Here is a 109,043-nt window from a genome sequence, read left to right as displayed (position 1 = left end):
TCGGGCCGCTGCTCGGCGAGGTCGCGCGGACCGCCCCCGGACTCCGGGTCCACCTCGTGGGCCACAGCATGGGCGCCCGGCTCGTCGCGCACGCGCTGCGGGGGCTGCCCGCCGGGGCCCGGCCGGTCGCCTCCGTGACGCTCCTCCAGGGGGCCTTCTCGCACTACGCGTTCGCGGCGCGGCTGCCGCACGACCCGAGGCGGTCCGGCTCGCTGCGGGACCTCCAGCACCGGGTCCGGGGGCCGGTGGTCGCCTGCTACTCGCGGCACGACACGGCGCTCGGGGTGATGTACCCGCTGGCGTCCCGGCTCGCGAACGACTCCGACGCGCTGGCCGGCCCCCGGGCGGACCTGCTCGGCACGGACGACCCGCGCTGGGGCGCGATCGGGCACGACGGCGTGCAGGCGGTGCCGGGGACGGCGCGGCGGACCCTCGCGGAGGTCCTGCGCGAGGGGGTGCCGGACGCGGGGTGCGTGAGCGTGGACGCGGCCGAGGCGGTCCGCTCGCACGACGACATCCGCCGGCCCGAACTGGCCCGGGTGGTGGTCTCGGCGTCCCGGACGGGCCGGTGAACCGTCCCTTCCGCCCCGCTGATGGCTCCCATCGGGATTTCGATGGAACACGGCGGGGCTCCCGTTCGTCCCTCTGATATCGCCGAAGGACCAGCGACGGAGGTGGCGAGGGATGGCCGGTTTCCGGAGTCTCGCGAGACAGGTGCGCGATCCGGGGTGCGACACGGCGCTGCGCAGGTACTCGCTGCGCAAGTGCCTGGAGAGGTTCGCGCCCTACGGGCACCGCGCGACCTGGGACCACCTGTGCCGCAGGCACAGGTTCGGTCCCGAGGACCGGGAGCTCGACCCGGGGCGGCTCGTGGCCGCGCTCGACGAACTGGAGGAGGCGCGGGCCGTGTGGCTCGCGTACGAGGAGCGGTTCGCCGCCCGGCGGCGGCGCGAGAAGCACGAGGGGCTGCGCGGGCTCGGCGCGCTCGACGACTGGCACCGGCGGGTCTGGGGCGGGAACGGCGTGGTCCGCTGCGGTGACCCGGCGGTGCACCCCTCGGACCCGCTGCCGGAGGTGCTGCGGCGGCTGATCGGCGCCCTGGAGCGGGGGCCGGGCGAGGCGTGCCCGGTGTGCGCGGGGCCGCGGATCGAGTGGGCGGGGCCGGGGCCCGGCCCGGTGTGCGGGGACTGCGGGGTGGGCGTCCCGCGCGCGGCCCTGACCTCGGGGGCGCTGGCGCGGGCGCGCGGCGCCCATCGCCGGCGGCTGGCTTCGGCGGCATGAGCCCCTCCGTCGGGGCCGACCGCTCCACCGGGGCGGCACCCCCGTCCACCCCCGTTGCGGGCAGTCGTTCCGCCGGGGCGATTTCCACCCGTCCCCGCCACCCACCCCCGTTGTGGGCAACTGTTCCGCTGGGGCGGAACGGGTGGGCACAACGGAACGACGCCCTTGCCGGCGCCGAGGCTCCCGTGCCCTGACCCGCACCCCGTGCACAGCGCACCGGCGGTGCGGGTTCGGGCGCGGAACGCGGAGGCGCCGCTGGAGCGCGCCGTTCCGTGTGCCCACCCTCCCCCAAGCTCTCGGCTCCGCTCGAGCAGGGGGACCCCCTCGCCCAGCGGGACGATTGCCCACACGGCGGGTAGGCGGGGAGGGCGCCGCCCAGGCGGGCGCGGCCCACACGGCGAGGGCGCCGACCGCTCGGGTCAGGTCGAGTCCCCCGGGCCGCGTCGTACCGGGAGGAGCCGGGACCCGGCCATCCGCTCGCCGAAGCGGTCGTCCGGGTTGGACAGGACGCAGGTCTCCAGGGAGAGGCAGCCGCAGCCGATGCAGTCCGTCAGGTGGTCGCGGAGCCGGCCGAGCTGCTTGATGCGCTCGTCGAGTTCGGTGCGCCACGCCTCGGAGAGCCGGGCCCAGTCCTCGTTCGTGGGCGTGCGCTCCTCGGGGAGTCGGGCCAGTGCCTCCCGGATCGTCGCCAGGGGGATCCCGACCCGCTGCGCGGCCCGGACGAAGGCGACCCTGCGGAGCGTGTCGCGGCCGTAGCGGCGCTGGTTCCCGCTGGTGCGGCGGCTGCTGATGAGCCCTTTCGCCTCGTAGAAGTGCAGGGCGGAGACGGCGGCCCCGCTGCGGGCGGAGAGCTGGCCGACGGTGAGTTCGTGGATCTTCTCTGGAATCTGCGGCACCCGGGGAACCCTACTGGTGCCCCGGCGTCCGCCCCCGGCGGCGGCCGTTGACAGCGGCTCACGCACCCCACATGCTGAGCAAGCGCTTGGATACCGACCAATGGGTATGCAGTACCAGAAGGGACGAGGACACATGGCCGAGCCGAGGATCTTCACCTCCGCCGAGGAGCTGCGCGCGGGAGTGGGCGAGCAGCTGGGGCACAGCGACTGGGTGGAGATCGACCAGAAGCGGATCGACCTCTTCGCGGAGGCGACCGGGGACCACCAGTGGATCCACGTCGACCCGGAGCGCGCCGCGACCGGTCCCTTCGGCACGACGATCGCGCACGGCTATCTGACGCTGTCCCTCCTGCCGCTGTTCGTCCCGCAGGTGCTGCGGGTGGAGGGCATGAAGATGGGCCTCAACTACGGGACCGAGAAGGTGCGTTTCCCCGCCCCGGTCCCGGTCGGCTCGCGGCTGCGCGCCACCGCGGTCCTGACCAAGGTCGAGGAGGCGGGCGGCGGCGTGCAGGTGACGGCGGCGGTGACGGTGGAGCGCGAGGGCTCCGAGAAGCCGGTCTGCGTGGCCGAGTCGGTCTCCCGCTACTACTTCTGAGCGCCGACCATCCTGAGGACGAGGTCGGCGTAGAGCACGCCGATCTCGTCGGCCGTCCGGCGGCCCTGCGTGTTGAACCAGCGGGAGACGTCGATGCAGAGGGAGAGCACGGCGACCGCGGTGCCGGACACGTCGAGCACGTCGAACTCGCCCGCCGCCGCGCCCTCTTCGAGGATCCGGCGCACGGTCGCGTCGGACTCGCGGCGCAGCTCGATGATCTCGGCGCGGTGCTCGGGGCCGAGCGCGTCGAGCTCGTACTGGACGACGCGCGCGGTCGTGTGGCGCTCGGCGTGCCAGCGGACGAAGGAGCGGACGGCGTCGGCGAGCCGCTCGGCGGCGGTGCCGTCGCCGTCGGCCGCGGCCCGGAGGATCTCCAGGGCCTTGTCGTGGCCGATGCGGCTGATCCGGTGGAGCAGCTCTTCCTTGGTCTTGTAGTGGATGTAGAGCGCGGCGGGGCTCATCCCCGCGCGGCCCGCGATGTCCCGGGTGGTGGTGGCGTGGTAGCCGCGCTCGGCGAACGCCTCGACGGCGGCCACGAGCAGCCGCCTGGCCGCCTCGGGCGTGACCTCGCCCCAGGGCGTGTCCTCGCCCCCGGGCGTCTCCTCCGCCGCGCTCATCCCACACTCCTTCTCGGACCCCGTCAGGACGAACACCATACAACGAGGGTGAGCAAGCGCTTAGGGTCCGAGGGCCGGGCCGCCCTCAGAGCTTCTGGAAGGGGTCGTGCTCGGCGAGGAGCTTCTCCAGGCGGGCCTGGTCGACCCGGCTGACGATCTGGCCGGCCTCCTGGCGGTCGCGGACGACCTTGGCGAGGGTGAAGGCCGAGGTCGTGAGGTAGAGGACCGAGACGGCGAGGAAGGCCCGGACCCAGGCGCTGGCGTCGAGCCGGTAGACGCCGATGGCCACGGCGGCCACCGCGACCCCGAAGGAGATGACGGCCTGCACGTAGTAGGCGGCGGTGTTCTGCTGCTTGACCTGTGTGTCGCTCATGCCGCCCAGCATCGGACGGGCGCGGTCGGCGCCGCATCCGTCCGCGTACTCAGCGGCGTACTCAGAAGGCCGAGACCCCCGTCAGCGCCCGGCCGATGATGAGCTTCTGGATCTGGCTGGTGCCCTCGTAGAGGGTCATGACCCGGGCGTCGCGCACCAGCTTCCCGACCGGGTACTCGTCGATGTAGCCGTAGCCGCCGAAGACCTGGAGGGCGTTGTTCGCGGCGCGGACGGCGGCCTCGGAGGCGTACAGCTTGGCCTGGGAGGCGGCGGTGGCGAAGTCCCGGCCCCGGTCGATCAGGTCGGCGACCCGCCAGGTGAGCAGCCGGGCGGCGTCCACGTCGACGGCGATGTCGCTGAGGAGCTCCTGGACCAGCTGGTACGAGGCGATGGGCCTGCCGAACTGCTCGCGCTCCCCGGCGTACCGCACGGCCGCGTCGAGCGCCGCCTGTGCGATGCCGACGCAGCCGGCGGCGACCGACATGCGCCCCTTGGCGAGAGCGGACATGGCGACGGCGAAGCCCTTGCCCTCGGGGCCGAGCAGGGCGTCCGCCGGGACGCGGACGTCCTCCAAGACCAGCTCGGCGGTGGCCTGGCCGCGCAGGCCGAGCTTGCCGTGGACGGGGCGGCGGGTGAGGCCGGGGGTGTCGGCGGGGACGAGGAAGGCGGAGACGCCCTTGTGGCCGGGGGTGTCGTTCGTGCGGGCGAAGAGCAGCACGAGGTCGGCCCAGGTGCCGTTGGTGATGAACATCTTGCCGCCGTTGACGACGTACGCGTCGCCGTCCCGGACGGCCCGGGTGGTGAGGTTCCCGGCGTCGGAGCCGGTGCCCGGTTCGGTGAGGCCGAAGCAGCCGAGCGCCTCGCCGGTGGCGAGCCGGGGCAGCCACTCCCGCTTCTGCTCCTCGGTGCCCCAGGAGGCGATCGTCTTGGCGACCAGGCCGAGGGAGACGGAGACGATGCCGCGCACGGAGGAGTCGCCGCGCCCCAGTTCCTCGGTGACGAGGCAGTACGCGAGGTGGTCGCCGCCCGAACCGCCGTACTCCTCCGGGATCGTGAGCCCGAGGAAGCCGACGGCGCCGAGCTTCTTCACGATGCCCCGGTCGACCTCCTCGGCGCGGTCCCACGCGACGGCGTGCGGGGTGACCTCGCGCGCGACGAAGTCCTCGGCCAGCCGCCGTACGGCCTCCTGCTCCTCGCTCAGTTCCAGATTCATGCGGTGCCACCCCACTCGGCCGTTTAATTACCACTGCTAGTTTTTCTGGTGCGGGCCTACTATGTGCGCCATGGCCCGACCGCGCAAGCCCCTGCTCAGCCGAGAACGCATCGTCGAGACGGCGGGCGCGCTCGTGGACGCGGAGGGCCTCGCGGCGCTCTCCACCCGGCGGCTCGCCGCAGAACTCGGCGTGAGCGGGCCCTCGCTCTACAACCACTTCCGCACGAAGGACGAGATCCTGGACGCGGTCGCGGACGCGGTGAGCGCGAAGGTCGACCTGTCGATGTTCGCGGCGGACGACGGCCGGGACTGGTGGACGGCGCTGCACGACTGGGCGGTCTCCTACCGCGCCGCCCTCGCCGACCACCCGCACGTCGTCCCCGTCCTCGCCCAGGGCCCGGGCCGCCGCCCGGCGGGCCTGAAGGTCGCCGACGCGGTCTTCGGCGCGATGGTCCGCGCGGGCTGGCCCCCGGCCCAGGCCACCTCCATCGGCGCGCTGATGCGGTACTTCGTCACCGGCTCCGCCCTCGGCTCCTTCGCCCGCGGCTTCGTCGACGACGAGACGGCCTACGACCCGGCCGACTACCCCCACCTCGGCCAGGCCCACCTCCTCGCGGAGCGCCGCCAGAAGGTCGACGAGGGCGCGTTCGAGACGGGCCTGCGGGCGCTGCTCGACGGCCTGCGGCTGCAGTACGAGGCGATCCCGGCCGGAGCACCTCGCGGTTCGGCCACCACCGAAGCATGAGTGCGGCAGGCTCGACCCATGGCAGCCAGTGATCTCGCCGCGCTCGCGGCGCTCTTCGCGGACGAGAGCCGCGCCGCGTTCCTGCTCGCCCTGCTCGACGGGCGGGCCTGGACCGCCGGGGAGCTCGCCCGGCACGCCGGGGTGGCGCCGTCCACCGCCAGCGAGCACCTCGGGAAGCTGGTGGCGGGCGGGGTGCTCGCGGAGGAACGGCAGGGCAGACACCGGTACGTGCGCCTCGCGGACCCCGGCGTCGCGCACCTCGTGGAGGACCTGGCCGCCCGGTCGGAGCCCGAGGTGTCCCCGCCGCCCCGCTCGCTGCGCGCCGCGAGCGCCGGGCAGGCGATGGCGCGCGGCCGGACCTGCTACGACCACCTCGCGGGACGGCTCGGCATCGCGATCGCCGACGCGATGACGGACCGCGGACTGCTGCGCCAGGACACCGGGTTCGCGCTCACGGACCGGGGCCTGGCCTGGTTCGACGAGCAGGGCATCGCCCTCGTACGGCAGGGGCGGCGGCCCGTCGCACGCGGCTGCCTCGACTGGACCGAGCGCCGCCCGCACCTCGCGGGGCTCGCGGGCGCCGCTCTGTGCCGGCACGCGCTCGACGCCGGGTGGTGCGTGCGGATCGGCTCCGAGCGGGCGGTGAAGGTGACGCCGACGGGCGAGACGGCCCTGCGGGCCGGCCTCGGCATCCCGGCGACGGCCCTGCGCTGAGCGGAACGGTCGCCGGGCCGGGCGGACCGAGCCCCTCCCGTCGCCCGTACCGCCCCGCCCGACATTGCGGTGAGCGCCGAACGGTCCACCGCCTACGGTCGGGGCATGCAGAAGCAATCCTCCCGGCTCGCGCTCGCCGCCGCCGGTGTCACCGTGGTCCTGTGGGCCTCCGCCTTCGTCTCCATCCGCAGCGCCGGGGCCGCCTACTCCCCCGGTGCGCTCGCGCTCGGCCGGCTGCTCACCGGGGCGCTGGTCCTCGGGGCCGTGCTCCTGGTGCGGCGGGAGGGGCTGCCGCCGCGGGCCGCCTGGCCGGGGATCGTGACCTCGGGGCTGCTGTGGTTCGGGGTGTACATGGTGGTCCTGAACTGGGGCGAGCAGGAGGTCGACGCGGGAACGGCGGCCATGGTGGTGAACATCGGACCGATCCTGATCGCGCTGCTCGGCGCGCGGTTCCTCGGGGAGTCGCTGCCGCCCCGGCTGCTCGCCGGCATGGCGGTCTCCTTCGCGGGAGCGGTGACCGTCGGCCTGTCGATGTCCGGCGGTGGCTCCGGCGGGCACGCCTCCGTGCTCGGGGTGGTCCTCTGTCTGCTCGCGGCGGCGGCGTACGCGGGCGGGGTCGTGGCCCAGAAGCCGGCGCTCGCGCACGCCGGCGCGCTCCAGGTGACGACCTTCGGGTGCCTGGTGGGTGCGGCGGCCTGTCTGCCCTTCGCCGGGCGGCTGGTCGAGGAGGCGGGCCGGGCCCCGCTGTCGGCGACCCTGAACATGGTCTATCTGGGGGTGTTCCCGACCGCGCTCGCGTTCACGACCTGGGCCTACGCCCTCGCCCGTACGACCGCGGGCCGGATGGGCGCGACGACGTACGCCGTGCCCGCGCTCGTCGTGGTCCTCGCGTGGGCGTTCCTGGGCGAACTGCCGGGTCTGCTCACGCTCGCCGGGGGCGCGCTGTGCCTCGCGGGCGTGGCCGTATCCCGCTCCCGGGCGCGGGCCGCCGTCGCCGCCGGAACGGCCGAATCCACCTGACAGGCCATACCTCCGGTTCCGGTCAGTTCGAGGGCGGTTCACGGCGATCGGGCGCCCGCGACCTGGGATGAAGGCGAGTGTCAAGCCCCAGATCCGGCCGGGCGGACGAGAAGCCACGTTTCGCCGCTCCCCGGCCGGATAGTTTCGAGGCGGTCACAGGCGCGGGCCGGAACACAACGGTCCGGCGCCTTCGCGCAAGCCCACGGGGGAGCTCATGGCGATTCAGCAGCGGGCGGAGCGGACGAGACAGGAGATCCTGTCGTCAGCCGCGCGGGTGTTCGACAGGGTGGGGTACGAGCGGGCGTCCCTCGCCCGGATCGCCGGTGAGGCGCAGGTGACGACCGGCGCCCTGGTCTTCCATTTCGCGACCAAGTCGGACCTGGCGACCGCGGTGCGCGGGCGGGCCCGCGCGGTCACCCGGATCACGGTCGAATCGGCCTGCTTATCCATGGAGGGCGTGGGCGGCACCGCGATCGACAAACTGGTGATCACCACCCACGCGCTGATCCGGCTCTTCGAGACCGATCACGTGGCGCGGGCCGGGGAGCGCCTCGCCCGCGAGCTGCAGTCGATCGACCCCGGCCCCGGGCAGGAGTGCCCCTGGCGGCGCGAGGTGGGCCGCCTCGCGCGGTACGCGGCGGCGGAGAAGGCCCTGCGCCCGGGCGTGGACGCGACGGCGGTCGCGGCGCTGATCGGCTACGTGATCACCGGGGTCGAGCTGGAGATGCGCCGTCCGGGCGCGCCGGCCGACGACCTCTGGCCCGCGGAGAGCGGCGCCCTGCACGACCCGGCCGAGGAACGGCTCCGCCGCATCTGGGAGTTGATCCTGCCGGGGCTCGTCCACCCGGTGACTCCGGCACTGTCGAAGGTGCCGTCGAGGACTCCGTCGAAGGCGCCGTCGAAGGACAGTTCAGCGACCGCCTCCTGACTCCAGCAGCCGGCGGGCGAAGGCCGTCAGCGAACGTCCGATGCGCTCGGCCGACAGGCCGAGCTGGTGCCGCTGGAACTGGAAGAGCTCCGGCGACAGCGGACTGAGCGCGATGTCGATCAGCGGGTCCGGGTCCTCGACCCCGTGGTCGACCAACAGGGTCCGGACGTGGACGCGCCAGAAGCCGTACGCGCCCGTCCGGAAGCGCGCGGGGCCGGTCTCCGCCCCCAGTGCCAGGGGCAGGTGCCGTTCGAGCAGATCGAGCATCGCCAGATAGAACGCCGCGAGCCGCTCCCCGGCCGGTGCGCCGGGTCCGAGCGGCGGCGGTCCGTAGATGAGCTGCCCCTGAAGCCGGCGCTCGTGCTCGTCGAGCAGCGCCACGGCGACCGAGGACGGATCGGGGAAGCTGCGGTACAGCGTGGCGCGGCCGACGCCCGCGGCCTTGGCGATCCGGTCCATGGTGACCGACCGCGGGTCCTGTTCGGCGAAGAGCTGCTCGGCCGCCGCCAGGATCTGGGCACGGTTCCGCTCCGCGTCCGCGCGCCTGCGCGGGGCGACCGGCTGTTCGTCCGCCGCCTGAAGATCGCCGAGGAGTCCACCGACCCGGTGCACGGAGGCGGCTCCACGACCTCGCTGCTCGTCGTCGCTCATGGACCAGACCTTACTTCCCTCGGGGCTAAGTGGACACCTTGTCCGTTTGCCATGTTGCATGGCATGCTAAACGGACTCAGTGTCCACTTATCCGCTCGCCATCCCGCCCCAGGGAGATCCAGATGCACACCGCGCTCCTCGCCGCGGCCCTGCTGGTCGGCTGCCTCCTGGCCGTCCAGGCCTCGGTGAACCTCCAGCTCAACTCGGCCGTCGGCACCCCGTACGGCGCTTCGACCATCCAGCTCGGCGTCGCGACCACGCTGCTCGTCGTGCTCGCGGTGGCGGCCGGCGCACTCGGCGCGCTCGGCAAGCTGCCCGACGTGGAGTGGTGGCAGCTCCTCGGCGGGCTCGCCAGCCCGCTCTACATCACCAGCGGCATCCTGCTGTTCCCACGGCTCGGCGCACTCGCCGCCGTCGGACTCTTCGTCACCGGCCAGATGTTCGCCTCGCTCGCCCTCGACCTCTTCGGCCTCCTCGGCCTGAAGCAGAAGGACCTGAGCGTCGGCATCGTCATCGGCGCCCTCGCCGTGCTCGCGGGCATCGTCGTGATCATCCGGGGCATGAAGGCCGCGGCCCCTCCCGGCGCCCCCAAGATGTCGAGCGCCGGCCGCGTCGGCTGGCTCGTCCTCGGCATCGTCGCCGGCGGTGTGCTGCCGGTCCAGGGCGCGGTCAACGCCCAGCTGCGCGCCCAGCTGAAGGAGCCCATCACCGTCGCCGTGATCAGCTTCGCCGTGGCGACCTTCACCATCGCCGTCGTCCTGCTCGTGCTCTACGCGACCCGGAAGACCCCGAAGCCCAAGATCGCCCCGCTGAAGAAGATGCCCTGGTGGGGCTGGCTCGGTGGCGCCTGCGCCGCCGCGTACGTCACCGGCACCTTCCTGCTCATCCCCACCATCGGCGCGGCCGTGACCATCGCCCTCACCGTGACGGGGCAGCAGCTGACCTCCGCGCTGATCGACCACAAGGGCCTGTTCAAGCTCCCGCAGCGCTCCCTGACCAAGCCGCGCGCCCTGGGTCTCGCCCTGCTGATCGCCGGCTCCCTGACCATCCAGCTCGTCTGACCGGGGCCGGCGACGCCCCGGGCCCGGCCCGGGGCCCCCGGCCCGCTCGGTGCGTCATGAAAGGTGAACCGTGAAAACGTCCTACACCGCCGGGCCGGACATCCACGTCCTCCCCTCGGCCCTGCCCATCCCCGGCCTCGGCGACCAGCCGGTGAACGCCTTCCTCGTACGGTCCGGACAGCCGCTCCTCGTGGACACCGGCATGCCCGTCGACCGGGAGGGCTTCCTGGACTCCCTCTGGTCGCTGATCGACCCGGCCGATCTGCGCTGGGTCGTCGTCACCCACGACGACCGTGACCACACCGGCGCGCTCGGCCGGATCCTGGAGGCCGCGCCGCACGCGAAGGTGCTCGCCAACGCGATATCGGTGACGCGAATATCGGAAGAGTTCAGCATTCCGCAGGATCGGGTGGTGACCGCGAACCCGGGAAGCCGGATGAAAGTCGGCGATCGTGAGCTGAGCTTTCACCGGCCGCCCACCTTCGATTCACCCGGAACTCTCGCCGTGTTCGACCACTCCGATGGAACGCTCTACAGCTCCGACAGCTTCGGAACCGTCGTCGAAGAAATTCGCCAGGACTTCACCGATCTTTCCGAGGAAGAATTCTTCCATGGCTTCGAGGTCCTGAACCGTGCGATAGCCCCGTGGACCGCGCTGGTCGACGAGGCCAAGTTCCTCCGCCCCGTGCACGAGCTGGCGGCGCTGCGTCCCGCGCGGCTGCTCAGCGCCCACGGGCCGACCGTCGAGGAGAACGCCGTGCCCCGGCTCTTCGACGCGATGGCCCGCATCCCGTCCCTGCCCGCCTGGCTGCCGGACGCCGACCTCGACCTCGAGGCGGCGCTCGACGCCCACGAGTCCAGCGCCGGCTGAGCACCGCCCGGCCCGCGCATCCGAACAGAGGAGAACCATGTCCGACCCGACCACCGCCGACCTGACCCCGCCGCGCGGAGTCGTCACCGTCTTCTCCGACATCTGGTGTTCCTTCGCGCACATCGCCATCCACCGGCTGCACGCGACCCGGACCCGCCTCGGCCTGGAGGAGCAGGTCTCCTTCGACCTGCGCGCCTTCCCGCTGGAGCTGCTGAACGACGCCCCGAGCCCGCGGCCCGGCACGGACAGCGAGGTCGCCCGGATGGCCAGCCTGGAGCCGGCCGCCGGCTGGCAGCTGTGGCAGGCCAAGGACTGGCTGTACCCGTCGACGACGCTGCCCGCCCTGGAGGCGGTGCTCGCCGCGAAGGAGCAGAGCCTGAACGCCTCGGAGCAGCTCGACCTCGGGCTCCGCCGGGCCTTCTGGGCTGAGTCGCGCTGCATCAGCCACCGCAAGGTGATCCTGGACGTGGCCGCGGAGACGGGCGCCGTCGACGTCGACGCCCTCACCGAGGCGCTGGACGACGGGCGGGCCCGCCGGGCCCTCGCCGACCAGGCCGCGCTGTCCAAGAGCGACCGCGTGAACTGCAGCCCGCACCTGTTCCTGCCCGACGGTTCCGACCACGCCAACCCCGGCATCGACGTGGGCTGGGAGGGCGCGTACGGCATCGGCTGGCCGGTGATCGCCTCGGACGACCCGAAGGTGTACGAGGACATCCTGCTGCGGGCCGCCACGGAGTAGCGGAGAAGCCGCCGCCGGCGGCCGAGGAAAACGAACGACGGCCAGGCATTCCCTTTCGGGGGGATGCCTGGCCGTCGTTCCCTTTTTTCTCCGGCAGAACATCGCGGTGATTATTAATTGCGTGACCCGCCCGTTATTCGCAAGGCCGCTCGAAGCTCCTACAGTCGTTTGCGCCGCCGGAATTCCGGACGAGTTTCGTATCGACAGCGGGAGATCTTCATGTCGTTGACCGACAAGGCAGACGTCAGCACCTTCGTCGACCTCACCCAGCACGAGATCGAGGCCCTGAAGACCCGGTTCAACCTGGCCGACGCCCACACGCACCAGCGCCAGTCGGCCTCGCAGGAGCGGATCGTCTCGCGGCTCCCCGAGCTCTGGCACGAGTCGGAGTCGAAGCAGCAGGCGCACTTCGAGCGCCAGTTCGTCGACGCCTTCTTCCGCCTGCACCAGCAGCCCACCGCCCGGGCGATGGACCGCACGCTCCTTTCGTACTCCGCCAGCGTCTCCACCATGGTCGCCGGCATGTTCCTCAAGCAGCGCGGCATGTCGGTGCAGCTGGTGGAGCCCTGCTTCGACAACCTGGTCGACCTGCTGCGCAACATGCAGGTGCCGCTCGGGCCGGTGGACGAGTCGGTGCTGCACGACAAGGACGCCATCTACGAGCGCCTGGTCGAGTCGATCGACGCGGACGCCATCTACCTGGTCGACCCGAACAACCCCACCGGCTTCACCCTGCTCGCCGAGAAGCTGGAGGGCTTCGCCGAGGTCGTGCGCTACTGCGTGGACCACGACAAGGTCCTGGTGATGGACTTCTGCTTCGCCTCCTTCGCGCTGTGCGACGAGGGCATCGGCCGCGTCGACATCTACAAGCTCCTGGAGGAGTCCGGCGTGACCTACATGGTCATGGAGGACACCGGCAAGACCTGGCCGATCCAGGACGCCAAGTGCGCCATGATCACCGCCAGCCGGGACATCCAGGAGGAGGTCTACAACCTCCACACCAGCGTCCTCCTGAACGTCTCGCCGTTCGTCCTCAACATGGTCACGCAGTACATCGAGGACTCCATCACCGACGGCTTCGCCTCCGTCCGCGACATCATCAAGACCAACGGCGACGCCGCCCGCGCCGCCCTCGACGGCACCATCCTGGAGTTCCAGGAGCCGGTCGTCGGCACCAGCGTCGCCTGGTTCCGCATCAAGCCGGAGCACCTGACCGCCACCCAGCTCCAGGCCGTCCTCTTCGACGAGGAGGTGTACGTCCTGCCGGGCACCTTCTTCTACTGGAACACCAAGGAGAAGGGCGAGCGCTTCGTCCGCCTGGCCCTGGCCCGCGAGCCCGAGGTGTTCGCCGGCGCGATGGAGCGGATGCGGAAGGTGCTCGAGCGCTATGCGGCCTGACGCCACCCCCGAGGCGACCGAGCACGCCCCCACGGTGTTCATCGACGCCACCCTCTTCATGGGCATGCACAGCGAGGACGACGCCGTCCGCACCGGCGCCAAGGCCTTCTTCGCCGGCCGGCTGGCCGCCGGGGACGCCGGCCGGGTCGTGATGAACTGGGAGCAGGTCGGCCGCTGCGACGACCTGGTGTGGGGCTACGAGCGGAAGGTCCAGGACGAGTACTACCCGTTCATGGACGTCCTCCACACCGACCTGGCCATCGACCGCGTCCCGTACGACGAGGACGACCTGCGGCGGGCCTTCACCACCCCCGAGCTCGAAGGCCTGCCCACGCACGAGCGCCTGCTCCTCGCCCAGGTCATCGGACGGGGCGGCACGCTGCACACGGCGAGCCCCCGGCTGCTCGGGAGGACCGGTCTGCCCGTCGTGCCGGTCGGCGCCGTCGAGGAGCCCTCGTTCCCCGCGTACCTGGAGGACCTCTACCGGCGCTCGCTGGTGCTGACGGTCGACTCCGACAACCTCTGAAGCCATTTCGAAGGGCACCTCTCTCATGCCTGACACCTACTCCGGGACCGTCGTCCCGCTGATCACCCCCCTCGACGAGCACGGCACCGTCGACGAGCAGAGCGTCGTCCGGCTCCTGGACCACATCCGGGCCGAGGTCACGGGCCTCATGCCGGCCCTGACCTCCGGTGAGGGCTGGAAGCTCGACGCCCGGCAGTGGCAGGACGTCGTCACGTACACCGTCAAGCACGCCGACGGCCTCCCCGTGCTCGCCGGGATCCAGCTTCCCGACACCGCCTCGGTGATCGACCGGGCCCGCACGGCCGCCGAGATCGGCGCCGACGCCGTCGTCGTCACCACGCCGTTCGGCGCCGACGTGACGCAGGACCAGATCGTCGAGCACTACCGGGCGATCCGTGCGGCCCTCGACATACCGATCTTCCTCTACAACGAGGAGGCGCTGTCGGGCAACCGCATCGAGTTCGACACCCTGATCCGGATCTGCAAGGAGATCTCCGGGATCGTCGGCATCAAGGAGTCCAGCGGCGACGCCGCCTTCACCCGCAGGATGGCCGAGGCCGGCACCGGCATCCCGGTCTTCGAGGGCTGGGAGAACCTCCTCGTCGACGCCCGCGGCATCCAGGGCTTCATCGGCCCACTGGCCAACCTCGAACCCGGCCTGTGCAACGCGATGCTGGTCGACCCGACCCCGGACCGCCAGGCGGAGATCAACGCCGTCTGCGAGAAGTACGGCGTCTTCCGCGACGACTGGTACCGGTGGGTGAAGAAGGAGCTGCACGCGCGCGGCGTGATCTCCTCCCCCACCACGCACGAGGAGGCGAAGGCGGCATGAGCACCACCCCCGCCTCCCCCCTCGCCGAGTCCTCCGTTCCGGTGGCCGCGCACTCGATCGCGGCCCCGGCCGCGACCTCCCAGCGCGAACTCCACTCCCTCTACCGGCGGGTGCCCAACCTCGGCGACTACGGCTCGATGACCGCGATCGAGGAGCGGTGGATCCTGCCGAAGGCGCGGGCCTACGAGGCCTCCGCCCCCGACTTCGGCTCGGCCGGCGAACTGCTCCAGGCGCTCAAGGAGTTCCTCGCCGAGGAGGAGGCCGCACTCCCGGAGAGCGCGATCTTCCTCGCCGAGCACGCGACGCTCGACCAGTTCAAGGTGATCGTGCGGCAGTTCGCGCTCGACGGGCTCACCGAGTCCGAGTCGCTGCTCCCGGTCGTCCCCCGGCTGCCGTACCGCTCGGCGATGGCGGTCTTCCGGGTCCTGATCGACGAGCTCGGCTGCGGCAACGAGGAGAAGGCGCACTCCCAGCTCTACCGGGACCTGCTCACCGAGCTCGGCATGAGCCTGGACCTCGACGACTACCTCGACGAGACCGCCCCGGAGTGCTACGCGTACGTCAACATGTTCCACTGGCTGGCGAGCCGGGCGCCGTCTCCCCAGTACTTCCTGGGGGCGTACGCCTACTTCGAGACCAGCGTCCTGTACGCCTTCCAGAGCTTCGCCCGCGCGGCGCGGCGGCTCGGGATCGTCCACGACGCCTACTACACCGAGCACCTGTACATCGACTCGTACCACAGCAACCACATGCGTACGGCGATCCGGGCGCTCGAAGAGCCGGACCTCGCGAAGATCTGGGCGGGCGTGCGGCTGGCCTCCGACATCGTCGGCGAGGCCACGGAGACGGCGATCGCGCGGGCGCGGGAGACCGTCGCATGACGGCCGTGCCCGCCGCGCGGCGGAGCTCAGACGAGCCCGTCGTCCGTCAGGTGACCGAGGACCTGGTCCTGGTCGAGGTCGGTGGCCGCAAGGTCCTCGCGGCCGCCCTCTGCCCCCACCGCGGGGGCCGGCTGAAGTACGGCAGGGTCGACGGGGACAGGCTCCGGATCACCTGCCCCCTGCACCACACGACCTTCGACCTGAACAGCGGCGAGCGCACCTCGGGGGCGGCCTGCGCCGCCCTCCGGGTGGTCGACGTGCTGCCCGGTCAGGACCGTCCCGAGGAGCTCGCCGGGGGCGCCTCATGACCACCACACCGACCGGGGCGGCGTCCACCGCGACGCCGCCCCGTGCGGCGGTCGACCACGACGGCATCGCGCCGGTGCCCGAGGCGGAGCGCACCTCGACGCCGGGCGACTTCGGCTGGATCTGGCCCTCCGCGCAGTTCTCGTTCGGCACGGTGGTGCTCGGCGCGCTGCCCGTGGTCTTCGGCCTCGGCTGGTGGGCCTCGGCGAGCGCGATCGCGGCGGGGGTCGCCGTCGGGACGGCGCTTCTCGCGCCGCTCGCCCGGTTCGGCGTCCGCACCGGCACCAACGATCCGGTGTCGAGCGGGGCGCACTTCGGGGTGCGGGGCAGGGTCGTCGGCAACGTCATCACGGTGGTGACGGCGCTCGGCTTCTTCGCCATCGCGGTGTGGACGGGCGGCACGGCCGTCATGGTCGCGGGGCACCGGCTGTTCTCCACGCCGACGGGCCCGGGCGCGCTGACCGTCGCGATGTTCGTGACGGCGGCGGCGGTCGCGCTGGTCGCCGTGCGCGGCCACGAGACGCTGGTCCGGACGTACCGGATCACGGCGGTCACCGGCGGGGCGGTCCTGCTCGGCACCGCCCTCGTGCTCGCCCCCCGCTTCGACGCGGGATACGCCGGCGGGGCCCTGGCGCTCGACAGCACCCTGCACACGTGGCTGCTCGCGGCCACCGCGTCCGCGACCGTGCCCCTGTCGTACGCCACCTTCCAGGGCGACTACACCCGCTACATGCCGGCCACCACCCCCACCGGCCGGGTGGTGCGGGCGAGCGGCGTCTCGATGTTCCTCAGCAGTCTCGTGGCCCTGCTCACCGGCGCGTACGTGACGACGCTCTTCCCCGTGCCCGACGAGCCGTGGCTGCAGGGCCTCACGGACGCCGTGCCGGGCTGGTTCGCGGTGGCCGTGGTGGTCTTCGGCTTCGCGGGCACCCTGCCGCAGGCCGGGCTGTGCCTGTACGCGGCCGGCCTCTCCGCCAACTCGGTGTTCTGGCGCTCCTCGCGGGCCGCCGTGACCACGGTGGTCGCGCTGCTCGCGGCGGCCGTGCTGTACCTCGGGGCGGTGGTGTACGACGCGATGGACGCCATGTCGGCGTTCGTGACGCTGCTGCTCACGGTCGTGGCCCCGTGGGCCGCCGTGCTCTCCGTCGGGTACGTGCTCCACCGGGGCCGGTACGACGCGGAGGCGCTGCGGTCGTTCACCACGGGCGGCGGCGGTCGGTACTGGTACACGGGCGGGGTCAACCCGAGGGCCGCCGGGGCCTTCGCGGCCGGCGCCTTCGTGGGGGTGCTGTGGGTCAACAACCCGCTGTACACCGGTCCGTTGACCGACCTCACGGGCGGGGTGGACCTGAGTCTGCCGGCCTCCTTCCTGGTCGCCGCCGTGCTGTACGGGGTGGTGTGCCGGGTGTGGCCGGAGCCGCTGCTGCCGCCGACCCGGACGTCGAGGTGATGCCATGTCCACGGTCCGACTGACGGTCCGCTCGGTCGTCCGGGAGGCCGAGGGGGTCCGCGGGCTGCTGCTCGCCGACCCCGCGGGCGCCGACCTGGCGCCCTGGGAGCCGGGCGCCCATCTGGAGGTGACGCTGCCGTCGGGCACGGTCCGGCACTACTCGCTCTGCGGCGATCCGGCGGACCGGAGCACGTACCGGCTCGGGGTGTTGCGCGAGCCGGCGGGCCGGGGCGGCTCCGAGGAGATCCACACCGCCGTCGACGAGGGCACGGTCCTCGCGGTGCGCGGTCCGTTCAACCGGTTCCCGCTGCTGCCCGCCGAGCGGTACCTGTTCGTCGCGGGCGGCATCGGCATCACCCCGCTGCTGCCGATGATCCGCTCCCTGCCGCCGGGCTCGTGGTCCCTGCTGTACGGCGGCCGGAGCCTGGCGTCCATGGCGTACCGCGAGGAACTCGCCGGACTCCCGGAGGTCACGCTCGTCCCGCAGGACACGGCGGGGCTGCCCGACCTGGACGCCGTCCTGGCCGGGCAGCCCGCCGGGACGGTCGTCTACTGCTGCGGCCCCGAGGGGTTGTTGCGGGCGGTGGAGGAGCGGTGGCCGGGTCCGCTGCACACGGAGCGGTTCGGTGCGGCGCCGGTGGAGAGGTCCCCCGGCGAGGGCGGTTTCGAGGTCGAGCTGCGGCGGACCGGGCGGGTCCTGCGCGTGGAGCCCGGCCGGACCCTGCTCGACGCCGTGCGCGAGGTGGTGCCGGGTGTGGCGTACTCCTGCGAGGAGGGCTGGTGCGGCACCTGTGAGACGAAGGTGATCGCCGGGACGCCCGAGCACCACGACTCCGTCCTCGGCGAGGACGAGAAGGCCTCGGGGGCGACGATGATGATCTGCGTGGGCCGCTCGTGCGGCGAGCGTCTGGTGCTCGACCTCTGACGCGCCGCGCGAAGCACGGGGGCCCGTACCGGTGTGTGCCGGTACGGGCCTCCGCCCGTCGGGGTCAGAAGACGACCAGGGCCCGGCCGCCCCGGCCCGCGAGCATGTTCTCGAAGGCGCCCGGGATGCCCTCCAGGGTGATCCGCTCGGTGACGAGGGAGCCGAGGTCGAACCGGCCGGCCCGGATGTGCTCCGCGAGCACCGGCAGGTCCTCGGCCGGGTTCGAGTTGCCGTAGACGCAGCCCGCCAGGGTGCGGCCCCAGTGGAAGATCTCCAGGGCGTTGAAGGTGACCTGCTGGTCCTTGCCGCCGATGCCGACGACCGTGGTGCGGCCGCCGCGCCGGGTGGACTCCCAGGCGGTCCGGATGGTGACGGCCCGGCCGACGCACTCGACGGCCACGTCGACGCCCTGACCGCCGGTCAGCTTCCGGACGTCCCTGGCGGTGGTCCCGGAGGCGACGAGGTAATCGGTGGCTCCGGCGGCCCGCGCCAGCGCCTCCTTCTCCGGGGAGACGTCCACGGCGACGATCGTCGACGCGCCCGCGATCCGGGCGGCCTGGAGCGTGGCGAGGCCCACTCCGCCGACGCCGAAGACGGCGACGGTCTCGCCCTCCCGGACCCGGGCGGAGTGGTGGACGGCGCCCCAGCCGGTGAGGACGGCGCAGCCGAGGAGGGCCGCGTCGGTGAGCGGCACCCCCTCCGGGGCGGGCAGGACGCAGTTCGCGGCGACGACCGTCTCCTCGGCGAAGGCGGCGACGTTCAGCCCGGGGTGGAGCTCGGTGCCGTCCTCGGTGCGGGCGTGGACGTTCGCCGCGCCGGTCAGCGCGTCGGCGCAGAGCCAGACCTCGCCGAGCGAGCAGGGGTGGCACCTTCCGCAGGAGGGCGCCCAGTTGAGGACGACGCCGTCGCCGGGGGCGACGTGGGTGACGCCCTCGCCGACGGAGACGACGGTGCCCGCGCCCTCGTGGCCGAGGACGGCCGGGACGGGCACGCGCATGGTGCCGTTCGAGAGGGAGAGGTCGGAGTGGCAGACCCCGGCGGCGGCGAGCCGGACCCGGACCCGGCCGGGGCCGGGCTCGGGGAGTTCGATGCCGGTGATCTCCAGCGGAGAGCCGACGGCGGGCAGGACGGCGGCGCGGATCACGCTCGTTGCTCCTTCTGCGCTCAGAACTGGAGGGACTTGGTCTGGAGGTACTCGGCGAGGCCGTGCGCGCCGAGCTCCCGGCCGACGCCGGACTGCTTGTACCCGCCGAAGGGCGCCAGCGGGTTGAAGCGGCCGCCGTTGATGTCGACCTGGCCGGTCTCCATGCGGCGGGCGAAGGCGACGGCCGCCCCGGGCTCGCCCCAGACGGCTCCGGCGAGGCCGTAGACGGTGCCGTTGGCGATCGCGAGGGCCTCCTCCTCGTCCTCGTACCGCAGGAGCGAGACGACGGGGCCGAAGATCTCCTCCTGCGCGATGGTCATCTCGGGGGTGACGTCGGCGAAGACGGTCGGGGAGACGTAGTAGCCGGTCTCGCGCGGGGCCTCGGGACCGCCGGCGACGAGCCGGGCGCCCTCCTCGATCCCCTTCTCGATGTAACCGCGGACGCGTTCCTGCTGCTTGGCGTTGACCAGCGGACCGACGCGCTCGCCGGGGACGTACTTGGCGACGGCCCCGACGGCGAGCGCCACCGCCTCCTCGTACCGGTCGGAGGGGATCAGCATCCGGGTCCAGGCGCTGCACGTCTGGCCGGAGTTGGACATGACGTTGGCGATGCCGACGGCGACGGCCTTGGGGAGGTCGGCGCTCGGCAGGATCACGTTGGCGGACTTGCCGCCGAGTTCGAGCGCGACCCGCTTGACGGCGCCGCCCGCGAGGGCGCCGATCTTCTTTCCGACGGCGGTGGAGCCGGTGAAGGAGACGAGGTCCACGTCGGGGTGCTCGGCGAGCGCCTGGCCCGCGACCGGGCCGAGACCGGTGACCAGGTTGAAGACGCCGGCGGGCAGACCGGCCTCGTGGACGGCCTCGGCGAAGAGCTGCGCGGTGAGCGGGGTGTCCTCGGCGGGCTTGAGGACGGTGGTGCAGCCGGCGGCGAGGGCCGGGGCGACCTTGGCGACGATCTGGTGGAGCGGGTAGTTCCAGGGGGTGATGGCGGCGACGACGCCGACCGGCTCGGCGTGGACGGTGGAGTTGCCGACCTCCTCCACGAAGGGGTGGGTGACGGCGAGTTCGGCGTAGCTGCCGGCGACGGCGATCGGCAGTCCGGCGTGGACGGCGGCGGCGAGCTGCGGCGGGGCGCCGAGTTCGGCGGTGACGGTCGCGGCGATCTCCTCCGCGCGGGCGGCGAGCGCGTCGCGGAGGGCGGCGATCCGGGCTCCGCGCTCGGTGGGCGGGGTGGCCGCCCAGCCGGGGAGCGCGGCGCGGGCGGCGCGCACGGCGGCGTCGACGTCCTCGGCGGTGCCCGCCGGGACGTGGGCGATGACCTGCTCGTCGGCCGGGTTCAGCACCGGGATGGTGTCCGTGGAGGAGGCGGGGCGCCACTCCCCGCCGATGTACATCGCGTCGTGGGCCTTCATCCGCTGTCTCCTCAGGTCGCCCGTGCGTCGTCCGACCCAAACTAGCGCCGTTAGTTTTCCGACGCCAGGGCCCGCCGAAGTGCCCCGGGTCTCACCGGGCGGCACGCTCCGGGCCCATCCGGCGGCACGCTCCGGCCCCACCCGGCGCGGCACGTCACGGCACCGCCCGGTCCTGCCGCTCCGGTCCGCGCCGCGGGCATGCGCACGCGCACGCCCCGGTCGACGGAGCGGCTGGATTCCGTCGACCGGGGCGTGGGTTCGTGCGCGGGTTCCACCGGTCCGGGCCGTGGAGCCGGGTGCCGGGGTCAGATCTTCTGGGCGATCTCGGTGAGGTGGGCGAAGACGACGATGTTCGCCTCGTAGCCCTTGCCCCGGTCGAACGTTCCGCCGCAGGTGAGCAGCCGCAGTTCGGGCCGCCCGGTGTCTCCGTACACCTCCTTGTCGGGGAAGGCGTTCTTGGCGTACGTCCGGACGCGGTCGACCGTGAAGACGGCGACCTTGCCGTCGGCGCGGGCGACCCGGACGGTGTTGCCGGCGCTGAGCGCGTTGAGGTTGAGGAAGACGGCGGGCCCGGTGCGGGTGTCGCGGTGGCCCACGACGACGGCGGTTCCGCGCTCGCCGGGGGCGGCTCCCTTGGTGTACCAGCCGACGACGCGGGGGTTGTCGGCGGGCGGTGTGCCGAGCTGCCCGGAGGCGTCGAGGTCGAGCCCGATCACCGGGGCCTCGATGGTGATGGCCGGGACGGCGACGGTGACGGGACGCGAGCGGGCCAGCGGCGCGGGCCGGGACGCGGACCCCGGTCGGGGCGTGGCCTCGGGTCGCGGGCGGGGCGTGGCCCTGGGCAGTGCCCGGGGCGTGGCCTCGGGCTGCGTCCGGGGCTGCGTCGTGTGGTCCAGGGCGGCGGGCGCTCCGGCCGCCCCGGGTCGACCGGGAGCGGCCGGGCCCGTGGCGAGCGGCGGGTCGGCCGGCTCCTCGTCACCGGCCCACCAGACGCCCCCGGTCACCAGGACCACGGTCAGCACCACGGTCCTGGCGAGCCGGAGCCGGCGCCGCTGCCTGCGCGTGAAACGGGACCTACGCGGCGCCATTGGCGCGGCGGCGCGAGCGGCGGATCAGGACGAGTCCGGCCGTGCCCGCGAGGCCGGCGGCGACGGCCGCCCCGACGCCGAAGGCGGAGGAGTCCTCGGCGGCGAGCTGCGCGCTGCCGCCGCCGCCCGCGCCGACCGGGCCGTGCGGGGGCCTGCCGTGGCCGTGGCCGCCGTTGCCGCCGTCCCCGTTCCCGCCGTTGCCGTTGCCCCCGTTGCCGTTCCCGCCGTTTCCGTTCCCGCCGTTTCCGTTGGGGCCGTCCGGGCAGTGCACCCGGAAGACCTTCGACTTCGGGGCGCCGTTCATGTTCGCCCACGTCCACTCGACCTTGTACATGCCGCTCGGCACGCCGCTGATGTTCCCGGTGTACCCGAAGCCGGTGGCGTCGACGGTGATGCTGCCGTTCCCGAACGACGGGTCACCCGGCCGGCTCGGCTGCGCGACGATGTTCCACTGGACGTTCGGCACGCCGACGAAGTTGAAGGCGGAGAACTTGAAGGTGCACCCGACCTGGGGCTCGTTGGCCTGGCTGTTGTCGGGGGTGTTCTCCCGGTGCACCTTGACGTCGCCGTTGTCACCGGGCGCCGCGAAGGCCGCCGGAGCGCCCCCGAGGGCGACGGCGCCGAGCGCCAGGGTGGCGAGCGACGCTCGGAGCAGGGTGCGGGTGGGGGGTGTCGTCATGGGGGAGGTCCTCCAGTCGTGAATGCAGCGGCACTTGCTGCGATAATCCGACTATCTGTCACAAACGGGACACAGAGGGTGGCGACCCGGCGCGCCACCCTCCGACTTCCACCCGTCCGGCTCACTCCCGCCCACGGGGGACGGGCCCGGCGGGGTCAGACGATCCCGAAGAGGACCCCCGCCCCCAGCACGACCAGCGAGGTCAGCGCGGCCCACTTCACCGTGAACCTGGTGTGGTCGCCGAACTCCACCTTCGCCATGCCGACCAGCACGTACACGGCGGGGACCAGCGGACTCGACATGTGCAGGGCCTGGCCGACCAGCGAGGCGCGGGCGATCTCCAGGGGCGACACGCCGTGGGCGGCGCCCGCCTCCGCGAGGACCGGCAGCACGCCGAAGTAGAAGCCGTCGTTCGACATGAAGTACGTGAGCGGAAGGCTCAGCACGCCGGTGACCAGGGCCATGTGCGGACCCATGCCCTCGGGAACGGCGCCGACGAGCCACTCGGCCATGTGCTCGACCATGCCCGTGCCGGTGAGGACGCCGGTGAAGACGGCGGCGGCGAAGACCATGCCGGCGACGTTGAGGACGTTGTCCGCGTGGGCGGCGATCCGCTCCTTCTGCTCGGCCGTCTTCGGGTAGTTGACGGTGAGCGCGAGGGCGGCGCCGAGGAGGAACAGCACCGGGATCGGCAGCAGTTCGAGGATCATCGCGGCGAGCAGCGCGACCGTCAGGGCGGCGTTGAACCAGTACAGCCCGGGGCGGAGCGTCGCGCGGTTCGGGTCGAGCCCCCGGAACCCCTCGCCGGCGCCCGTGGCGGAGCCGGCCCCGGGGACGCCCGTCGCCTTCCCGCCACCGGCCCCGTCCTCGGCCCCGGCTCCTCCCTCGACCCTGTCCTCCGCCCCGCCCTTGCCGCCGCCCGCCGTGACCAGCACCGCGTCGGTCTCCGGGACCAGGGCCTCGTCGAGGGTCAGGTAGCCGATGCGCTTGCGCTCGCGGCGCCCGAGCACGTACGCCAGCGCGAAGACGAAGAGCAGGCCCGCGCCGAGCGCGGGGATCATCGGCACGAAGATGTCGGCGGCGTCCAGCTTGAGCGCGGTTGCGGCGCGGGCGGTGGGCCCGCCCCACGGCAGGGTGTTCATGACGCCGTTGGCGGTGGCGGCGACGCCCGTCATGACCACCAGGCTCATCTTGAGCCGCTTGTAGAGCGGATACATCGCCGAGACGGTGATCATGAAGGTGGTGGAGCCGTCGCCGTCCAGCGAGACGATCGCGGCGAGCGCCGCCGTGCCCACGACGACCCGCACGGGGTCCGCCTTGCAGAAGCGCAGGACGCCCCGGACGACCGGGTCGAAGAGGCCCACGTCGATCATGACGCCGAAGTAGACGATCGCGAACATCAGCATCGCGGCGGTCGGCGCCAGCTTGCCGACCCCTTCGATGACGTAGTCGCCGAGCTGGGCCCCCTGCCCGACCGCGACGCAGAACAGCGCGGGGACCAGGACGAGCGCCGCTATCGGCGACATCCTCTTGAGCATGATCAGGACCAGGAAGGTCGCGATCATGGCGAAGCCGAGGACGGTCAGCATGGAGGACACCTCACGTTCACCCTTGAACTGCCGCCGAGCGGCGGTCCGGATGACGGTAGGCGCCCCCCTTCGCCGTCAACAAGACGTTCACGCGTGAGCAATACGAGCAAAACCCCAGGTCACGGCGGGGTGACGAGCCGGAGGGGCCTACAGGGGAGACACCTCCACGGGGAAGCCGTTCAGGACGGCGGTCCCGGACAGGGGGTCGATCCGGGACCCGTCGAGCAGCTGGTTGACGTTGACGCCGGGGCGCGTGGAGGCGACGGCGAGCCGGGTGCCCGGCCGGTCGTGGCCCCAGCCGTGGGGAAGGCTGACGACCCCCGGCCGCACGCCGTCGGTGACCTCCACCGGCACCTCCACCTCACCGCCCTCCCCCTTCACCCGTGCGGTCCCGCCGTCGGTCAGCCGCAGCCGCTCCGCGTCCTCGGGGTGCACCTGGAGGGTGCAGCGGTTCGAACCCCCGCCCAGGGCAGGGGTGTTGTGCAGCCAGCTGTTGTTGGAACGCAGGTGCCTGCGCCCGACGAGCTGGAGGGTCCCCGGCTCCGGTACGGCGTCGAGGGCGGCCCGCAGCCGGGGCAGGTCGGCGGCGAGGGGGGCCGGGAACAGTTCGATCCGTCCGCTGCGGGTCTTGAGGAGCCCGGGCAGGCGCGGCTCCAGCGGGCCGAGGTCGATGCCGTGCGGGTGCGCCTTCAGCTCGTCGAGCGTGAGGCCGTACGGCCCGAGCCGCAGCATCAGGTCGAGCCGCCGCTCGGCCCCGGTGGTCCCGGAGAGCCGGGCGGCGAACTCCCCGGGATCCGCGCCGTACGCCGGGGAGTGCTCCTGCGTCACGGCCTTGGCGAGGGTGGTGTCGACGGCCAGGTCGTCGACGGCCGACGGCGGGGCGCCGTGCATCCCGGACACGGCGAGGATCAGCCGGGCGTGGATCTCGCACTCGTCCATGGCGTCCGCTTCGAGGGGGAGGACCGCCGGCGTGTAGCGGGCCTGGTTGCGGACGGCGAAGGAGTTGAAGGCGAAGTCGAAGTGGGCGCTCCGGGAGGGCGGCGGCGGGGGCAGCAGGACGTCGGCGTGGCGGGTGGTCTCGTTGAGGTACGGGTCGACGGCGACCATCAGGTCGAGGGAGCCGAGGGCCGCGTCGAGGCGGTCCCCGTCGGGCGCGGACAGGACGGGGTTGGCGGCGACGGTGATCACCGCGCGGATGCGTCCCTCCCCCGGCGTCTCGATCTCCTCGGCGAGGGCGACGAGCGGCAACTCGCCCTTGACCTCGGGGTGGTGCGAGACCCTGCTGTGCCGACGGCCGAGGGCGAAGCCCCTGCCGGGTCCGGCGGGGCGCGGCGCCGGCGCGGTGGCGGAGAGCGGGAAGAGGGCGCCGCCGGGCCGGTCGAGGTTGCCGGTGAGGACGTTGAGGACGTCGACGAGCCAGTTGGCGAGGCTGCCGTACGCCACGGTGGAGCTGCCCATCCGTCCGTAGACGGCGGCGGTGGGCGCGGCGGCGAGCTCCCGGGCGAGGGTGCGGAGGGTGTCCGCGTCCACGTCGCAGGCGGCGGCGACCGCCTCGGGGCTGAACTCCCGCACCGCGGCCCGTACCTCCTCGACGCCCTCCACGTGGGCGGCGAGCGGGCCGGGGTCGGCGAGGTCCTCGTCGAAGAGGGTGTGGACGAGGGCGGCCAGGAGCAGCGCGTCGGCGCCGGGGCGGATCGCGACGTGCCGGTCGGCGAGGCGGGCGGTGCGGGTGCGCCGGGGGTCGACGACGGTGAGGGTGCCGCCGCGCCGCCGCAGCGCCTTGAGCCTGCCGGGGAAGTCGGGGGCGGTGCACAGGCTGCCGTTGGAGTCCAGCGGGTTGGCTCCGAGGACCAGCAGGTGGTCGGTGCGGTCCAGGTCCGGCACGGGAACGGCGAACGGGTCTCCGAAGAGCAGGCCGCTGGAGACGTGCTTGGGCATCTGGTCGAGCGTGGAGGCGGTGAAGACGTTCCGGGTGCGCACCGCGCCGATCAGCAGGGGCGGGTAGAGGGCGCCTGCGATCGTGTGCGCGTTGGGGTTGCCCAGGACGATGCCCACGGAGTCCGGCCCGTGCTCCTCGACGATCGGCCGGATCCGGGCGGCGATCGTGTCGAACGCCTCGGCCCAGGTGGCCTCCTGGAGCCTGCCGTCCTTGCGGACCAGGGGGGTGCGGAGCCGGTCGGGGTCGGCGTCGATCTCGGGGAAGGAGGCGCCCTTGGGGCAGATGAACCCCTGGCTGAAGACGTCGTCGCGGTCGCCGCGCGCCCCGCTGACGCGGTTCCCGTCGAGCGTCAGGGTCAGTCCGCAGGTCGCTTCGCAGAGGGGGCAGATGCGCAGGGCGGTGGGCATGGCGTCTCCCTGAGAGCGTCGGATGACGCCGAGCCTACCGACCGGTAGGCACGGACGGGAGGGGTCCGCGCGAGGTTACGAGAGCGAGGGCACCAGGTACGCGTGGAGGAGGCACCGCGTCTCGGCGACGAGCGCCGGGTCCCCGGCGGGATCGACACGGAAGGCGAGCCGGACCAGGGCGTCGGCGGTCTCGACGCCGACCAGGATCTTCCGGTGCAGTTCGGCGTCGGCGGGGCGGCCCAGGTGGGTGGCGAGGAGGGCGCAGATCCGTTCGGCGACGAGGCGGTTGGGGTCCTCGACGACGGCCTCGGCCGGACCGCCCACCGAACCGCCCACCGAACCGTCGACCGAACCGCCCACCGAGCCGTCCACCGAGCCGTCCACCGAGCCGTCGACCGAACCGCCCACCGAGCCGTCGACCGAACCGCCCACCGAGCCGTCCACCGCGGTTTCCCCCGGAGTGCCGGGCACGCCGAAGTCGACGAGCGCGAACCCCGGGACGGTCCGCTTCATCTCGATGAACTCGTCGAGGACGCCGTCGATGGCGCCGTGCGCGTCGAGGAGCGGCGCCCCGGCGAGCCGCTCCGAGACCCGCTCGGCGTACCGGTCGAGGTTCCGGTGGGCCAGGGCGGCGACCATCGCCCGCTTGTTGCCGAAGAAGCGGTAGACGGAGCCGATGGGGACGCCGGCGCGGACGGCGACGGCACGGGTGCTCAACCGCTCGTACCCGGTCTCGTCGAGGAGCACGGCGCAGGCGTCGAGGATCCGGGCCAGCCGCTCGGCGCTGCGCTGCTGCACGGGGGCGCGGCGGAGCGCCGGCTGGGTTCGGGGGCGGGGCTGGGGCACGGGGACCATGATGCCGCTCCGATCGGGGTCGGGGCGATCGTCGGACCTGTTGACGTAGCCCTCACAGAATCCTACGGTCATGCATAGGATTCCCTTGCGGGCTCAGGACAGGAGCGGTCGATGACCACGGAGCAGGCCAGGAAGACGGCCGAGGCGCTCACCTACAGCACCGGTTTCGGCAACGAGCACAGCTCGGAGGCGGTCCCCGGCGCGCTGCCGGACGGCCGCAACTCGCCGCAGCGCGCGCCCCTCGGCCTCTACGCCGAGCAGCTCAGCGGAAGCGCCTTCACCGAGCCGCGGTCCCACAACCGCCGCTCCTGGCTCTACCGGATCCGCCCCTCGGCCGCGCACCCGCCGTTCACCCGGATCGACAACGGCACCCTCGCTGGCGCCCCCTTCACCGAGACGGTGCCGGACCCGAACCGGTTGCGCTGGAACCCGCTGCCCGAGCCGGCCCCCGGCACCGACTGGCTGGCAGGCCTGTGGACCCTCGGCGGCAACGGCGACGCGACCCAGCGCACCGGCATGGCCGTGCACCTCTACCACGCCAACGCCCCCATGGAGCGGGTCTTCGGCGACGCCGACGGCGAGCTGCTGATCGTCCCGGAGCGCGGCGGCCTCCTCCTCCGCACCGAGCTGGGCCTGCTCGCCGCCCGCCCGGGCGAGGTGGCGCTGATCCCGCGCGGCGTGCGCTTCCGCGTCGAGCTGCTCGACGAGACCGCCCGCGGTTACGTCTGCGAGAACTACGGCGCCCCGTTCCAGCTCCCGGACCTCGGTCCGATCGGCGCCAACGGCCTCGCCAACGCCCGCGACTTCCGCGCCCCCGTCGCCGCCCACGAGGACGTCGAGGGCCCGGTCGAGGTGGTCAACAAGTACTGCGGAAACCTCTGGTCGGCGACGTACGGCCACTCCCCGCTGGACGTCGTCGCCTGGCACGGCAACCACACGCCGTACGTCTACGACCTGCGCCGCTTCAACGTCATCGGGACGATCTCCTACGACCACCCCGACCCGTCGATCTTCACGGTGCTCACCTCGCCCTCCGACACCCCCGGCCTGGCCGGCGTCGACTTCGTGGTCTTCGCCCCGCGCTGGCTGGTCGGCGAGGACACCTTCCGTCCGCCGTACTTCCACCGGAACGTGATGAGCGAGTACATGGGCCTCATCGAGGGCGCGTACGACGCCAAGACGGCCGGGAGGGGGGGGTTCGTGCCGGGCGGCGGCTCGCTGCACAACATGATGTCCGCGCACGGCCCCGACCGGGAGACCTTCGACAAGGCGAGCGCAGCCGAGCTGAAGCCGCAGAAGATCGACGACGGCCTCGCCTTCATGTTCGAGACCCGCTGGCCGGTGACCACGACCCCGCAGGCCGCGGGCGCCGACCACCTGCAGCGGGGGTACGACGACGTATGGCAGGGTCTCGAGCGCCACTTCCGGCCGTAGTGTCTCGGCCGTAAGACCGTAGCCTTCGTACGGAGAACCCGTGACCGCCTTCGCCCCCGACTCGCTGGTCCTGAACCGCAAGCTGCCGCTCTGGTACCAGGTCTCGCAGTCGCTGCGCGCCTCGATACTGGGCCGCGCGCCCGACGCCTCGCTGCGGCTGCCCACCGAGGAGCAGCTCGCGGCCCACTACGGCGTGAGCGTGCTGACCATGCGCCAGGCCCTCAAGGAGCTGGAGGAGGAGGGCCTGATCAGCCGGCACCGGCGGCGCGGGACCTTCATCGAGCCGGGCGCACGGCGGTCCGCCCCGCGCCGGCTGCTCGGCTCGATCGACGCGATCGTGGCCCAGCAGTCGGGCGAGCGGACGACGGTCCTCGGGCACGGCAGCGAGCCGGTGCCCGGGGAGCTCGCCGAGTACTTCCCGGACGTGCCGGAGGTCGTGGCGTACCGGCGGCTGCGCAGCGACGGGGAGAGCGGCGAGCCGACCAACTGGGCGGAGAACGCGGTGCGGCCCGAGCTCGCCGTCGCGATCGACCCGGCCGATCTGGAGCGCTGGCCGATGACGAAGGTGCTGCGGGACGTGGTCGGGGTGCGGATCAGCCGCATCACGGACACGGTCGAGGCCCGCCTCGCGGACCCGGAGACGGCGGCCCTGCTCCAGGTCCCGCTGCTCTCCCCGATCCTCCACTACACGGGCGTGACCTACGACGAGGACGGCCGGGTCGTCGACGTGGCCCGCATCCGCTACCGCGGCGACCGCTTCTCCTTCACGGTCACGGTGGAGGCGCACTGACGGGTCGGCTCCGGAGCGGCCGGCGCTGGCCCCGTACGGAGGGCGGTCGTTAGCATGCGGGGCGTGACGGAAGCCCCCCGGACGGAAGCCCCCCGCGCGGACGACGCCCCGCTCCTCCTCGACGAGCTGATGCCCTGGTCCGTGGCCCCGCCGCGGTTCGGGCGGGCGTGGATCGTCGCTCCCGACGCCCGCACCCTGCGGACCCGGTGGGACCGGCTGGTGTCCGCCGAGGGGGCCGAGCGGGAGGCGCTGTTCCGGCCGAGCCGGGCGCGGACCCCGGCGAGCGCGGTGGGCGCGCTGCCCGGGCAGCGGACGGGCACCGCGCGCTTCGCGCGCGAGACGGGGCCGTGCCCGGAGCCGGTGCGGGTGGCGCACGGGCCGTTCGACGAGCAGTGGCTGCTGCCGGACCACCGGCTGATCGACACCGCCCGGCCGGAACTGTGGCGGGTGGCCGGGGAGCCGCAGGTCTTCGCCGTCGAGCAGGGGTACGTGCCGGGGGCGGCCGGGCCCGCGCTCCTGGTGACGGGGGCGCTGCCGGAGGGCCGCTCACCAGCGGGCCGTCCGGGCCGCGTCCGGCCGCTGTTCCGGCGCCCCGGGGGCCGGGAGCCCAATCTCGCGCCCGGCCTCCTGGACTTCCTCGGCGAGCGGTACGGGCGCGAGGTCGACGCCCGTGACTGGCTGGCGTGGACGGTGGCGGCGGCCCTGCCCTCCCCCGCCGGGTGCCGCGTCCCGCTGCCCGGGGATCCGGAGGCGTGGGCGGCGGGCGTGGCGCTCGGCCGGGAGCTCGCCGACGTGCAGCTGCGCGGCCTCCTGAGCGGGACGAGGCCCCGGTTGCCGGGCGGGCGGCGGCCCTACGTGCGGGCGGCGGTCCCGGCGCGGCCGGCCGCGCTGGCGTACGACCCCGGGACCGAGGCGCTCGACGTCGGCGGGGGCCTGATCTCGCCCGTACCGGCGGAGGCCTGGGAGTACCGGGTCGGCGGGGTGCGGGTCCTGGAGCAGTGGTTCGCGCACCGGACGGCCCCGGCGGAGCCCGGCTCCCTGGAGGCGATCGGGCCGGCCGCCTGGCCGCAGGAGTGGACCTCGGAGCTGCTCGACCTGGTCACCGTGCTCGCGCTGCTCGGAGCCCGGGAGCCGGAGCGCGCGGCGCTGACCGCCGGAGCGGCCGGGGGCCCCGGCAGGGCGGAGCTCACCGCGGCCGGGGTCCTCCCCGCACCCGCCCGGTCCCGCCGCCCCGCGTCGGTGCTCGACCACCAGGAGGAGGGCCCGGAGGGGCAGTTCACGCTCCTCTGAGCGTCACCGGTCGCCGTCCGGCGCGAAGGACTGCAGGAGGCGGGCGACGGCCATCGCGAAGATCTCGTCCGCGTCGACGGGAGCGGCGGACGCGGCCTGGCCGGTGGCCCACCCGGTCGCGGGCACGCTGCTCCGGTCGCTCGGCCTCCTCGCCGTCTTCGCCCCGCTCGCCGTCCGGCGGTACGCCCGGGGGTGACGCACCCCCGGGTGACAAGGACCGGTCCGGCGCGGTAGGCAGGACGGTCATGAGCACTCAGCCACTCCCCCTCGCCGGGGTCACGGTCGTCGCCGTCGAGCAGGCCGTCGCCGCGCCCTTCGCCACCCGCCAGCTCGCCGACCTCGGCGCCCGCGTCGTCAAGATCGAGCGCCCCGACGGCGGGGACTTCGCCCGGGGGTACGACACGGCCGCCCGGGGTCTCGCCTCGCACTTCGTGTGGTGCAACCGCGGCAAGGAGTCGGTGGCGGTCGACCTCAAGGACCCCCGGGGCCTGGCGCTCGTCCGGAAGATGGTGGCCGGTGCCGACGTCTTCGTGCAGAACCTGGCGCAGGGCGCGGCGGCCCGCCTCGGCCTCGACGCCGCCGGACTGTGTGCGGCGCACCCGTGGCTGATCGCGGTGGACGTCTCGGGGTACGGGGCGGAGGGGCCGTACGCGCACAAGCGGGCCTACGACATGCTCGTGCAGTGCGAGGCGGGTCTGGTGTCGGTGACCGGCACGCCCGGGCAGCCCGTCAAGTCGGGGATCCCGGCCGCCGACATCGCCGCCGGGATGTACGCCTTCTCCGGCGTCCTCGCCGCCCTCGTCCGGCGCGGCACGACCGGCCGGGGCGGTCCGGTGGAGGTCTCCCTGCTCGACTCGCTGGCCGAGTGGATGGGGCATCCGCTGCACCACGGGATGCACGGGGGCGCGGCCCCGGCGCGCACGGGGCTCGCGCACGCGGTGATCGCCCCGTACGACGCCTATCCGACGACGGACGGGCTCGTCCTGCTCTCCGTGCAGAACGACCGGGAGTGGCGGCGGCTCGCCGAGCGGGTCGTCGGCCGGCCCGAGCTGGCCGACGACCCGGCGTTCGCGACGAACACGGCGCGGGTGACGGGGCGCGCGGCGACGGACGCGGTGGTCGCGGCGGCGCTCGCCCCGCTGACGGCGGCCGAGGCGCTGGCGCGGCTGGACGCGGCGGGCATCGCCTGCGCCCGGCTCAACTCGGTCGCGGAGCTGGCGGACCACCCGCAGCTGACGGCGCGTGACCGGTGGCGGGAGGTGGAGTCCCCGGTGGGGCCGCTGCGGACGCTGCTGCCGCCGATCGTGTTCCCGGACGCACCGGAGCCGCGGATGGACCGGATCCCGGCCCTCGGGCAGGACACGGACGAGGTGCTCGCCGAGCTCGGGGTGCCGGAGGCGGAGGTGAAGGAGCTGCGGGACGCGGGGGTGATCGCCTGACGGGAAGCGGACGGGGCCCTCCGCGTACCGGGCGGGCCCCGGACACGACGGAACGCCGGACGGGCGGGGACACGTCCGGCGGGGTCGCGGGCGGGGCCCTAGTGGCGCGTGCCGAAGAGCGAGCGGCGCAGGCGGCGGAGCGGGGCGAAGAGCGAGACCCGCGCGCTGCGGCTGCGGTGGCCGTGCACCGGCACCTCACGCGTACGCGTCGTCAGTTCCTGCATGAGCAGCGTCGCCTCGGCCACTTCGCGCTGGGGCACGGCGGGGCCGCCGAGCACCGCGAGATGGCGGTCGAGCCGCGAACTGGTCGCGCTGCTTCCGCAGGTGATGGCAGGCACTCGCGGCCTGCTGCGCATTGCTATCTGTTCCATGTCACTCCCCACCCGTACAAGGGCACCCGGCCCGGGCAGGTTAACCCTATCGCTCCGTCGTGACACCCGTGTATCCCGGCGGCGGGATTCGACACACTCGTACGGGGGTTGACGGTGACTGTCCGAATACATCTGATTCCAGGGCGAGTTGGACAGCGCTCGAACACCTGCCGAACCGTCACGAACCATCCTGCACTCCGGACCGCCGCCCACGGGCACGAGGACGGGTGTGATCTCCGCCACCAAGATCGTCCGGGCCGTCCCGCGCGTGTCGCGCGCGGGTCCCGCGCAGGACCGGAGCCGGGAGGGCGCCCCTCGGCTACCGTGGATCCATGACGGTGATCGCGGGTCGTTACCGGCTGCTCGACGTCCTCGCCGAGGGGGCGACGGGCACCGTCTGGCGCGCCCTGGACGAGACCGACCGGCACGAGGTGGCGCTCGAGGAGTTCCGCGCCCCGGCCGGACTGCCGGCCGACGAGGTCCTCCTGCTGTACGCGCGGCGGGAGCGCGAGGCACGGGCCGCCGCGCGGATCTCCCACCCCTCCGTCGTACGGGTCCTGGGCGTGGCCGCCGAGGACGGCCGGCCCTGGGTGGTGACGGAGCTCGTCCGCGGCCTCACCCTCGCCGAGACCCTCGACGCGGACGGCCCGCTCCCCGCGCGCGAGGCCGCGCGCGTCGGAGCCGAGGTCCTCGCCGGCCTGCGGGCCGCCCGGGAGGCGGGCACACCGCACCGGGGGGTGCGCCCCGGGCAGGTGATCCTCGCGAACGACGGACGGGTCGTCGTCACCGGCTTCGGCGGCACGCCGGAGGGCCCCTCGGGCCCCGAGGCGGATCTGCGCTCCTTGGGGGCGCTCCTGGAGGCGGCGACGGACGACCGGTCCGGGCCGCTGGGCGCCGTGATCGAGGAGCTGACGGGCGGGGAGCCCGCCGTGACGGCCGGTCAGGTCGAGCGCGAGCTGCGCCGGGCGGCCTCGGGCGGCACGCCGAGGACGGAGGCGGGGCCGGTGGAGGCCTCCGCTCCGCCCCGGACCGGCCGCGACGGCGTCGGCGGGGCGGGCACGCAGGCCGGGGTCCCGCCGACGCCGGCGAGGCCGTCGGGCCCGCCACGGGCGACGCCCCGACGGGGGCCCGTCCTGGTGGCCGGGATCGTCGGGGCGCTGCTGATCGCGGGGGTGTTGGCGTATCAGGCGGTGAAGGACGACGGACCGGGCACCGGGCCGGGGCCGGGCGGTGTCACGAGCACCGCTCCGACGGGACCCGGCGCCACGGGCGCCGACGGCGGGACGGTTACACCGCACCCCTGAAGGAGGGCAGGTAGCCACCGGACTGTCCGGCGGCGGTCGGGTGGTACGACTCCCCGATGTTGAGCCAGTTGACGCTGTGCAGCCAGGCCGAGCTCGAGCAGATCTCGTGGCCGGTGAAGGCGGAGACGACGCCGGCGTAGGTGAAGCCGTGGTCGGCCGCGCGCTTGGCGACGGCCGCGTTGAGGTAGTCGGAGGCGTTGTTGATGGCGCTGCGCTCGTTCTCGCTGAGGCCGGCGATGCAGCTGCCGCCCAGCTGGTAGAAGCGCGGGTACCCGAGGACGACGACGTGGGCGGCGGGCGCCTTGCTGCTGATGGCGTTGTAGACGGAGTCGAGCTTGCCGGGGAGCGTGGTGTCGACGTAGGCCTTGGCCTGATTCACGCGGTTGATGCAGGTGGACTCGGACTGCAGCACACACGTCGTCATGACGTCGGCGAAACCGGCGTCATTTCCCCCGATCGTGAGGGAGACCAGGTCGGTGGCGGCCGAGAGGGGTCCGAGCTGATTCGCGGTCACATCACCCGTTCGGGCGCCGGAGCAGGCGGTGAAAGCGAAGGAGGAGGGGGCGTTGGCGTTCTTCCACAGGACCGGATACGCCTTCGTGGAGCGCTTGCAGTCGCCGCTGGCGCTGTCGTAACTCCCTGAGCCGACACCGGAGGAGTACGAGTCCCCCAGGGCCACGTAGTCGAGTGCGGCGGTCTCGGCGGCCTGGGCCGCGCCCGACCCGGTGAGGGCGAGGACGGCGCCGAGCAGGAGCGAGGACGAGAAGGCGGCAAAACGGGACAGTCTCATGGAACCTCCCTGTAGCAGGATCTCTGCGCTACCAGGTAGTAGCATCGGATCCGCCGCGCCGGAAGTGTTCATGTCAAAACTGGGGATGAACAGCTGCCGATCCTCCGTCAGGGACAGTCGAGATCAAGCCACTTCGGGAAGCGAAGCGACGTCGTCGTGACAGCCGTAAAACCCGGTGCGCCGCCCCGCCGGTTGTCCGATCATGGGCGCATGTCCGACACCCCCTCCGCACCGCCCGCCTCGCTGCCCGTCGTCGTCAACCTCGACGACAGCGACTCCCCCGGGGACGTCCTGGACGCGCTGTTCCTCGACCGCTTCGCGACCGGCGAGCAACCGCACGCGCACAGCACCACCCTGGACCGGGCGAAGCCCGACGCGACGCTGCTCCCGGCGGGGGCCAGGGTGCTGCGGGCCGCGCGGGACGACGACCGCAGCTCGGTGCTGGCCGAGGGCGAGGGCTGGACGATCCTCTCCTCCCGCTGGAACCGGCGCGCGGACGTGACCGTCACGGCGACCGGCCCGGAGCTGGCGAAGCGGATCCTCGACGAGGCCACGGAGGGGGCGAAGGACGAACCGGAGCCGGAGCCCGAGGACGTGACGATGGGCTTCTGGTACGTGGCCCCGCAGCGCGGCCCGCGGCGCATGACCCGCCGGATCAGCGCCGGGACCTGGGAGGAGGTCCGGCCCCACTACTCGGCGTCGGTGGCCGAGTCGATGGACCGGCTGATGAGGGTGACCCCGGAGGACATCTCCGGCCGGCTCCTGCTGCTGCACGGCCCGCCGGGCACGGGCAAGACCTCGGCGCTGCGGACGCTGGCCCGGGCGTGGCAGGACTGGTGCCAGGTGGACTGCGTGCTCGACCCGGAGCGGCTCTTCAACGACATCGGCTATCTGATGGACATCGCCATCGGCGAGGACGACGGCACGCCGAAGGAGCGCTGGCGGCTGCTGCTCCTGGAGGACTGCGACGAGCTGATCCGGGGCGGGGCGAAGCACACGGCGGGCCAGGCCCTGTCACGACTGCTCAACCTGACGGACGGGCTGCTGGGCCAGGGGCGCAACGTCCTGGTCGGGGTCACCACCAACGAGGACCTGGAGCGGCTGCACCCGGCGGTGGTCCGGCCGGGCCGCTGCCTGGCCCGCATCGAGGTCGGGCCGCTGAGCCGGGCCGAGTCGGTGGAGTGGCTCGGCCGCGAGGAGGGCGTGCCGCGCGAGGGCGCGACGCTGGCGGAGCTGTTCGCGCTGCGCCGCGGCACGCCCTCGGCGGACCTCCCGGAGCCCCGCACGGCGGGGGCTGGCCTGTACCTGTAGCGGATACGGACGGGTCCGGCCGCCCGCAACGGGCGCGGACGCGTCCAGCCGTCCGCGGCGGGTACGGACGCGCGTCACCCGTCCGCGGCGAGGACCGACCCGTCACCCGCCCGTGGCGGGTACGGACGCGTCAGCCGTCGTACGCCGCCCGCAGGGCCTCGTTCAGCGCCGCCTCCGCGGCCTCGCGGCTGAGCCCCAGGCGGCGGGCCTCCTCGGCGTACTGGGCGGCGGCGGTGGCGGCACGGCGGGTCGCCGCGTCACCGGCGGCGGCGACGAAGGTGCCGTGGCGCCCGCGCGTCTCGATGACTCCGTCCGCCTCCAGGGCCTTGTACGCCTTGGCAACCGTGTTCGCGGCGAGGCCCAGCTGCTCCGCGAGCCCCCGTACCGTCGGCAGTTTGTATCCGACCGGCAGTCTGCCCGACCGGGCCCGCTCCGAGATCTGGGCACGCAGTTGTTCGTAGGGAGCGGTGGTGGATCCGTGGTCCACGGCGATGGTGAGTGTCACCCGCCGATTCTGCCCCCACCCCACCCGAAAATGGGAGGCGGTGGTGCGTCCCCCGCCCGTAGCGTGCCGCCTCATGACTGTGATCGTCCGTGATGTACGGGCCCGGGACGCCGAGGGCTTCGCCCGGGTCCGCAGGGCAGCGCTCCCCTTCATGCTCGCGACCGCCGAACAGGTCGCCTTCGACTGGGCGCACGCCCACCCCGACAGCCACCACCGCCCGCTCGTCGCCGTGGCCGGCACCGGCGAGGTCATCGGGACCGCCCAGGTGGGGATCGCGCACGACGCGCCACGGCCCGGGATCGGCTACGCCAACGTGTACGTGGACCCCGCGCACCCGGGTCTCGGCGCCGGGACGCTGCTGTTGCGCGCCGCCGAGGAGCACCTGGCCGAGCGGGGGGCGCGGACCGTGTACAGCTGGGCCCTGGACGAGCCGGCGAACCACGCCTGGGCCGAGCGGCGGGGGTACTCCCCCAGCCGTTCCGCGCACTTCCTCCGGCTCGACCTGACGGCCGGACTGCCGCCGCTCCAGGACCCGCCGGCCGGCGTCGAGCTGCGCACGGCCGAGGACTTCGCGGCCGATCCCCGGCCGCTGTTCGAGCTGGACGCGGCGGCGACGGCGGACGAGCCGGGTGACGTGGGCGTCGAGCTGACCGACTACGCGCACTGGCGGGAGACCACCTGGGGGCATCCGCTGCTCGACCGGGCGCTGACGACGGTCGCGGTGGTCGACGGAGTGCCGGCGGCGTTCACTGCGGCGCACACGGACGGCCTGGGGCGGTACGCCTCGGGGATGACCGGCACCGCGCCCGCGTTCCGCGGCCGGGGGCTCGCGAAGCTCGTCAAGAACGCCTCGCTGCACCGGGCCGGGGCGGCGGGCTGCGTGGAGGCGTTCACGGGGAACGACGCCGGGAACGGGCCGATGCTGGCGATCAACGAGTGGTTCGGTTACGAGATCGGCGCGACGGAGGTGCGGTATGTCCGGACGATCGGTTGAGGTCACCCTGACGAAGGCGGGCCGGACGAAGATCCGCTACCCGGCCGAGGTGCTGACGGAGGAGGGCGCCCGGCTCTCGGTGCGGGCCCCGTGGGCGGCCGAGGGGGTACGGGACTTCGGCTTCGTGCGGTTCGAGCCCGGTGACGTGTTCGTGGAGCACTACTGGCGCGACCGCTGGTTCACCGTCAAGGAGGTGTGGTCGGCCGACGGCGCCCTGAAGGGCTGGTACTGCGACATCACCCGGCCGGCCGTGATCGACGGCTCCGGGGTGGTGGTCGAGGACCTGGACCTGGACCTGTGGGTGTCGGCGGACGGCAGCGAGGTGCTGCGGCTCGACGAGGACGAGTTCGCGGCGAGCGGTCTCGCCGCCTCCGACCCGGAGGCGGCGGCCCGCGCCGTGGTGGCCCTCGACGAGCTGGAGCTGCTCGGCCGGGAGGGCCTGCTCGACCTGTTGCACCAGGCCTGAGGCGGGTCCTCCGGGACTACCCGAGCAGTTCGACGTCCGCCTGCTCGGCGGCGAGGAAGCCCGGCAGCGGCAGGCCCGACGCGCCGGCCGCGAGCTGCACGAGGGTGGCCTCCACCCGGGCGGCGCCCGGGCGGTAGGCGGGCTCCTTCACGACGGCGCTGTTGGTCCACGTGTGGAGGTGTCCGTCGCAGACGGCCCGGGTGCCGCCGATGCCGGTGGAACGGTTCCCCTGCTCGAGGGTGGAGCTGACGAAGACGGGTCCTTCGCCGTCGTCGAGGCAGCGGTACGTGCCGGAGACGGTCACCGTGCTGTCGGCGCCGAGCACGCCGTACCCGTCGACGGTGAGGTCGTCGGCCCCTCCCGCGTGGGCGAGAGGGGCGACGGCGGCGGTGAGCAGGGCCGCTGCGGTGAGGACGAGTCGGACGCGCATGGCGGGGTCCTTTCGAGGGGTGGGGGGAAGGTGCTGCCCGCCAGGGATACCGGATCGGGCCGCCGCCCGTCCGAATCTCACTCCATCGGGGGCGAGTTGGTCCGGTCGCCGCGCATACGGTCGTACGGCCCTGCCGCCCGCACCCCGGACCGCCGCGCGCCGCCGCGACGACGGCCGGCAGCACCGGAAGGCCGGAGCGCCGCCACCGACGGCCGACCGGCCGTTCCTCAGCCGCCTCTTACCTCCGTCTTAACGCCGCCCTAAAGGCCGCGGTCCGCGCTTCTTCCGGGGCTAGTTTGCTCGGCAACCCCCCGCACGCCCTCGTGAAGGAGTCGTCTCCCCATGCCCTCTCGCCGCACGGCAACAGCCACCGCCACCGCCGCTCTGGTCCTGTCCGGACTCGCCGCCTCTCCCGCCCTCGCGCACGGGTCGATGACCGACCCGGTGAGCCGGGTCTCGGCCTGTTACGCGGAGGGCCCCGAGGCGCCGAGGTCGGCGGCCTGCAGGGCGGCCGTGGCGGCGAGCGGAACACAGGCGTTCTACGACTGGAACGCGGTGAACGTCGCCAACGCGGCCGGACAGCACAAGCGGTTGATCCCGGACGGCAAGCTGTGCAGCGCGGGCAACGACAAGTACCGGGGGCTCGACCTGGCGCGGGCCGACTGGCCGGCGAGCAGCATGAAGTCCGGTGCGCACACCTTCCGCTACAAGGGGACCGCTCCGCACAGGGGCTCGTTCGCGCTGTACGTGACGAAGGACGGGTACGACCCGTCGAAGCCGCTGAAGTGGTCGGACCTGGAGGAGCGGCCGTTCGTGACGGTGACCGATCCGGAGATGCGGAACGGCGACTACGTGTTCCGGGGGACCGTGCCGAAGAAGTCCGGCCGTCATCTCGTCTACTCCATCTGGCAGCGCTCCGACTCCCCCGAGGCGTTCTACACCTGTTCGGACGTGGTGTTCGGGCAGGACGCCGGCGGTACGGCTCCGGCGCCCACGGCCTCCGCGCCCACCGACGAGCAGATCGAGGCCGGTGCGGACGAGTCCTCGGTCGAGCACGGCGGGCACGGGGACGCCGACGCGGCGACGGGTGCGGGGACGACGGGCGCCGAAGCGACCGGCCCCCAGGCCGCGGGCGCCGGGGCGAAGGGTGCGGGGACGACGGGTGCGGGAACGGCCCCTTCCTCCGAGCCTTCCGACGTCCCCGTCCCCGTCCCCGCCCCCGTCCCCGCCGGTTCGGGTTCCGGTGTGGTGCTGGCGGAGACGGGCGGCGGCGCCACCACCCCGTATCTCGCGGTCGGTGGCGCCGCCGTGCTCGCGCTCGGTGCGGCGGTGCTCTTCGGAACGGCCCGGCGGCGCCGGGCCCGGGGTTAGCCGATCACCGAGAGGCAGGTGGTCGGGGTCGCGTGGGCCGGGTCGAGGGCGTTGGCCACCTCGTGGAAGGTGACCCGGTCCACCGTGCCGATCGCGACGTGCTCGGAGAGGTCGAGCGCGCACTTGTCCTGGATGAGGACGTTGGTGACGTTCGGGCCGGTCAGGAACTGGGAGCGGTACGGGGTGACGACCTCGTCGTACTGGGAGGCGATGACGTGGTAGCGGACGCCCGGCACGGTGTCGCCGCCCTTGTTGAGCTCGGTGATGAAGGCCGAGCCGGCGATCTGGTCGGCGAGGCCCGGGGTCGTGGAGCTGATGACGTCCTCGGCGCCGGGGAAGTACGGCAGGAGCCGGGTGAGGCCGAGCAGGGTGGTGCCGTGGTTGTCGGGGGCGATGCCGACGAGCGTGTTCACCTTCTCGGCCCCGCCGAGGAACTTGAGGTACCAGCGGGGCATCATGCCGCCCTGTGAGTGCCCGACGAGGTCGGCCTCGGGGGCGCCGGTGGCGGCGAGGACGCGGTCGACGTAGGTGTCGAGCTGCCCGGCGGACGCGGCGATGGGGCCGAGCCCGTTGAAGAGGGGAACGCCCGGCAGTTGGCCGTAGTCGAGCGAGAAGACGCAGTAGCCCCGGTCGACCAGGTAGGGCGCGAGGGCGAGCCAGTTGTCGACGGAGTTCCCGAAGGTGCCGTGGACGAGGACGACGGGGCGCGGGTGGGCGGCGGACGGCTTGCAGGAGAAGTCGTTCCAGCCACGGCTGGGGGCGGTGGCGGCCTGGGCGGCGGCGGTGGGGGCGAGGGTGGCGGCGGCGGCCAGGAAGAGCACGGACAGCGCTCTGACGGCGCGCTTCCAGGACTTCGGGGGCAGCATCGGGCGATCTCCTTGCGGCTCAAGGGGAAGGTGGGGGTGCTGTGCCCTGCGGCCCGGACCACAAGTGGGGATGCTCTCCGGCCAAGCTACGCACCGGTAGCCTCGGCTGGGAAGTTACGCGTCGGTAAAATCCGGTGTCGCCGTCCGACGGCCGACGGGTCGGCCGGGCGCGCGCGAGCGGACCCGGTCAGCCATTCGGACCCCACCCGCCTGCGGGAACGTCCCGGGACCCGGAGCGTGGGGGCATGAGTCTCGTCGACGAACTGAAAAGCGCCGTCACCCCCCGAGCAGCCCTGCTCGTCGTCGGCGTCCTCGCCCTCCAACTCCTGTTCATCACCTCGTACGTCGGGGCCCTGCACAACCCGAAGCCCACGGACGTCCCCTTCGGCGTCGTCGCCCCCCAGCAGCTCTCCGCCGCCCTGACGCAACGGCTGGCGCAGCTGCCCGGCGACCCCCTCGACCCGCGCGCGGTCGCGAACGAGGCCGAGGCCAGGGACCAGATCCTGAACCGGGACATCGACGGGGCCCTGATCGTCGACCCCCGGGGCCGCACCGACACCCTGCTCGTCGCCTCCGGCGGCGGCAAGGTGCTCTCCGCGACCCTGGAGGCGATGACGAAGAAGCTGGAGGCGGCCGACCAGCGCCTCGTGCGGACCGTCGACGTGGCCCCCTCCTCCTCCCAGGACTTCAACGGGCTCTCCCCCTTCTACCTGGTCATCGGCTGGTGCGTCGGCGGCTACATCTGTGCCGCGATCCTGGCGATCAGCGCGGGCTCCCGGCCCGCGAACCGGGAGCGCGCGATCATCCGCCTCGGGGTCCTGGCGCTCTACTCGGTCCTCGGCGGTCTCGGCGGCGCGATCATCGTCGGCCCGATCCTCGGCGCCCTGCCCGGCAACATCGCGGCCCTGTGGGGGCTGGGCGCCCTGGTGGTCTTCGCGGTGGGAGCCGCCACCCTCGCCCTGCAGGCGGTGTTCGGGATCGTCGGCATCGGCCTGGCGATCCTGCTCATCGTGATCGCGGGCAACCCGAGCGCGGGCGGCGCCTTCCCGCTGCCGATGCTGCCGCCGTTCTGGCGGGCGATCGGTCCGTACCTGCCCCCGGGCGCGGGCACCTGGGCGGCGCGTTCGATCGCGTACTTCAAGGGCAACGGCATGACCGCCTCGATGGTGGTCCTGTCGGTCTGGGCGATCGTCGGCACGGCCGTCACCCTGGTGATGTCCTCGGTGAGGTGGAAGCCGGCACCGGTGCCGGTCGCCTCGGAGGTGGGCGAGGTCCACCGGTAGCCCGCACGGGGCCGGGGGCCCCGGAACGAGAGGTCCCTCCGGCCGCCGTCGGCGGCCGGAGGGACCTTCGGACACGGGATCAGAAGACGTTGACCCCGTACGCGCTCAGCGCCTCCGTCACGGGCTGGAAGAAGGTCGTCCCGCCCGAGGAGCAGTTGCCGCTGCCGCCCGAGGTGAGGCCGATCGCCCGGCTGCCCGAGTAGAGCGGGCCGCCGGAGTCGCCGGGCTCGGCGCAGACGTTGGTCTGGATCATGCCGTAGACGATGTCGCCGCCGCCGTAGTTCACGGTGGCGTTCAGGCCGGTCACCGTGCCGCCGTGGATGCCGGTGGTGGAGCCGCGGCGGGTGACGGACATGCCGACGGTGGCGTTGGCGGCACTGGTGATGTCGACGCTGCCGACCGTGCCGGACTTGGTCACCGAGGTGTTGGTGTAGCGCACGATGCCGTAGTCGTTGGTCGGGAAGCTCGACCCGGCCGTGGAGCCGAGCACGGTGGAGTGGCTGGAGTTGGACCACCACGTGCCCGCGCCGTCGGTGCAGTGGCCGGCGGTGAGGAAGTAGTAGTTCCCCGCGCCGTCCTTGACGTTGAAGCCGAGCGAGCAGCGCCAGCTGCTCGCGTAGATGGCGTCGCCGCCGGAGATCAGCTTGTTGAACGTGCCGGGGGTGCGCTCGATGCGCAGGGCGCCCGCGTTGACCCCGGCCCGGCGCTTGATCTTCGCGATCTCGGCCTGGGAGACGGTGGAGTCGGCGGTGACGACGACCTTGCCGGTGGCGGTGTCGACGCGCCAGGCGGTGCCGGCCACGTCGGCGGCGAGGACGGCGTCGCCCGCCGCGGTGAGCTGGGTGGCGCTGAACGTCTGTGCCGAGTCGGCGTTCGCGGTGGGGATGCCGAGCGTCGCGGCGGCGGCGACGATGCCGGCGGTGAGGGCGAGCAGCCGGAACTTCTTCGTGGGGGTGGTGTGCATGGTCGCGTTCCTCCTGGGTGGGGGTTTCGATGAACGGGCCGTGCGGGGTGGGCTCAGTAGGACCCGGCCTTGTACGCGGCGGGGGCCTCGGGGGCCGGCGGGAAGAAGGCGGTGCCGCCCGACCGGCGGTCGCCGCTGCCGCCGGAGGTGGTGCCGAGCGCCTTGGTGCCGTCGTGGAGCGGGCCGCCGGAGCCGTCGGGCTCGGCGCAGACGTCGGTCCGGATCGGACCCTTCACCGTGCCGCCGCCGGAGTGGCGGACGGTGGCGTCGGCGCGGGCGAGTTGCGCGGCTCCGGCGGGCCGGGCGCGGGGGCGGCCTGGGCGCCGGGGAGGCCGGGGGCGGTCGCGGCGGCGAGGCCGGCGGTGACGGCGGGCAGACGGGTGCGGTTGTTCCTCACTGTTCTCCTCACTGTTCTCCTTCTGGGAAAAGCGGAGGGGCCCCTGGGTGGGGGGCCGTGAGGCGCCGTCAGGTGACGTGTCCCTGACATGCACTGCCAGTGATAGTGGCCCTTCCGGAACGGACGCACAAGACCGCCGTACGCACGGCGGAGGGCGGCCGGGGTCGTGCTCGGGTGCCGCCGCCCCGCCGCGGAGCCCGGGGCGGGCTCTGCGGCGGGGCGGCGGACGGCCGGGTGCCGGTCTTCGGGAGCAGGGGCCTCAGTTCTCGGTGCGGGGCAGCCCGGGCGGGTTGATCTCCGACTTCCGCACGGCCTCGTCGCCCAGCCCCCACCGCTTCAGGACCTGCGCGTAGGTGCCGTTCTCGACGATGTGGTCGATGGCCGCCGCGTAGGCGGCGACCAGGCCGCTGTCCTTCTTCGTGGTGGCCGCGATCTTGCCCTGGAGCCCGGCGCCCGCTCCGGAGAACTTGCCGACGGCCTCGGTCTGCCCGGCGGAGGCCACGTGGTAGGCGACGGTGGGGTTGGGACCGAGGTAGCCGTCGATCCGGCCGGACTGGAGGGCGAGGTAGTAGTCGGTGGTGTTGTCGTAGTACTTGATGTCGACGCCCTTGCGGCCGGCCTTCTCGTTCTGCCGGGACCAGTCGACGAGGATCTTCTCTTGGTTGGTGCCGCTGCCGACGGCGATCCGCTTGCCCGCCACGTCCTCGGGACCCTTCACCGTCCAGCCGGACCCCTTCTTCGCCTCGAAGGCGAGGTCGTCGAGGCGGTAGGTCGCGAAGTCGTACTTGTCCTTGCGCTCCTCGGTGACGGTGACGTTGGAGAAGACGCCGTCGTACTTGCCGCTGTCCAGGCCGACGAAGAGGTTCTCCCAGGAGACCGGCTTGAACTCGGGCTTCAGGCCGAGGGTGTCGGCGACCAGGGTGGCGAGGTCGACCTCGACGCCGATCAGCGTCCTGTCGTCGGTGGCGCGGAAGGCGAGCGGCGGATTGCTCTTGGCGGAGACGCCGAGGATCAAAGTGCCTCTCTCGCGGACGGCCGCGGGCAGCTTGGCGGCGATCGCGTCGACCTCGGCGGTGTGGACGCGGTTCTGGTCCGGGGTCACGTTGATGCCGGTGTCCTCCTGTCCCTCCGGCTTGATCTCGCCGACGGCGGCGTCGCCCGAGCCGCAGGCGGTGAGGAGCCCGAGGGCGGCGAGCGAGGCGAGGGCGGTGAGGAGGGTGCGACGGGTCTTCATGGCGATGCTCCTGAGGGTGAGGGGAGGTCAGAGGACCTTGGAGAGGAAGGCGCGGGTCCGCTCGTGGCGCGGGGCGTCGAGCACCTCGGCCGGCGGACCCTGCTCGACGATCCGGCCCTCGTCCATGAAGACCACGGTGTCGGCGACCTCGCGGGCGAAGCCGATCTCGTGGGTGACGACGATCATGGTGGTGCCGGAGGCGGCCAGGTCCTTGATGACGTCGAGGACCTCGCCGACGAGTTCGGGGTCGAGCGCGGAGGTCGGCTCGTCGAAGAGGAGCAGGCCCGGTTCCAGGGCGAGCGCGCGGGCGATGGCGACCCGCTGCTGCTGCCCGCCGGAGAGCTGCTTGGGGTACGCCTCCGCCTTGTCGGCGAGACCCACCCGTTCGAGGAGCTTCCGGGCGGCGGCCTCGGCGTCCTTGCGGGGGCGCTTCAGGGCCGAGACCGGCGCCTCGACGATGTTCTCCAGGACGGTGAGGTGCGGGAAGAGGTGGAAGTTCTGGAAGACGAAGCCGATCCGGGTGCGCTGCTTGAGGATCTCGCGCTCGCGCAGCTCGTAGAGCTTGTTCCCGGAGCGGCGGTAGCCGACGAGGACGCCGTCCACGCCGACCGTGCCGCTGTCGACCTTCTCCAGGTGGTTGATGGTGCGCAGCAGGGTGGACTTGCCGGAGCCCGAGGGGCCGAGGACGACGGTGACCTCGCCGGCCCGGACGTCGAGGTCGATGCCGCGCAGGACGTGGAGGGCGCCGAAGCGCTTGTGGACCGAGCGGATCTCGACCTTGGCGGTGGTGGCCCCCGCGGTGGCGGTGACGGAGCTCATCGGGCGCTCCCCTTCGCGTAGTGGCGTTCGACGTAGTGCTGGACGACGGAGAGCGCGGTGGTGAGCAGGACGTACCAGGCGGTGGCGACCATCAGGAGCGGGACGACGCGGCCGTTGCGGCCGTAGACGACCTGGACCTGGTAGAAGAGTTCGCCGATCGCCATCACGGAGACGATCGAGGTGCCCTTGAAGAGCGAGATGATCTCGTTGGCGGCGTTGGGCAGGATCGAGCGCATCGCCTGCGGCAGCACGATCCGCCGCACCTGCCGGAGCCGGGGGATGCCGAGGGCGGCGGCCGCCTCCGACTGGCCCTCGTCGACGGCGAGTACGCCGCCCCGGACGATCTCCGCCGCGTAGGCCGCCTGGTGCAGGGCGAGTCCGAGGACGGCGGCGCCCATCTCGCCGACGAGGCCCGTCGTGTCGAAGGAGAGGAAGCCCGGCCCGAAGGGGACGCCGATGCTCAGTTCCTCGTAGAGGTAGGCCAGGTTGAACCAGAAGAGCAGCTGGACGATGAGCGGGATGGAGCGGAAGGCCCAGGTGTAGCCGAAGGCGACCGACCGCAGGAACGGGCTGGCGGACAGGCGCATGAAGGCGAGCAGGATGCCGAGCGCGAAGCCGAGCGCGGTGCCGTAGAAGGTGAGCTGGAGGGTGACCCAGACGGCGCGCAGGATCGTCTCGGTGGTGAAGAAGGCGGCGAAGACGTCCCATTCCCAGCCGGGGTTGGTGACGAGCCCGTGGGCGAACTGGACGAGCAGCACGGCGGTGGCGGCGACGGCCGCCCAGCGCCAGGGGTGGCGCACCGGGACGACCACGAGTGCGGGGGACGCGGCCGGCGTGGTGACGGGGTCCTTCGTGACGGGCGGATCGCTGGTGAGAGACATGGCGGTTCCTCGGGAACGGGGCACGGGCGGAGGGTGCGCGGATCAGGCGCTCAGCGGGGCGGGGAGGCGACACTCCCCGTCGCGCAGGAAGGTCAGGGCGGCCCGCGCGGCGGCGTCGTTCTGCCCGAAGGCGACCCCGCCGGTACGGGGCCTGGTGAAGGCGCTGCCGGTGCGGGCGGTGGTGTGCGGGCCGAGGGCGAAGCGGCGCGGGTGCGGGCGCCCGTCGCGCTCCAGGATCCGGCCGTCGACGGGGTCGACGACGAGGAGGCCGCCGGGGGTGGCGCGGGCCCCGTCCTCGTACAGGGCGCGGAGCAGGGGGCTGCCGGTGAGCTCCGGGGTGGGGTCGGGGATCCGGGCCTCGACGAGGGCGCGGGCCTCGGTCCACCCGCCCGGCACGGCGGCGGATCCGGCCCGGAAGAGACCGCGCTCCTCGTCGGTCTCGACGGTGACCCCCGGGCCGAGGAAGCGGACGACGCCGGCGCGGGAGAGCGCGAGGAGCTGCCGCAGCCGGGGGCCGGGCGGCCCGGAGGCGAGGTAGCTGAAGAAGCCGTGCCACCAGGCGCCGGGGTCCAGGCGCTTGCCGAGGCGCAGGAGCTGGCCGTAGACGGAGAGCAGACCGGCGAAGACGGCGGCGTCGGGGCTGTGGGCGGGGTCGTGACGACGGGTCAGGTCATCGGTGACGTAGGCGCGCAGGCCCTGCTGGAGGGCCTCCGCGGAGGCGTACCGCAGGCCGTCCAGGGGGTGGTCGAGGGCGTCGAGGTCGAGCCGGTCGGCCGGGTCGGGGACGGCCGCGGCGACGAGCGCGGCGAGTTCGGCCCCGCGCGGCGGCGCCTGCTCGTAGGCCTTCTCGAAGTCGTTCCAGGCGAGCGCGGTCCGCTCGGGATGGGCGGAGAAGAGCCGGTGGTAGTGGGCCCAGCCGAGTTCCTTGTCGATGAGCGGCCACACGTCGCGCCGGAAGTCGATCGGACCGGTGCGCCGGAGCAGGGCGTCGGTCTGCTCGGTGCCGAAGAAGCGGGGCAGCGGGGGCCGTTCGCCGTCGAGGGCGTAGCCGATCTTCGCGTGGTACGGGACGCCCCGGCGCGATCCGACGTGCAGCACCGGCTCCCTGCCGGAGGGCACGTAGACGAGCTCGTCGCCCTCGCCCTCGTACCGTCCGCCGCGGCCCTCGGTGAGCAGCACCATCAGGTCGACGAAGGCGAGGCCGAAGCCGCGGACGAGGACGGGTTCGCCGGCGGGGAGGGCGGCGAGGTCGGCGTCGGCGGTGAAGTCGGGCGGGAGGTGGAGGAGCCGGTGGCGGGCGGCGAAGTCGGCGAGCCGCCGCTGCTCCCCGTCGGGTTCGGCGTCGAGGTGGCCGACGGTGAGGACGACGAGGTCGGCGAGGAGGGGCACGGCGGTGCCCTCCAGCCGGACCCGCTGGCGCCCGTCGCGGGGGCCGCCGATCCGCAGGGCGGTGGTGCGGTGCTCGTGGACGGTGACGGAGGCAGGCAGGGCGTCGCGGGCCCGCTCGTACACCCAGCGCAGGTAGGCGCCCTGCTGGGGGCGGGTGGGGAAGGCGCGGCCGTCGATGCCGGCCCATTCGGCGAGGGTGGGGCCGGGGCGGACGGGCCCTTCGAGCTCGACGGTCTCGTCGGTGAACATCGTGACGTCGTCGGCCCGGGAGTTCATCCAGAGCAGCGGGGACTGCGCGGTGCGCCAGATGCGGCCGGGGCCCGCCGGGTGCGGATCGACGAGGTGGACGTCGAGGGGCTCGTCGTCGTACAGCTCGGGCAGGTTGGCGGCGAGCCGTTCGAGGAAGCCGGTCCCCCGCGGCCCGGCGCCCACGATCACGAGGGAGCGGCGCGGGCTCATCGCGCACCGGCCGTTCCGCGGGCGTAGTGCCGCTCGACGTAGTGCTGGCCGATGCCGAGGACCGAGGTGACGGCGACGTACCAGAGCGTGGCGACGAGCAGCAGCGGGATGATCTCGTACGTGCGGTGGTAGACGAGCTGGGTCGAGTAGAGCAGGTCCTGGACGGCGATGACGGAGACGATCGAGGTGCCCTTGAGGGTGCCGATCAGCATGTTCCCGGCGGGCGGGACGATCGCGCGCATGGCCTGCGGCAGCACGATCCGGGAGAGCCGGCGCCCGCGGCCGAGGCCGAGGGACTGGGCGGCCTCGATCTGGCCCCGGTCGACGGAGAGGATGCCGCCGCGGACGACCTCGGCGGCGTAGGCGGCCTCGTGCAGGGTGAGGCCGATGACGGCGACGGCGACGGGGCCGAGGAGGTTGACCGTGTTCACGCCGAGGATCTGCGGGTACAGCACGCCGATGTTGAACCAGAAGAGCAGCTGGACCAGGATCGGGGTGGACCTGAAGAACCAGATGTAACCCCAACTGACCGCGCGGAGAACGGGGTTGGCGGAGAGCCTGAGGACGGCGAGCAGGGTGCCCAGGACGAAGCCGAGGGCCATGACGAGGGCGGTCAGCCACAGCGTGAGGCCGAGGCCGCGCAGGACGGACGCGGAGGTGAAGTACGCGGCGACGACGTCCCATTGGAAGGCCTTGTTGCGGACGACCGAGACGAGGGCGAGCGCGAGCAGGACGAGGACGGCGACGGCCGCGGTCCATTGGCCGGTGCGGCGGGCGGGGACCACGCGCGGGGGCGGTTCGGCCGGCGGTGCCGTGGCGGGGGTGGTGACGAGGGTCGCGGACATGCGAGGGCTCCGTGGATGCCAGAGGATCGAACACGGGGTGCGCCTTCACACGCGCTGAGCCGCGGATCCGGGCCCCTCAGCCCGATCCGCCCTTCGAGGCTATGCGGTCAACACGGCCCGCTGTCAAGGGCGTCCGCACTGTGAGCCGTACGTCTCATCGTGGTTGACGCGGGACCGGATGCCTGTTCCACTGGGGCCATGCATCCGCAGCAGCTGGTCACGCGCTCCCACATCGACTTCGGTCGCGTGTGGTCCTCTTCCTGTTGAGCCGACCCTCTGCTCCTCCCCGCCCGCGTGCTGTCCTCCGCGGCGCCTTCACACCCAGGTCCCTCGTGAGCGCCTGAGCCCTCCCCTCCCCTCGCTCCGCCCTGTTCCCTCCTTCCTTCCAGCGGCTCTCCCCTGCCCTCCTTCGCCCTGAAGGACCGTCATGACCTTCGCGTTGTCCGTGCACCGGACCACGACCTCCGATCCCCTGGCGCGCCCGCTCCTCGACGAGCTGGCGCACGAGTACACGACCCGCTACGGCTCCGCGCACGATCTGAGCCGCTACCCGGCGGCGGAGTTCGCCCCTCCGCACGGCGCCTTCCTGCTCCTCCTGGAGCAGGGCCGGCCCGTGGCGGGCGGCGCCTACCGCCGCTACGACGACAGGACCGCCGAACTGAAGCGGATCTGGACCCACTCGGCGCACCGCAGGCGCGGTCTCGCCCGCCGGGTCCTCACCGTGCTCGAACGGGAGGCCGCCGGCCGCGGCTACTCCCGCGTCTACCTCACGACGGGGCCGCGCCAGCCCGAGGCCAGGGGCCTCTACCTGGCGAGCGGCTACCGCCCGCTCTTCGACGTGTCCGCCGATCCCGAGTCGATCGGCCCGCTGCCGTTCGAGAAATTCCTGGAGAACCCGAAGCCATGAGTACGCGCACGAGTTCCGGCACCGCACGCACCACCCTCGTCTTCGCCCTGATCACCGCGGCCGCCCTCGGCCTCACCGCCTGCTCGGGCGGCGAACCGGCGACCGCCCCGGCCGGGGCCTCGGGAGCGCCGGGCGCCGCGAAGGGCGCGCTCCCGACCGAGGACGTGGTGGCGGGGGTGAAGAAGAACGAGGCGGCGGCGAAGCTGCTCCCCGCCGACGTGCGGCAGCGCGGCAGTCTGGCGCTCGCCTCCTCGGTGGGGACTCCGCCCAGCTCGGCCTACCTGCCGGACGGCAGGACCGTCGTGGGCGTGGACGCCGACTTCTCGGCCGCCGTGGCGAAGGCCCTCGGTCTGGAGCTGAAGCGCGAGGTGGTCGGCTTCGAGGCGATCCTGCCGGCGCTCGGCAGCGGCAAGTACGACGTCGGCACGGGGAACTTCGGCGTGACGGAGGAGCGGCGCAGGACCATCGACTTCGTGACGTACGTCAACGACGGGCAGGGGTTCGCCGTCCGGGCGGACAGCCCCCTGAAGGCGGTCACCGACCTGACCCGGCTGTGCGGCCTGAAGGTGGCGGTGAACGCCGGCACCACCTTCGAGCGGACCCTGGAGAAGAACGAGGGCCGGTGCGCGCAGGCCGGGAAGCCGCCGTACGAGGTGAACGTCTACAGCGAGACCGGGGCGATCTGGATGTCGCTCCAGCAGGGCCGCAGCGACGTCGTGATGAACACGATCAACGGCGTGCGGTACGCGGTGACGCAGCAGGAGAACGTGAGGTTCCTCAACGAGTACCGGCGCCTCGACGTCGGCTTCGCCTTCAAGAAGGGCACTCCGCTCGCGCCGGCCTTCCAGGCCGCGGTGAACGGCCTGAAGGCCGACGGGACGTACGACCGGATCCTGAGGAAGTGGGGGGTGACCGCCTCGGGCATCGAGCGGTCGCGGATCTCCCCGCCGGAGATCCCGGCGCCGAAGAAGTAGCGGTGCGGGGGTCCGGCGGGGATGACCGACGGGGCGTCAGCAGCCGTCGCAGGGGCAGCAGCAGTCGCAACCGTCACAGCCGCCGCAGTCGCAGTCGCAGTCCCGGCAGCAGCCCTCGCGCTTCTTGCGGGACCAGGGGCCCTCGTACTCCTTGGCGCAGCAGATCTGGCAGGTGCAGAAGAGCCAGGTGAACATGGCGCACCCGGCGAGGAAGCCGCGGGGCTTGGGCGCCCGGGGCGCGCCGCCGCCGAACTGCGGCGGCAGACCGCCGGGCCCGCCGGGGCCGCCGGGCCCGCCCGGACCCATGGGGCCGCCGCCGTAGGGGTTCCCGCCACCTCCGTAGGGGTTCCCACCGCCGTACGGGTTTCCGCCCCCGTGGGGGTTCTGCGCGCCGTACGGGCCGGGGGCCTGGCCCCCGTACGGGTTCCCCGGCACCGGGCCGTGGGCGGCCCGCACGTCCTGCGCTCCGTGCGAGCAGCCGGTCGTGCCGAAGGCGCGGTCGACCGAGGTGCGCAGCTCGTGGGCGAGGAGGACGTGGACGAGCCTGCCGTCGGCGAACTCGGCGTCCCGCAGGGCGAGGCGGATGCCGTGGAGGGCGTCGTCGGCGAGTCGGCGGGCCTCCGCGCGGGAGGTGCCGGTGGCGGTGAGCGGGTTCCACGCGCCGGTCTCGGCGTCGGCGGCCTGGTCCTCGACGGCGTCGAGGAGGTGGGCGAGGCGGCCGAAGAGGCGGCCCGCCTCGGCGAGCGGCGCCGCGTTCCCCGGCCGTCCCGCGAGGACGGCGGTGTGCGCGAAGGCGGCGGCGGTCGCCGTCTCGGTCGGCTCGGTGACGACGAGCAGGGGGGTGCCGGGCCCGGCCAGGGCCTCGATGCCGGTCTGGCGGTCGACGGCGTCGACGAGGAGGGCGGTGTCGAAGCCGAGGTCCCGACCGGTCCTGGCCCCGGCCCTGTCCCAGGAGCGGGCGACGCGGCGGGCCGCGGCGGCGACGGGGCGGCGGGCCAACAGGCCGTCCCTGTCGGCGACGTGGTCCCGCACCTTCGCCGAGGCGAGGACGAGCGAGACGGCGGCGGCGAGCCTGGCTCCCTCGCCGCGGGCGACGGGGGCGGTCCGCATGGCGCGCAGCGCGCAGGGCCCGGCCGTGCGGCGGCCCGCCTCGGTCACGCCGGTCTGAGCCTCCGTCAGGATGGAGACGATGAGCCCGTCGTAGTTGGTGACGATCCGGGCGAACTGCCCGTGGTCGGCGCGGAGTGCCAGGCAGAGGCCGCAGAGGTGGGCCATCCACTCGGTCTTGAGACCGTCGGTGAGGCGATGGGTGCAGGGTCTGACGATTCCGAACAAGGACTCCCCCGTGAGTCGTGGGCTGTGGCGGGCGAAGGTCCGCCGGGCGACCTCGCGGCATCGTAGCGAGTGGGTCCGTTCACCCGTACGCGCCCATCGTCACCCTTGTGACCCGACTTTCATATTTTCAGCTACATGGCCCTCCATCAGGGGCCGCATACCCTATGTTTCCTGACGAATCGCCAGGAAACGGCCCTCACGTTCTGCACCAGTACCGTCACGAATCCCCTGCGCGGCGCCTATCCACTTGGCGCGCGATCCGCATGATGGACGACGATAGGGAATGCGGAACCACAAGTGACCGCGCTGAAAGGAGGCGTCCATGGGATCGGTGCGCAAGGCGAGTGCCTGGCTGGGACTCGTCGAGGACAACGACGAGCGTTACTACGACGACGAGTACGCCGACGGTGCCGAGGGCGGCGACGCCTGGGTGACGGACCCCCGGGTCCGGGTGGCCACGGACACCGCCGAGGAGCGGGGCCGCCGGATCGCCACCGTCTCCCCGGACGGCTTCCGGGACGCCCGGGGCATCGGCGAGCTCTTCCGGGACGGGGTTCCGGTGATCGTGAACCTGACCGCGATGGAGCCGAACGACGCCAAGCGCGTCGTCGACTTCGCCGCCGGCCTCGCCTTCGGCCTGCGCGGTTCCATCGAGCGCGTGGCGACGCGGGTCTTCCTGCTGACCCCCGCCGACACCCAGATCGTCACCGGCGAGACGGGCCGACGTCAGCAGGACGGCTTCTTCAACCAGAGCTGAGCGGGTCCGCCGGCCGGACCCGGCGCCTCCCGACGGGGTCGGGTCAGTGCGCCGGACGCCCCGAGCCGGCGGGCTCGATCGCTTCCCGGGTCGCGGGCACCCGCGGCTCGACCGCCTCCGGGGAACCGATCCGCCCCGAGCGGTCGGCCCGCCCCGAAGGACCGGGCGTCCCCGGGGAACCGGCCGGCTCCGCGGCCCGGACCGGACCCTCCTGGGCCGAGGGCGACTCCTGGGCCGAGAGGGACTCCTGGGCCTCCCGCACGTCGAAGGCCTCCTCCGGATCCACCGGACACTCCATGACCCGCGGCAGCCGCCGGGCCATCAGCGCGCCGACGAGCAGCAGCCCGGCGCTCACGAAGAGCGTGACGTGCAGGCCGTGCACGAAGGAGTGGCGGGCGGCCTGGTGCAGGGCGTCCCCGGCCGTGCCGCCGAGCTGATCGGCGACCTTGTAGGCCTCCCCGAGCGAGTTCGCCGCCGCCCGGCCCGCTTCCGCGGGCACTCCGGGGACCGAGGAGAGCGCAGGGGCGTACGCGGCGTTCATCACGCTGCCGAGCAGGGCGATGCCCATGCCCGCGCCGAGCTGGTACGAGGTCTCGCCGATCGCGGCCGCGCCGCCCGCGCTCCGCTGCGGCGCCTCGCTGAGCATCGACTCGTACGCCGAGAAGAGCGTGGTCTGCAGGCCGAAACCGAGCAGCACGAACCCCGCCGTGAGCAGCAGCGGCCGGTCGTGCTGCCCCATGAGCGTCAGCAGCAGCACCGCGGCGGCGGTGAGCAGGAAGCCCCAGCCGACCATCCGGCGCGGCCCGATCCGGCGCAGGGTGTACGAGCCGGTGGCGCCGGCGGCCATGGCGGCGAAGGTCAGCGGGAGGAGCCGGAGGCCGGTCTCCAGGGGGCTGAGGCCGAGGACCAGCTGGAGGTACTGGACGGCGATGAGCTCCAGGCCGACCAGGGCCAGCATGCCGATGACGATGCAGCCGACCGAGGTGGTGAAGGCGGCCCGGGAGAAGAGCCGCAGGTCGATCAGCGGGTGCGGGCGCCGCTTCTGCCGCCGTACGAAGAGGACGAGGAGCGCGGCGCCGAGCAGCAGCGGCCCGGCGGTCGGCAGGGCGAACAGCGGTTCGCCGGCCCCGGCGCGCTTGACGCCGAGGACGCAGCCGAGCACGCCGGCCGCGGCCATGAGCGCGCCGAGCACGTCCCAGGGGCCGTCGGCGGCGCCCCGGGACTCGGGGAGGAGCCGGCGGCCGAGCGGGAGGATCAGCGCCATCAGCGGGATGTTGATGAGGAAGACGGAGCCCCACCAGTAGTTCTCGACGAGGAAGCCGCCGAGCACCGGTCCGGTGGCGGCCCCGACCGCGGCCGTGGCGGTCCAGACGCCGATCGCGGCGGCGCGCTCCCTCCGGTCGGGGAAGACGGTCCGGAGGAGGGAGAGCGTGGCGGGCATGATCATGGCGCCGCCGACGCCGAGCAGCGCGCGGGCCCCGATGAGGACCGCGGGCTCGGTGGCGAGCGCGGCGACCGCCGAGGCGATGCCGAAGAGCGCGTAGCCGAGGAGGAGGACCCTCCGTCTGCCGACCCGGTCGCCGAGGGTGCCGAAGAGGATCAGCAGCGACGCGCAGACCAGGGGGTAGGCGTCGACGATCCAGAGCAGCGCGGTGGAGCTGGGGCGCAGGTCCTCGGTGAGCGAGGGGACGGCGACGTGGAGGATGGTCGCGTCCAGGGCGACCAGGAGAAGGCTGACGCAGAGGACGACGAGGACGACCCAGCGATTGGTGCCGGAGCCGACGGCGGAACGCGATCGCCCTTGGGCCGTGTTCGTCCGCGACATGTACGTACCTCCCAGTGAAGCTCTCGCGCTCGGTGGGCTGTGACCAGGGCGTATGCCCCTGGGGCGGCCCGGCATCGACGGGCGAGTGAGCCGTCAGCGTACGCGAGTTCAAGGCCCGAGCGCGTGGTGCAGCTCTCACCTCGCCGGGGCTCGGGGTGTGGCGTACGCCACTCGGCGCGGGCCGCGCGTCGCATGGAATTCCGCACGGACGCCTGTTTGAGGGAATTCCCGGGCGCTCAAACACACTTTCGGAATCGCCCCGCGCGGGAATAGCGCGGAAGGTCATCGGATTTCCCGACGGACGGCCCGAATGGACCGGCCACTGAGACCCACTCCACATCACATGGTCATCACGAAGGGAGCGGAACGCCCGGGTCTGCTTCTCACTCCCTGTAACGTCCATTGGGTGCGTACCGACATCTTTGCCCGGCTGGACCGGGAGCCGGAACCGCCGAAGATAGAGGTCCCGCGGATGACCCGCACGCGTCTCGCCCTCTTCGGCGGGACGTCGGCGTTCTATCTCGCCATCGTCGTGGCCGTCCTGCTGTCGACGTGGCTGGTGACCCTCGACTGGAAGATCATGCTCTTCCGGCCGTACCAGCAGTGGCCCGAGATCCACGGCTTCCTCGACTACTACGTCGTCCTCGGCCAGCGCGGGCCCACGGCCGTCATGGTGGCCGCCTGGCTGGGCTGGCGCTCCTGGCGCCAGCACACCCTGCGCCCCCTGCTGTGCCTGGGCGCCGCCCTTCTGCTGCTCAACGTCTCGGTGGGCGCGGTCAAGCTCGGGCTCGGCCGCCTCGGACCCCACTACGCGACCCAGGTCGGCTCCGCCGAGCTCTTCGCCGGAGGCGACATATTCCCCTCGGGGCACACCGCCAACGCGGTCGTGACCTGGGGCATCCTCGCCTACCTGGCGACCACGCCGAGGGCCCGGCGCTATCTCTCGGCCCTCTCCGCCGTGGTCGCCCTCGGCGTCGGCCTCACCACCGTCTACCTCGGCACGCACTGGCTGAGCGACGTGCTGCTCGGCTGGGCCGCCGGGCTCCTCGTCCTGCTCGCGCTGCCCTGGTGCGAGCCGGTCCTGGCCGTGGCGGAGTCCTGGATCCTCGCCGCGCGCGAGCGGATGCGGGAGCGGCTGCGGGAGCGTCGCCGGCTCGTGCCCTCGCTGCCCGTGGCCTCCGGCGGTCCGCGTCCCGGGTTCTTCCCGCCGCGCCCGCCCGCGCCCGAGGAGCCGGTGCGCGAGCCCGTCCGGGAGCCCGTGGGGATGGCCGGCGGCCGGCGCGCCCCGGTCACCCGCGGCTGATCCGCACCCCCTCCGCACACGCGAAAGGGCCCCGGCCACCTCGGCCGGGGCCCTTTCGCGTACGGTCCGGCCGGTTCCTCAGCCGAGCCAGCAGCGGGTGACGGCGCCGCCCTCGACCTCGAAGTTGATGCGCCCGGACAGGTACTCCATGGTGATGATCGAGCCGGGCGGCAGGGACCGGACGACGCTCCAGCCGCGGGTCCTGGCGAGCCGCTCGGCCGCTTCGGCGTCGAGGCCCACATAGGAGTCGGGAGCGTCGCGGGGCGGTTCGGGAGTGCGCGAAGTGGGTGACATGAACCTCACGTTAGTCCCTCCCCGGTCACGCTTGTGTCACAAGTTCTCGACATATGTTTGACCTGCCGGCACGCCCGTCGCGGGGCGGGTTTCCGGCCGTTTCTCCAGTAATTCCGAGCGGTGCCCATCAGTTCGCACGAAGGGCGCGGAAGCGCGGACGAGGCACGGAGAAGACGCGGCAATTCCCCTCTTCCCGCGAGCCGTCCCGAATTGTGTCGGCGACGCGCACGCACGCCACACACTCTTCCCTTACACAATGCTTACGCCGGCGGAACGCCCGGAGCCGCGGAGCCGGGACGACGGCGAGGCGGAGGCGGCGACGGGCCGCGGGACGGCGACCGCGACCGCGACCGCGACCGCCGAATCAGCCAGGCGGCGACACGGCCGCGTCGTGATCGACCGGCTCGTCACGACCGGCCACGAGAAGATCGGCCGCCTCCGCCCGGCCACCGCGTTCGCCTTCTTCCCGCGCACCGGGCCGGCCCGCCCGGAGTTCGCGGCGTACGAGCGGGTGCGGATCAGCGCCGGGTCGCCGGGGCGTCCCCCGGCCGATCGAGGGCCCGGGACAACCGGTCCCTGAGCGTCCGGACCGCCTCCGCGAGCTCCGGCGGCTCGACCACCTCGAACTCGAAGCCCATGAACGCCACGTGGAACACCATCGTGTCGAGGGTGCCCGCCCCCGTCCGCAGCAGACAGGCGTCCTCGCCGTCCGCCGTCAGGACCCCGTCCAGCGGCCCCGCGACGGCGGCCGCCTCGGCGAGCGGGACGAAGAGCCGGACCGTCGCCTCCACCGCGTAGGCCGTACGGGACACCCCCTTCGCCACGTAGGCGGCCAGGTCCTCGGCGGGCGGCTCGCGGGGAGGGAAGCGGGGACCGTGCGGCGGGGTCGGCTCGATCCGGTCGGCCCGGAACGTCCGCCAGTCGTCCCGGTCCAGGTCCCAGGCGACCAGGTACCAGCGCCGCTCCGTGCACACCAGACGGTGCGGCTCGACGGTCCTGCGGGTGGCCGCGCCGCCGTGGTCGCGGTAGGCGAAGCGGAGCCGCTCGCCGTCCCGGCAGGCGTTGGCCAGTTCGGTGAGGACCGCCGGGTCGACCCGTTCCCTCGGGGTGCGCAGCAGGGGCACCGTGAAGGCGTTGAGCGCCCCGATCCGGCGCCGGAGCCGGCCCGGCAGGACCTGCTCCAGTTTCGCCAGGGCGCGTACGGAGCTCTCGCCGATGCCCTCGACGCCCTGGCCGGCGGCCGACCGCAGCCCGACCGCGACCGCGACGGCCTCCTCGTCGTCGAGGAGCAGCGGCGGCAGCTCGGCGCCGGCCCCGAGCCGGTACCCACCGCCCGTGCCGGGGCTGGCGTGCACGGGGTAGCCGAGCTCCCGCAGCCGGTCCACGTCCCGGCGCACGGTGCGGGCCGTCACCCCGAGCCGCCCGGCGAGATCCGCACCGGACCACTCGCGATGGGCCTGGAGCAACGACAGCAGCCGCAACAGCCGTGCGGAGGTCTCCACCATGCCCCGAGTCTGCCAGCCCTCCCGGCCACCACGACCGCAACCCGGTCCCCGGGGGCCGACGCCCCGCCGGACCCCGTCGCGGACAACCGCTCCACCGGGGCGGCGCCCACCCCGCTACGGGCTGCGCCGGCCGCCGCCCCCGTTGTGGGCAATCGTTCCGCTGGGGCGGAGCCCACCCACCCCGTTGTGGGCAACTGTTCCGCTGGGGCGGAACGGGTGGGCACAACGGAACGGCGCCCCTGCCGGCGCCCGAGGCTCCCACGCCCTGACCCGCACCGGACTGTGCGGTGCACTCGTGGTGCGGATCAAGGCGCGGAACGCGGAGGCGCCGCTGCAGGGCGCCGTCCCGTGTGCCCACCCTCCCCCAAGCTCTCGGCTCCGCTCGAGCAGGGGGGACCCCCTCGCCCAGCGGGACGATTGCCCACACGGGCGGGGGGGGCGGGGGCACCGCCCCGCCGGGTGCGGCCCACACGGAGGCGGGCCGGGGCACCGCCCCGCCGGGTGCGGCCCGCCGGGAGGTGCCCGGCAGGCGCGTCAGCGGAGGCGGCGGAGGAGGCGGCCCGCCCTCGCCTTCTGGGCGTAGACCGCGTCCACCACCCGCCCCACCCCCCGATGCACCCGCACCCGCCCGGCCCCGTGCACCCGCCGCCCCGCGCCCCGCGCGGCGAGCTCCGTCCACAGGGCCTCGTGCCGCGCGGCGATCCGCGACGGGTCGAAGCGTTCGGACGCGGCGAGCGCCGCCCGCCCCGCCCCGGCCCGGAGCTCCTCGTCCTCGACGAACGCCCGCAGCGCCCCCGCGACGGCGGCGACGTCGTCGACCGGCACGAGCCGGCCGTCGACCCCGTCCTCGATGATCTCGCGCGGCCCGTGGGGGCAGTCGGTGGAGACCACCGGCAGCCCGCACCGCATCGCCTCGACGATCGTCATGCCGAAGGACTCGCGCTGCGAGGTCACCGCGGCGATCGAGCCCTTGGTCCACTCCGGTTCCATCGGGGTGACGGCCCCCATGAGGAAGACCTGCCCGTCGAGCCCGCGGTCCCGGATCTGGCGGGCCAGCGGGGCCTTGAGGTCCTGGACGGCGTCGCCGGAGCCGTAGATCCGCAGCTTCCAGTCGGGATGGTCGGCGGCCACGGACGCGAAGGCGTCGATCAGCACGTCGTACCGCTTGACCCGGGTCAGCCGGCCCGCCGCGACGACGGTCCTCGCCGCGGGGTCGGCGGGTCGTACGGAGGGCGCGGGCACGCTGTTGGGGACGGCCTCGACGCGTACGCCGGGCAGCCGGAGCGCGCGGTAGGCCCGGGCGTCGGCCTCGGTGACCGTGGTGACGGCGTCGAGGAGCGCGTACTCGTGGGCGATGTCCCGGCGCAGCCGGTAGCTGTGGCCGCCCAGTATCAGGTGTTCCTGGCCGACGAGGACCGGCCCCCGCCGGGCCTGCCGGGCGAGGTGCACGTTGAGCCCGGGGCGGGTGGCGACGAGGACGTCGGCCTCCACCCCGCGGAGGTGTTCCCCGATCCGGGTGTCGGTGAGCGCGCTGTACTGCTTCCAACGGCCGTCGCCGCGCGGGAAGACCTCGGCGGGGCGGTGGAAGTCGGGGTGGTCGCCGTCGTATCCCGGGCTGTCCCGGCGCACGTCGACGAGGTGACGCAGGGTCACCCCCGTCGGCAGGTCGAGCCGCGGCCGGTCGCGGTGGCGGAACACCGAGACGATCTCGACCTCGTGGCGCCGCGCCAGTTCCTCGGCGAGCGTGAACGTGGTCCGGATCGTGCCGCCGTAGTGGTAGCCGTTGTGGAGCAGGAAGGAGATGCGCATCGTACTGCCGGTTCCCCCCGGTCAGTCGGTCAGTCGGTCGGTGCCCGACTGTACTGCCGGTGAGGGGAGGACCGTTCACGGCCGGTAGCCGAGCTGGGGGACCGTCGCGCAGTTCCCGGTCATGTCGCCCTGGCTCACCCAGCCCCGCCCGTCCTGCCAACGGGCCACGGACAGGCAGGTGTTCCGGGTGGCGGGCGGCCGGGCCAGGTGCTCGAACCGTACGGGGAGCAGCAGTCCGCGCGCGGTGTACGGTTCCGGACGGTTCATGAACTCCTCGACGCAGCCGCGGGTGAGCGCGCCCCGGGCGAGGCAGGAGCGGGCCGCGTCGGTGAACCACATCGCCGCCGCCCACCCTTCCAGCTGCCACTGGGACGGGGGCCGGTCGCCCATGGCCGCGCGGAAGGCGCGGACCTCCGGGTGTCCGGTGTCCTCGTAGTTCCGGCTGGAGCCCGTCACCCACAGCGAGGCCCGGCAGCCGGGGGTCCGGGCGTAGTCGCGGGCGACGGCGGAGGACCAGTTCTGCACGTTGGTCACCTTGGCGGCGACCCGGACCCCGAGCGCCTCCATCGCCTCGCACAGGCGCACGTTGCCGTGGGTGTCCATCGCGTCGAAGAGGAGGTCGGCGTGCTGGGCCCGCAGGTCGGCGGCGACGGCGCGGAAGTCGGGCAGGGCGAAGTCGACCTGCTCCTCGACGACGCGGTAGCCCTCGGCGCGCAGTCCCCGGGCGACCAGGCGGGCGTAGGCGGCGGAGGCCGCCTGGTTGTAGGAGACGACGGCGGCGGTCCGTGCGCCCAGTTCCTTCCGGAACCAGTGGTAGACCTCGGTCCCGCCGTACAGCGTGCCGCCCCAGCCGGGGGCGCGGCCGGTGCGCGGGGCGGAGCTGCCGTAGATGCCGTAGAGGTGCGGATAGGTGTCGTAGGCGGGGGTGAGCGGCTGGCCACCGATGTCGGGGACGCCGGCCCGGGCGACGAGCGACGCGCCCGCGTAGTTCAGGGCGGTGGTGGCGACGAGGGCGAAGACACCGCGCTCGTCGATCAGCCGGTGCACGCACGCGTTGTCGCCGACGCCGCTGCCGCCGTCGTCGCAGGTCTCGACCTCGATGCGGCGCCCGTCGAGGCCTCCGTGCGCGTTGAGGGCGTCGAACCAGGCGCGGGCCCCGTCGCGCGGGCCGGTGAGGGCCTCCCCGCCGACGGGGCTGGTGGCGCTGGTGATGATCCCGACGCGGAGCGGCTCACCGCCGGAGGGGCGGGCGGCGGGCCGCGTCCCGAAGTCGCGCTCCGGGAGCCGGCTGCCGCAGGCCGTGAGGAGGGCGAGCAGCACGGCCAGGAGCAGCGCCGCGACCGCCTCAGCAGCCCGGGACGGTGACACCGCTCAGCTCGACCAGGCCGCACAGGGTCTTCACGGAGACCTTCCAGGTGTCGTTCTGGAGGACGGAGGTGCCCCGGGAGCCGGGCAGCGCCGGGTTCCCGCCGACCAGCAGGTCGTAGGTGACGTTCGCGCCGGTGGCCGACGTGAACTCGACGTGGGTGACCTTCGCGGAGGTCACGGCCGCGTTCTTGTCACCGGCGAAGGCGGCGAGCACCGGCCGCATCCGCTCCCCGTCCTCCAGGAGCCTCGCCTTCTCGGCGACGGGCGTCTTCGGGTCGAAGAACGCCGTCCAGTTCTCGGTGATCTCCGCCCTGGCCGCGGCCGGGTCGGCGGGCTCGTCGCCCGCCGGCGGCGGGGCCGTCGTGGCGGGCGGGGCGGACGAGACGGCGCCGCCGCCCTTCGACCCCCCGTCGTCCGAGCAGCTCGCGAGGACGGGCGCCAGGGCGAGGACGGCGACGGTCCCGAGGACCGCGAGGCGGGAGCGCCCACCGCGTCGTACGACAACCATCTGGCTCACCACCGGGTGTCCCCCCGGTCCGGAACGGCTGGTGTTTCCAGGGTGGGACGGAACGGGGCATAGTGCAAGGAAGAGACGAGGGAGGGCCCCGTGCCGACATCCCGGATCCTGCTCTGGAGCGGTCTCGCGGCGGCCGCCGGGGGCGCGGTGCTCTGCGCGCTCGGCTGGTACGGGATCTCCGGCGAGCGCTTCGCGGAGCGCCAGCTGCCCTATCTGGCCTCGTGCACGGTGCCGGGGGCCGCGCTCCTCGTGGCGGGCGCGGTCCTCGTCGGCGCGGCGGCGCTGCTTCCCGTACGCCCTTCCCGGCCGCGCCTCCCCGGCGGCCCGGAGGAGCCTCCCCCGCCGTCCTCGGACGGCCCCTTCCTGCGGGTCCCGGAGGGGACCCTCGCGCATCGCCCGGACTGTCCGCTGGTGGCGGGCAGGGCGGAGGCCGTGGAGGCGGGGGACGCGGAGCTCGCCCCCTGCCCGGTGTGTGAGCCGTGGCCTCCCTGACGTACGAGCTGACGCTCGCCGGCCTCGCGATCGGCAGCGCCGCCGCGCTCACCGGCATCGGCCTGATCGTCACCCACCGGGCGACGGGGGTGCTGAACCTCGCGCACGGAGCCGTCGCCATGGTCTGCGCGTACGTGCTCCGCCAGCTGGTGGTCGACTGGGGCTGGCCGCTGCCCCTGGGCGTCCTGGTCACGCTCCTCCTCGTCGCCCCCGGCATCGGTCTGGTCCTCGACCGGGGCGTCTTCCGCCCCCTCGCGCTGCTCGGCGCCGGTCCGGCGCGGGCCCTGGTGGCGACGATCGGCGTCTTCGTCCTCCTGGTGGGCGGGGCGGTGCTGCTGTGGGGCCCGGGGGCCCGGGACGACGCGCCCGTGCTGCTCGGCGACGGACCGTGGGCGCAGCTCGCGGCGGTGGTCGCGCCGGCCTGTCTGGTGGGGGCGGTGACGCGGTGGACGCGGTTCGGCCGGGAGCTGCGGGCGGTCGTGGACAACCGTCCGCTCGCCGTCCTGGCGGGCATCGACGCGGATCGGGTGGCGGCGGCGGGCTGGGCGTTCGGCTCGTTCACGGCCGGGCTCACGGGCGTGCTGCTCGCCCCGTACGTACGGCTCGACCCGTACGGGATGCCGCTGCTCGTCGTCGAGGTGATCGCGGTCGCGGTGATCGCCCGGATGCGGTCGCTGCCGGTGGCCGTGGCGGCCGCGCTCGTCCTCGGCGTCGCCCAGGCGCAGCTGACCCGGCTGCACCCGGAGGGCTGGGCGGAGCCGCTCCTCCGGGCCGTCGGGGCGAACCTGTTCGTGGTGGCGCTCCTGGTGGCGGCGCTCGTCCTGCCGGGCGTCGGCGGCAAGGGCGAGGACGCCCTGCCGCCGCCGGCGCGGCCCGCCCGCGTGCCCACGGCCCTCTGGCCGGTGGTCGGCGTCCTGTTCCTCCTCCCGCTCGGCCTCGCGGGCTCCGACCTGCACACGGCGGTCCAGGTCCCCGCGCTCGCCGTGATCCTGCTGTCGCTGGTCGTGGTGGCGGGCCGCGGCGGCCAGATCGCGCTGGGTCAGGCGGCGTACGCGGGCCTGGGCGCCCTCTTCACGGCCCTCCTCGCGGCCGGCGGGGTGCCCACGCTCCCGGCCCTCGGGCTCGCGGTGCCGATGGTGGCGGCGGCGGGCCTGGTGACGGGCCGGCCGGCGATCCGGCGGCACGGCCTGGCCCTCGCCCTGGCGACGCTGGCCGTGGGGGTGGCGGTGAGCCGCTTCGTCCTCACCCAGCCGTACGCGACGGCCGGCCTGGTCCTCGGCCGTCCGGCGGGCTTCTCCGACGACCGCGCCTTCTACGCCCTGGAGCTCGTCGTCCTGGCCGGCTGCCTCGTCCTGGTGGCGGCCCTCCGCCGGGGCCGTACGGGCCGCGCGCTGGCCGCCCTGCGGGACCACGAACCGGGCGCTGAGGCGGCGGGCGTCCCGGTGCCCCGCCTCAAGCTCCTCGCCTTCGTCCTGGGCGCGGCCCTGGCGGCCCTCGGCGGCGGGCTCCTCGGCATGGGCCTGCGCGCCTTCGACCCCGAGGCGTACGACCCGGTGCGCGGCCTGCTCTGGTTCGCGGCGGTCCTGGTCCTCGGCGCGGACAGCCTCCTCACCCCGCTGGCCGCGGCGGCCCTCCTGATCACCTTGGACGCGGGCCCCCGGGCGGGCACGGCGGCGGCCCTGATCGGCCTCCTGGCCACGCTGACGGGCCGTCTCCCGCCCCTGCTGACGCTGCTCCCGCAGCCGAGGCGCCCCGAGCCCCACGCCCCACCACCCACCGCCGCGCCCGGCACCGTTCCGGACGGGCCCCCCGGCACCGCTTCGAGCGGGCCCCCCGGCACCGCCCCGGCCGAAGGCCGGGAGCGCGCCCACGGCCGGTCGGCCGCCGGTCCGGCCGAGGGCCCGACGCACCGCCCCCACGGCCCGCCGGCCGCCGACGAAGCCCGGCCCCGCCCCACGACGCCCGCACCGCACCGCCCCCGCGAGGGGCTCCGCGCACACGACCTCACCCTCGTCCACCCCGGAGGGGTCACCGCCCTCTCCCACGTCACCCTCGTCCTCTCCCCCGCCCGCGTCACCGCCCTCGTCGGCCCCAACGGCGCGGGCAAGAGCACCCTGTTCGACTGTCTCGCCGGGACCCTCCGGCCCCGCCGGGGCCAGGGCCGGATCACGCTCGACGGCACCGACATCACCGCCCGGTCCGCCCACGCCCGGGCCCGCCTCGGCATCGCCCGGACCTTCCAGCGGCTCGCCGTGTTCCCCTCGCTCACCGTCGAGGAGAACGTCCGCCTCGGACAGGAGCAGAGCGAGGGCCGCGGGGACCCGGCCGCCGTGGAGCGGAGCCTGCGGCTGCTCGGGCTGGCCGGGCCCGTGCGGCACCGGGCGGCGGCGGACCTGCCCACCGGGACGCTGCGCCGGGTCGAACTGGCCCGCGCACTGGCCGGGCGGCCGCACACGCTCCTCCTCGACGAGCCGGCCGCCGGGCTCGACGCCGCCGAGACCGCCGCGCTCGCCCGGATCCTGGCCGCGCTCGCGGCGGACGGCCTGACCGTCTTCGTCGTCGAGCACGATCCGGACCTGGTCGCCGGGATCGCGCACACGGTGCACACCATGGAGGGGGGCCGGATCCTGTCGTGAGCGTCGAGATCGCCCTGCGCGCCGCCCGGGTCCGCTACGGCCCCCTGGAGGCCCTGCACGGGCTCGACCTGCCCGTGCCCGCCGGGACGGTGACGGTCCTCCTGGGCCGCAACGGCGCGGGCCGGACGACCGCCCTGCGCGCCCTGGCCGGCACGGTGCGGCTCGCGGCGGGCCGGGTGGAGTGGCGCGGGGCCGACGTGACCCGCCTCCCGCCGCACGAACGGGCGCGCCGCGGGCTGTGCTTCGTACCGGATCTGCGGGCGGTGTACGCGGGCCTCACCGTCGCCGAGAACCTCGCGCTCGCCGCGCCCTGGGCCGACGCGTACGACGCCACCGCCCCGTACCCGGAACTGGCCCCCCTCCTGTCCAGGGCGGCCGGGACGCTGTCCGGCGGGGAGCGCCGGATGCTGGCGCTCTCCCGCGCGCTGCTCGCACGCGCGCGCGTGGTGCTGGTCGACGAGCCGTCGCTCGGCCTGGCCCCGCCGGTCGCGGCCCGTACGTACCGGATGCTCGCGGAGCTCGCCATGGAGCGCGGGGCGGCCGTGGTCCTGGCCGAGCAGCGGGTGCCGCAGGGGTTGCCGCGCGGCTCGCTCGTGCACGAGCTGCGGCGCGGCTCCCGCGCGTCGAGCGGGGAGCCGGCCGAGTACCGCTGAGACCGCGGGGCCTCAGAGCGGGGCGATCCGCAGCATGGTGCCGACGACGATCCGGTTCGGATCGGGTCCGATCAGGCTCCGGTTCGCCGCGTACAGCGCCTGCCAGCCGCCCTTGACCGCGAAGCGGCGGGCGATCGAACCGAGCGTGTCGCCGGCCTGGACGGTGTGGACGCGCCCGGACAGGCCGTACCGCTTGGAGCAGACGGGCCAGGCCCCCCACCCCTGGGTGCGCAGCACGTCCTCGGCGACGGTGATCTGCTGCTGCCGGGTCGCCAGGTCGGCGCGGCGGGCGTACTTCGGTCCCCCGTGCTCGACCCAGGTGGGCTGCCAGAACTGGAGGCCGCCGTAGAAGCCGTTGCCCGTGTTGGCGTGCCAGCGCCCGCTGCTCTCGCACTCGGCGACGCAGCCCCACGGCCACTGGTCCCGCGCGCAGGCGTACGCGGGCACGGAGGCGGCCTCCCGGAACGCGTCCGACACGTCCAGGAGCGCGGCGGAGTCCTCCCGCACGCCCCCCGACAGGTCCCGCACCCCGGTGACCAGGTCCTCGACGGACCCCGGCACGTCCCGCGCCCCCGCGACCACGCCCGGGGCGGGCCCCGCGGACGTGTCCCGGGCGTGGGCGGGCGCCGGAGCCAGGGTCAGGAGCGCGGCCGCGGACGCCGCCACGAGGGAACCCGCCGTCCAAAATCGGATCTTCGACATCGGGGAAGGCTAGGCAGCCCCCCGCCGACTCCGGCCCGTGCCGCGCGGAACACCGTTCACACCCCACCCGGTCGGAGTCACGCCCCCGGACGGGGCACGGACGCCCCCGGACGGCCCGGGACGCACACGCCACCGGCAACTTGCCCCGCTTCCGCGCGTGACCCCGGCCGAGGCTGACCCGTTGAACTCGGCATGAGACGCCCGGGAACGGCCCGGCGTCCCCCGTACCGAGTCCAGGGAGCCCCCGTGCCGCGCATGCTCGACGTCAGCGAGGACGTACGCGCCGAGATCGGCGACGAAGAAGCGGACCGGCTGCTGGCCGGCGACAACGCCCCGGGCAGCTACGACTGCACCTCCTGCCGCACGCCGGGAGACTCCGACCAGGAGCGCACCAGCACGGTGCTGTTCGTCGGCGAGGAGACCGCGGTCCTCGCGTTCGCCCACGCCAGTTGCATCCCGTCGCAGGTCGTCCGGGTCGCCGAGGAGCAGCTCCAGGGTGCCGTCGCCTCCATCACGGCCTCCGACGCCGCCGACGCGCTCTCCGCCTCCCACCCCGAGCAGGCCGTGCTGGGGGTCACCAGCGGTCTCGTGCTGATCGAGGGCGAGCTGCACCCGGCGCTCGTCGTGGAGCCGACCGCCCCGGTGGCCCGTCCCGGTTCGGACGGCCTCACCGACGAGTTCCTGTCGCTCCTGGCCGAGCAGGGCTTCCAGCAGGTCATGGACCTGGGCGAGAAGCCGGCGATGCTGCCGGGCTGGTCGGTCCTGGTCGCCATGGGCCAGCTGCACTCCGTGCTCCAGCCGGGGCCGGGCGGTGCCGGTCAGGCCGCCTGGTGGCAGGCGCACCAGCCGCTCCAGGTCACCGAGGGCTGGCGCGCGGCGGCCAACAAGTCGCACACGGTCCTGGTCTTCGCCGCCCCGGTGGGCTCGATCGGCCAGCAGCCCCGCGAGGACCTGCTGCGCGACGCCCTGGAGAAGGCCGCCGCGAACGGCCGTCTGGTGGCCGCCGCGATGCCGCTGGCCGGCACCTGATGGAAGACGGCCGGCCGGGCATACGGCGGGCGCGGCAGCGCCCGGGGGCGGGGCAGGGCGTGCCGACCGTGCCGCGTCCCCGGAGCGCTCCCCTTTCGGAGAGCCGCCCGCATCCGACGGACGTCGGTGTCGTTGGCACCTATGTGCACCCATACGACCCCTTCACCCAGCCGTATCCGAGCCAGATCCCCTCGATGCGTCCCGCGCGGGACGTCGCGGCGGGCCCTTCGCCGACGCCGATCTACGACGCCCTGTACTCGGAGTACCGCAGGTCGTTCCGTACGCTGCCGGGCGACCGCAGCGGGGAGGAGGAGCTGAGCTTCCGGTCCTTCGGCACGGCCCTGGGCACGGGCAGGCACGGGCGCGGGCACGGGCACGTGAGCGGGCATCCGACGGCGTGGTCGGCGCAGCAGCACCCCCCCACCCAGGCGGCGCTGCCACCGGGACCCCGCAGAGGTCTCTAGTACGGAAGCGGACCGACGGAAGCGGACCGGACGAACGGCCGAGGGCCGGGGCGCATCGCCCCGGCCCTCGGCCGTGTGTCACCGCGCGGGTGCGCAGGCGTGTGGTGCGTGGGTGCTACTTCTTGCGGCCGCGCTTCTCGCGCACCCGGACCGAGATGTGGATCGGGGTGCCCTCGAAGCCGAACTCCTCGCGCAGCCGGCGCTCGATGAAGCGGCGGTAGCCGGCCTCCAGGAAGCCGGAGGCGAAGAGCACGAAGCGGGGCGGCTTGGTGCCGGCCTGCGTGCCGAAGAGGATGCGGGGCTGCTTGCCGCCACGGACCGGGTGCGGGTGGGCGGCGACGATCTCGCCCAGGAAGGCATTGAGCCGGCCGGTGGGGACGCGGGTCTCCCAGCCGGCGAGGGCGGTCTCGATGGCCGGGACCAGCTTCTCCATGTGACGGCCGGTCTTGGCGGAGACGTTGACCCGGGGCGCCCAGGCGACCTGCTGCATCTCGGTCTCGATCTCGCGCTCGAGGTAGTAGCGGCGCTCCTCGTCGAGCTCGTCCCACTTGTTGTAGGCGATGACGATGGCGCGGCCCGACTCGACCGCCATCGTGATGATGCGCTGGTCCTGGACCGAGATGTTGTCGGTGGTGTCGATGAGGATGACGGCCACCTCCGCCTTCTCGACGGCGGCCGCGGTCCGCAGGGAGGCGTAGTAGTCCGCGCCCTCCTGGAGGTGGACCTTCTTGCGGATGCCCGCGGTGTCGACGAACTTCCACGTCACGCCGCCGAGCTCGATGAGCTCGTCGACCGGGTCGCGGGTGGTGCCGGCCAGCTCGTTGACGACGACCCGGTCCTCGCCCGCCACCTTGTTGAGCAGGGAGGACTTGCCGACGTTCGGGCGGCCGATGAGCGCGATGCGGCGGGGACCGCCGACCGCGTTGCCGAAGCGCTGCTCGGGGGCCTCGGGCAGCTTCTTGAGGACCTCGTCGAGGAGGTCGCCGGTGCCGCGGCCGTGCAGCGAGGAGACGGGGAACGGCTCGCCGAGGCCCAGGGACCAGAGCATGGCCGCGTCGGCCTCGCCGGACTGGCCGTCGACCTTGTTGGCGGCGAGGACGACCGGCTTCCCGGCGCGGCGGAGCAGCTTGACGACGGCCTCGTCGGTGTCAGTGGCGCCGACGGTGGCGTCCACGACGAAGAGGCAGGCGTCGGCGGCCTCGATGGCGTACTCGGCCTGGGCGGCGACGGAGGCGTCGATGCCGAGGACGTCCTGCTCCCAGCCACCGGTGTCGACGACCTTGAAGCGGCGGCCGGCCCACTCGGCCTCGTAGGTGACGCGGTCGCGGGTGACGCCCGGCTTGTCCTCGACGACGGCCTCGCGGCGGCCGATGATGCGGTTCACCAGGGTCGACTTGCCGACGTTCGGGCGGCCGACGACGGCGAGGACGGGGAGCGGGCCGTGGCCGGCCTCCTCGATCGCGCCCTCGACGTCCTCGACGTCGAAGCCCTCTTCCGCGGCGAGCTCCATGAACTCCGCGTACTCGGCGTCGCCAAGTGCCCCGTGGTCGTGCTGGTCGTTCATGAAGTCCGTTCCTTGATCATTCGTGGTCGGTGGTCCCGGACGGCCGGAGCCGTGGGGGCCACTACTGAGAGTGTCGCTCAGCGCCCGGTGAGGCGCCTGGCGTTTTCCAGGTGGGCGGTGAGCTTCCCCTGGATCCGTACGGTGGCCTCGTCGAGCGCCTTGCGGGTGCGGCGGCCCGAGCCGTCGCCCGCCTCGAAGGCGTCGCCGAAGACGACGTCGACGCGGCCGCGCAGCGGAGGCAGCGCCTTGACCAGCCGCCCGCTGCGCTCGGTGCTTCCCAGCACGGCGACCGGGACGATCGGCGCGCCGCTGCGGACGGCGAAGTACGCCAGGCCCGCGCGCAGCGAGGCGAAGTCGCCGTCGCCGCGGGTGCCCTCGGGGAAGATCCCGAGGACGCCGCCCTGCTCCAGGACGCCCAGGGCGTTGCCGATCGCCTTGCGGTCGGTCGAGTCCCGGTCCACCTTCAGCTGCCCGATGCCCTCCAGGAAGCTGCCGAGCGGTCCGACGAACGCCTCCTTCTTGATGAGGAAGTGCACGGGGCGCGGGGCGGTGCCCATGAGCATGGGGCCGTCGATGTTGTGCGCGTGGTTGACGGCGAGGATGACGGGGCCGGAGGACGGCACCCGCCAGGCGCCGAGGACGCGCGGCTTCCAGAAGCCGTACATCAGCCCGATGCCGATGCGTCGGCCGACGGCGGCGCCCTTCCCGGAGGGCAGGGTCACTTGGCGACCGTCCGCTTCTCGTCCACCAGGGTGACGACGCACTCGATGACCTGGTCCAGGGTGAGGTCGGTGGTGTCGACCTCGACGGCGTCGTCGGCCTTGGCGAGCGGGGAGGTCTTGCGGCTGGAGTCGGCCGCGTCCCGCTTGATCAGGGCCTCCTTCGTCGCGTGCACGTCGGCGCCCTTGAGCTCGCCGGAGCGGCGGGCGGCACGGGCCTCCGGCGAGGCGGTGAGGAAGATCTTCAGGTCGGCGTCGGGCAGGACGGTGGTGCCGATGTCCCGGCCCTCGACGACGATGCCGATCTCCGCGCCGCGGGCGATGGACCGCTGGAGCTCCGTGATCAGGCTCCGCACCTCGGGGACGGCGCTGACGGCGCTGACCTTGGAGGTGACCTCCTCGGTCCGGATCGGGCCCGAGGCGTCGGCGCCGTCGACGGTGATGGTGGGCCGGGCCGGGTCGGTGCCGGAGACGATGACCGGCTTGGAGGCGGCGTTGGCGACGGCCTCGGCGTCGGTGACGTCGACGCCGTTGCTGATCATCCACCAGGTGATCGCCCGGTACTGGGCGCCGGTGTCGAGGTAGCTCAGCCCCAGCTTGGCGGCGACCGCCTTCGAGGTGCTGGACTTGCCCGTGCCGGAGGGCCCGTCGATGGCGACGATCACGGATTCCACGGTGGGAACACCTTCCTGGGGTGAACGGTAGGGCCCGGCGGGATGCGGGGGACCCCCACAAGGTTACCGAGTCCCCGCACCCCGCCGGTCCCGGGCCGCCGACCCCGCCGCGCGGGGCACCACCCTGCCGGGGCGGTGCCCTCCCTGCCCCTGCCCGTGTGGGCAATCGTCCCGCAGGGCGAGGGGGTCCCCCCTGCTCGAGCGGAACAGTTGCCCACAACGAGGGTGGGCGGGGGCGCGCGCCGTCCCGGTGGAGTGGGGCCTGGCCGTCAGCTCGTGCGGAGGGACCAGCCGCGTTCCTGGAGCGCCGCCCCCAGCACCGGCGCCGCCGACGGTTCGACCATCAGCTGCACCAGACCCGCCTGCTGCCCGGTCGCGTGCTCGATGCGGACGTCCTCGATGTTGACGCCCGCGCGCCCCGCGTCGGCGAAGATGCGGGCGAGCTCGCCCGGTCGGTCGCTGATGAGGACGGCGACGGTCTCGTAGACGGCAGGGGCGGCACCGTGCTTGCCGGGGACGCGGGCGCGCCCGGCGTTGCCGCGGCGCAGGACGTCGGCGACGCCGGCGGCCCCGTTCCGCCGCTTGTCCTCGTCGGCGGACTGCAGGGACCGCAGGGCGCGGACGGTCTCGTCGAGGTCGGCGGCGACGCCGGAGAGGACGTCGGCGACGGGCCCGGGGTTGGCGGAGAGGATCTCGACCCACATGCGCGGATCGGAGGCGGCGATCCGGGTGACGTCGCGGATGCCCTGCCCGCAGAGGCGTACGGCGGACTCGTCGGCCTCCTCCAGGCGCGCGGCGACCATGGAGGACACCAGCTGCGGGGTGTGGGAGACGAGGGCGACGGCCCGGTCGTGGGCGTCGGCGTCCATGACGACGGGGACGGCCCGGCAGAGGGCGACGAGCTCCAGGGCGAGGTTGAGGACCTCGGTGTCGGTGTCCCGGGTCGGGGTGAGGACCCAGGGCCGACCCTCGAAGAGGTCGGCGGTGGCGGCGAGCGGGCCCGAGCGCTCCTTGCCGGACATGGGGTGGCTGCCAATGTACGCGGTGAGGTCGAGGCCCAGCGCCTCCAGCTCCCGCTTGGGTCCGCCCTTGACGCTCGCCACGTCCAGGTAGCCGCGGGCCAGGCCGGCCGTCATGGCCTCGGCGAGGGTGGCAGCCACGTGCGCGGGGGGCACGGCGACGACGGCGAGGTCCACGGGGCCTTCGGGCGCCTCGTCGGTGCCCGCGCCGAGCGCGGCGGCCGTGCGGGCGCGCGCCGGGTCGTGGTCGCGCAGGTGGACCGTGACGCCCCGGCCCGCGAGGGCGATGGCGGCGGAGGTGCCGATCAGACCGGTACCGATGACGAGCGCTGTTCTCACTGGGCGATGTCCTTGCGCAGGGCGGCCGCGGCACCGAGGTAGACGTGCGCGATCCGGGACTTGGGCAGTTCGGTCTCGACGTGGGCGAGGAGCCGGACGACCCTCGGCATCGCGCCCTCGACGTCGAGTTCCTGTGCGCAGAGCAGGGGTACGTCGGCCATGCCGATCCCGAGGTGCCGGGCCGCGGCGGCGGGGAAGTCGCTGTGCAGATCGGGCGTGGCGGTGAACCAGATGCTGATGAGGTCGTCGGTGGCGAGCCCGTTGCGCTCGAGGACGGCGGTGAGCAGTTCCTCGACCTGCTCGCGCATGTGTCCGGCCTCGTCCCGCTCCAGCTGGACGGCGCCTCGGACCGCTCGTACCGCCACGTCGTGCTCCTTCGCCTGCGTCAGTGCTCCGTTCAGCCTAGTCAGCGGCGGGGAGGCCGCGTCGCGCCGCCCGCCCTCCGAGACGGACGGGACGGCGGGCGGGGGACGGCCGCGTCCGGTGCCGGTGGTCAGAGCCGCTGCTGCCGGATGATCTCCTCCAGGGAGGCGCCCTCGGGCAGCGAGCCGTTCGGGGTCAGCTTGTCGACGGCCTGCGGCAGGGACCGGGCGATCTCGTCGGCGGCCTCCTCCGGGCTGACGCCGGTGTCCGCCGCGACCTTGCGGAGGGCGTCGTCGGGGAGGGCCTCGGCGATCTGCGCGCCGCTGACGGCCTGGTTCTCGCCGGTGCCGACCCAGGACCACGCCTGGTCGCTGAGGCCGGACCTGGTCAGCACGTCGAGGAGGCCGCCGAGCGGGTTCGACCCGCCCGCCGCCCCGCCGCCCCTGGCCCCCGCGAGGGCCCCGATCAAGGAGCCGAGGATGTTCCCGGCGCCACCGCCCTGCCCGCCGCCCTGCCCGCCGGCTCCTCCGAGGAGGCCCCCGAGGAGACTGCCGAGGTCGTTACCCGCCATGGTCCTGCCTTTCGTCCGGTCGTCCGGTGCGGAACAGGGCCAATGTCACCCGAGCCGGGGGGCTCCGCCACCGGGGTGCGCGACGGGCGGGGGCGGCCGTGCGGGGGAGCCGGGCACCGGGCACAGGCGTGTTGCGGGCCCCGGGGGCGGGGCGCGCGGCCAAGCTGGCGGCATGACCTCACGCCCCACCACCCGCCGTACCGTCCTGTTCTCCGCAGCGGCCCTGACGACGGGCTGCGGCTCGGACGACGGAGGCGGCGGCACGAGCACGACGAGCGCACCGGCCGCCGCCGAGGCGTCCCCGACCGCCACCGAGGCGTCCCCGAGCGCCACGGCCGCCCGGAGCGGCGGAGCCCCGCTGGCCAGGACCTCCCAGATCCCGGTCGGCGGCGGTCTGGTCTTCCCGAAGGAGAAGGTGGTCGTGACCCAGCCCTCGACGGGCGAGTTCAAGGCGTTCTCCGCGATCTGCACGCATCAGGGCTGCACGGTGAACAAGGTCGCGGACGGCACGATCGACTGCCCCTGCCACGGCTCCAGGTTCCGTGTCGCGGACGGCTCCGTGGTGGCGGGTCCGGCTTCCCGTCCGCTGCCGGCCGAGCAGATCGTCGTCTCGGGGGAAACGATCACCCTGGCGTAATCTGCCGGGCATGACTCCGGACGAGCTGGTGCGCGAGCACACGATCTACTCCTGCGTGATGGGCTCGCGCGCCTTCGGTCTGGCGACCGAGGACAGCGACACGGACGTGCGGGGCGTGTACCTCGCCCCGACGCCCCTCTTCTGGCACTTCGACAAGCCCCCGGCGCACGTGGAGGGGCCCGGCGAGGACCAGTTCAGCTGGGAGCTGGAACGCTTCTGCGAGCTCGCCCTGCGCAACAACCCCAACGTCCTGGAGTGCCTCCACTCCCCCGTGGTCGAGCACGTCGACGACTGGGGCCGCGAGCTCCTGTCCCTGCGCGGGGCCTTCCTGTCCCGCCGGGCCCACCAGACCTTCGTCCGGTACGCCGCCGGCCAGCGCCGCAAGCTCGACGCGGACGTCCGCCAGCACGGCGGGCCGCGCTGGAAGCACGCCATGCACCTGCTGCGGCTCCTGACCAGCTGCCGCGACCTGCTGCGCACGGGCGAGCTCCGCATCGACGTCGGCGAGGACCGCGACCGCCTCCTCGCGGTCAAGCGCGGCGAGGTCGCCTGGGCCGAGGTCGAGTCCTGGATGGACCGCCTCCAGGAGGAGGCCGACCGGGCCCACGACACGACCCCCCTCCCCGCCGCCCCGGACGAGCGCCGGATCCAGGACTTCCTGACCCGCGCCCGCCGGTCCTCGGCCACGGACGCCTTCTAGGACGCCGCGAGCCGAGCCCGTACGACCAGGTCGTGGAGCGCGTCGTGGGCGCCGGTCGCGGCCTCCGGCAGCCCGGACGCGGCCTGGGCCTCGTCCAGGACCGCGTGCAGGGCCTCCGTCTCGGCGAGTACGTCCTCGACGACGACCTCCGCGTGCCCGTGCTCGGCCTCGGTCTTCGCCGCGACGAGGCCGGGCAGCCGGGCGGGCGCCTCGGGCACCTCTTCGACGAGGGTCGGCAGGTGGGCCTGGACCTCGCCCGAGCGCATCAGGTGGATGCCGGTGAGCAGGGCCCGGTAGGTGTACAGCAGCGGCTTGAGCTCGCCGCTGCTCCGGAAGAGCCGCCACTGCGTCCCCGCGAAGCCCCGGTAGTGGTGGGCGTGGTGGCGGGTGAGCACCCCGGGCACGAGTGCCACCAGCTCCGCGTGGGTCTCCGTCGTGTGGGCCACGAGCGGGGAGGTGAGCTGTTCGAGGACGTAGCCGTTGCGGCGCAGCATCAGCCGGGCGAACTTCCGCAGGTCGTGGGTGACGAGGTCCATCTCGACGCCGTCCCGGTCCCACGTCCGGCTGCGGGTCTCCTCCGGCTCGCGCAGGCCTGTGAGGGCGTCCACGGGGAGCAGGTGCGCGCCGCGCAGGTCGACGTCCGAGTCGCGGGACGGGAATCCGTACAGGTGCGCGCCGGAGACCGTGGCGAAGAGCAGCGGGTCGGGCTGTTCCGCGACGACGGCGGAGAGGTCCGGGTCCGGGGTGAGCGTCATGGGTCAGGCGTCCCAGAGCGCGCCGAAGGTCAGCAGGTCGCTGTGGTGCTCGACGCGCTCCGCCCACTCCTTCGGCCAGGCGTCCGCGCCGAGGTGGGCGCCGGCGAAGGCGCCCGCGAGGGCGGCGATCGAGTCGGAGTCGCCTCGGGTGCAGGCGGCGCGGCGCAGGGCGGTGAGGGGCTCGTCGGGGAAGAGCAGGAAGCAGAGGAGGCCGGTCGCGAGGGCCTCCTCGGCGATCCAGCCGTCGCCGGTGTACGTGCAGGGGTCGAGCTCCGGGTCGGCCGTGCGCTGGACGGCGTCCAGGCGTTCCAGGACGGCCAGGCACTCGTCCCAGCCGCGTTGGACGAAGTGCAGGGCGTCGGGGTCCTGGGAACGGGTCCACAGGTCGCCGAGCCAGTGCTCGTGGTAGCGGGAGCGGTTCTCGTAGGCGTACGAGCGCAGCTGCCCGACGAGCCCGGTCGGGTCCACGCCCTGTGCGAGCAGGTACACGGCGCGGGCGGTGAGGTCGGAGGCGGCGAGCGCGGTGGGGTGACCGTGGGTCAGGCCCGCCTGGAGCTGCGCGGCGCCCGCCCGCTGCTCCTCGCTCAGCCCGGGGACGAGTCCGATGGGCGCGACCCGCATGTTGGCGCCGCAGCCCTTGGAGTGGATCTGGCTGGCCTCCTGCCAGGGCACGTCGGTCGTCAGGAGCCCGCAGGCGACCATGCAGGTGCGCCCGGGCGCCCGGTTGTTCTCCGGCGAGCGGAACCAGTCGACGTACTCCTCCCGCAGGGGCCGGGCGAGCCGCAGCGGGGCGAGCACGCCCCGGTCCATGGCCGTGCGGATGCCCCGGGCGAAGGCGAGGGTCATCTGGGTGTCGTCGGTGACGTACGCCTTGCCGTTCCTGACGGGCAGGGGCATCTCCCGCCAGGGTCCGACCTTGGCCAGGATCGACGGCACGTCGTTGAACTCGGTCGGGAAGCCCAGCGCGTCTCCGAGTGCCAGTCCGATCAGGGAGCCGGTAGCGGCCTGCTTGGTGGCGGTGCGGGTGAGGTTCATGCGGGGCGTCCTTCCGGTCGCAGGAGGGGCGGGTGGAGGGTGGTGGCCCCGCCCGCCCGGTAGAGGGCGGCCGGTTTCCCCCGTCCGCCGGTGAGGCGCGGCGGTCCTTCCACGGCCTGGACGAAGCCGGGCGTGGTGAGGACCTTGCGCCGGAAGTTGGGGCGGTCGAGTTCGACGCCCCAGACCGTCTCGTAGACCTGCCGCAGCTCGCCGAGGGTGAACTCGGGCGGGCAGAAGGCGGTCGCGAGGCAGGTGTACTCGAGTTTGGCGCCGACCCGTTCGTGGGCGTCGGCGAGGATCCGGTCGTGGTCGAAGGCGAGCCGCCCGTGCGTCCCGTACGGGATCCAGCGGGCCTGGGCCGCGTCGCCGCCGCCGCGCGGTTCGGGAGGGTCGGGGACGAGCGCGGTGAAGGCGACGGAGACGACCCGCATCCTCGGGTCGCGGTCGGGTTCGGTGTAGGTGCGGAGCTGTTCGAGGTGGAGGCCGGCGACGGTGGCCCCGGAGAGCCCGGTCTCCTCGGCGAGTTCGCGGCGGGCGGCCCGTTCGGCGGACTCCTGGGGCAGGACGAACCCGCCGGGCAGGGCCCAGGCCCCGGCGTACGGCTCCTGGCCGCGCTCGACGAGCAGGACGTGGAGGCGTTCCTCGCGGACGGTGAGGACGGCGAGGTCGACGGTGACGGCGAACGGCTCGAAGGCGTACGGGTCGTAGCCCTCGGGGGGCCGGCGGTCGGTCATCGGCGCTCCGGCAGGGGGTCGGCGAGGTGCGGGCCCTCGGCGAGCAGCGCGTCGACGGCGGCGACGGCGGTCGCGAGCCGCTCCTCGTGGGGGCCGGTGAGGACGGCGGTGCGGCGGCCGGTGCGGGCGAGCTGGGTGAGGAAGCGGGCGGTCATCCAGGGCCGCAGGTGTTCCCCGTCGCGCAGGCCGTCGTCCTCGAACTCGACGCCCCGGTGGTCGGTGAGCAGCCAGAGGTGCTGTCGGCCGAGGGCGGCGATCTCGCCGGTGGCGCGGCTGGTGGTGCCCATGTAGCGCTCGTGCCAGATGGTGGTGGCGAAGGCGTCGGTGTCGCAGAAGAGGACGGGTGAGCCGTCCCGGGCGGCCTCCTCCTCCAGTTCGGCCTGGCGCTGGGCGATGACGGGGAAGTCGGAGGAGCGGAAGGTGACCTCGGACCAGTCGGCGCCGGGGCGTTCGGCGCGGAGTTCGGCGAGTTTGAGTTCGCTGTACTCGCGCCCGTACTCCGGTACGTACCGGGTGCGGGCCCAGACGCCGCCGCGCCGCCGGTAGTGGTCGGCGAGGGCGAGGGCCATGGTGGTGGTGCCGGTGGACTCGGCGCCGAGAACGACGATCCGGCGGGTGAGCGCGGCCCGCACCGGTGCTTCCAGGAAGTCCCAGCAGCCGGCGGGGTCCGCGCGGACGGCGGTGCCGGAGACGGGGTGGCGGGCGCGCTCCCGGTCGACGAGGACGGAGTCGGCGCCGAAGCGGCGGCCGAGTTCCTCCCCGTACGGCTCCGAGGTGAAGACGGCGTCGACGCGTTCGGGCACGGCGGCCCGGAAGACGGCCATGTGGGCGGCCCACACGTCGGGGTCCCGGAGGTCGACGGGGACGTCGTCGACGGTGCCGACGACGAGGACGTCGGGGTGGATCTCGCGCATCCAGGCGACCCGGTCCTCCAGGGGGACGCTCTCCACGGAGGAGGCGCAGACGAGGACGGTGAGGCGCTCGCACCGGTCGCGGGCGGTGCGGACGAGGTGGTGGTGGCCGGCGTGCGGCGGATAGAACTTGCCGAGGACGAGGCCGTGGCCGTAGCGCTTCACGCGGTCGCTCCCACCGGACGGGGGGAGCCCGTGAGGTCCCTGGTCCAGCCGCGCAGGCCGAGGACGCAGAGCGTCATGAAGCCGACGTACAGCAGGGAGGTCAGGTAGAGCCCCTTGTACGCGTAGAGCGGGACGTAGACGACGTCGGCGGCGATCCAGAGCCACCAGGACTCCAGCCGCTTGCGGCACTGGCCGTAGGTCGCCGTCAGGGAGAGCGCGGTGGTGAGGGCGTCCCAGAAGGGGACGGTCGAGTCGGTGACGCGGTCGAGGAGCAGGGTGAGCACGAGGGTCCCCACCGCCCCCGCCGTGAGCAGCCACGTCCACTCGGTGCGCGTGGTGCGGCGCACCGGGAGGTCGTCGGAGCCTGGTCCACCCCCGTGGGTCCAGGTCCACCAGCCGTACGCGGCGAGGGCGATGAAGACGATCTGGAGGCCGGCGTCGGCGTAGAGCCCGGCCTGGGTGAAGAGCAGGACGAAGAAGAGGTTGTTGGCGATGCCGATGGGCCAGTTGGCCGGGTGCTGGCGGGCGACGAGCCAGACGCAGAGGGCTCCGCTGCCGAATCCCAGGACCTCGGTCCAGCTGACCGGGGTGTCCAAGAGGGTGAAGAGCGGCTGCTGCAAGGGTTCGAGTACGTCTGCGAGGCTCACGCCCGCCTCCTTAAGAGTCATCCTGACTATAAAGGTCGGCGGACCACCGCCACAAGCCCCGTTCGCGTCCCCGCCCCCGCTGCGGACGCGGCCCGGGCCCGGGCCCCGACCTCGGACGCGACCCCGGGCCCGGCCCGGCCCCGGACGCGACGAAGCCCGTGACCGCCGGGCGTCACGGGCTTCGCCGGTACGGCAGGGGGCCTTACATGCCGACTTCCTTCATCAGCATGCCGACCTCGGTGTTGGTCAGGCGGCGCAGCCAGCCCGACTTCTGGTCGCCCAGGGCGATCGGGCCGAAGGCGGTGCGGACCAGCTTCTCGACCGGGAAGCCCGCCTCGGCGAGCATCCGGCGCACGATGTGCTTGCGGCCCTCGTGCAGGGTGACCTCGACCAGGTAGTTCTTGCCGGTCTGCTCGACCACGCGGAAGTGGTCGGCGCGGGCGTAGCCGTCCTCCAGCTGGATGCCGTCCTTCAGGCGCCGGCCGACCTCGCGGGGCAGCGGGCCGGTGATGGCGGCCAGGTAGGTCTTCTTCACGCCGTACTTCGGGTGCGTGAGGCGGTGGGCCAGCTCGCCGTGGTTGGTGAGCAGGATGATGCCCTCGGTCTCCGTGTCGAGCCGGCCGACGTGGAACAGCCGGGTCTCGCGGTTGGTGACGTAGTCGCCGAGGCACTGGCGGCCGTCGGGGTCCTCCATGGTGGAGACGACGCCGGACGGCTTGTTCAGCGCGAAGAAGAGGTGGGACTGGGTGGCGACGGTCAGGCCGTCCACCTTGATCTCGTCCTTCTCCGGGTCGACGCGCATGCCCTGCTCGACGACGATCTCGCCGTTGACCTCGACGCGGGCCTGCTCGATGAGCTCCTCGCAGGCGCGCCGCGAGCCCATGCCGGCACGGGCGAGGACCTTCTGCAGCCGCTCGCCCTCCTGCTCGGCGCCGGGGAAGGTCTTGGGGATCTTGATCTCGGGCTTGTCGGCGTACCGCTCCCGGTTGCGCTCCTCCGCGCGGGCGTCGTACTCGCGCGAGCGGGCGGGCGCCGTACGGCCGCCGCCGCGCTGCGGGGACTGCCGGGGGCCGCCCTTGGCGCCGCCGCGCGCGGCCGCGCCCCGGCCGCGCTTGGGGGCGTCCGAGGAGCCGCCGGGGCCGCTGTAGCGCTCGTCGTAGGTGCGCTCCTCCGGGCGCGCCTTGCGCGAGCCGGCGCCGGTCGGCCGGCCGCCGCCCTGGCCGGGACGCCCGCCGCCGCCCTGCCCCGGACGCCCTCCGCCCTGGCCGGGGCGTCCGCCGCCCTGGCCCTGTCGGTCGTCACGGCCGTTGCCGGCGCCGCGGTAGTTGCCGCGCCCGCCGCCACCGCCGCCGTTGCCGCGGCCACCACCGCTGCCGCCGCTGCCGCCGCGGCCGCCGCTGTTGCCACCACGGCTCCCGCCGTTGTTTCCGCTGCTGTTCCTGCCGCTGCTGCTTCGCATCAAAGTTCCGTCTTGTCGTCTACGTCTGCGTCCGGGTCGAACGACGGGACGCCTTCCAGGGAGTCCGCCTCGACCGCCTCGGCCTCGGGGAGGAAGGGGGCGAGTTCGGGGAGTTCGTCCAGGCCGCGCAGGCCCATCCGCTCCAGGAAGTAGTTCGTCGTCCTGTACAGGATCGCACCTGTTTCGGGTTCCGCGCCCGCCTCCTCCACCAGACCCCTCTGGAGGAGGGTCCGCATCACGCCGTCGCAGTTGACTCCGCGGACCGCGGAGACCCGGGAACGGCTGACCGGCTGGCGGTAGGCGACGACCGCGAGGGTCTCCAGGGCCGCCTGGGTGAGCCGGGCCTGCTGCCCCTCCAGGACGAAGGCCTCGACGGCCGGGGCGAAGGCGGCGCGGGTGTAGTAGCGCCAGCCCCCGGCGACCCGCCGCAGCTCGAAGCCGCGGCCCTGGGCGGTGTACTCCTCGGCCAGCTCGTGCAGGGCGTCGGCCACCTCGGCGGGGGCGCGGTCCAGGACCTTGGCGAGGTGGTCCTCGGCGGTGGGCTCGTCGACGACCATCAGGACGGCTTCGAGGGCGGGCTTGAGGTCGCTCACGCGGTGGCCTCCTGGTCGAATTCGTCGGTCACGGCCGCGGACGGATCGTTCTCCCCGCCGGTCCAGGAGACCGTGAGGTCCCCGAGGGCGGTCTCCTGGTCGAGGGCGACGGCCTTCTCCCGGTAGAGCTCCAGGAGGGCGAGGAAGCGGGCGACGACGGTGAGGGTGTCGTCGGCGTCCTCGATCAGCTCCCGGAAGACGGCCGAGCCGCGCTCGCGGAGCAGCGCGACGACCACCGCGGCCTGGTCCCGGACGCTGACGAGCGGGGCGTGGATGTGGTCGACGTACACCTGGGGCTCGGCCTTGGGCTGCATGGCCTTGACGGCGAGCCTGGCGAAGCCCTCGACGCCGAGGGAGATGACGACCTCGGGGAGCAGCTCGGCGTGGTGCGGTTCGAGTCCGACGGTACGGGGGTGGCGATGGCCCTCGGCCTCCCAGCGCTCCTCGAAGATCTCGGCGATCCGCTTGTACGCGCGGTACTGGAGGAGCCGGGCGAAGAGCAGGTCGCGGGCCTCCAGGAGGGCGAGGTCGGCCTCGTCCTCCACCTCGGCGGCGGGGAGCAGCCGGGCGGCCTTCAGGTCGAGGAGGGTGGCGGCGACGACGAGGAACTCGGTGGTCTGGTCGAGGTCCCCGTCGGGCCCGAGGGCCCGCAGGTGGGCCATGAACTCGTCGGTGACCCGGGAGAGGGCGACCTCGGTGACGTCGAGCTTGTGCTTGGTGATCAGCTGGAGGAGCAGGTCGAAGGGCCCCTCGAAGTTCGAGAGCCGCACGGTGAACCGCCCGTCACCGCCCTCGGGGGCCTCGCCGCCGGCCGCCTCCGGGACCGCGGACGCTTCGGGGTCCGCCGGGACCTCGGGCACTTCCGGGACCTCGGGCGCCTCCGGAGGCTCCGGGGCCTCTGGCGCGTCCGGGCCCCCGGCCGGAGCGGCGGGCGCCGCCCCCTGCGTCTCGCCCGGGCCGCGGCCCAGGGGGCGGCGGCCCGGCGGGCGGGACGTTTCGTCAGAGGCGTGGCGCATGGGGGTCCAGGGGAAACGAGAGGGGCGGCAGCCCGCAGGCTACCGTCAGCGGCCGCGCAGGCGGCGCACGAGGATGCTCGCGTCGCCGCGGGACTCCAGGTCCGCCAGGACGACCGCGACGGCCTCCCGGACGATCCGGCCCCGGTCGACGGCGAGACCGTGCTCACCGCGCAGGACGAGCCGGGCGTGCTCCAGGTCCATCAGCTCCTCGGCGGAGACGTAGACCGTGATCTTCTCGTCGTGGCGCTCGCGACCGCTGGGCCGCCGGTTCGCGGTGCGGCCGCCGCGCCGCCGGGCCGCCGCGGGGGCGGGCACCTGGGCGCCGGGCGCGGCCTTGGGGGCCGGTCCCTCGGGCTCGGCCGTCCGGGCCCGCGGTTCCGCGGCCTCGGAGTCCGCCGGGGCGTGCTCCGCGGGGCCCTCGGCCGCCGCCGTGTCGCTCTCGGCGGCCGGCGCCGGGACGGCCCGGCGCGGTGCGGACGCCTGGAGCGCCGTCCCCCCGGTCGTACGGAAGAGTTCGTCGGCTCCGGGCAGACTCACTCGGCGTGACACCGGGCGAGCACCTCCCTGGCGAGCTGACGGTAGGCGGCGGCGCCCACGGAGTTGGAGGCGTACGTGGTGATGGGCTCGCCGGCGACCGTGGTCTCCGGGAAGCGCACGGTCCGCCCGATGACCGTGTGGTACACGTGGTCGTCGAAGGCCTCGACGACGCGCGCGAGGACCTCGCGGCTGTGCACGGTCCGGGAGTCGTACATCGTGGCGAGGATGCCGTCGAGCTCCAGCTCGGGGTTGAGCCGCTCCTGGACCTTCTCGATGGTCTCGGTGAGCAGCGCGACCCCGCGCAGCGCGAAGAACTCGCATTCCAGCGGCACGATGACCTTGTGAGCGGCCGTCAGGGCGTTCACGGTCAGCAGGCCGAGCGAGGGCTGACAGTCGATCACGATGTAGTCGTAGTCGTTCATCAGCGGCTTCAGGGCCCGCTGGAGCGTGGACTCGCGCGCGACCTCGCTGACCAGCTGGACTTCGGCGGCCGAGAGGTCGATGTTGCTCGGCAGCAGGTCCATGTTGGGCACGGCGGTCTTGAGGAGCACCTCGTCCGCCGACATGCCCCGCTCCATGAGCAGGTTGTAGACGGTGAGGTCGAGCTCCATCGGGTTCACGCCGAGGCCGACCGACAGGGCTCCCTGCGGGTCGAAGTCGACGAGCAGCACCCGTCGTCCGTACTCGGCGAGCGCGGCGCCCAGGTTGATGGTCGACGTGGTCTTGCCGACGCCGCCCTTCTGGTTGCACATCGCGATGATCTTCGCGGGTCCGTGGTCGGTCAGGGGACCCGGGATCGGGAAGTACGGCAGGGGCCGTCCGGTGGGGCCGATCCGCTCGCGGCGCTGGCGGGCAGCGTCGGGTGCGAGGGTGGCCGCGTACTCCGGATCGGGCTCGTACTCGGCGTCGGGGTCGTAGAAGTGCCCCTCGGGCACCTCGTCGTAGGCGGCGAAGTGGGTGGACTCTCGGCCCATCTCGTTGCCGGCCGTGGCGTTCACGTGTAGGCCGTCCATCGTCTTCATCGTGTGGGCACTCGTCATGGGCTGGTGCGTCGCGAAGGTCCGCACCGCGACGGAGCCGATCGGGGCACCTGGTGCACCGCTCCCGGGAGTAAATGTCGACTCATTCACAAGTCGTCTTACCTCCTTGGATGTGACCAGGAACATTTATCGATAGGTCAGCGTGGCACCATGCCGACGGTTGGCGACTCTATGGCGTGTCACCGGTCCGCAGCAACACAATCCGCCGGACCCGGCCCGATGTGTCGGCAACCGAACACCTCTCTGTCAAGGGTGCGCAGGCATGCATCCGCACGTTTCAGGGGTGCGCGAAACGGTTAAAGGGTTACGTTCGAGGCGAGTTGCCCGAACGTTTCGGCAAGCGCGGAGACACGACCGGCCGGACCTTGTCGAACAAGGTCCGGCCGGGTGCGTGACATTGACGGCACGCGTTGACGGAGCCTCCGTCAAAGAGCCTTCGGCGGTCAGGCCAGGAGGCTGCTCAGCTCGACGTGCTCGAGGCCGTGCGCCTCGGCGACCTCCTTGTAAACCACCTTGCCGTCATGGGTGTTGAGGCCCAGGGCGAGGGCGGAGTCGCGGCGCAGCGCCTCGACCCAGCCGTTGTTCGCCAGCGACACGATGTAGGGCAGCGTGGCGTTGGTGAGGGCGTAGGTGGAGGTGTTCGGGACCGCGCCCGGCATGTTCGCGACGCAGTAGAAGACCGAGTTGTGGACCTGGAAGGTCGGCTCGGCGTGGGTGGTCGGGTGGGAGTCCTCGAAGCAGCCGCCCTGGTCGATCGCAATGTCGACAAGGACACTTCCGGGCTTCATCTTGGCGACGAGCTCGTTGGTGACCAGCTTCGGGGCCTTGGCGCCCGGGATGAGGACGGCGCCGACGACGAGGTCCGCCTCGACGACGGCCTTCTCCAGCTCGAAGGCGTTGGAGACGATCGTCTTGACCTTCGTGCCGAAGATCTTGTCGGCCTCGCGGAGCTTGTTGATGTCCTTGTCGAGCAGGGTCACGTGGAAGCCCAGGCCGATGGCGATCTGCACGGCGTTCCAGCCGGAGACGCCGCCGCCGATGACGACGCACTCGCCGGCGTGGGTGCCGGGGACGCCGCCGGGGAGCACGCCGCGGCCGCCGGCCGAACGCATCAGGTGGTAGGCGCCGACCTGCGGGGCCAGGCGGCCCGCGACCTCGGACATCGGGGCGAGCAGCGGGAGCGCGCGGTTCGCGGTCTCGACCGTCTCGTACGCGATGGCGGTGGTGCCGGACTCCAGGAGCGCGTCCGTGCACTCCCGGGAGGCGGCGAGGTGCAGGTAGGTGAAGAGCGTCTGGTCCTTGCGGAGGCGGTGGTACTCCTCCGCGATCGGCTCCTTGACCTTGAGGAGCAGGTCGGCGGTGGCCCAGACCTCGTCGGCGGTGGCGAGGATCTCGGCGCCGGCGGCGACGTACTCGCCGTCCGTGATCGAGGAGCCGACACCGGCGTTCTGCTCGATGAAGACCTGGTGGCCGTGGCGGACGAGCTCGTGGACACCGGCGGGGGTGATGGCCACGCGGAACTCGTTGTTCTTGACCTCGCGGGGGATGCCGACCTTCATCGTCGATCACGGTCCTTGAATCAGGGGGATAACTGGGGCACTGCGATACATACCCGGATGCACTACGGCGCACCGGGGCAGACCACGTTCTGACGCGGCTCACCCAGTCTAATGAAGGAGTTCTCCCTGTCTAGCCTTTCAAAGTACTAATCTTCCACGGAGCCACTGCGGATTTCGTAGGCTGTCGGTTCCGTTTCCAGGAGTCTTTCGGCCGCCGACCGGTGCAAACCCGCCGCCGCGGGGTCGCCGAGCCGGTCGAGGGTGTCGGCCAGCCGCAGCTGGAGGGCGGCCTGGAGCCGGGCGTCCTGGGCGCGGCGGGCCCACTCCACCGCCTCCTCGCAGGTCCGCAGGGACTCCTCGGGCCGTCCGGCGTACTCCTGGACCCGGGCCGCCTCGCTCAACGCCCGTGCGTAGCCGGGGAGATCGGAGAGCCTCCGGTAGCCCGCCGCGGCGGCCCGCCAACTCCGCAGGGCCTCCCCGTACCGCCCCGCATAGGTGTGCACGGCTCCGAGGCGGGCGTACAGCCGGGCCTGGTCGGCGCGCTCGTCCCGGGCGAGGCGCTGGGCGAGCGCCCGTCCGTACCAGTCGCCGGCCCGCTGCCAGTCCCCCAGCTCCTGATACGAGCCACCTACGGATTCCATTGCGCGACCGGTCGCGTACGGGTCATTTGCTGCGCGTCCGGCCTCCAAAGCCAACCGATATCGCAGCAGAGCGTCCTTCGTCCTGCCGGTCCTGGCATCCAGGTCGGCCAGGTTGAGCAGGGCCGCCGCCCGCTCGCGGTGCAGCCCGTGCCGCTCGGCCACGTCCAGGACCAGCCGGTGCAGGCCGTACAGCTCGGGAGCGGCGGCCTCCGCGCCCCGGTGCGCCGCGAGCGCCCTCACGAGGGAGGCGATCAGGCGCCGGGCGAGGGTGTCGAGCTCCCCGTCCGCCACGGCGAGCCGGGCGGAGGCCAGGAGCACGGGCCGCCGGGAGTCCAGCCAGGCGGCACCCGCGGCCGCGCTCGGGAAGCGCAGCGCCCGCGGGAGCCCGGCCAGCTTCCGGCGGGCGGGCGAGCCCTCGGGTTCGGTGACCGCGCGGCAGGACTGGAGGAGCCGCACGGTCCGCTCCAGCATCCGGGCCCGGGCGAGCTGCACCTCGGCGGGCCGGTCGCGCTCCTCCAGCTGGGCGCGAAGGAGGGGGACGAGGTGCGCGCGCACCTCGTACTGTCCGTCCGCGCCGCCCGAGACGAGTCCCAGGGCGGCGAAGTCGGCGAGGGTCGTCTCGGCCGCCGAGACCGAGCAGCCGGCCAGGGCGGAGGCGGTGTGGGCGTCGGCCCGGCCCAGCGGGGCCAGGGCGAGGAACCGCAGTATCCGGGCGGCCGCGGCGGGCAGCGCCTCGTGCGCGAGCAGGAAGGCCCGGGTGAGCGGGTCGCCGCTCAGCGCGCGCAGCCGCTTGGCGAGGTCGGCGACCGAGGCCTTCGGCTGCCTGGAGAGCCAGCCGCCGGCGAGGACGACCGCGGCGGGCAGCCCCCCGCACTCCTCGACGAGGCTCTCGGCGGCCTGGGGGTCGACGGTGACGCGGACGGAACCGGTGAAGGACGTCAGCAGTTCGATGGCCGACTTGGGGTCGAGCCCGCCGAGGGTGCAGGGCCGTACGTCGGGAATGCCGGTGAGCGGACCGCGGGCGACCCCCACCACCAGGACGTCGGGATTGTCGGGGATCAGCGGGTCGGCCTGCTCGGCGTCGACGGCGTCGTCCAGGAGCAGGACGGCCCGGCGGTCGGCGAGGGCGTTCCTGACGAGCTCGGCCAGCTCCTCCTCGCCGGCCCCCGGAGGCTCGGCGACCCCGAGCGCGGCGAGGAGCTCCTGGGCGGCCCGCCCGGTGGGGACGGGCTCGCCGCCGGGCTCGGTGAGCCGGGCCCGGAAGACTCCGTCGGGGTAGCGGTCGGCGAGCCCGGCGGCCAGCTCCTCGGCGAGGGCCGTCCGCCCGGAACCGGGCTTGCCGGCGATGAGCAGGACCCGGGCGCGGGGGGCCTTGCGGCCGGTGAGGGTGTCGAGACCGGTCCGCTCGATGTCGGCGCGCAGGGCCTTCAACTCCCGCTGCCGGCCGAAGAACTGACGGCTGCCGGCCGCCGCCACCGCCTGATCCGTCACGGGCCACGCTCCCGTCCACCTGCACACGAGCCGATCCCGCGGGGGGCTCCGCACGGGCGATTCCGAGCGTAGTTCAAGGCGGGAGGGAGACCTGGCGGAGCAGGGCGGAGGAATCCCCTGATCGGATCAACACATCTTCACACCACCCACCCCGTTGTGGGCAATCGTTCCGCCGGGGCGAAGGGGGCCCCCCTGCTCGAGCGGAGCCGAGAGCTTGGGGGAGGGTGGGCACAACGGACGGCGCCCCTTGCCGGCGCCAGAGGCTCCCGCGCCCTGACCCGCACCGGGCTGTACGGCGCACTTCGTGGTGCGGGTCCAGGCGCGGAACGCGGAGGCGCCGCCGAAAGGCGCCGTCCCGTGTGCCCACCCTCCCCCAAGCTCTCGGCTCCGCTCGAGCAGGGGGGGCCCCCTTCGCCCCAGCGGGACGATTGCCCACACGGAGGTGCGGGGGGGGCACCGCCCCGCCGGGCGCGGGCCCACACGGCGGGAGGGCGGCGGGCGCAGTCCGCACCGGGGAGAGGGGCGCCGCCCCGCCGGGTGCAGAACGTGCGGGCCCGGAGGGTTACGCCTCGAAGGGGCGGGCCGGCCACGGCGCGGAGGCCGGACGGAGCGCGTCGAGCCCGCCCTCCCCCGCCCGCGCCGCCGCCAGCGAGAGGACGCCCACCGCCAGGCAGTTGTTGTGCAGCTCCCCCGCCAGCACCCCCCGCACCAGCTCCGGCAGCGGCACCCGCGCCAGCTCCATGTCGGCCTCCTCCTCGGAGACCTCGAAGCGCGCGCCCTCCGCCTCCGCGAGGTCCCGCGCCAGGAAGATCCGTACGGCCTCGTCGCAACCGCCGGGCGTGGTGTAGACGTCGGCGAGGACCCGCCAGTCCCCGGCCTTGACGTGCGCCTCCTCGTACAGCTCGCGCTGGGCGGCGTGCAGCGGGTTCTCGCCGGGCACGTCGAGGAGCCCGGCGGGGATCTCCCAGAGCCGCTGCCGCACGGGGTGCCGGTACTGCCGGAGGACGACCACGCGGTCCTCCTCGTCCAGGGCGAGGACGGCCACGGAGCCGGGGTGGACCTGGTAGTCACGGCGGTGGACCGAGCCGTCCGGCATGACCACGTCGTCCGTGCGGACACTCGTCTTGTTGCCCTCGAAGGGGGTGACGGTGGCGACGACCTGCCACTCCTCCGGGGTGTCCTGCACCTGCATCAGCGCGAGTCCTCTCGTACGAAAACCGGGGTGCGGGTCCCGGAAGGGAACCCGTACCCCGGCAACGTTAACGCGCCGTACTACTTCCCCGTCTTGCGCTCCACGGCCGCCTTCACCAGGCCCGCGAAGAGCGGGTGCGGGCGGGTCGGGCGGGACTTCAGCTCCGGGTGCGCCTGGGTGGCGACCAGGTAGGGGTGGATCTCCTTGGGGTACTCGACGTACTCGACGAGCTTGTTGTCCGGGGAGGTGCCGGAGAAGACCAGACCGGCCTTCTTCTCCAGCTCCGCGCGGTAGGCGTTGTTCACCTCGTAGCGGTGGCGGTGGCGCTCCTCGACGTACGGCTCGTCGCCGTAGACCTCGCGGACGACCGAACCCTCGGCGAGCTTCGCCGGGTAGAGGCCCAGGCGCATCGTTCCGCCCAGGTCGCCGGCGCCCTCGACGTACGCCAGCTGCTCCTCCATCGTGGAGACGACGGGGTGCGCGGTGGCCGGGTCGAACTCGGTGGAGTTGGCCTCGGGGATGTCGGCCAGGTTCCGGGCGGCCTCGATCACGATGCACTGCAGGCCGAGGCAGATGCCGAGCAGCGGCACCTTGTTCTCGCGGGCGTACTGGATCGCGCCGACCTTGCCGGACACGCCGCGGTCGCCGAAGCCGCCGGGAATGAGGATGCCGTCGACGTCGCCGAGCTGCTTCGCGGCGTCCGCCGGGGTCTTGCAGTCGTCGGAGGTGACCCACTTGACCTTGACCCGGGCACGGTTGGCGAAGCCGCCGGCGCGCATGGCCTCGGTGACCGACAGGTAGGCGTCGGGCAGGTCGATGTACTTGCCGACGAGCGCGACCGTGACCTCGTGCTCCGGGTTGTGGACGCGGTCCAGGAGGTCCTCCCAGACGGTCCAGTCCACGTCGCGGAAGGGCAGGTCGAGCTTGCGGACGACGTAGGCGTCCAGGCCCTCGGTGTGCAGGACCTTCGGGATGTCGTAGATCGACGGGGCGTCGATGGCGGCGACGACCGCGGCCTCGTCGACGTCGCACATCAGCGAGATCTTGCGCTTGATGGCGGTGGGGACCTCGCGGTCGGCGCGCAGCACGATCGCGTCGGGCTGGATGCCGATGTTGCGCAGGGCGGCGACGGAGTGCTGGGTCGGCTTGGTCTTCAGCTCGCCGGAGGGGCCGATGTAGGGCAGCAGCGAGATGTGCACGACGAAGACGTTGTCGCGGCCGACCTCGTGGCGGACCTGGCGGACGGTCTCCAGGAAGGGCAGCGACTCGATGTCGCCGACCGTGCCGCCGACCTCGGTGATGACGACGTCGACGTCGTCCGTCGCCATGCGGCGGATGCGGCCCTTGATCTCGTTGGTGATGTGCGGGATGACCTGCACGGTGTCGCCGAGGTACTCGCCGCGCCGCTCCTTGGCGATGACCTGCGAGTAGACCTGGCCGGTGGTGACGTTGGCCGAGCCGTCGAGGTCGACGTCGAGGAAGCGCTCGTAGTGGCCGATGTCCAGGTCGGTCTCGGCACCGTCGTTGGTGACGAACACCTCGCCGTGCTGGAAGGGGTTCATCGTGCCCGGGTCGACGTTCAGGTACGGGTCGAGCTTCTGCATCGTGACCCGCAGGCCCCGGGCCTTGAGGAGCGCACCCAGGCTGGAGGCGGTGAGGCCCTTGCCGAGGGAGGAGGCGACACCCCCGGTGACGAAGATGTGCTTGGTCGTCGTGGTGTTGGGCGGCATCGCCAAGAGGGGGCTCCCGTGGTCGCGTTCTGGAGGTGCGTACCGGCTTCCCCTCCGGAAGAATCGGGGGGTGCCGTCGCTGCGGTTTCGGGGTTCTCGACTGTCGCCGTTTCCCACCGGTCCACGGGGTACCAGGGTATCAGCGACATCGGGAGACCGCTCCCGGCCACACGCGGCAGTCGGGTGTTCACGGACGGCTACGGAGCCGTCGGGGAGGGGGAAAGCCGCAGCTCACCCGTGTGGAGCAGTGCGTCGCCCGTGTGATCGCTGAGGTCACCGGGCCGCCGCGTATTCTGCTCGTCACACCGCCCGCACAGCCGGTCCGCTCATCCCGCACACTGGCCTGGTTGACCCATCGCGCACATGAAGCGCATCCGTAGCAAGCGCCCCACGGGGCGGACGTGGCCGTTCGACTGGAGTGAAGCACGTGGCCGGGCGTATCGAGGATTACGCACTCATCGGAGACATGCAGACGGCCGCCCTGGTGTGCCGGGACGGCAGCGTGGACTGGTTGTGTCTCCCCCGCTTCGACTCGCACGCGATCTTCGCCGGTCTCCTCGGCACCGAGGAGCACGGATTCTGGCGGGTGGGCCCGGCGGGCCCCGCGGACGCGGAGCCCGCCCCCGCCGACCGGCGCCGCTACCGGGGCGACTCGCTGATCCTGGAGTCCGAGTGGGACACCCCGCGCGGCACGGTCCGGGTGACCGACTTCATGCCGCCGCGCGACGGCGCGCCGCAGCTGATCCGGGTCGTCGAGGGCGTCTCGGGGCGGGTGCGGATGCGCTCCTCGCTGCGGATGCGGTTCAGCTACGGCCGGGTCGTGCCGTGGGTGCACAAGGTCGGGGACCGCACGGTCGCGGTCGCCGGACCCGACTCGGTGTGGCTGGACACGGCCGTGGAGACCCACGGCAAGGACCTGACGACGTACTCCGACTTCACCGTCACGCCCGGCGAGCGGATCACCTTCACGATCTCCTGGCAGCCCTCCCACAAGGAGCCGCCCGCGCTGCCCGACCCGGAGGGCGCGCTGGAGGCGACCGCCGACTTCTGGCGCGAGTGGGTCGAGCACTGCACGTACCACGGCCCCTACCGGGAGGCCGTGGTCCGCTCGCTGATCACCCTGAAGGCGCTGACGTACGCGCCGACCGGCGGGATCGTCGCCGCGCCGACGACCTCGCTGCCGGAGGAGATCGGCGGCGTCCGCAACTGGGACTACCGCTACACCTGGCTGCGGGACGCGGCGATCACCCTCTCCTCGATGCTGCGCACCGGCTACCGCGAGGAGGCCCGCGCCTGGCGGGACTGGCTGCTCCGCGCCGTCGCGGGCGACCCGGAGAACCTGCAGATCATGTACGGCATCGCGGGCGAGCGGGAGCTCGGCGAGGCGGAGCTCGACTGGCTGCCGGGGTACGAGAACTCCAGCCCGGTCCGGGTCGGCAACGGCGCCGCGAACCAGCTCCAGCTGGACGTCTACGGCGAGGTCACGGAGGCCCTCCACCTCGCGCACATGACGGGCCTGTCCCGCAACGACTACGCCTCCCTGCTCCAGATCAAGCTGATCAACTACCTGGAGACCCACTGGGACCAGCCCGACGAGGGCATCTGGGAGGTGCGCGGCCCGCGTCGGCACTTCGTGCACTCCAAGGTGATGGCCTGGGTGGCGGTGGACCGCACCATCAAGCTGATCGAGTCCGGCGACGCGGACGGTCCGCTGGAGCGCTGGCGGGAGCTCCGCGACGAGATCCACCGGGACGTCTGCGAGAAGGGCTACGACAAGGAGCGCAACACCTTCACCCAGTCGTACGGTTCCCAGGAGCTGGACGCCTCGCTGCTGCTGATCCCGCAGATGGGCTTCCTGCCGCCGGACGACAAGCGGGTCATCGGCACGATCGAGGCGATCCAGCGCGAGCTGTCCACGGAGGACGGTTTCGTGCTGCGGTACCCGACGGCCGGCGAGGAGGCCGGCGTCGACGGCCTGGAGGGCGACGAGGGCGCGTTCCTCGCCTGTTCCTTCTGGCTGGCGGACGACCTGGCGATGATCGGCCGGGTCGACGAGGCGCGCACGCTCTTCGAGAAGCTCCTCGCGCTCCGCAACGACCTCGGGCTGCTCGCCGAGGAGTGGGACCCGCGGCTCCAGCGGCAGGTGGGCAACTTCCCGCAGGCCTTCAGCCACGTCCCGCTCATCGACACGGCGCTGCGGCTGACGGCCTCCGGCGCGTACGGCGGCTGATCGGCAGGACACCCCGGGGGGCCGGACCTACGATGAGAGGGTCCTGTCGCCCCTCGTGAAAGGGGGGCTCCCATGGCTCCCCACATCTCCGAAAGCGCCCTGGCCGGGCTGGTCGACGACCTGGCCGGCGAAGTGATCACCCCCGGTCATCCGGGGTACGACGAGGCGCGTGCCCTGCACAACGGCATGATCGACCGGCGCCCGTCGGTGATCGCCCAGTGCGCCACCCAGGCCGACGTGTCGAACGCGATCCTGTTCGGCCGGGAGGCCGAGCTGCCGATCGCGGTGCGCGGCGGCGGGCACAGCGTCGCCGGGACCTCGGTGATCGACGGCGCGCTGGTCGTCGACCTCCGCCGGATGCACGGCGTCGTCGTGGACCCGGAGGACCTGACGGTACGGATCGAGGGCGGGGCGACCATGGCCCACCTGGACCACGCCTGCCAGCCGTTCCACGTGGCGACGACCGGCGGACGGGTGTCCACCACCGGGGTCGGCGGCTTCGCGCTGGGCGGCGGATCGGGCTGGCTGGAGCGGAAGTTCGGGCTCGCCAGCGACAACCTGCTCGCCGCCGACCTGATCACCGCCGAGGGCAAGCACGTCCACGCGGACGCGGAGGAGAACCCGGAGCTGTTCTGGGCGCTGCACGGCGGCGGCGGCAACTTCGGGGTGGCGACCTCGCTGACGATGCGGCTGCACCCGCTGCCCTGGACGAGCGTCGCGATGCTGCTCTTCCTGCCGGAGAACGCTCCCGAGGTGGTGCGCACCTTCCGTGAACTCGGCCTCCGCGCGCCCGACGAGATGGGTGGCGGCGCTATCTACATGCCCGCGCCCCCGGAGCCATTCATACCCGAGGACCTGGTCGGCAAGCTGGTGTGCGGATCGCTGTTCACGTACGCCGGTCCGGTCTCCGAGCTCCGTGAGTTCGCGGCGCCGCTGTTCGCGCTGAAGCCGGTGGTCGAGGTCGTCACGGACATCCCGTACGTGGATCTGCAGACGATGCTCGACGACCCGCCGGGGCTGCGGAACTACTGGTCGGCGGAGTACCTGCGGGAGTTCCCCGACGAGGCCGTGGACGTCTTCTGCGAGCGCGGCGCGGGGATCCCGGCCGGGACCGCCACCCAGCAGGTGCTGTTCCTGATGGGCGGGGCCGTGGCCGCGGGGCCCTCCCGGTATCCGCAGCCGTGGCGCACCGCGCCCTGGGCGGTTCACCCGTTCGCGACCTGGGAGGACCCCGCACTGGACGGGCCGGCGACGCAGTGGGTGCGCGACGTGCGGGCCGATGTGCGGCCGTGGGCGCTCGACGCGACGTATCTGAACTTCGTCGGCGCCGAGGGCGAGCAGCGGATCGTCTCCTCCTTCGGCGAGAGGAACTACCGCCGGCTCGCCGCCGTGAAGGCCGCGTTCGACCCGGACAACGTGTTCCGGTTCAACCACAACATCGTGCCGGCCGGCTGACCCGGCTCATCGCAGCACGGCGATCACCTCCCGAGCGGCGCGCTCGCCCTCGGTCGCGCCGCCCTCCATGAAGCCCTGGAAGTCGTACGAGCAGTGCTCGCCGCCGATGTGGACGTTGCCCTGGGCGGTGCCCTCGTACCCGGCGTACCGGTGGAGGTAGCCGACGGGCCAGCAGGAGTACGCGCCGAGGGAGTACGGGTTCTTGTGCCAGGCGGAGAGCTGGGCGCGGCCGGTGTACGCCCGGGAGGTGCCCGGGAAGAAGGCGTCGATGCCGGCCAGGTGGCGGGTGACCAGGTTCCGTACGTACGGGTCGGACTCGGTGGAGAACGGTCCGGCCGGGTTCAGGTTCCGGGCCAGGCTGCCGCCGCCGTACTGGAGGAGGATGCCGCCGGTGCCGCCCTGGACCTTGGTGGTGTCCCAGGTCTGCTGGACCTCGGTGTCGGTGAAGCAGTCGCCCGCGGAGACGCCGGGCCAGGGGCCGGTGCCGCGCCAGGGCCGGGTGCCGAACTGCATGTTGAGCTTGGTGCAGGAGCCCATGCGGGCGTCCCGCAGGAGGTTGCGCATGAGCGGGTCGAAGCCGGCCCGGGAGAGGTCGAGTCGCTGGAGGACGGGCAGCGGGACGCAGAGGATCGTGTGGTCGGCGGTGACGGTGCGGGTGGCGCCCGCCTCGGTGAAGGTGAGCGTCTGGGTGCCGTCGGCCTCGGCCCGTACGGCGGTGAGCGACCAGCCCATGCGCAGGGTGCCGGGGGCGAGCGCCGCGGCGACGGCGTTCGGGAGCCGGTCGTTGCCGCCGACGACGTGGTAGCGCTCGTTGGAGAGGCCCCAGACGTTGAAGTTGCCCGGATTGGTCTGGTAGCCCATGAGCAGGACGAGGGCGAGCGAGGACTGCTCGGTGGTGTCCGCGCCGTACTCGACGTTGTAGGCGACGTCGATGAACCTCCCGAGCGGTGAGGAGTGGCCGCCGGGGACCCGGGTCTCGATCCACTCGTACAGCGACGTGTCGTCGAGGGCGGTGCCGGTGGGGGTGGTCCGGTTCCACTTCACCTCGCCCGCGTCCAGCAGGTCGCGGTGGAGGGCCTGGTAGACGGCGTTGAAGTCCTCGTCGGCCCGGGCGCGCGGGTAGTAGGCGCCGCCGAACCAGAGGACCTCCTCGGCCCCGTTGGGGCCGCCGCCGAGGAAGTCCTCGACGGCGAGGCCGAAGCGGCGGCAGAGCTCCAGGATCTTCTTGTGGCCGGTGTCGATCAGCTCGCCGCCGATCTCGGAGGTCTGGCCGTACGCCCAGTGGTCCCGCTGGGTCCACATGCGGCCGCCGACCCTGGACGGGTTCGCCTCGTACAGCACCGGGCTGAGGCCGGCGTCCTGGAGGGTGAGGGCGGCGGTGAGGCCGGATATCCCGGCGCCGACGACGGCGACCCGGGCGGAGCCCTTGACCGGCGGGGTGGGGGTGGCGGCCGCCGCGGGGACGGTCGAGCCGACGCCGACGGCGATGCCGGCGGCGGTGGCGTACTTGAGCAGGGACCGGCGGCCGAGGGCGTCGGATCTCATGCCGCGCAGCTCGTCGACCGGGAGGTTCAGCCGTCGGGCGGCGGCGTGCTCGGCGGCGAGGTTCTTCAGGAGGTGCATCGGGTTGGTGCGTGCCATGGGGCGCTCCTGGAGGGTGAGGGGGAGTCAGCTCTGCGGTACGGAGGCGGGGACGGGGGACTCTTCGGCGGGGCGTTCGGCGGCGTCCTCCAGGACGATCCGGCCGATGATCTCGTAGCGTTCGGGCCGCTTGGCCTTGAGGTGGAGGCCGAGGGCGAGGCCGCCGAAGAAGACGGCGCCGACGATCCAGGGGATCGCCTCGAAGAAGAGGGAGTCGGCGGCGAGACCGGCCGCCGTCTCCATGTTCATGACCAGCAGGACGACGACGGCGATCATGCCGATGCCGCCGAGGAGCGGGGCCGTGAAGGTCCTGAACCAGTGCCGGTCCTCGGGGTGGTTCTTCCGGAAGTAGCCGATGACGGCGAAGGAGCACAGGGTCTGGACGATGAGGATCGCCATCGTGCCGAGGATCGCGAGCAGCGTGTAGAGGTGGATGTACGGGTCCTGGCCGGTGAGCCAGAAGGCGGCGACGAGGGCGACGGCGATCGTGCTCTGCGCGTACGAGGCGATGTACGGCGAGCCGTGCCGGGCGTGGGTCCGGCCGAGCGCCGGGTGGAGGAAGCCCTCCCGGCCGATGGCGTACAGATAGCGCGAGGCGCACTGGTGGAAGGCCATGCCGCAGGCGAAGGAGCCGGTGAGCAGCAGCCACTGGAAGGCGTCGACGGCCCAGGCGCCGATGAAGGTCTCGGTGGGCGCGAAGAACAGGTCGAGCGGCGAGGAGGAGGCGGACAGCTTCACGGACCCGGCGAGGCCGTTGCCGGCGATCGTCATCCACGACACGTAGATGTAGAAGAGGCCGACGCCGACGACGGAGATCAGGGTGGCGCGCGGGATGACCCGCTTGGGGTCGCGGGACTCCTCGCCGTACATGGCGGTCGACTCGAAGCCGACCCAGGACCAGAAGGCGAAGAAGAGGCCGAGACCGGCGGAGGTGCCGGTGAAGGCGTTCGCGGGGTCGATCGGCTCGACCGGGATGCCGTCGGGGCCGCCGCCGGCGATCAGGACGGCGGTGGCGACCGCGAAGAGGACGGCGATCTCCGCGACCAGCATCACTCCGAGCGCCTTGGCGGTCAGGTTGATGTCGAAGTACGACAGGACGGCGGTGACGGCCAGCATGACCGCCGCGTACAGCACCCACGGCAGGTCGACGCCGAGCTGGTCGGCGACCGTGGTCTTGGCGAAGTAGGAGAAGACGCCGACGATCGAGGCCTCGAAGACGACGTACGCGAGGACGGCGAGCATGCCGGAGGCCATGCCGGCGATCCGGCCCAGGCCGTGCGAGATGTAGCCGTAGAAGGCGCCGGCGGCCGTGATCCGCTTGGCCATGGCCACGTAGCCGACCGAGAAGACGGTCAGGACCAGCGTCGCGAAGAGGTATCCGGCGGGGGCGCCGGTGCCGTTCCCGAAGCCGACGGCGATGGGGAGGTTTCCGGTCATCGCCGTGATCGGCGCGGCGGTGGCGACGGCCATGAAGACGACGCCGACGAGTCCGACCGAGTTCGCCTTGAGCCGGTGGACCTCTGGAGTGGGGTTCTCTGCCATGGGCCGAGAGGATCCTCGGGAGTGACGTAGGCCACAATCGACATGCGGTCGCACAATTCCCGCCACGGGGCGACGAGTTGTCGCCCTGGTGCACGAACTGTCCGGTCCCGTGACCGTGCGGTGATGTCGTCGGAACACGGACGCGGGTAGCGTCCGGCCCCATGGACAATCAGGGCGGGATCACCGTGCAGCGGGCGCTCGAACTCCCCGGGCTGCGCAGCGGGCTCCCGGAGGTCGTGGCCGGCGCGGACCGGCTCCACCGCACGGTGCGCTGGGTGCACGCGGGCGAGGTGCCGAACATCGCGTCGCTCCTCAAGGGCGGCGAACTGCTCCTCACGACGGGCCTCGGCCTGGGCACCCGCCCGGCCGAGCAGCGCGCCTTCGTCCGTCGGCTCGCCGACCGGGGCATCGCGGCGCTCGTCGTCGAACTGGGCCCGCGCTTCGCCCGCCTCCCGGCGACCATAGTGGAGACGGCCAGGGCGGCCGGCCTGCCGCTCGTCCAGCTCCACCGCGAGGTCCCCTTCGTCGCCGTCACGGAGGAGATCCACACCGAGATCGTCAACGGCCACTACGCCCTCCAGCGACGGGCCGAGGAGGTCCACCGGCAGTGCACGGAGGCGCTCCTCGGCGGCGGCGGCGTCCCGCAGGTGCTCCGCATCCTCTCCGACTTCGCCGCGAACCCGGTCTTCCTGGAGACCGCCGACGGACAGCTGCTGTACGCGGCGGGCACCGAGTCCGCGCCCGCCGACCCGCTCCAGGTGTGGGACGGGCTGCGCGGCCAGCGGGCGGCCCGGGAGTCCGGCCCGCCCTCCGGCACGGTCCTCGTGGACGTGCCCGGCGGCGGCCCCGGTACGGGGTCGGTACGGGCCCGCCTCGTCCTCCTCGCGGTCTCCGGCGCCCTCTCCCCCGTCCACCGGATGGCGGCCGAGCGGGCGGCGGGGCTCCTCGCGGTCGTCCTCATGCAGGCGCGCCAGGAGGAGGAGCTGGCCGCGCGGGGCCGGGGCGACTTCCTGACGGACCTCGCGGAGGGCCGCATCACGGCGGAGGACGCCCCGGCGCAGGCGCGGGTCCTGGGCTTCAAACCGGGGGACGGCCCGCTCCTCCCGGTGGTGATGCGCCTGGCGCCGGAACTGTCCCCCTCGGGCAACTGGGCCCTCCTGGCCCGCGCGGTCCTGGAGGAACTGTCCTCGGTGGGCGTCCCGGCCCTCCTGGGCGTCCGCCCGGTGGAAGGCCGTGTCCCCCTCCTCCTGGGGCTCCGCTCGGAATCGGAACGCACGGCGGTCGCGGACCGGGTCGCGGCGGCGCTGCGCGCGGGCGTGGAACGGGCCGGCCTGGAGCGGGCCGGGGCGCACCCGCCGGTCGTCGTGGTCGGCGTCGCGGGCGGCTGGGCGGCGGCCTCGGCGGGCCTGCGGCACGCGGCGGAGACGGCGACGGCGGCGCAGGGCCTCTCGGACCTCCCCTGGTACGACGCGCGCCGCCTCGACATCGACCTGCTCCTGTGGCGGCTGCGCGACCACCCGGACCTGGCGGCCTTCGTGGACCGCGCGATCGGTCCGCTGCGGGACCACGACGCCACGTCCCGCCCCCCGCTCCTCCCCACCCTCCAGACCTACCTGGCCCACGCGGGCCGCAAGGCGGAGACGGCCCGCGAGCTCCACCTCAACCGCCAGACCCTCTACAACCGCCTGGCCCGCATCTCCGAACTCCTCGGCACGGACCTCGACGACCCCCAGACGGTCCTGGCCCTCTCCCTGGCCCTGAGAGCCCGCCGCCACACCCCCTGACCCCCCGCCCGGCGGGGCGGCACCCCGGCCCACCCCCGTGTGGGCCCGCGCCCGGCGGGGCGGTGCCCCCGCCCCCGCCCGTGTGGGCAATCGTCCCGCAGGGCGAGGGGGTCCCCCCTGCTCGAGCGGAACGATTGCCCACAACGAGGGGGCGCAGGCCCCGCCCCGCCCGGCCCGGAAAAGGTCACCGCCCCGTCAACTCGTCGTACACGGCCAGAACATGCGCCACCGTCTCGTCCTCCGTCGGCCAGGACCCCGCCTGCACCCGCCCCGCCGCCGCCAGGTCCATCCGTCGTTCCGCGTCCTCCAACAGCCCCCGCACCGCCCCCGCCAGGGCCCCCGCGTCCCCGTACGGCACCAGCTCCGCCGCGTTCCCGACGAGCTCCGGCACGCCGCCGACCGCCGTCGCGACGAGCGGCACCCCGAGCCGGAGCGCCTCCTGCGCGAGCAGGGAGCGGGCCTCCCACCGTGACGGCAGGACGGCGACGTCGGCGGCGGCGAGCAGCTCGGCGACGTCGTCCCGGCGCCCGATGAGCCGCACGGGGAGCCGTTCCTCGAAGATCCGCCGTTGCAGGGAGGCCCGTTCGCGCCCTTCCCCGGCGATCACGAGCAGCGGCTGCGGGTCGAGCTCCCGCCATTCCCGGGCGGCGTCGAGCAGCGTCCGGTACCCCCGGCCGCGTTCGAGCGCTCCGACGGCCATGAGCAGGGGCCGGTCGACGGCGCCGAGTTCGGCGCGGGCCTTGCCGTCGTGGAGGCAGACGGGCCCGCGCGCGGGGGGCACGGTGACGGGGGCGAGGCGGGCGTCCCGGGCCCCGCGCCGCCGGGCTCGGTCGACGAGTTCGGAGGAGGTGCCGAGGACGACGGTCGCGGCCCGCGCGGTCTTCCGTTCGAGGAGCCGCAGCACCCCGCCCCGCGCACCGTCCCTGTGGTTCCTGCTGTGCCAGGTGGTCACCAGGGGGGCGCGGCCGCCGCCGGTCAGCGCGAGCGCGGCCCGTACGGAGGCCTGGAGGCCGTGCGCGTGGACCACGTCCGCGCCGATGCAGGCGTTGCGGAGGACGGCGACGGTCGCGGGGTCGCCGAGGCGGGGCAGGGGCACGAAGTGCGCGCCGGCGCCGAGGTAGTCGTAGGCGCGGTCGAGTTCGGCCGGGGCGCACACGGTCACCCGCACGCCCCTCGCCACCAGCCCCGAGGCGAGTGATCGGACGTGAGCGCTGCTGCCCGCGCCGCCGCCGCCCAGCACTTGGACCGTACGGAGCTGTGTCACGCGCCCAAGGATGCCAGTCCGGGCCCTCGACCGTACGCACGTTCCGGCACCGAAGTGGCGTCGTTCCGGCGTGCGGAAGGCGTACGGGCCGGGCCCGCGTCCACGGGTTCACCCCCACGAGGGAGCGCGCGAGCACCCCGCCCGCTCCCCCGCACCGCGACGGCGACCGTCGCCTCAGCCGCCGGCACGCGGACCGGGCGCCGCCGGAGCCGGAGGCGCCCGGAACGAACCGGCCCCTGGCTTCCCGCCCCGGCTCACGCGTCCGCCCGCGCCGTGGCGAGCAGCTCCTCCGCGTGGGCCCTGGCCGTCTCGGAGTCCTCCTGGCCGGCGAGCATCCGGGACAGTTCCCGGACCCGCTCCTCGCCCTCCAGGACGGTGACGCCGGAACGGGTCACGGAGCCGTCGTTCGTCTTCTCGACGAGCAACTGCCGGTCGGCGAAGGCCGCGACCTGCGGAAGGTGGGTGACGACGACGACCTGGGCGGACTTGGCGAGCTTGGCGAGCCGACGGCCGATCTCGACCGCCGCCTTGCCGCCGACGCCCGCGTCGACCTCGTCGAAGAGGTACGTCGGCACCGGGTCGACCCCGGCGAAGACGACCTCCACGGCGAGCATCACCCGGGACAGCTCACCGCCGGACGCGCCCTTGGCGATGGGCCGGGGCGGGGCGCCGGGGTGCGGGGCGAGCAGCAGCTCGACCTCGTCGGCCCCGGAGGGCCCGTAGGCGACGCGCCGGCCGCCGACCTCGACGCCCTCGGGGTCCTCGGCCTGGGAGATGGCGAAGGACACGCGCGCGTGGGGCATGGCCAGCGAGGCGAGTTCGGCGGTGACCGCGTCGGCGAACCGGGCGGCCGTCTCCGTGCGCGCGTCGGTGAGCCGCTGCGCGAGCACGGACAGTTCGTCGCGCAACCGGTCCCGCTCGGCGGTGAGCTCCTCGATCCGGTCGTCGTCGTTGTCGAGTTCGCCGAGCCGCGCCGCGCTCTCCTCCGCCCAGGCGAGGACGGCGCCGATGTCCTCGCCGTACTTCCTCGTCAGCTGGGTGAGCAGCGCCCGCCGCTCCTCGACGGCGGCGAGCCGCAGCGGGTCGGCGTCCAGGTCGTCGGCGTATCCGGCCAGCTCCTGCGCCACGTCGGAGAGCAGGATGGAGATCTCGCCCATCCGGTCGGCGAGCCCGGCGAGCGCCGGGTCGTGCGACCGTACGGCCTCCAGGGCCCGGCCCGCGCCGGCGACCAGGGTGGTCGCGTCGACGGCCTCGGGGTCCTCGGGGTCGCCCGCGAGCGCGCCGTGCGCGAGCGCGGCGGCGGAGGCGAGGGCCTCGGCGTGCCCGAGCCGCTCGGCCTCGGCGGCGAGTTCGGCGTCCTCGCCGGGCAGCGGGGCGACGGCCTCGATCTCGCCGAGCCCGAAGCGCAGCAGATCGGCCTCCTGGGCGCGTTCCCTGGCCCGGGTGGTGATCTCGTCCAGCTCGGCGGTGACGGCGCGCAGCCGCCGGTACGCCCCGCCGTAGGCGGCGAGCGGCACGGAGACGGCCTCGCCCGCGTACCGGTCGAGCGCGCCGCGCTGCCGGGCCGGCTTGAGCAGGCCCTGCTGGTCGGTCTGGCCGTGGACGGCGACGAGGTCGTCGGCGAGTTCGGCGAGCAGACCGACGGGCACGGAGCGCCCGCCGAGGTGGGCCCGGGAGCGTCCCTCGGCGGAGACGGTACGGCTGACGAGGAGCACGCCCTCGTCGAGCTCGGCACCGGCCTCCTCGGCGCGTACGGCGACGGGCGAGCCCGGGGGCACGCCGATCCGCCCCTCGACGACGGCCGAGGCCGCGCCGATCCGCACCAGGGCCGGGTCGGCACGTCCGCCGAGCAGCAGCCCCAGGCTGGTCACGACCATGGTCTTGCCCGCACCGGTCTCACCGGTCACCGCGGTGAAGCCGGGCGACAGCTCGACCACCGCGTCGTCGATGACCCCGAGCGACCGTATCCGCATCTCCTCCAGCACGCCCCAGACCATACGAGGTTTACCGGGTCCGATGCGACATCGCCCCCGGGCGTGACTCCCGGACGCGCCGTTCGTTACGGACCCGCCGGGGGCGTCAGCGCGGTGCGCCCCGCCATCCCGAGACGGGCAGGGCGAACTTGGCGACGAGCCGGTCCGTGAAGGAGGCGTGGTGCAGCCGGGCGAGCCGGACCGGCACGGCGCCCCGTCGCACCTCGACGCGGGCGCCCGCCGGGAGCTCCACCGTCCGCCGCCCGTCGCACCACAGCACCCCGTGCGGGGTGTGCGGCTCGACCTCGACGGCGAGCACCGACTGGGGGGTGGTGATCAGCGGCTTGGCGAAGAGGGCGTGGGCCCCGATCGGGACCATGAGCAGCGCCTCGACCTCGGGCCAGACGACCGGGCCGCCCGCCGAGAAGGCGTACGCGGTGGAGCCGGTGGGTGTCGCGCAGATCACCCCGTCGCAGCCGAAGCCGGTCACCGGGCGTCCGTCGATCGCGAGCACGACCTCCAGCATCCGCTCCGGCGAGACCTTCTGCACGGCGGCCTCGTTGAGCGCCCAGTCGCGGTGCAGGACGTCGCCGTTCTCGTACACGACGACGTCGAGGGTCATCCGCTCCTCGACCTCGTACGCCTTGGTGACGACCCGGTCGACGACCTTGTCGAGGTCGTCGCGCTCGGCCTCGGCGAGGAAGCCCACGCGCCCCAGGTTGACGCCGAGCATGGGCACGCCGGAGGCACGGGAGAACTCCGCCCCGCGCAGCAGGGTGCCGTCGCCGCCGAGGACGACGAGGAGTTCACAGCCGTCGAGGGCGTCGGGGCAGCCCTCCGGCACCGTCTCGACGGACGGCGGCAGCGGCAGGTCCGCGGCCTCGGCCTCCAGGACGCGGACGCCGATGCCGCAGCGCAGCAGCCCCAGTACGACCAGTTCGGCGCTGCGCACGGCGGCCGGCCGGCCCGTGTGCGCGAGCAGGAAGACGGTGCGTGTCGTTCCCGGTGGTGCTGCAGTCGAGTTCAACGAGGTCCCTCCGCCACGGCGCGGTCGACGTCCGCCGGATCCAGAGCGGGCGCGCCTGCCCGCAGCCACAGAAAGTACTCGACGTTGCCCGAGGGGCCGGGCAGCGGGCTGGCGGTGACGCCGAGGACGCCGAGGCCGAGCTCGCCGGCCTGCCGGGCCACGTTCTTCACGGCGTCCGCGCGGAGCTCCGTGGAACGCACGACTCCGCCCGTGCCGAGCCGCTCCTTGCCCACCTCGAACTGCGGCTTGACCATGAGGACGAGGTCGGCGCCGGGCGCCGTGCAGGCCGCGAGGGCGGGCAGGACGAGGCCGAGCGGGATGAAGGACAGGTCACCGACGACGAGGTCGACCGGGACGCCGTCGATGGCGTCGAGCGTCAACTCGCGCACGTTGGTGCGGTCCTTCACGGTGACGCGCTCGTCGCTCTGCAGCGACCAGGCGAGCTGTCCGTAGCCGACGTCGACGGCGACGACGTGGGCGGCGCCGGCGCGCAGCAGGACGTCCGTGAAGCCGCCGGTGGAGGCGCCGGCGTCCAGGGCGCGCCGGCCCTCGACCCGCAGTCCCTGCGGGACGAAGGCGGCGAAGGCCCCGGCGAGCTTGTGGCCGCCGCGCGAGACGTAGTCGGGGTCGGAGTCGTCCTGGACGACGACGATGGCCGCGGCGGTCTCGACCTGGGTGGCGGGCTTGGTGGCGACGGTCCTGCCGACGGTCACCCGGCCCGCGGCGATCAGCTGGCTGGCGTGCTCGCGCGAGCGCGCGAGCTTGCGCCGGACCAGCTCGGCGTCGAGACGGCGGCGTGCCACTCCTGCCACGTTCTTTTCAGCTCCTGTTGTCGTGCGGACGGGGGGCGGGGTGGGCGTCGAGCGAGGTCAGCTCGGCGCGCAGTCCACGGTGTACATCCTCGTACACCTCCAGGTGTCCGTCCGCCGGGAGGTGGTCCAGCTCGGCGAGACGCGCGAGGTGGGCGTCGACGGCGGCACGGCCGGTGGGTTCGAGGGCGACGCCGAGCGGTGCGGGCTCCGCGGGCCCGTACGTCTCGGCCGGGGCCTGCTCCTGCGGGGCTTCGGGGGTGGCGTCGCTCATGCCTCGACGCTACCGCGAAGCCCTGGGGTACCGTCGACGGCGATGGCGACGATCACGGAGTGCCGCGACGCACTGGACAGGCTTTCGGACAATCTCGCGCGGGCGGACGAGGGCGTGCGCGGCGCGGCCGCGCTCGACCGCAGCCTGAGCTGCCACGTCACCGACCTCGACACGACGTTCACGGGCCGCCTCGCGGGCGGCCGGATCCGGGTCGACTCCACGGTGGCGGGCCCCCCGCCGGCCAAGGCCGACATCCGGCTCTCGATGACCGGCGACGACCTGGTGGCGATGGTGGCCGGCGAGCTGAACTTCGCGAAGGCCTGGGCCTCGGGCCGGGTCAGGCTGGAGGCCGGCTTCCGCGACCTCCTGCGCCTGCGCTCACTTCTGTAGCGCGGGTTCCTGGGACGGCGCGGGCTCCGGGGCCTTGCGGACGCGCGCCTTCCGCCCGGCCGGCACGACCAGCGGCGTCCCCGTCTCCGGGTCGTCGATGACCTGGCAGCGCAGCCCGAAGACCCGCTCGACCAGCTCGGCGGTCACCACCTCCGACGGCGGCCCCTCGGCGACCACCTCGCCGTCGCGGACGGCGACGAGGTGGGTGGCGTACCGGGCCGCGTGGTTGAGGTCGTGGAGGACGGCGACGAGCGTCCGCCCCTGCGTCTCGTGCAGCTCGGCGCACAGGTCGAGGACGTCGATCTGGTGCTGGATGTCGAGGTACGTGGTGGGCTCGTCGAGCAGCAGCAGCGGCGTCTGCTGGGCGAGCGCCATGGCGATCCAGACGCGCTGGCGCTGACCGCCCGAGAGCTCGTCCACGTACCGGTCGGCCAGCTCGGCGACGCCGGTCGCCGCCATGGACTCGCGCGTGATCCGCTCGTCCTCCGGGGACCACTGGCGCAGCAGCCCCTGGTGCGGATAGCGGCCGCGTGCGACGAGGTCGGCGACGGTGATGCCGTCGGGCGCCACGGAGGTCTGGGGCAGCAGCCCGAGGGTCTTGGCCACCTTCTTGGCGGGCAGCGCGTGGATCGACTGCCCGTCGAGCAGGACCCGGCCCTCGCTGGGCTTCAGCATCCGGGAGAGGGCGCGCAGGAGGGTGGACTTGCCGCAGGCGTTGGGCCCGACGATGACGGTGAACGAGTTGTCGGGGATCGCGACGGACAGGTCGCGGGCGATGACCCGCTGCTCGTACGCCAGGGTGACCGATTCCGCGCTCAGGCGCTGCTGCTGCCGACCGTCCATGCCCGCACTCCCGCTGTCTCGTCCGTGGTCGCGTCCGGCGGTGACGACCACGGGCCACGCGAAGTTAGGTTAGCCTACCCAACTTCACTCCCTGCCCGGGGTGCCGGGGACTCACACCCCCAGAAGCGCCAGCGCCTTCCCCGCGTCCGGTACGCCCGCACCCGGCCGGTCCGCCTCCGACCAGGCCGCCCCGCACAGCGCCCGCACCCCGTCCAGCACGTCCGCCCCCTCGCCCGGCGCGCCGTCGAGGACGAGCTCACCGCCGCTCACGGAGGCCCGCCAACCCCCGCACGCGAAGCCCCCGTCCGCGCCCGCGACGACCTCGGGCTGCCCCACGAGCAGCCCCCGCAGATCGGCCGCCACGTACGTGGGACGGTGCTCGGGCACGGCCGCGAGCAGCTGTGCCACGTCCGTCACCCCGGTCAGCACGAGCAGCGAGTCCACCCCGCCGTTGAACGCGCCCTCGATGTCCGTGTCCAGCCGGTCGCCCACCACCAGGGGCCGCTCCGCCCCCGTCCGCAGCACCGTCTCCCGGTGCATCGGCGGCAGCGGCTTCCCCGCGACCTTCGGCTCGAACCGGTGTCCGGTGGCGATCCGCACGACCTCCACCGCCGCCCCGTTCCCCGGCCCGATCCCCCGCGCCCCGGGAATCGTCAGGTCCGTGTTCGAGGCGTACCACGGCACGCCCCGCGCCACCGCGTAGGCCGCCTCCGCGAACCTCCCCCACGGCATCTCCGGCCCGCCGTACCCCTGCACGACCGCCACCGGATCCCGGTCCGCCGACTCCACCGGCACGAGGCCACGCTCGCGCAGCGCCACCCGCAGCCCCTCGCCGCCGATGACCAGCACCCCGGACCCCGCCGGCACCTCGTCCGCGATCAGCCGGGCCACCGCCTGCGCCGAGGTGACCACGTCCCCGGCCTCCGCCGGCACGCCCAGCTCCGTCAGGTGCGCGGCCACCTCGCCGGGCGTCGGCAGCGCGTTGTTGGTGACGTACGCCAGGTGCATCCCACCGGCCCGGGCCGTCCCGAGCGCCTCCACGGCGTGCGGGACGGGCTCCCCGCCCGCGTACACGACCCCGTCCAGGTCCAGGAGCGCCGTGTCGTACGCCTCGCTCAGCGCGACCGCGCTGCCCTCCGGACGCTTCCTGCCGCCGTTCCGCCGTTCCTGGCCGTTCCGCACCGTCACCGCACGCTCCTCAGATCACCGGGTGAATTCCCCCACTCTTCCGATCATCGCTCATGCCCGCCCACATACGATGACAGGATGAACACATCAGGTCACGCGGCCGACGACGTCCGCGCCGACGCCACAGGCCTGCGCCTGGCCCCGTTCCGCGGGCTCCGGTACGTCCCCGAGCGGGTAGGCAGCCTCGCCGCCGTGACGTCCCCGCCCTACGACGTCGTCGTACGGCCTGACGGACTGCTCCATCTGGAGTCCGCCGACCCGCACAACATCGTGCGGCTGATCCTCCCGCAGGCGATCACCGCCGGCACCCGCCACCGCAAGGCCGCCGTCACCCTCGACCGCTGGCTCGCGGACGGCGTCCTCGCCCCGGACCCGCAGCCCGCGCTCTACGTGTACGAGCAGCGGGGCGACGGCGTCCTCCAGCGCGGCGTCATCGGCGCCCTGGAGCTCTCCACCCCGGCGGAGGGCCTCGTCCTCCCCCACGAGGACGTCATGCCGCACGTCGTCGAGGACCGCGCCGCCCTGATGCGGACCACGGCCGCCAACCTGGAGCCCCTGCTCCTCACCTACGTCGGGGGCGACGAGGGCGGCGCCGAGGCCGTCATCGAGCGCACCGTCCGCCACGAGCCCCTGCTCTCCACCACCACGGAGGACGGCTTCCACCACCGTCTGTGGTCGGTCACGGACCCCGCCGAACTCGCCACGATCGCCGAAGAGCTGGCCCGTCATCAGGCCCTCATCGCCGACGGCCACCACCGCTGGGCGACGTATCTGCGCCTCCGCGAGGAGCACGCGGCGCCCGGCCCCTGGAACTACGGCCTGGTCCTCCTCATCGACACCGCCCGCTACCCCCTGCGGGTCCGCGCGATCCACCGCCTCCTCAACCGCCTGCCGGTCGCGGACGCCCTCACCGCCCTCGGAGACGCGTTCCGGGTGCGCAGGATCGACCAGCCGCTCCCCGCGGCCCTGGAGGCCCTGGAGGCCGCCACCGCCGAGGGAAACGCCTTCCTCCTCGCGGGCGACGGCGGCTTCCACCTCCTCGACCGCCCGGACCCCGCCCTCCTCGACCGCACGATCCGCACGGACCGCCCCCAGGCCTGGCGGACCCTGGACGCGACGGTCCTGCACTCCGCCCTCCTCGAACACGTCTGGCACATCCCGGACACCCCCGAGGACATCGCCTACATCCACGACACGGAGGCGGCGGTCGAACAGGCGGAACGCCGAGGCGGCACGGCGGTCCTCATGCACCCGGTACGGGAGGAGGTCGTCCGCGACCTCGCCCGCCAGGGCGTCACGATGCCCCGCAAGTCGACCTCCTTCGGCCCGAAACCCGCGACGGGCCTGGTCCTGAGGAGCCTGGCCCTGGACTGAGGGCGCACGGAAAAGAAGAAGGGCGGCACCCGTCGGGTGCCGCCCTTCTCACTGCTCCAAGGGATCAGCCCTTGTCGCCGTCCCGGTCGTCGTCGCCGTCCCGGTCGTCGTCGTCGTCCTCGTCGTCCTCGTCGTCCTCGTCGTCGAGCTCGACGACACCGGACCCCTCGGACGCGTCCGACTCGTCCTCGGACTCGTCGAACGCGTCGACGAACTCGACGCCGTCCATCTCGGCGAGCCGGTCGGACGCGTCCGTGGCGCCGTCCTTGTCGGCCTCCATGGCCTTGCCGAACCACTCCCGGGCCTCCTGCTCGCGCCCGGCGGCCAGCAGCGCGTCGGCATACGCGTACCGCAGGCGCGCGGTCCACGGGTGCACGGCGCTGGAGGCGAGCTCGGGGCTCTGCAGGGTCACGATGGCCGCGTCGAGCTGCCCCATGTCCCGGCGGGCACCGGCGGCGACGAGCCGCATCTCGACCTGCCCGGCCTTGTCCAGCTTCTGCACCTCGGGCTCGCCGGCCATGGCGAGGGCCCGCTCGGGCCGGCCGAGGCCGCGCTCGCAGTCGGCCATGACGGGCCACAGCTCGACGCCGCCGCTCATCCGGCGCGCGGCCCGGAACTCGGCCAGCGCCTCGGAGTACTTCTGCGTCGCGTACGCGGCGAAGCCGGCCGCCTCGCGGACGGCCGCGACGCGCGAGGCGAGCCGCAGGGCGACCCTGGAGTAGCCGTAGGCCTTCTCCGGGTCCTCGTCGATCAGCTGGGCGACCATGACGAGGTTGCGCGAGACGTCCTCGGCGAGCCCCTTGGGCAGGCTCATCAGCTCCTGGCGCACATCCGGGTCGATCTCCTCACCGGTGACCTCCGGCGGGATCGGCAGACGCTTGATGGGCGCGCGGTCGCCGCGGTCCCGCTCGCCACGGTCGTCACGGCGCCCGTACCCGCCCCGGTCGTCCCGCCCGCGGAACCCACCGCGCTCGCCACCGCGGTCGTCCCGACGGAACCCGCCGCCGCGGCTGTCGTCCCGACGGAAGCCGCCACCCCGGTTGTCGTCCCGACGGAACGAGGAGGGACGCTCATCGCGCCGGTCGTCGCGGCGGAAGCCGCCACCGCGGTTGTCACCACCGCGGTCGTCACGCTGCCCGTACGAAGGCCGCTCGTCCCGACGGAACGACGGACGGTCACCGCCACGGTCGTCGCGACGGAACCCACCACCGCGGTTGTCACCACCGCGGTCGTCACGGCGGAAACCACCGCCGCGGTTGTCGTCACGGCGGTCATCGCGCTGCCCGTACGAAGGCCGGTCGTCCCGACGGAACGAGGAGGGACGCTCATCGCGCCGGTCGTCGCGGCGGAAGCCGCCACCGCGGTTGTCACCACCGCGGTCGTCACGCTGCCCGTACGAAGGCCGCTCGTCCCGACGGAACGACGGACGGTCACCGCCACGGTCGTCGCGACGGAACCCACCACCACGGTTGTCACCACCGCGGTCATCCCGACGGAACTCACCACTGCGGTTGTCCCCGCCGCGGTCGTCACGGCGGAACGACGACGGACGGTCGCCACCACGGTCGTCGCGGCGGAAACCACCGCCGCGGTTGTCACCACCGCGGTCATCGCGCTGCCCGTACGAAGGCCGGTCGTCCCGACGGAACGAGGACGGACGCTCATCACGCCGGTCGTCGCGACGGAAACCACCGCCGCGGTTGTCACCACCGCGGTCGTCACGCTGCCCGTACGAAGGCCGCTCGTCCCGACGGAACGACGGACGGTCACCACCACGGTCATCGCGACGGAACCCACCACCACGGTTGTCACCACCACGGT

At 73.6% G+C, this 109,043-nt stretch carries 107 protein-coding genes and 3 pseudogenes (1 of these 110 running past the window's edge); 45 read left to right on the top strand and 65 right to left on the bottom strand.

Annotation, left to right across the window (positions count from 1 at the left end; all coding sequences use genetic code 11):
- A protein-coding gene (locus ACZ66Z_RS28515; RefSeq protein WP_469938272.1) for an alpha/beta hydrolase crosses the window boundary here: on the top strand, positions 1 to 572 show its 3' portion. 631 nt of this gene lie to the left of the window's left edge; 572 of the gene's 1,203 nt are visible here — the last part of the coding sequence; the start codon falls outside the window, past its left edge; it ends in the stop codon at positions 570 to 572.
- Between the two features lie 112 nt (positions 573 to 684).
- Positions 685 to 1,281, top strand: a complete 597-nt coding sequence (locus ACZ66Z_RS28510) for a hypothetical protein (protein ID WP_469938226.1) — start codon at positions 685 to 687, stop codon at positions 1,279 to 1,281.
- A 419-nt stretch (positions 1,282 to 1,700) separates the two neighbouring features.
- Here the strand turns inward: ACZ66Z_RS28510 and soxR are convergent, their stop codons facing one another.
- Positions 1,701 to 2,177, bottom strand: a complete 477-nt coding sequence (soxR, locus tag ACZ66Z_RS28505; RefSeq protein WP_469938225.1) for a redox-sensitive transcriptional activator SoxR — start codon at positions 2,175 to 2,177, stop codon at positions 1,701 to 1,703.
- A gap of 133 nt (positions 2,178 to 2,310) precedes the next feature.
- Between soxR and ACZ66Z_RS28500 the strand changes: the two genes are divergently transcribed.
- Entirely contained in the window at positions 2,311 to 2,772 is a 462-nt protein-coding gene (locus ACZ66Z_RS28500; RefSeq protein WP_055601811.1) for a MaoC family dehydratase, read from the top strand.
- Here ACZ66Z_RS28500 and ACZ66Z_RS28495 read toward each other — a convergent pair.
- The 3 genes from ACZ66Z_RS28495 to ACZ66Z_RS28485 all read right to left on the bottom strand — a co-directional run bounded on the left by ACZ66Z_RS28495 (position 2,763) and on the right by ACZ66Z_RS28485 (position 4,975).
- Entirely contained in the window at positions 2,763 to 3,389 is a 627-nt protein-coding gene (locus ACZ66Z_RS28495) for a TetR/AcrR family transcriptional regulator (protein WP_469938224.1), read from the bottom strand. The two genes, ACZ66Z_RS28500 and ACZ66Z_RS28495, sit on opposite strands and share 10 nt — an antisense overlap.
- A gap of 85 nt (positions 3,390 to 3,474) precedes the next feature.
- Entirely contained in the window at positions 3,475 to 3,762 is a 288-nt protein-coding gene (locus ACZ66Z_RS28490; RefSeq protein WP_469938223.1) for a YiaA/YiaB family inner membrane protein, read from the bottom strand.
- A 61-nt stretch (positions 3,763 to 3,823) separates the two neighbouring features.
- Positions 3,824 to 4,975, bottom strand: a complete 1,152-nt coding sequence (locus ACZ66Z_RS28485; protein WP_469938222.1) for an acyl-CoA dehydrogenase family protein — start codon at positions 4,973 to 4,975, stop codon at positions 3,824 to 3,826.
- Positions 4,976 to 5,045: 70 nt separating this feature from the next.
- Between ACZ66Z_RS28485 and ACZ66Z_RS28480 the strand changes: the two genes are divergently transcribed.
- The 4 genes from ACZ66Z_RS28480 (at position 5,046) to ACZ66Z_RS28465 (ending at position 8,382) form a co-directional block, all read left to right on the top strand.
- Positions 5,046 to 5,720, top strand: coding sequence for a TetR/AcrR family transcriptional regulator (locus ACZ66Z_RS28480; RefSeq protein ID WP_469938221.1), 675 nt, complete (start codon positions 5,046 to 5,048; stop codon positions 5,718 to 5,720).
- Positions 5,721 to 5,738: 18 nt separating this feature from the next.
- Positions 5,739 to 6,434, top strand: a complete 696-nt coding sequence (locus ACZ66Z_RS28475) for an ArsR/SmtB family transcription factor (RefSeq protein WP_469938220.1) — start codon at positions 5,739 to 5,741, stop codon at positions 6,432 to 6,434.
- A gap of 105 nt (positions 6,435 to 6,539) precedes the next feature.
- Positions 6,540 to 7,454 carry a DMT family transporter gene (locus ACZ66Z_RS28470; RefSeq protein ID WP_469938219.1) on the top strand — a complete coding sequence of 305 codons (915 nt, stop codon included), beginning with the start codon at positions 6,540 to 6,542 and terminating at the stop codon, positions 7,452 to 7,454.
- Positions 7,455 to 7,668: 214 nt separating this feature from the next.
- Entirely contained in the window at positions 7,669 to 8,382 is a 714-nt protein-coding gene (locus tag ACZ66Z_RS28465) for a TetR family transcriptional regulator (protein ID WP_469938218.1), read from the top strand.
- Here ACZ66Z_RS28465 and ACZ66Z_RS28460 read toward each other — a convergent pair.
- A complete protein-coding gene (locus tag ACZ66Z_RS28460; RefSeq protein WP_469938217.1) occupies positions 8,365 to 9,033 on the bottom strand; it encodes a TetR/AcrR family transcriptional regulator in 669 nt (222 codons plus the stop codon). The two genes, ACZ66Z_RS28465 and ACZ66Z_RS28460, sit on opposite strands and share 18 nt — an antisense overlap.
- Before the next feature lie 122 nt (positions 9,034 to 9,155).
- Between ACZ66Z_RS28460 and ACZ66Z_RS28455 the strand changes: the two genes are divergently transcribed.
- The 10 genes from ACZ66Z_RS28455 to ACZ66Z_RS28410 all read left to right on the top strand — a co-directional run bounded on the left by ACZ66Z_RS28455 (position 9,156) and on the right by ACZ66Z_RS28410 (position 18,022).
- On the top strand, positions 9,156 to 10,094 hold the full coding sequence (locus ACZ66Z_RS28455) for a DMT family transporter (protein ID WP_469938216.1): 939 nt from the start codon (positions 9,156 to 9,158) through the stop codon (positions 10,092 to 10,094).
- A 70-nt stretch (positions 10,095 to 10,164) separates the two neighbouring features.
- A complete protein-coding gene (locus ACZ66Z_RS28450; protein WP_469938215.1) occupies positions 10,165 to 10,965 on the top strand; it encodes an MBL fold metallo-hydrolase in 801 nt (266 codons plus the stop codon).
- A gap of 37 nt (positions 10,966 to 11,002) precedes the next feature.
- Positions 11,003 to 11,704, top strand: a complete 702-nt coding sequence (locus ACZ66Z_RS28445; RefSeq protein WP_123450713.1) for a DsbA family oxidoreductase — start codon at positions 11,003 to 11,005, stop codon at positions 11,702 to 11,704.
- A gap of 219 nt (positions 11,705 to 11,923) precedes the next feature.
- Positions 11,924 to 13,102: an aminotransferase class I/II-fold pyridoxal phosphate-dependent enzyme gene (locus ACZ66Z_RS28440; RefSeq protein ID WP_469938214.1), complete on the top strand. Its 1,179-nt coding sequence runs from the start codon at positions 11,924 to 11,926 to the stop codon at positions 13,100 to 13,102.
- Positions 13,092 to 13,628 (top strand): DUF6190 family protein, encoded by a 537-nt coding sequence (locus tag ACZ66Z_RS28435; RefSeq protein ID WP_469938213.1) that lies wholly within the window; start codon positions 13,092 to 13,094, stop codon positions 13,626 to 13,628. The genes ACZ66Z_RS28440 and ACZ66Z_RS28435 overlap by 11 nt, the downstream gene beginning before the upstream one ends.
- A 25-nt stretch (positions 13,629 to 13,653) precedes the next feature.
- Positions 13,654 to 14,460 carry a dihydrodipicolinate synthase family protein gene (locus ACZ66Z_RS28430; protein ID WP_469938212.1) on the top strand — a complete coding sequence of 269 codons (807 nt, stop codon included), beginning with the start codon at positions 13,654 to 13,656 and terminating at the stop codon, positions 14,458 to 14,460.
- On the top strand, positions 14,457 to 15,341 hold the full coding sequence (locus ACZ66Z_RS28425; RefSeq protein ID WP_469938211.1) for an iron-containing redox enzyme family protein: 885 nt from the start codon (positions 14,457 to 14,459) through the stop codon (positions 15,339 to 15,341). Before ACZ66Z_RS28430 ends, ACZ66Z_RS28425 begins: the two co-directional genes overlap by 4 nt.
- Positions 15,338 to 15,649, top strand: a complete 312-nt coding sequence (locus ACZ66Z_RS28420; RefSeq protein ID WP_469938210.1) for a Rieske (2Fe-2S) protein — start codon at positions 15,338 to 15,340, stop codon at positions 15,647 to 15,649. The genes ACZ66Z_RS28425 and ACZ66Z_RS28420 overlap by 4 nt, the downstream gene beginning before the upstream one ends.
- Positions 15,646 to 17,097 carry a purine-cytosine permease family protein gene (locus tag ACZ66Z_RS28415; RefSeq protein WP_469938209.1) on the top strand — a complete coding sequence of 484 codons (1,452 nt, stop codon included), beginning with the start codon at positions 15,646 to 15,648 and terminating at the stop codon, positions 17,095 to 17,097. Before ACZ66Z_RS28420 ends, ACZ66Z_RS28415 begins: the two co-directional genes overlap by 4 nt.
- Positions 17,098 to 17,101: 4 nt before the next feature.
- Positions 17,102 to 18,022, top strand: a complete 921-nt coding sequence (locus ACZ66Z_RS28410) for a PDR/VanB family oxidoreductase (RefSeq protein ID WP_469938208.1) — start codon at positions 17,102 to 17,104, stop codon at positions 18,020 to 18,022.
- Between the two features lie 64 nt (positions 18,023 to 18,086).
- On the opposite strand, the gene ACZ66Z_RS28405 is transcribed toward ACZ66Z_RS28410, so the two are convergent.
- From ACZ66Z_RS28405 to ACZ66Z_RS28375, 7 genes are all read right to left on the bottom strand, one after another.
- Positions 18,087 to 19,166: a Zn-dependent alcohol dehydrogenase gene (locus ACZ66Z_RS28405; protein ID WP_469938207.1), complete on the bottom strand. Its 1,080-nt coding sequence runs from the start codon at positions 19,164 to 19,166 to the stop codon at positions 18,087 to 18,089.
- 20 nt (positions 19,167 to 19,186) lie between these two features.
- Positions 19,187 to 20,578: an aldehyde dehydrogenase family protein gene (locus tag ACZ66Z_RS28400; RefSeq protein WP_469938206.1), complete on the bottom strand. Its 1,392-nt coding sequence runs from the start codon at positions 20,576 to 20,578 to the stop codon at positions 19,187 to 19,189.
- A 305-nt stretch (positions 20,579 to 20,883) separates the two neighbouring features.
- Positions 20,884 to 21,666, bottom strand: coding sequence for a class F sortase (locus ACZ66Z_RS28395; protein ID WP_469938205.1), 783 nt, complete (start codon positions 21,664 to 21,666; stop codon positions 20,884 to 20,886).
- Entirely contained in the window at positions 21,653 to 22,345 is a 693-nt protein-coding gene (locus tag ACZ66Z_RS28390; protein WP_469938204.1) for a hypothetical protein, read from the bottom strand. The genes ACZ66Z_RS28395 and ACZ66Z_RS28390 overlap by 14 nt, the downstream gene beginning before the upstream one ends.
- A 155-nt stretch (positions 22,346 to 22,500) precedes the next feature.
- Complete coding sequence (locus ACZ66Z_RS28385) at positions 22,501 to 23,934, bottom strand: CitMHS family transporter (RefSeq protein WP_469938203.1); 1,434 nt, start codon at positions 23,932 to 23,934, stop codon at positions 22,501 to 22,503.
- A gap of 147 nt (positions 23,935 to 24,081) precedes the next feature.
- Positions 24,082 to 26,280, bottom strand: coding sequence for a molybdopterin-dependent oxidoreductase (locus ACZ66Z_RS28380; protein ID WP_469938202.1), 2,199 nt, complete (start codon positions 26,278 to 26,280; stop codon positions 24,082 to 24,084).
- 75 nt (positions 26,281 to 26,355) lie between these two features.
- Positions 26,356 to 27,207 (bottom strand): TetR/AcrR family transcriptional regulator, encoded by an 852-nt coding sequence (locus tag ACZ66Z_RS28375; protein ID WP_469938201.1) that lies wholly within the window; start codon positions 27,205 to 27,207, stop codon positions 26,356 to 26,358.
- A gap of 39 nt (positions 27,208 to 27,246) precedes the next feature.
- On the opposite strand from ACZ66Z_RS28375, the gene hmgA reads away from it, so the two are divergent.
- The 3 genes from hmgA to ACZ66Z_RS28360 are packed head-to-tail and all read left to right on the top strand — an operon-like array spanning position 27,247 to position 30,649.
- Positions 27,247 to 28,569 (top strand): homogentisate 1,2-dioxygenase, encoded by a 1,323-nt coding sequence (gene hmgA / locus ACZ66Z_RS28370; RefSeq protein WP_469938200.1) that lies wholly within the window; start codon positions 27,247 to 27,249, stop codon positions 28,567 to 28,569.
- Between the two features lie 40 nt (positions 28,570 to 28,609).
- Positions 28,610 to 29,359, top strand: a complete 750-nt coding sequence (locus ACZ66Z_RS28365; RefSeq protein WP_469938199.1) for a GntR family transcriptional regulator — start codon at positions 28,610 to 28,612, stop codon at positions 29,357 to 29,359.
- Between the two features lie 54 nt (positions 29,360 to 29,413).
- Positions 29,414 to 30,649, top strand: a complete 1,236-nt coding sequence (locus ACZ66Z_RS28360; protein WP_469938198.1) for a type ISP restriction/modification enzyme — start codon at positions 29,414 to 29,416, stop codon at positions 30,647 to 30,649.
- A 3-nt stretch (positions 30,650 to 30,652) separates the two neighbouring features.
- Here ACZ66Z_RS28360 and ACZ66Z_RS28355 read toward each other — a convergent pair whose 3' ends face one another.
- Positions 30,653 to 30,775, bottom strand: coding sequence for a hypothetical protein (locus ACZ66Z_RS28355; protein ID WP_469938197.1), 123 nt, complete (start codon positions 30,773 to 30,775; stop codon positions 30,653 to 30,655).
- Here ACZ66Z_RS28355 and ACZ66Z_RS28350 point away from each other — a divergent pair.
- Both ACZ66Z_RS28350 and ACZ66Z_RS28345 read left to right on the top strand, forming a co-directional pair.
- Positions 30,735 to 30,845 (top strand): annotated as a pseudogene (locus ACZ66Z_RS28350) (ABC transporter permease); the annotation flags it as partial. The gene ACZ66Z_RS28355 and the pseudogene ACZ66Z_RS28350 overlap by 41 nt on opposite strands.
- 49 nt (positions 30,846 to 30,894) lie before the next feature.
- A complete protein-coding gene (locus ACZ66Z_RS28345) occupies positions 30,895 to 32,088 on the top strand; it encodes a CaiB/BaiF CoA transferase family protein (RefSeq protein WP_469938196.1) in 1,194 nt (397 codons plus the stop codon).
- A 98-nt stretch (positions 32,089 to 32,186) separates the two neighbouring features.
- Here the strand turns inward: ACZ66Z_RS28345 and ACZ66Z_RS28340 are convergent, their stop codons facing one another.
- Complete coding sequence (locus ACZ66Z_RS28340; protein WP_469938195.1) at positions 32,187 to 32,459, bottom strand: hypothetical protein; 273 nt, start codon at positions 32,457 to 32,459, stop codon at positions 32,187 to 32,189.
- A gap of 332 nt (positions 32,460 to 32,791) precedes the next feature.
- On the opposite strand from ACZ66Z_RS28340, the gene ACZ66Z_RS28335 reads away from it, so the two are divergent.
- Complete coding sequence (locus tag ACZ66Z_RS28335) at positions 32,792 to 33,763, top strand: protein kinase domain-containing protein (RefSeq protein ID WP_469938194.1); 972 nt, start codon at positions 32,792 to 32,794, stop codon at positions 33,761 to 33,763.
- Here ACZ66Z_RS28335 and ACZ66Z_RS28330 read toward each other — a convergent pair.
- Entirely contained in the window at positions 33,747 to 34,553 is an 807-nt protein-coding gene (locus tag ACZ66Z_RS28330; protein WP_469938193.1) for an SGNH/GDSL hydrolase family protein, read from the bottom strand. The genes ACZ66Z_RS28335 and ACZ66Z_RS28330 overlap by 17 nt on opposite strands.
- A 210-nt stretch (positions 34,554 to 34,763) precedes the next feature.
- On the opposite strand from ACZ66Z_RS28330, the gene ACZ66Z_RS28325 reads away from it, so the two are divergent.
- Positions 34,764 to 35,864, top strand: a complete 1,101-nt coding sequence (locus ACZ66Z_RS28325; protein WP_469938192.1) for a DUF5925 domain-containing protein — start codon at positions 34,764 to 34,766, stop codon at positions 35,862 to 35,864.
- A gap of 130 nt (positions 35,865 to 35,994) precedes the next feature.
- On the opposite strand, the gene ACZ66Z_RS28320 is transcribed toward ACZ66Z_RS28325, so the two are convergent.
- Positions 35,995 to 36,369 carry a GntR family transcriptional regulator gene (locus ACZ66Z_RS28320; RefSeq protein ID WP_469938191.1) on the bottom strand — a complete coding sequence of 125 codons (375 nt, stop codon included), beginning with the start codon at positions 36,367 to 36,369 and terminating at the stop codon, positions 35,995 to 35,997.
- 73 nt (positions 36,370 to 36,442) lie between these two features.
- Here ACZ66Z_RS28320 and ACZ66Z_RS28315 point away from each other — a divergent pair, with 73 nt between their 5' ends.
- Both ACZ66Z_RS28315 and ACZ66Z_RS28310 read left to right on the top strand, forming a co-directional pair.
- The gene (locus ACZ66Z_RS28315; protein ID WP_469938190.1) at positions 36,443 to 37,363 is read left to right on the top strand and encodes a GNAT family N-acetyltransferase; all 921 of its coding nucleotides are present in this window, start codon (positions 36,443 to 36,445) and stop codon (positions 37,361 to 37,363) included.
- Positions 37,344 to 37,829, top strand: a complete 486-nt coding sequence (locus ACZ66Z_RS28310; RefSeq protein WP_469938189.1) for a ribonuclease FAU-1 family protein — start codon at positions 37,344 to 37,346, stop codon at positions 37,827 to 37,829. The genes ACZ66Z_RS28315 and ACZ66Z_RS28310 overlap by 20 nt, the downstream gene beginning before the upstream one ends.
- A gap of 16 nt (positions 37,830 to 37,845) precedes the next feature.
- Here the strand turns inward: ACZ66Z_RS28310 and ACZ66Z_RS28305 are convergent, their stop codons facing one another.
- Positions 37,846 to 38,259 carry a DUF6299 family protein gene (locus tag ACZ66Z_RS28305; protein WP_469938188.1) on the bottom strand — a complete coding sequence of 138 codons (414 nt, stop codon included), beginning with the start codon at positions 38,257 to 38,259 and terminating at the stop codon, positions 37,846 to 37,848.
- A gap of 342 nt (positions 38,260 to 38,601) precedes the next feature.
- Here ACZ66Z_RS28305 and ACZ66Z_RS28300 point away from each other — a divergent pair, with 342 nt between their 5' ends.
- A complete protein-coding gene (locus tag ACZ66Z_RS28300) occupies positions 38,602 to 39,630 on the top strand; it encodes a lytic polysaccharide monooxygenase auxiliary activity family 9 protein (RefSeq protein ID WP_469938187.1) in 1,029 nt (342 codons plus the stop codon).
- Here ACZ66Z_RS28300 and ACZ66Z_RS28295 read toward each other — a convergent pair.
- Positions 39,627 to 40,496, bottom strand: coding sequence for an esterase/lipase family protein (locus ACZ66Z_RS28295; protein WP_469938186.1), 870 nt, complete (start codon positions 40,494 to 40,496; stop codon positions 39,627 to 39,629). The genes ACZ66Z_RS28300 and ACZ66Z_RS28295 overlap by 4 nt on opposite strands.
- Positions 40,497 to 40,741: 245 nt before the next feature.
- Between ACZ66Z_RS28295 and ACZ66Z_RS28290 the strand changes: the two genes are divergently transcribed.
- Complete coding sequence (locus ACZ66Z_RS28290) at positions 40,742 to 41,779, top strand: ABC transporter permease (protein WP_469938185.1); 1,038 nt, start codon at positions 40,742 to 40,744, stop codon at positions 41,777 to 41,779.
- A gap of 79 nt (positions 41,780 to 41,858) precedes the next feature.
- Here the strand turns inward: ACZ66Z_RS28290 and ACZ66Z_RS28285 are convergent, their stop codons facing one another.
- From ACZ66Z_RS28285 to ACZ66Z_RS28250, 8 genes are all read right to left on the bottom strand, one after another.
- A complete protein-coding gene (locus ACZ66Z_RS28285; RefSeq protein WP_469938184.1) occupies positions 41,859 to 42,743 on the bottom strand; it encodes a S1 family peptidase in 885 nt (294 codons plus the stop codon).
- 53 nt (positions 42,744 to 42,796) lie between these two features.
- A complete protein-coding gene (locus tag ACZ66Z_RS28280; RefSeq protein WP_469938183.1) occupies positions 42,797 to 42,979 on the bottom strand; it encodes a hypothetical protein in 183 nt (60 codons plus the stop codon).
- Entirely contained in the window at positions 42,976 to 43,140 is a 165-nt protein-coding gene (locus tag ACZ66Z_RS28275; protein ID WP_469938182.1) for a hypothetical protein, read from the bottom strand. Before ACZ66Z_RS28275 ends, ACZ66Z_RS28280 begins: the two co-directional genes overlap by 4 nt.
- Before the next feature lie 259 nt (positions 43,141 to 43,399).
- Positions 43,400 to 44,374: an ABC transporter substrate-binding protein gene (locus ACZ66Z_RS28270; protein WP_469938181.1), complete on the bottom strand. Its 975-nt coding sequence runs from the start codon at positions 44,372 to 44,374 to the stop codon at positions 43,400 to 43,402.
- 27 nt (positions 44,375 to 44,401) lie between these two features.
- Positions 44,402 to 45,193, bottom strand: coding sequence for an amino acid ABC transporter ATP-binding protein (locus ACZ66Z_RS28265; RefSeq protein ID WP_469938180.1), 792 nt, complete (start codon positions 45,191 to 45,193; stop codon positions 44,402 to 44,404).
- Positions 45,190 to 46,074: an amino acid ABC transporter permease gene (locus tag ACZ66Z_RS28260; protein WP_469938179.1), complete on the bottom strand. Its 885-nt coding sequence runs from the start codon at positions 46,072 to 46,074 to the stop codon at positions 45,190 to 45,192. The genes ACZ66Z_RS28265 and ACZ66Z_RS28260 overlap by 4 nt, the downstream gene beginning before the upstream one ends.
- 42 nt (positions 46,075 to 46,116) lie before the next feature.
- The gene (locus ACZ66Z_RS28255) at positions 46,117 to 47,922 is read right to left on the bottom strand and encodes an FAD/NAD(P)-binding protein (RefSeq protein ID WP_469938178.1); all 1,806 of its coding nucleotides are present in this window, start codon (positions 47,920 to 47,922) and stop codon (positions 46,117 to 46,119) included.
- Positions 47,919 to 48,767 (bottom strand): amino acid ABC transporter permease, encoded by an 849-nt coding sequence (locus ACZ66Z_RS28250; protein ID WP_469938177.1) that lies wholly within the window; start codon positions 48,765 to 48,767, stop codon positions 47,919 to 47,921. The genes ACZ66Z_RS28255 and ACZ66Z_RS28250 overlap by 4 nt, the downstream gene beginning before the upstream one ends.
- Positions 48,768 to 49,194: 427 nt before the next feature.
- Between ACZ66Z_RS28250 and ACZ66Z_RS28245 the strand changes: the two genes are divergently transcribed.
- A complete protein-coding gene (locus ACZ66Z_RS28245) occupies positions 49,195 to 49,674 on the top strand; it encodes a GNAT family N-acetyltransferase (protein WP_469938176.1) in 480 nt (159 codons plus the stop codon).
- The gene (locus ACZ66Z_RS28240) at positions 49,671 to 50,648 is read left to right on the top strand and encodes an ABC transporter substrate-binding protein (RefSeq protein ID WP_469938175.1); all 978 of its coding nucleotides are present in this window, start codon (positions 49,671 to 49,673) and stop codon (positions 50,646 to 50,648) included. The genes ACZ66Z_RS28245 and ACZ66Z_RS28240 overlap by 4 nt, the downstream gene beginning before the upstream one ends.
- A 36-nt stretch (positions 50,649 to 50,684) precedes the next feature.
- Here the strand turns inward: ACZ66Z_RS28240 and ACZ66Z_RS28235 are convergent, their stop codons facing one another.
- Positions 50,685 to 51,983 (bottom strand): DUF5685 family protein, encoded by a 1,299-nt coding sequence (locus ACZ66Z_RS28235; RefSeq protein WP_469938174.1) that lies wholly within the window; start codon positions 51,981 to 51,983, stop codon positions 50,685 to 50,687.
- A 322-nt stretch (positions 51,984 to 52,305) separates the two neighbouring features.
- Here ACZ66Z_RS28235 and ACZ66Z_RS28230 point away from each other — a divergent pair, with 322 nt between their 5' ends.
- Positions 52,306 to 52,740: a cell division protein SepF gene (locus ACZ66Z_RS28230; RefSeq protein WP_015032577.1), complete on the top strand. Its 435-nt coding sequence runs from the start codon at positions 52,306 to 52,308 to the stop codon at positions 52,738 to 52,740.
- Between the two features lie 43 nt (positions 52,741 to 52,783).
- Here ACZ66Z_RS28230 and ACZ66Z_RS28225 read toward each other — a convergent pair whose 3' ends face one another.
- Positions 52,784 to 54,565, bottom strand: coding sequence for an MFS transporter (locus ACZ66Z_RS28225; RefSeq protein WP_469938173.1), 1,782 nt, complete (start codon positions 54,563 to 54,565; stop codon positions 52,784 to 52,786).
- Positions 54,566 to 54,971: 406 nt separating this feature from the next.
- On the opposite strand from ACZ66Z_RS28225, the pseudogene ACZ66Z_RS28220 reads away from it, so the two are divergent.
- Positions 54,972 to 55,847: pseudogene (locus tag ACZ66Z_RS28220) on the top strand (phosphatase PAP2 family protein); the annotation flags it as partial.
- 99 nt (positions 55,848 to 55,946) lie between these two features.
- Here the strand turns inward: ACZ66Z_RS28220 and ACZ66Z_RS28215 are convergent.
- Positions 55,947 to 56,162 carry an I78 family peptidase inhibitor gene (locus tag ACZ66Z_RS28215; protein ID WP_469938172.1) on the bottom strand — a complete coding sequence of 72 codons (216 nt, stop codon included), beginning with the start codon at positions 56,160 to 56,162 and terminating at the stop codon, positions 55,947 to 55,949.
- A gap of 256 nt (positions 56,163 to 56,418) precedes the next feature.
- Between ACZ66Z_RS28215 and ACZ66Z_RS28210 the strand changes: the two genes are divergently transcribed.
- Entirely contained in the window at positions 56,419 to 56,742 is a 324-nt protein-coding gene (locus ACZ66Z_RS28210) for a hypothetical protein (RefSeq protein ID WP_469938171.1), read from the top strand.
- On the opposite strand, the gene ACZ66Z_RS28205 is transcribed toward ACZ66Z_RS28210, so the two are convergent.
- From ACZ66Z_RS28205 to ACZ66Z_RS28190, 4 genes are all read right to left on the bottom strand, one after another.
- Positions 56,681 to 57,667 (bottom strand): helix-turn-helix transcriptional regulator, encoded by a 987-nt coding sequence (locus tag ACZ66Z_RS28205; RefSeq protein ID WP_469938170.1) that lies wholly within the window; start codon positions 57,665 to 57,667, stop codon positions 56,681 to 56,683. The two genes, ACZ66Z_RS28210 and ACZ66Z_RS28205, sit on opposite strands and share 62 nt — an antisense overlap.
- Before the next feature lie 534 nt (positions 57,668 to 58,201).
- Complete coding sequence (locus tag ACZ66Z_RS28200) at positions 58,202 to 59,476, bottom strand: glycosyltransferase (RefSeq protein ID WP_469938169.1); 1,275 nt, start codon at positions 59,474 to 59,476, stop codon at positions 58,202 to 58,204.
- A gap of 75 nt (positions 59,477 to 59,551) precedes the next feature.
- Positions 59,552 to 60,844 carry an ABC transporter substrate-binding protein gene (locus ACZ66Z_RS28195; protein WP_469938168.1) on the bottom strand — a complete coding sequence of 431 codons (1,293 nt, stop codon included), beginning with the start codon at positions 60,842 to 60,844 and terminating at the stop codon, positions 59,552 to 59,554.
- Positions 60,822 to 61,352, bottom strand: coding sequence for an MTB12 C-terminal domain-containing protein (locus tag ACZ66Z_RS28190; protein WP_469938167.1), 531 nt, complete (start codon positions 61,350 to 61,352; stop codon positions 60,822 to 60,824). Before ACZ66Z_RS28190 ends, ACZ66Z_RS28195 begins: the two co-directional genes overlap by 23 nt.
- A 99-nt stretch (positions 61,353 to 61,451) precedes the next feature.
- Here ACZ66Z_RS28190 and ACZ66Z_RS28185 point away from each other — a divergent pair, with 99 nt between their 5' ends.
- Genes ACZ66Z_RS28185 through ACZ66Z_RS28175 form a run of 3 tightly spaced genes read left to right on the top strand, consistent with a single transcriptional unit; the run spans position 61,452 to position 65,142 of the window.
- A complete protein-coding gene (locus ACZ66Z_RS28185) occupies positions 61,452 to 61,853 on the top strand; it encodes a hypothetical protein (RefSeq protein ID WP_469938166.1) in 402 nt (133 codons plus the stop codon).
- The gene (locus tag ACZ66Z_RS28180) at positions 61,841 to 64,489 is read left to right on the top strand and encodes an ABC transporter permease subunit (protein WP_469938165.1); all 2,649 of its coding nucleotides are present in this window, start codon (positions 61,841 to 61,843) and stop codon (positions 64,487 to 64,489) included. Before ACZ66Z_RS28185 ends, ACZ66Z_RS28180 begins: the two co-directional genes overlap by 13 nt.
- Positions 64,486 to 65,142: an ABC transporter ATP-binding protein gene (locus ACZ66Z_RS28175; RefSeq protein WP_469938164.1), complete on the top strand. Its 657-nt coding sequence runs from the start codon at positions 64,486 to 64,488 to the stop codon at positions 65,140 to 65,142. The genes ACZ66Z_RS28180 and ACZ66Z_RS28175 overlap by 4 nt, the downstream gene beginning before the upstream one ends.
- A 12-nt stretch (positions 65,143 to 65,154) precedes the next feature.
- On the opposite strand, the gene ACZ66Z_RS28170 is transcribed toward ACZ66Z_RS28175, so the two are convergent.
- Positions 65,155 to 65,844, bottom strand: coding sequence for a LysM peptidoglycan-binding domain-containing protein (locus ACZ66Z_RS28170; protein WP_469938163.1), 690 nt, complete (start codon positions 65,842 to 65,844; stop codon positions 65,155 to 65,157).
- Positions 65,845 to 66,090: 246 nt separating this feature from the next.
- Here ACZ66Z_RS28170 and ACZ66Z_RS28165 point away from each other — a divergent pair, with 246 nt between their 5' ends.
- Entirely contained in the window at positions 66,091 to 66,873 is a 783-nt protein-coding gene (locus ACZ66Z_RS28165) for a hypothetical protein (protein ID WP_469938162.1), read from the top strand.
- 143 nt (positions 66,874 to 67,016) lie between these two features.
- Positions 67,017 to 67,337, top strand: a complete 321-nt coding sequence (locus tag ACZ66Z_RS28160) for a hypothetical protein (RefSeq protein ID WP_469938161.1) — start codon at positions 67,017 to 67,019, stop codon at positions 67,335 to 67,337.
- Positions 67,338 to 67,452: 115 nt separating this feature from the next.
- Here the strand turns inward: ACZ66Z_RS28160 and der are convergent, their stop codons facing one another.
- The 6 genes from der to ACZ66Z_RS28130 all read right to left on the bottom strand — a co-directional run bounded on the left by der (position 67,453) and on the right by ACZ66Z_RS28130 (position 72,586).
- Positions 67,453 to 68,901 carry a ribosome biogenesis GTPase Der gene (gene der, locus ACZ66Z_RS28155; RefSeq protein WP_093876828.1) on the bottom strand — a complete coding sequence of 483 codons (1,449 nt, stop codon included), beginning with the start codon at positions 68,899 to 68,901 and terminating at the stop codon, positions 67,453 to 67,455.
- Positions 68,902 to 68,978: 77 nt separating this feature from the next.
- The gene (locus tag ACZ66Z_RS28150) at positions 68,979 to 69,623 is read right to left on the bottom strand and encodes a lysophospholipid acyltransferase family protein (RefSeq protein ID WP_469938160.1); all 645 of its coding nucleotides are present in this window, start codon (positions 69,621 to 69,623) and stop codon (positions 68,979 to 68,981) included.
- Positions 69,620 to 70,294: a (d)CMP kinase gene (gene cmk, locus ACZ66Z_RS28145; protein ID WP_469938159.1), complete on the bottom strand. Its 675-nt coding sequence runs from the start codon at positions 70,292 to 70,294 to the stop codon at positions 69,620 to 69,622. Before cmk ends, ACZ66Z_RS28150 begins: the two co-directional genes overlap by 4 nt.
- Positions 70,295 to 70,563: 269 nt before the next feature.
- On the bottom strand, positions 70,564 to 71,652 hold the full coding sequence (locus ACZ66Z_RS28140) for a prephenate dehydrogenase (protein ID WP_469938158.1): 1,089 nt from the start codon (positions 71,650 to 71,652) through the stop codon (positions 70,564 to 70,566).
- Entirely contained in the window at positions 71,649 to 72,017 is a 369-nt protein-coding gene (gene aroH / locus ACZ66Z_RS28135) for a chorismate mutase (protein WP_469938157.1), read from the bottom strand. Before aroH ends, ACZ66Z_RS28140 begins: the two co-directional genes overlap by 4 nt.
- A gap of 128 nt (positions 72,018 to 72,145) precedes the next feature.
- Positions 72,146 to 72,586: a YidB family protein gene (locus ACZ66Z_RS28130; RefSeq protein WP_469938156.1), complete on the bottom strand. Its 441-nt coding sequence runs from the start codon at positions 72,584 to 72,586 to the stop codon at positions 72,146 to 72,148.
- A gap of 172 nt (positions 72,587 to 72,758) precedes the next feature.
- On the opposite strand from ACZ66Z_RS28130, the gene ACZ66Z_RS28125 reads away from it, so the two are divergent.
- Both ACZ66Z_RS28125 and ACZ66Z_RS28120 read left to right on the top strand, forming a co-directional pair.
- Positions 72,759 to 73,223, top strand: a complete 465-nt coding sequence (locus ACZ66Z_RS28125) for a Rieske (2Fe-2S) protein (RefSeq protein ID WP_469938155.1) — start codon at positions 72,759 to 72,761, stop codon at positions 73,221 to 73,223.
- A gap of 10 nt (positions 73,224 to 73,233) precedes the next feature.
- A complete protein-coding gene (locus ACZ66Z_RS28120) occupies positions 73,234 to 73,923 on the top strand; it encodes a nucleotidyltransferase domain-containing protein (protein WP_469938154.1) in 690 nt (229 codons plus the stop codon).
- Here the strand turns inward: ACZ66Z_RS28120 and ACZ66Z_RS28115 are convergent.
- The 14 genes from ACZ66Z_RS28115 to ACZ66Z_RS28050 all read right to left on the bottom strand — a co-directional run bounded on the left by ACZ66Z_RS28115 (position 73,920) and on the right by ACZ66Z_RS28050 (position 89,428).
- Positions 73,920 to 74,678: a nucleotidyltransferase domain-containing protein gene (locus ACZ66Z_RS28115; protein ID WP_469938153.1), complete on the bottom strand. Its 759-nt coding sequence runs from the start codon at positions 74,676 to 74,678 to the stop codon at positions 73,920 to 73,922. The two genes, ACZ66Z_RS28120 and ACZ66Z_RS28115, sit on opposite strands and share 4 nt — an antisense overlap.
- A 3-nt stretch (positions 74,679 to 74,681) precedes the next feature.
- Positions 74,682 to 75,713, bottom strand: a complete 1,032-nt coding sequence (locus tag ACZ66Z_RS28110) for an ADP-ribosylglycohydrolase family protein (RefSeq protein ID WP_469938152.1) — start codon at positions 75,711 to 75,713, stop codon at positions 74,682 to 74,684.
- Positions 75,710 to 76,447, bottom strand: coding sequence for an NUDIX hydrolase (locus ACZ66Z_RS28105; protein WP_469938151.1), 738 nt, complete (start codon positions 76,445 to 76,447; stop codon positions 75,710 to 75,712). The genes ACZ66Z_RS28110 and ACZ66Z_RS28105 overlap by 4 nt, the downstream gene beginning before the upstream one ends.
- Positions 76,444 to 77,523, bottom strand: a complete 1,080-nt coding sequence (locus ACZ66Z_RS28100; RefSeq protein WP_469938150.1) for an AAA family ATPase — start codon at positions 77,521 to 77,523, stop codon at positions 76,444 to 76,446. The genes ACZ66Z_RS28105 and ACZ66Z_RS28100 overlap by 4 nt, the downstream gene beginning before the upstream one ends.
- Positions 77,520 to 78,170, bottom strand: a complete 651-nt coding sequence (pnuC, locus tag ACZ66Z_RS28095) for a nicotinamide riboside transporter PnuC (protein ID WP_469938149.1) — start codon at positions 78,168 to 78,170, stop codon at positions 77,520 to 77,522. The genes ACZ66Z_RS28100 and pnuC overlap by 4 nt, the downstream gene beginning before the upstream one ends.
- A 202-nt stretch (positions 78,171 to 78,372) precedes the next feature.
- Positions 78,373 to 79,629, bottom strand: coding sequence for a pseudouridine synthase (locus ACZ66Z_RS28090; RefSeq protein WP_469938148.1), 1,257 nt, complete (start codon positions 79,627 to 79,629; stop codon positions 78,373 to 78,375).
- Positions 79,629 to 80,222 carry an SMC-Scp complex subunit ScpB gene (gene scpB, locus ACZ66Z_RS28085; protein WP_469938147.1) on the bottom strand — a complete coding sequence of 198 codons (594 nt, stop codon included), beginning with the start codon at positions 80,220 to 80,222 and terminating at the stop codon, positions 79,629 to 79,631. Before scpB ends, ACZ66Z_RS28090 begins: the two co-directional genes overlap by 1 nt.
- Positions 80,219 to 81,238 (bottom strand): segregation and condensation protein A, encoded by a 1,020-nt coding sequence (locus ACZ66Z_RS28080; RefSeq protein WP_469938146.1) that lies wholly within the window; start codon positions 81,236 to 81,238, stop codon positions 80,219 to 80,221. Before ACZ66Z_RS28080 ends, scpB begins: the two co-directional genes overlap by 4 nt.
- 45 nt (positions 81,239 to 81,283) lie before the next feature.
- A complete protein-coding gene (locus tag ACZ66Z_RS28075) occupies positions 81,284 to 81,775 on the bottom strand; it encodes a hypothetical protein (protein WP_093876813.1) in 492 nt (163 codons plus the stop codon).
- Positions 81,772 to 82,797 carry a ParA family protein gene (locus ACZ66Z_RS28070; protein ID WP_030212665.1) on the bottom strand — a complete coding sequence of 342 codons (1,026 nt, stop codon included), beginning with the start codon at positions 82,795 to 82,797 and terminating at the stop codon, positions 81,772 to 81,774. The genes ACZ66Z_RS28075 and ACZ66Z_RS28070 overlap by 4 nt, the downstream gene beginning before the upstream one ends.
- Before the next feature lie 461 nt (positions 82,798 to 83,258).
- Positions 83,259 to 84,374: an alanine dehydrogenase gene (ald, locus tag ACZ66Z_RS28065; protein WP_469938145.1), complete on the bottom strand. Its 1,116-nt coding sequence runs from the start codon at positions 84,372 to 84,374 to the stop codon at positions 83,259 to 83,261.
- A gap of 146 nt (positions 84,375 to 84,520) precedes the next feature.
- On the bottom strand, positions 84,521 to 86,506 hold the full coding sequence (locus ACZ66Z_RS28060) for an AAA family ATPase (protein ID WP_469938144.1): 1,986 nt from the start codon (positions 86,504 to 86,506) through the stop codon (positions 84,521 to 84,523).
- Positions 86,507 to 87,068: 562 nt separating this feature from the next.
- Complete coding sequence (locus ACZ66Z_RS28055; RefSeq protein WP_469938143.1) at positions 87,069 to 87,698, bottom strand: NUDIX domain-containing protein; 630 nt, start codon at positions 87,696 to 87,698, stop codon at positions 87,069 to 87,071.
- A gap of 80 nt (positions 87,699 to 87,778) precedes the next feature.
- Positions 87,779 to 89,428 carry a CTP synthase gene (locus ACZ66Z_RS28050; RefSeq protein ID WP_469938271.1) on the bottom strand — a complete coding sequence of 550 codons (1,650 nt, stop codon included), beginning with the start codon at positions 89,426 to 89,428 and terminating at the stop codon, positions 87,779 to 87,781.
- A 427-nt stretch (positions 89,429 to 89,855) separates the two neighbouring features.
- On the opposite strand from ACZ66Z_RS28050, the gene ACZ66Z_RS28045 reads away from it, so the two are divergent.
- Both ACZ66Z_RS28045 and ACZ66Z_RS28040 read left to right on the top strand, forming a co-directional pair.
- Positions 89,856 to 91,658: a glycoside hydrolase family 15 protein gene (locus tag ACZ66Z_RS28045; protein WP_469938142.1), complete on the top strand. Its 1,803-nt coding sequence runs from the start codon at positions 89,856 to 89,858 to the stop codon at positions 91,656 to 91,658.
- Between the two features lie 72 nt (positions 91,659 to 91,730).
- Positions 91,731 to 93,113, top strand: a complete 1,383-nt coding sequence (locus ACZ66Z_RS28040; protein ID WP_469938141.1) for an FAD-binding oxidoreductase — start codon at positions 91,731 to 91,733, stop codon at positions 93,111 to 93,113.
- 6 nt (positions 93,114 to 93,119) lie between these two features.
- Here the strand turns inward: ACZ66Z_RS28040 and ACZ66Z_RS28035 are convergent, their stop codons facing one another.
- Both ACZ66Z_RS28035 and ACZ66Z_RS28030 read right to left on the bottom strand, forming a co-directional pair.
- Positions 93,120 to 94,754 (bottom strand): flavin monoamine oxidase family protein, encoded by a 1,635-nt coding sequence (locus ACZ66Z_RS28035; protein WP_469938140.1) that lies wholly within the window; start codon positions 94,752 to 94,754, stop codon positions 93,120 to 93,122.
- A gap of 27 nt (positions 94,755 to 94,781) precedes the next feature.
- A complete protein-coding gene (locus ACZ66Z_RS28030) occupies positions 94,782 to 96,296 on the bottom strand; it encodes an APC family permease (RefSeq protein WP_469938139.1) in 1,515 nt (504 codons plus the stop codon).
- Between the two features lie 161 nt (positions 96,297 to 96,457).
- On the opposite strand from ACZ66Z_RS28030, the gene ACZ66Z_RS28025 reads away from it, so the two are divergent.
- The gene (locus ACZ66Z_RS28025) at positions 96,458 to 98,080 is read left to right on the top strand and encodes a PucR family transcriptional regulator (RefSeq protein WP_469938138.1); all 1,623 of its coding nucleotides are present in this window, start codon (positions 96,458 to 96,460) and stop codon (positions 98,078 to 98,080) included.
- Between the two features lie 184 nt (positions 98,081 to 98,264).
- Here ACZ66Z_RS28025 and ACZ66Z_RS28020 read toward each other — a convergent pair whose 3' ends face one another.
- The 5 genes from ACZ66Z_RS28020 to ACZ66Z_RS28000 all read right to left on the bottom strand — a co-directional run bounded on the left by ACZ66Z_RS28020 (position 98,265) and on the right by ACZ66Z_RS28000 (position 103,427).
- Positions 98,265 to 99,344 (bottom strand): glycosyltransferase family 4 protein, encoded by a 1,080-nt coding sequence (locus tag ACZ66Z_RS28020; RefSeq protein WP_469938137.1) that lies wholly within the window; start codon positions 99,342 to 99,344, stop codon positions 98,265 to 98,267.
- 254 nt (positions 99,345 to 99,598) lie between these two features.
- Entirely contained in the window at positions 99,599 to 101,341 is a 1,743-nt protein-coding gene (recN, locus tag ACZ66Z_RS28015) for a DNA repair protein RecN (protein ID WP_469938136.1), read from the bottom strand.
- A gap of 82 nt (positions 101,342 to 101,423) precedes the next feature.
- Entirely contained in the window at positions 101,424 to 102,344 is a 921-nt protein-coding gene (locus tag ACZ66Z_RS28010) for an NAD kinase (protein WP_469938135.1), read from the bottom strand.
- Positions 102,341 to 103,156, bottom strand: coding sequence for a TlyA family RNA methyltransferase (locus tag ACZ66Z_RS28005; RefSeq protein ID WP_469938134.1), 816 nt, complete (start codon positions 103,154 to 103,156; stop codon positions 102,341 to 102,343). Before ACZ66Z_RS28005 ends, ACZ66Z_RS28010 begins: the two co-directional genes overlap by 4 nt.
- A gap of 7 nt (positions 103,157 to 103,163) precedes the next feature.
- Positions 103,164 to 103,427, bottom strand: a complete 264-nt coding sequence (locus ACZ66Z_RS28000; protein WP_469938133.1) for a hypothetical protein — start codon at positions 103,425 to 103,427, stop codon at positions 103,164 to 103,166.
- 42 nt (positions 103,428 to 103,469) lie between these two features.
- Between ACZ66Z_RS28000 and ACZ66Z_RS27995 the strand changes: the two genes are divergently transcribed.
- Positions 103,470 to 103,817 (top strand): SCP2 sterol-binding domain-containing protein, encoded by a 348-nt coding sequence (locus tag ACZ66Z_RS27995; RefSeq protein ID WP_469938132.1) that lies wholly within the window; start codon positions 103,470 to 103,472, stop codon positions 103,815 to 103,817.
- Here the strand turns inward: ACZ66Z_RS27995 and ACZ66Z_RS27990 are convergent.
- Entirely contained in the window at positions 103,806 to 104,660 is an 855-nt protein-coding gene (locus ACZ66Z_RS27990; RefSeq protein WP_469938131.1) for an ABC transporter ATP-binding protein, read from the bottom strand. The genes ACZ66Z_RS27995 and ACZ66Z_RS27990 overlap by 12 nt on opposite strands.
- Before the next feature lie 111 nt (positions 104,661 to 104,771).
- Entirely contained in the window at positions 104,772 to 105,848 is a 1,077-nt protein-coding gene (locus ACZ66Z_RS27985; RefSeq protein ID WP_469938130.1) for an HAD hydrolase-like protein, read from the bottom strand.
- A 78-nt stretch (positions 105,849 to 105,926) separates the two neighbouring features.
- Here ACZ66Z_RS27985 and ACZ66Z_RS27980 point away from each other — a divergent pair, with 78 nt between their 5' ends.
- Positions 105,927 to 107,222, top strand: coding sequence for a DUF1015 domain-containing protein (locus ACZ66Z_RS27980; RefSeq protein ID WP_469938129.1), 1,296 nt, complete (start codon positions 105,927 to 105,929; stop codon positions 107,220 to 107,222).
- Positions 107,223 to 107,286: 64 nt separating this feature from the next.
- Here the strand turns inward: ACZ66Z_RS27980 and ACZ66Z_RS27975 are convergent, their stop codons facing one another.
- Together ACZ66Z_RS27975 and ACZ66Z_RS27970 are read right to left on the bottom strand one after the other, a co-directional pair.
- A complete protein-coding gene (locus ACZ66Z_RS27975) occupies positions 107,287 to 108,096 on the bottom strand; it encodes a tetratricopeptide repeat protein (RefSeq protein WP_469938270.1) in 810 nt (269 codons plus the stop codon).
- Positions 108,097 to 108,111: 15 nt separating this feature from the next.
- Positions 108,112 to 109,043, bottom strand: a pseudogene (locus ACZ66Z_RS27970) (tetratricopeptide repeat protein); the annotation flags it as partial.

This window comes from Streptomyces sp. NPDC107498, assembly GCF_055582805.1.
The sequence above is the reverse complement of the archived record's forward strand: the minus strand, read 5'-3'. Positions and strand labels throughout refer to the sequence as shown.

Excerpts from the sequence above, each read along its gene's own strand:
- ACZ66Z_RS28510 (WP_469938226.1), top strand. The coding sequence starts at position 685 with ATGGCCGGTTTCCGGAGTCTCGCGAGACAGGTGCGCGATCCGGGGTGC.
- ACZ66Z_RS28500 (WP_055601811.1), top strand. The coding sequence starts at position 2,311 with ATGGCCGAGCCGAGGATCTTCACCTCCGCCGAGGAGCTGCGCGCGGGA.
- ACZ66Z_RS28495 (WP_469938224.1), bottom strand. The coding sequence starts at position 3,389 with ATGAGCGCGGCGGAGGAGACGCCCGGGGGCGAGGACACGCCCTGGGGC.
- ACZ66Z_RS28490 (WP_469938223.1), bottom strand. The coding sequence starts at position 3,762 with ATGAGCGACACACAGGTCAAGCAGCAGAACACCGCCGCCTACTACGTG.
- ACZ66Z_RS28485 (WP_469938222.1), bottom strand. The coding sequence starts at position 4,975 with ATGAATCTGGAACTGAGCGAGGAGCAGGAGGCCGTACGGCGGCTGGCC.
- ACZ66Z_RS28480 (WP_469938221.1), top strand. The coding sequence starts at position 5,046 with ATGGCCCGACCGCGCAAGCCCCTGCTCAGCCGAGAACGCATCGTCGAG.
- ACZ66Z_RS28475 (WP_469938220.1), top strand. The coding sequence starts at position 5,739 with ATGGCAGCCAGTGATCTCGCCGCGCTCGCGGCGCTCTTCGCGGACGAG.
- ACZ66Z_RS28470 (WP_469938219.1), top strand. The coding sequence starts at position 6,540 with ATGCAGAAGCAATCCTCCCGGCTCGCGCTCGCCGCCGCCGGTGTCACC.
- ACZ66Z_RS28465 (WP_469938218.1), top strand. The coding sequence starts at position 7,669 with ATGGCGATTCAGCAGCGGGCGGAGCGGACGAGACAGGAGATCCTGTCG.
- ACZ66Z_RS28460 (WP_469938217.1), bottom strand. The coding sequence starts at position 9,033 with ATGAGCGACGACGAGCAGCGAGGTCGTGGAGCCGCCTCCGTGCACCGG.
- ACZ66Z_RS28455 (WP_469938216.1), top strand. The coding sequence starts at position 9,156 with ATGCACACCGCGCTCCTCGCCGCGGCCCTGCTGGTCGGCTGCCTCCTG.
- ACZ66Z_RS28445 (WP_123450713.1), top strand. The coding sequence starts at position 11,003 with ATGTCCGACCCGACCACCGCCGACCTGACCCCGCCGCGCGGAGTCGTC.
- ACZ66Z_RS28440 (WP_469938214.1), top strand. The coding sequence starts at position 11,924 with ATGTCGTTGACCGACAAGGCAGACGTCAGCACCTTCGTCGACCTCACC.
- ACZ66Z_RS28435 (WP_469938213.1), top strand. The coding sequence starts at position 13,092 with ATGCGGCCTGACGCCACCCCCGAGGCGACCGAGCACGCCCCCACGGTG.
- ACZ66Z_RS28430 (WP_469938212.1), top strand. The coding sequence starts at position 13,654 with ATGCCTGACACCTACTCCGGGACCGTCGTCCCGCTGATCACCCCCCTC.
- ACZ66Z_RS28425 (WP_469938211.1), top strand. The coding sequence starts at position 14,457 with ATGAGCACCACCCCCGCCTCCCCCCTCGCCGAGTCCTCCGTTCCGGTG.
- ACZ66Z_RS28420 (WP_469938210.1), top strand. The coding sequence starts at position 15,338 with ATGACGGCCGTGCCCGCCGCGCGGCGGAGCTCAGACGAGCCCGTCGTC.
- ACZ66Z_RS28415 (WP_469938209.1), top strand. The coding sequence starts at position 15,646 with ATGACCACCACACCGACCGGGGCGGCGTCCACCGCGACGCCGCCCCGT.
- ACZ66Z_RS28410 (WP_469938208.1), top strand. The coding sequence starts at position 17,102 with ATGTCCACGGTCCGACTGACGGTCCGCTCGGTCGTCCGGGAGGCCGAG.
- ACZ66Z_RS28400 (WP_469938206.1), bottom strand. The coding sequence starts at position 20,578 with ATGAAGGCCCACGACGCGATGTACATCGGCGGGGAGTGGCGCCCCGCC.
- ACZ66Z_RS28395 (WP_469938205.1), bottom strand. The coding sequence starts at position 21,666 with ATGGCGCCGCGTAGGTCCCGTTTCACGCGCAGGCAGCGGCGCCGGCTC.
- ACZ66Z_RS28390 (WP_469938204.1), bottom strand. The coding sequence starts at position 22,345 with ATGACGACACCCCCCACCCGCACCCTGCTCCGAGCGTCGCTCGCCACC.
- ACZ66Z_RS28385 (WP_469938203.1), bottom strand. The coding sequence starts at position 23,934 with ATGCTGACCGTCCTCGGCTTCGCCATGATCGCGACCTTCCTGGTCCTG.
- ACZ66Z_RS28380 (WP_469938202.1), bottom strand. The coding sequence starts at position 26,280 with ATGCCCACCGCCCTGCGCATCTGCCCCCTCTGCGAAGCGACCTGCGGA.
- ACZ66Z_RS28375 (WP_469938201.1), bottom strand. The coding sequence starts at position 27,207 with ATGACCGTAGGATTCTGTGAGGGCTACGTCAACAGGTCCGACGATCGC.
- hmgA (WP_469938200.1), top strand. The coding sequence starts at position 27,247 with ATGACCACGGAGCAGGCCAGGAAGACGGCCGAGGCGCTCACCTACAGC.
- ACZ66Z_RS28360 (WP_469938198.1), top strand. The coding sequence starts at position 29,414 with ATGCGGGGCGTGACGGAAGCCCCCCGGACGGAAGCCCCCCGCGCGGAC.
- ACZ66Z_RS28345 (WP_469938196.1), top strand. The coding sequence starts at position 30,895 with ATGAGCACTCAGCCACTCCCCCTCGCCGGGGTCACGGTCGTCGCCGTC.
- ACZ66Z_RS28340 (WP_469938195.1), bottom strand. The coding sequence starts at position 32,459 with ATGGAACAGATAGCAATGCGCAGCAGGCCGCGAGTGCCTGCCATCACC.
- ACZ66Z_RS28335 (WP_469938194.1), top strand. The coding sequence starts at position 32,792 with ATGACGGTGATCGCGGGTCGTTACCGGCTGCTCGACGTCCTCGCCGAG.
- ACZ66Z_RS28330 (WP_469938193.1), bottom strand. The coding sequence starts at position 34,553 with ATGAGACTGTCCCGTTTTGCCGCCTTCTCGTCCTCGCTCCTGCTCGGC.
- ACZ66Z_RS28325 (WP_469938192.1), top strand. The coding sequence starts at position 34,764 with ATGTCCGACACCCCCTCCGCACCGCCCGCCTCGCTGCCCGTCGTCGTC.
- ACZ66Z_RS28315 (WP_469938190.1), top strand. The coding sequence starts at position 36,443 with ATGACTGTGATCGTCCGTGATGTACGGGCCCGGGACGCCGAGGGCTTC.
- ACZ66Z_RS28310 (WP_469938189.1), top strand. The coding sequence starts at position 37,344 with ATGTCCGGACGATCGGTTGAGGTCACCCTGACGAAGGCGGGCCGGACG.
- ACZ66Z_RS28305 (WP_469938188.1), bottom strand. The coding sequence starts at position 38,259 with ATGCGCGTCCGACTCGTCCTCACCGCAGCGGCCCTGCTCACCGCCGCC.
- ACZ66Z_RS28300 (WP_469938187.1), top strand. The coding sequence starts at position 38,602 with ATGCCCTCTCGCCGCACGGCAACAGCCACCGCCACCGCCGCTCTGGTC.
- ACZ66Z_RS28295 (WP_469938186.1), bottom strand. The coding sequence starts at position 40,496 with ATGCTGCCCCCGAAGTCCTGGAAGCGCGCCGTCAGAGCGCTGTCCGTG.
- ACZ66Z_RS28290 (WP_469938185.1), top strand. The coding sequence starts at position 40,742 with ATGAGTCTCGTCGACGAACTGAAAAGCGCCGTCACCCCCCGAGCAGCC.
- ACZ66Z_RS28285 (WP_469938184.1), bottom strand. The coding sequence starts at position 42,743 with ATGCACACCACCCCCACGAAGAAGTTCCGGCTGCTCGCCCTCACCGCC.
- ACZ66Z_RS28270 (WP_469938181.1), bottom strand. The coding sequence starts at position 44,374 with ATGAAGACCCGTCGCACCCTCCTCACCGCCCTCGCCTCGCTCGCCGCC.
- ACZ66Z_RS28265 (WP_469938180.1), bottom strand. The coding sequence starts at position 45,193 with ATGAGCTCCGTCACCGCCACCGCGGGGGCCACCACCGCCAAGGTCGAG.
- ACZ66Z_RS28260 (WP_469938179.1), bottom strand. The coding sequence starts at position 46,074 with ATGTCTCTCACCAGCGATCCGCCCGTCACGAAGGACCCCGTCACCACG.
- ACZ66Z_RS28255 (WP_469938178.1), bottom strand. The coding sequence starts at position 47,922 with ATGAGCCCGCGCCGCTCCCTCGTGATCGTGGGCGCCGGGCCGCGGGGG.
- ACZ66Z_RS28250 (WP_469938177.1), bottom strand. The coding sequence starts at position 48,767 with ATGTCCGCGACCCTCGTCACCACCCCCGCCACGGCACCGCCGGCCGAA.
- ACZ66Z_RS28245 (WP_469938176.1), top strand. The coding sequence starts at position 49,195 with ATGACCTTCGCGTTGTCCGTGCACCGGACCACGACCTCCGATCCCCTG.
- ACZ66Z_RS28240 (WP_469938175.1), top strand. The coding sequence starts at position 49,671 with ATGAGTACGCGCACGAGTTCCGGCACCGCACGCACCACCCTCGTCTTC.
- ACZ66Z_RS28230 (WP_015032577.1), top strand. The coding sequence starts at position 52,306 with ATGGGATCGGTGCGCAAGGCGAGTGCCTGGCTGGGACTCGTCGAGGAC.
- ACZ66Z_RS28225 (WP_469938173.1), bottom strand. The coding sequence starts at position 54,565 with ATGTCGCGGACGAACACGGCCCAAGGGCGATCGCGTTCCGCCGTCGGC.
- ACZ66Z_RS28215 (WP_469938172.1), bottom strand. The coding sequence starts at position 56,162 with ATGTCACCCACTTCGCGCACTCCCGAACCGCCCCGCGACGCTCCCGAC.
- ACZ66Z_RS28210 (WP_469938171.1), top strand. The coding sequence starts at position 56,419 with ATGCTTACGCCGGCGGAACGCCCGGAGCCGCGGAGCCGGGACGACGGC.
- ACZ66Z_RS28205 (WP_469938170.1), bottom strand. The coding sequence starts at position 57,667 with ATGGTGGAGACCTCCGCACGGCTGTTGCGGCTGCTGTCGTTGCTCCAG.
- ACZ66Z_RS28200 (WP_469938169.1), bottom strand. The coding sequence starts at position 59,476 with ATGCGCATCTCCTTCCTGCTCCACAACGGCTACCACTACGGCGGCACG.
- ACZ66Z_RS28190 (WP_469938167.1), bottom strand. The coding sequence starts at position 61,352 with ATGGTTGTCGTACGACGCGGTGGGCGCTCCCGCCTCGCGGTCCTCGGG.
- ACZ66Z_RS28170 (WP_469938163.1), bottom strand. The coding sequence starts at position 65,844 with ATGTCGAAGATCCGATTTTGGACGGCGGGTTCCCTCGTGGCGGCGTCC.
- der (WP_093876828.1), bottom strand. The coding sequence starts at position 68,901 with ATGAACGACCAGCACGACCACGGGGCACTTGGCGACGCCGAGTACGCG.
- ACZ66Z_RS28130 (WP_469938156.1), bottom strand. The coding sequence starts at position 72,586 with ATGGCGGGTAACGACCTCGGCAGTCTCCTCGGGGGCCTCCTCGGAGGA.
- ACZ66Z_RS28125 (WP_469938155.1), top strand. The coding sequence starts at position 72,759 with ATGACCTCACGCCCCACCACCCGCCGTACCGTCCTGTTCTCCGCAGCG.
- ACZ66Z_RS28120 (WP_469938154.1), top strand. The coding sequence starts at position 73,234 with ATGACTCCGGACGAGCTGGTGCGCGAGCACACGATCTACTCCTGCGTG.
- ACZ66Z_RS28115 (WP_469938153.1), bottom strand. The coding sequence starts at position 74,678 with ATGACGCTCACCCCGGACCCGGACCTCTCCGCCGTCGTCGCGGAACAG.
- ACZ66Z_RS28110 (WP_469938152.1), bottom strand. The coding sequence starts at position 75,713 with ATGAACCTCACCCGCACCGCCACCAAGCAGGCCGCTACCGGCTCCCTG.
- ACZ66Z_RS28105 (WP_469938151.1), bottom strand. The coding sequence starts at position 76,447 with ATGACCGACCGCCGGCCCCCCGAGGGCTACGACCCGTACGCCTTCGAG.
- ACZ66Z_RS28090 (WP_469938148.1), bottom strand. The coding sequence starts at position 79,629 with ATGCGAAGCAGCAGCGGCAGGAACAGCAGCGGAAACAACGGCGGGAGC.
- ACZ66Z_RS28080 (WP_469938146.1), bottom strand. The coding sequence starts at position 81,238 with ATGCGCCACGCCTCTGACGAAACGTCCCGCCCGCCGGGCCGCCGCCCC.
- ACZ66Z_RS28070 (WP_030212665.1), bottom strand. The coding sequence starts at position 82,797 with ATGAAGACGATGGACGGCCTACACGTGAACGCCACGGCCGGCAACGAG.
- ald (WP_469938145.1), bottom strand. The coding sequence starts at position 84,374 with ATGAAGGTCGGCATCCCCCGCGAGGTCAAGAACAACGAGTTCCGCGTG.
- ACZ66Z_RS28055 (WP_469938143.1), bottom strand. The coding sequence starts at position 87,698 with ATGCAGGTGCAGGACACCCCGGAGGAGTGGCAGGTCGTCGCCACCGTC.
- ACZ66Z_RS28050 (WP_469938271.1), bottom strand. The coding sequence starts at position 89,428 with ATGCCGCCCAACACCACGACGACCAAGCACATCTTCGTCACCGGGGGT.
- ACZ66Z_RS28040 (WP_469938141.1), top strand. The coding sequence starts at position 91,731 with ATGGCTCCCCACATCTCCGAAAGCGCCCTGGCCGGGCTGGTCGACGAC.
- ACZ66Z_RS28035 (WP_469938140.1), bottom strand. The coding sequence starts at position 94,754 with ATGGCACGCACCAACCCGATGCACCTCCTGAAGAACCTCGCCGCCGAG.
- ACZ66Z_RS28030 (WP_469938139.1), bottom strand. The coding sequence starts at position 96,296 with ATGGCAGAGAACCCCACTCCAGAGGTCCACCGGCTCAAGGCGAACTCG.
- ACZ66Z_RS28025 (WP_469938138.1), top strand. The coding sequence starts at position 96,458 with ATGGACAATCAGGGCGGGATCACCGTGCAGCGGGCGCTCGAACTCCCC.
- recN (WP_469938136.1), bottom strand. The coding sequence starts at position 101,341 with ATGGTCTGGGGCGTGCTGGAGGAGATGCGGATACGGTCGCTCGGGGTC.
- ACZ66Z_RS28000 (WP_469938133.1), bottom strand. The coding sequence starts at position 103,427 with ATGAGCGACGCCACCCCCGAAGCCCCGCAGGAGCAGGCCCCGGCCGAG.
- ACZ66Z_RS27995 (WP_469938132.1), top strand. The coding sequence starts at position 103,470 with ATGGCGACGATCACGGAGTGCCGCGACGCACTGGACAGGCTTTCGGAC.
- ACZ66Z_RS27990 (WP_469938131.1), bottom strand. The coding sequence starts at position 104,660 with ATGGACGGTCGGCAGCAGCAGCGCCTGAGCGCGGAATCGGTCACCCTG.
- ACZ66Z_RS27980 (WP_469938129.1), top strand. The coding sequence starts at position 105,927 with ATGAACACATCAGGTCACGCGGCCGACGACGTCCGCGCCGACGCCACA.